The organism is Sinorhizobium garamanticum (genome assembly GCF_029892065.1).
GTDB classification, from domain to species: Bacteria; Pseudomonadota; Alphaproteobacteria; order Rhizobiales; family Rhizobiaceae; genus Sinorhizobium; species Sinorhizobium garamanticum.
This window is the reverse complement of record NZ_CP120374.1, coordinates 745830-861172: the sequence shown is the minus strand read 5'-3', so window position 1 is coordinate 861172 and position 115343 is coordinate 745830. Positions and strand designations below refer to the sequence as shown.

Below are 115343 nucleotides of genomic sequence, written 5' to 3'. Positions count from 1 at the left end.
GAAAACCCGCAGATCGAGGAACTGCTGAAACCGGTCTTCGAAAAGCTCGACCTGGTGACGCTGCAAGAGCTTAATGGCCGCGTCCAGGTCGGCGGCGAACCGGCCAAGGCCGTTGCCGAGGACTTCTTGAAGAAGAACGGCTTTCTGAAATGATGTGATGAGTGGAGGGTGCTTGTTCTAAATCACGATGACTTTAGGTCTAATCGACCTAAAGTCATCGTGATCGATTCTAATAAGTTGGAGCGGGACGCGGGCGGAAAACCGCGGACACTTTTTCTCATCCCGCTCTAGCAAGCGCCCCCTCGTCCATCCGATCGGACGGACAACTCTGAAACGCCATGGGTGATGGCATGATCCAAGGAAAGGAACGCGTGCCATTCCGCGTCGACAAGCTCGGCGTCGTCATTGCCGCGCTTGCTGTCTACGGTGCGCTTCTTGCCCCGTTTGCGACTTTCCGGGCCAACCGGATCGTCCAGGGTGACGCGAAGGCAATTCTGGAGGCCTTGCCGCCATCGCTCGGATACGCGCTTCTCGCCTTGGTCGCGTTGGCTGCGGCGATTGCGCTCTTCAGGACACCAAATCCGATGCGAATGGCCGTGGCCTTTGCCGCTCTCGTCGCGCTTGGGGTTCTGATCGGAATGGCCGCCAATCATCTGACGCCACCGGAAAACACCTATGCCCGCGTTTCGCCGGCCTCCGGCTTCTGGGTTATGGTTTTCGCCTTTTCACTTCTGGTTGCCGATGCGCTGGCGCGTTTGAACCCGGGACCGGTCATCCGCCTGCTCTTCCTGGTTGCTGTTCTTGCGATCGCCGGTGCGATGCTGATAGCCGGCGGATGGGACGGGCTCTCCATTCTGAAGGAATATGCAAGCCGTGCCGATACCTTCTGGAAGGAGGCGGGGCGGCACGTAACGCTGGCGCTCGGATCGCTCGCAGCGGCGACCGTCATCGGCTTGCCGCTCGGCGTGCTTTGCCATCGCGTCGAACGCTTGCGCGCCGGCGTGCTGAATGTCCTCAACGCCATCCAGACGATTCCGTCGATCGCGCTTTTCGGCATTCTCATCGCGCCGCTCGGCTGGATCGCGACGCATGTGCCAGGTGCGGCGGCGATCGGCATTCGCGGCATCGGCGTCGCGCCCGCTTTCGTTGCGCTGTTTCTCTATTCCTTGCTGCCCGTCGTCGCCAACACGGTGGTCGGGCTCGCCGGCGTTCCGCGCGATGCCAACGACGCGGCGCGCGGCATCGGCATGACCGATTGGCAGCGACTTGCCGGCATCGAGTTTCCGCTCGCCTTTCCGGTGATCCTCACCGGCATCCGCATCGTGCTCGTCCAGAACATCGGGCTCGCAACCATCGCCGCCCTCATCGGCGGCGGCGGCTTCGGGGTCTTCGTCTTCCAGGGCATAGGCCAGACGGCGATGGACCTCGTATTGCTGGGCGCTGTGCCGACCGTCGTCCTGGCTTTCGCGGCGGCGATCGTCCTCGACGCCTTCATTGAAATGACCGTAACGGACCGCAAGCAGGGCACTGCCGCATGATCGAAATCGAACATGTTACCAAGCGCTATGGCAATACGACCGTTGTCGATGACGTGTCGTTGACCGTGGAGCCGCATACGATCACCGTGATCGTCGGTACCTCCGGGTCGGGCAAGACGACGCTGATCAGAATGGTCAATCGACTGGTCGAGCCGACCTCGGGCACGATCAGGATCGATGGGCAGGATAACCGCGCCGTGCCGGATTTCGAACTTCGTCGCAGGATCGGCTACGCCATCCAGGGTCACGGGCTGTTTCCGCACCGCACGGTCGCCCAGAACATCGCCACCGTGCCGACGCTCCTCGGCTGGGACAGGAAGCGCATCGATGCGAAGGTCGAGGAATTGCTGACGCTTTTCCAGCTCGATTCCGCGGCCTTCGGCCCGCGCTATCCCCATGAGCTTTCCGGCGGCCAGCAGCAGCGGGTCGGCGTTGCGCGCGCGCTTGCCGCTGAGCCGAACGTCCTTCTGATGGACGAGCCCTTCGGCGCCCTTGATCCGATCATCCGCTCCAAGGCGCAGGACGACCTTGTCGCAATCCAGAGACATTTCGGCACGACGATCATCCTCGTCACCCATGACATGGAGGAGGCGTTTCACCTCGCCGACAGGATCGCTGTGATGGACAAGGGAGAGGTCGTGCAATACGCGACACCGGCCGAGATGCTGGTTAAACCGGCGACACCCTTCGTCGAAACGCTGATCGGCACCAGCGAGCGGCCATTCCGGCTACTGGCGATCGACACGGCCGCTGACGCGGTCGAGCCCGGTTCGGCCGAAGGCGCGCCGATACCAGCGACGCTCAGCCAGCGCGAGGCGCTCTCCGAACTCCTGTGGTCCGGGCGATCCGCGCTGCCGGTTGCCGCACCTGACGGCGCGATCCTCGGGAAGGTAAGCCTCGAAGGCTTGGCAAAACGCGCGGCGAGGCCACGGTGATGGCGTCGATGCCCAATCTCGCCCGGATGGCGGTTCTGCTGCTGTTACTTGTCTTCCTGCTGCAGCCCTCCTGGTTCGAACCATTGCTGAGGCCATTGGTTCAGCAAAATGCGCCGGCGATTTATAACCAGGGCAGCCTGTTCTGGCTGACCGTGCTGCATCTAAGAACGGTTTTTGCGGCAACGCTTGCCGCGGCTCTCGTTGCCGTGGCTCTGGCGATCCTCGTGACGCGAAAGGCCGGTGCCGAATTTCTTCCGCTTTCACGCAGCCTCGTGAACATCGGCCAGACCTTTCCGCCGGTCGCCGTTCTGGCGCTGGCGGTACCGATTTTCGGCTTCGGCGAGCAACCGACGCTGATCGCCCTCTTCCTCTACGGCTTGCTGCCGATCTTCGAAAATGCGCTGACGGGCTTGACGACGCTACCGCCAGCCGTGGTGGAAGCTGCACGCGGCGCGGGTATGACGGAGCGCCAACGGCTCTTCAATATCGAGCTTCCCCTGGCACTACCGGTGATCCTGACGGGGATCCGATTGTCCGTCGTGATCAGCCTCGCGACCGCTACGATCGGGTCGACCGTTGCGGCGAAGACCCTAGGGGAAGTCATCATCGCCGGCCTGCAGTCGAACAACCTCGCCTTCGTGCTTCAGGGTGGCCTCATCGTGGCCGCACTGGCCGTGCTCATCCATGATGGGCTTCAGGCATTCGAACGGTTTCTTTCCGGTCGAGTGCGCGCCTAGACCGTTCCCGACGGTTCGCCAATGCTCGCAGAAGTCGTAGCCACCAAAAAGGCGGCACGGGCCTATTCGGCATGTTCGTGAAAATGAATTTCACATTTCGCCAGAATGGCCGATTTTTGGTTGACGCCCTGAAAATTCTATCTCAGTCTGCGAAAATAAATTACGCCAAAAGGCAAGGGAACAGCACGAGCATGAGAGTCGGGATAATCGGACTCGGATTCCGTCTTGGGTATCTGGGCTACGTCTTCAAGGCGGTCGACGATAGCTTCGAGATCGCCGGCTATGTCGACCCGGCGCCTGCCGGCCTTGCGACCCTCGTCGAAAAGGGCATTTCCCCCGGCAAGGCCTACGCCTCGCCTGAGGAGCTGGTCGCGAACGAGAAGCTCGATCTTCTGATGATCGGCTCGCCGAACCACATGCATCTCGATCATATCCGCATCGGCCTCGAGGCTGGCCTCAAGATTTTTTGCGAGAAGCCCATCGTCAGCACGATCGAGCAGAGCCTGGAGCTTGCAGGGCTTCTGGCGAAGCACGGTCACGACCGCCTGATGGTCGGTCTCGTGCTCCGCTACGCGCCGATCTATCGCGACCTTCGGGCCGCCCAGGTTGCGGGAACGCTCGGTGAGATCGTTTCGATCGAGGCCGCGGAACATATCGAACCCTATCATGGCGCATTTTTCATGCGCGACTGGCGCCGCTATGGACGCTACGCTGGCAGCTTCATGCTTGAAAAATGCTGCCATGACCTTGACCTCTACAATGGCGTCGTCGGCGCGAGGCCCGAGCGCGTGGCGAGCTTCGGCGGCCGCAAGAGCTTTATCCCCGCCAACGATCCCGCCCGCGAGGGCATTAACGATCTGCAGCTCTTTCACCGCAAGCCGAGCGGGTGGCTCGGATCGGACAAGGTCTTCGACAGCGATGGCGACATCATCGACTATCAGGTGGCGATCATCGAATACGCCAACGGCGTTGCGATGAATTTCCACACCAACCTGAACGTGCCGGACCAGTTCCGCCGCTTCTGCGTGATCGGATCGCGCGGCATGGCCGAAGGCGACTTCATTCGCGGTTATCTCGATGTCCACGAAGCGCTTTCCGGCAAGAAAGCCGTCGAGAAGCGCTATGCCGCGACGGAGCTTTCGCAGCATTACGGCGCCGATGAGCAGATGGCGGCCGAGATCATCGCCCACGTCAGGGACGAGGGGCCACTGCCGGTCTCACCGCTCGACGCGCTAGAGGCCGGCATCCTGGCGCTCTCCATGGACGAGGCGCGGACGAAGAGGGCGGTCGTCGATTTGAGACCGCTCTGGGACCGCTTCGACGAAGCGCTTCACGCCCGAGCGGCCTGAGAGGGTGAGGAGCATGAGCGTTCGGCGCAGCACCGTCATCTTCGCCTGGATCCTGCTTCTTCCCGCCTTGCTCTATGTGTCGGTCATCGTCGCCTACCCGCTGGTGGACACATTCATCCTGTCGTTTACGGATGCTTCGCTGAAGAAGACGACCAAGTGGGTGGGCACCGTCAACTACGACAAAATCTTCAATGGCACTTTCGCGGAAGTGATCGCCCGGACGTTCGTTTGGACCTTCTTTTCCGTCTCGATCAAAATGATCATCGGCACGTTCGGTGCCGTCATGCTGAACGCCGCCGTACCGGGGCGCGCCCTGTTTCGCGTCCTGACCATGCCGCCATGGATCGTGCCGATGGCAATCGGCATCTTCATGTGGGGCTGGATGTACAACGGCCAGTTCGGGATGATTTCCGGGATGCTGCAGAACTTGAGACTGGTCGACGGTCCTGTCGCCTTTCTCGCCCATGGTTCAACCGCCTTCTGGGCAACGATCATCACCGATGTCTGGATCGGCGTGCCGCTGGTGACGCTCTATCTGCTGGCCTCGATCCAGGCGATCCCGCAGGATCTTTACGAGGCGGCATGGACGGACGGGGCCGGCCGCTTCTACCGCTTCCGCCGCATCACCCTGCCGCTGCTCGTGCCGGCAATGATCACCATGTCGATGCTGTCGCTGATCGCCACCTTCAACTCGTTCGACATCATCTGGATCCTGACCCAGGGTGGCCCGAACGGTGACACGACGACGATGATCATCGACACCTATCGAACGGCCATCGGCTCGAAGAAATACGGCGAAGGTGCTGCACGTGCCGTGGTGATCTGCATCTTCCTGTCGATTTTCTGCCTGCTTTACTTCCGCGTCACCCACCGCCTCGCCTCCGGAGAAAGCCGATGAGCCAACCGGCCCTGATCAATCGCTATCGCTGGTACGAGCTGGTCGGAATCTACGCGGGGATCTTCGTCTTCCTGAGCTTCATTCTCGCCCCCTTTGTCGAAGGCTTCCTGGTATCGCTGAAGCCGCTCAGCCTGCTTTTTTCATCGCCCTATCGCTTCTGGCCGGAGAACGGCTCCTTCGCCGCCTACAGGACCATGTGGGTGAGCGTGCCGGGATTCGCCCGCTATATCTTCAATTCGTTCTTCGTTTCCATCATCGTCACCGCAGTCGTGCTGGCACTGGTCGTGCCGGCTGCCTATGCCTTTGCGCGCTTCAGGTTCCGCGGCAGCGGGTCGCTGCTTGCGGCCTTCCTCGCGGTCAACATGTTCTCCGGCGCAGTGCTTTTGATCCCGCTCTTCCGGCTGATGCGAAGCTTCGGCGTGCTCAACACCTATTTCGCCATGATCGTGCCAGGCGTCGCCTTCCTCATTCCCTCGGCGATCTGGCTCTTGCGCACCTACATGATGCGGATCCCACGGGAATTGGACGAGGCAGCCTTCGTCGATGGCGCCAGCCACTTCTACACGCTTCGCCGGGTGATCCTGCCGATCGCCATGCCAGGTATCACAGTGGTCGCGATTACCACCTTCATCGGCTCGTATGCCCAGCAGTTCATCTTCGCGCTGACCTTCAATTCCAAGACCGAGTACATGCCGCTGCCCGTGGGTCTCTTCGCCTATTTCGGCCGGCAGGAAGTGGTCTGGAACGAACTGATGGCCGCAAGCTTCGTCGGCATCGCGCCGGCCGTCATCGTCATTTTCTTCCTGCAACGCTATCTCGTCAGCGGCCTGACCGCCGGCGCGGTGAAACAATAAGCAACCACCAGAGAAGGGGAATTCCATCGTGACCATTGCTTACAAGACTGCTTTTCTAACGCTGGCCTTGCTCGGATCGACCGCGCTCGGGAGCGTTGCCGCGCAGGCCGCCGACCAGGAGATCAGCTGGATCTATTGCGGCGACAAGATCGATCCGATCCACGAGAAATACATCAAGGAATGGGAAGGCAAGAACGCCGGCTGGAAGGTGGTGCCGGAAGTCGTCGGCTGGGCTCAGTGCCAGGACAAGGCGACGACGCTTGCCGCGGCCGGTACGCCAGTCGGCATGGCCTATGTGGGCTCCCGCACCCTCAAGGAGTTCGCCGAGAACGATATGATCGTTCCGGTTCCGATGACCGAGGAAGAGAAGAAGAGCTACTATCCGAACATCGTCGACACCGTGACCTTCGAGGATAACCAGTGGGGCGTGCCGATCGCCTTTTCGACCAAGGCGCTCTATTGGAACAAGGACCTCTTCAAGCAGGCGGGCCTCGACCCGGAAACGCCGCCGAAAACCTGGGCCGAAGAGATCGCCTTTGCGAAGCAGATCAAGGAAAAGACCGGCATCGCGGGCTATGGTCTGCCGGCCAAGACCTTCGACAACACGATGCACCAGTTCATGCACTGGGTTTACACCAACAACGGCAAGGTCATCGACGGCGACAAGATCGTCATGGACAGCCCGGAAGTGCTGGCGGCGCTGCAGGCCTACAAGGACATCATGCCCTATTCGGTCGAAGGGGCGACCGCTTACGAGCAGAACGAAATTCGTGCCATCTTCCTTGACGGCAAGGCTGGCATGATCCAGTCGGGCTCCGGGGCGGCTGCGCTGCTCAAGGAAACGAAGATCAACTGGGGCATCGCACCGTTGCCGCTCGGCCCCTCGGCCAAGGGCGAAGGCACCTTGCTGATCACCGACAGCCTGGCGATCTTCAAGGGTACCGGCGTCGAGGAAAAGGCGATCGAATTCGCGAAGTTTATCACCTCCCCGGGACCGCAGGGCGAATATGAGCTGCAGGGCGGCGCAGGCCTGACGCCGCTGCGCCCGTCTCCGAAGGTCGATGAATTCGTCAAGGCCGACGCGTCCTGGAAGCCGTTGATCGACGGCATCGCCTATGGTGGCCCGGAACCGCTCTTCACGGATTACAAAGGCTTTCAGAACGCGATGATCGACATGGTCCAGTCGGTCGTCACCGGCAAGGCGGAACCGGCCGATGCCTTGAAGAAGGCTGCCGGCGAACTCGAAGAGTACAAGTAAGCTCGACGGAGGCCGCGGAGCGTCAGCCCGCGGTCTCCGCTTATTTTTTTGGCGGCAGAGCCGCCTCGTGCCGGTGGCCGGAGACAGATTCTTGGGACAGCTCAATCTCAAAAAGGTTCAGAAATTCTACGGCACCTACGAAGTGCTGAAGGGCGTCGAGCTCGAAGTCAGGAACGGCGAGTTCGTGGTCTTCGTCGGTCCATCGGGCTGCGGCAAGTCCACGTTGCTCAGAATGATCGCGGGGCTCGACGAGACGACGGCGGGCGACATCGTCATCGATGGCAAGCGTGTCAACGACTTGCCGCCGGTCAAGCGCGGCATCGCCATGGTCTTCCAGTCCTATGCTCTCTATCCGCACATGACTGTGTTCGAGAACATCGCCTTTCCGCTGCGCGTGGAAAAGATGCCCGACGAGAAGCTCAAGGCCAAGGTCGAGCATGCGGCGCGCATTCTTCATCTCGATCAGCGGCTGCAGCAGAAGCCCGGCATGCTTTCCGGCGGCCAACGCCAGCGCGTCGCGATCGGCCGGGCGATCGTGCGCGAGCCGAAGATCTTTCTCTTCGACGAGCCGCTGTCGAACCTTGATGCGGCCTTGCGTGCCGACATGCGCATCGAACTGGCGAAACTGCACCGGCAGCTGAAGGCAACGATGATCTACGTCACGCACGACCAGGTCGAAGCGATGACGATGGCGGACCGGATCGTTGTGCTGAACGCCGGAGAGATCGCCCAGACGGGCGCGCCGCTTGAACTCTACCACAAGCCGGCCAACACCTTCGTGGCCGGCTTCATCGGCAACCCGAAAATGAACTTCCTGCCGGTCACCTGCAAGAGCGTCGGCGACGCCGGCGTCGAGGTCGAGTACAAGGGCCAGACGGCGATCATTCCGGTGACGCCGCGGGGCGGCATGGCCGGTGCGACCTTGACCCTCGGCGTGCGCCCCGAGCATATCCAGATCGGTTCCGGCGACCTGACGTTGACGGTCACACCCTCGGTCATCGAGCGCCTCGGCGCGCATACGGTTGCCTATGCATCGCTCGGAGGTGAGGGGGAGAATTATTGCGCCATGTTGCCGGGGACCGCTGCGATCCGGGCGGACGAAGAGGTGAGGACCGGGATTCGTGCCGCTGATTGCCACCTGTTCGATGGAACCGGCATCGCTTTCGATCGTCGCGTCGAGATGACTGATATCGACATGGCGCTTCTCGACCCTGCGGCGGCCTGATCGGACGGAGGGCGTCTGGTTGCCAGCCCGAGTTCTCGGCTGAGAATTTCCGCTTCCGTGATCCTTGTCGTAGAGTACGGACGTCAATCTGCTCGGTGAACTCGGATCGGGAGGAAGGCATGTCGGAAACAACCGTCAACGTGCGCTACATGGTTGATGACGTCGAGGCTTCTGTCGAATGGTACACGAAGTATCTGGGCTTTTCACTTCTCTCCAACCACGCTCCGGCCTTCGCGGACGTCAAGCGGGGAGCCCTGCGGCTGTTGCTGAGTGGCCCCTTGAGCTCTGCGGGACGACCGATGCCTGACGGCGAGCGTCCTCAACCGGGCGGCTGGAATCGGATTCACCTCATTGTCGATGATTTGGCCGCCGAGGTCGCCCGACTGCGAGCCGCCGGCGCCACGTTCCGCAACGACATCGTGACCGGACCCGGCGGATCACAGATCCTGTTGATCGACCCGTCCGGCAATTTCGTCGAGTTGTTTCAGCCCGCCGGTCTCTGATGGGGGATGGCGATCCAGTTGGGCCCGCACGCTTACGGAGCGCCGTAGCCAGCGCTCCGTCAGATTTGAACGACCGGAACTCGGGTCGTTATTTGTTGCCGAGGACTTCAGAGATGGCGCCGACTGCCGCCTTCACGACAATGTCGGCCTCATCGCGCGTCAGGCAAAGCGGCGGGGCAAAGCCCAGGATGTCGCCCTGCGGCATCGCCCGGCCAAGGACGCCACGCTCTGCCAGCGCAGTCGCCACCTTCGGGCCGATCTTCTGCGCAGGATCGAAGAATTTCCGATCGTCCCGGTCCTCGACGAATTCGACGGCCGCCATCAAACCATCTCCGCGCACTTCGCCGACGTGGCTGTGCTCAGAGAGCGCCTTTGCAAGTTCGGATCGGAAATATGCTCCGGTCGAACCGGCGTTCTCGACAATGCCGAGTTCATCGATCAGTTCGAGATTGGCGATTCCGGCGGCAGCGCAGATCGGGTGGGCGGAATAGGTCCAGCCATGGCCGATCGGGCCGAGTTCGTCCGATCCCTGCACCAGCACCTGCCACATTTTTTCCGAGACGATGCTGCCGGAAAGCGGCGCATAGGCCGAGGTCAGGCCTTTGGCGATGGTGATGAGATCCGGCTTGATGCCATAGTGATCGGAGCCGAACATCGTCCCCAGACGGCCAAAACCCGTGACGACCTCGTCGGCGACGAGCAGGATGTCGTATTTCGAAAGCACCGCCTGGATCTTCTGCCAATAGCCCTTCGGCGGCGGCACAATGCCGCCTGTACCAAGGATCGGCTCACCGATGAAGGCCGCGATCGTTTCCGGCCCTTCGGCAAGAATCATTTCCTCCAGTTTGTCGGCGCAATATTGCGAGAACTGCTCTTCGTTCATTGAGCGGTCCGGACGGCGGAAATAATAGGGCGCCTCGGTGTGCAGGATCGGTGCGCGCGGCAGGTCGAAGGCATTGTGGAAAAGCTGAAGGCCGGTCAGCGAGCCGGTCATGACACCTGAACCATGATAGCCGCGCCAGCGCGAAATGATCTTCTTCTTCTCGGGCCTGTCGAGCATGTTGTTGTAGTACCAGATGAGCTTGATGTTGGTCTCGTTGGCATCGGAGCCGGAGAGGCCGAAATAGACGCGGCTCATGCCTTTCGGCGCACGATCGATGATCATCTTGGAGAGCCGGATCGACGCCTCGGTGCCGTGGCCAACATAGGCGTGATAGTAGGCGAGGTTCTTCGCCTGTTCGGCGATCGCCTCGGCTATCTTCTGCCGGCCATAGCCGACATTGACGCAGTAGAGGCCAGCGAAGGCGTCAAGGCTGCGCTTGCCGGCAACGTCGGTGATGTAAACGCCTTCGCCGCCGCCGATGACCCGTGTCGGGGTCTCGCCGCGCGCATGCATGCCCATATGCGTGGACGGATGGAAGAAATGGTCGCGGTCCCAGGCGGTGAGTTCGTTGCTTTTTTCGAGCATGGTCTTTCCTTTCGTCAAATCCGTTCAGGCGGCAGTGTCGATGCAGAGATATTTGAGTTCGGTGAAGGCCTCCATGCCATGGCGTGAGCCCTCGCGTGCCAGGCCGGACTGCTTCCAACCGCCGAAGGGGATCGGTCCGCCGGTGATCTTCACCCGGTTGATTGCCACCATACCGTACTCGAGCGCGCGTGCGAGCCGCAGCTGGCGAGCGCCGTTTTCGGTGACGACATAGGCCACGAGGGCATATTCGGTGTTGTTCGCCCGAGCGATCACCTCATCCTCGCTGTCGAATGCGGTGACGGCGGCCACGGGGCCGAATGTCTCTTCGCGCATGATTAGCGCGTCGTCGGGCACATCGGTGAGCACGGTCGGCTGGAAGAACAGCGGTCCTGCGGCGTGCCGCTTGCCGCCGATCGCGAGTTTCGCGCCGCATTTCAGCGCGTCGGCGACTTGCTCCTCTACTTTGGCGATGGCGCGCTCATGCATGAGCGGTCCGATGTCCGTGTCTTGTGCGAGCCCCGCACCGACTTTAAGACGGGAAACGCGTGCAGCGAAAGCCTCGTTGAAGGCTTTCAGGATCGGCCGTTCGACATAGATCCGGTTTGCCGCGAGGCAGTCCTGCCCAGAGGTCGCGAACTTTGCGGCGATTGCGATGTCTGCCGCCTTCTCCACGTTGGCATCGGCGAACACGATGAGCGGCGCATGGCCGCCGAGTTCCATCACCAGCCGCTTCATCGTCGGAGCGCACTGGCGGGCGATCAGCTTGCCGATCTCAGTGGAGCCGGTGAAGCTCATGGCGCGGACGCGGGGCTCCTCGCACAGGCGGCCAACAATGGTCGCAGCATCACCGGTGACAACGTTGAAGACTCCGGCCGGAAGACCGGCGCGCTCGCCGAGTTCCGCAAGCGCCAGGGCGGAAAGCGGCGTCTCGGAGGAGGGGTGAGCAACGACAGTGCAGCCGGCAGCGAGCGCACCGGCCGCCTTTCGGGTGATCATCGCCGAGGGGAAATTCCAGGGCGTGACGATGCCGACCACGCCGAGTGCTTCGCGGCGCACGATCATTTCCGCGCCCGGCAGATGGCTCGTCACGCTCTCGGCGTTGAGCCGCTTGCCTTCCTCGGCATACCATTCGATGAAGGAGGCGGCGTAGTCGATTTCGCCGCGGGATTCCGCAAGCGGTTTGCCCTGCTCCAGTGTCATCAGCAGGGCGAGATCCTCCTTGGCGGCAAGCATCAGCTCGTACCACTTGCGCAGAATGGCGGCGCGTGCTTGCGGCAGCATGTTGCGCCACGCCGGGAAAGCCTTGGCAGCGACATCGACGGCTTCCGAAGTTTGGACGGCGTCGAGCGAAGCGATCCAGGAAAGCGTCGCTCCGGTTGCCGGGTCTGAAACTTCGAAGGCCTTGCCATCACGCCCGGCAACCCAACGCCCTCCGACATAGGCGAGCTCTCGTAAGAGCTGCCGATCATTGAGGTGGTTCAATGCGTCATGGAAGGTCGTGCGCGCGAAAACAGCAGTCATATCCGATCTCCTCTCTTGTTGCGGGAAGTCTGGACTGCAACGGGGAGAGAAGTTGTCTATTCCGGGCACATACGGCAGAGAGTTGGACTAAATAACCGAGGCAGTAGAGCCGGATTGTCTATGGTGTGTGAGACAGCAGGCTGGCGAGCGGCAGCAGGGTTTCTTCCTTGACCGTCTTGGTGACGATGTAGGTGAAATAGCGGTCTATGCCCAACTCGCGATCCAGCAAGCCATCCATGAGCCGCTGGTAGGCGTCGACGTCGGGTGTCATGATTTTCAGAATGTAGTCGACGCCTCCGCCGACCGACCAGCAGGCGACGATTTCGGGGATCGAGGCGACGACGCGCTCGAAGCGTTCGAAATCGGTCTGGCGGTGGTTGCCGAGCGTGATCTCGGTGAGAACGCTCGTGACGGGAGCCACTCGGCGCATCGCGAGCCGTGCGTGATAACCCGTGACTATGCCGGCCTTTTCGAGTTTCCTCAGCCTCAGCCAGCAAGGCGTTGGCGACAGCCCCGCCTTCTCGGCAAGCGCCAGCTTGGTAATTCTTCCATCCTTCTGGATCGCTTCCAGGATGCGCAAATCAATGGCGTCAAGTTTGATCATGCCTTGGAACGCCCTTCGGACAGTTCCGACTTGTCGGCGTAGGCCATCATGCGGTGGAAGCTCATCGAGATGTGGGCCCGCCGAATATATCCGATCGCCTCCCAGTCGCCGATTTCGGCGGCGGAAAGGACGGCCTGCATCTCGTTGCGAAAGGCCGAGAATTCTTCCGCCAATCCCAGCTTCGGCATCATTTTCAAGACGACGCGAACGACCTGATAGTAGAGCCGCTCGCTGATCTCCCGCAGCGGCAGGTTTCCTGTGAACGCCCTGATTTCGTCAAAAAATGCCATGTTCAGGTGCAGGAATGCCTTCTGCGTGGGATTTTTCATCTCCTCGTCGCAGCGGGCTATCAGCGCCCTGATCCGTTCCAGATCCTCGGCGCTGCGAGGAATCGGCGAAAGCTTGCCGACCAGAAGCGCAAGTTCCATGCGCAAATGATAGATCTGCACCAACTCGCTGATATCAGGGTCGGTCACGATTGTCCCGACGCCATGCACCGATTCCACCAGCCCCTCGGACTCCAGCCTTGCCAGCACACGCCTTACGGGCGTGCGGCTGGTGGAAAATTCCTTCGCCAACTCTTCCTCAGACAGGCGGCTGCTCGGCGCGTACTCGAGCATGCAGATACGGTCCCTGAGAGTGTGGTATATCCGGTCGAACCTCTCCCTGACCGATCCGGGCTGGAAGGACTCCTTGACTTCGGTATTGGCGGGCAATTCGGGGTGCAAGGTTATCCTGCTTCCAAGACAGCGTTCAGAAACTGCCTTGTCCTTTCGTTCTTGGGGTTTCCAAAGATTTCCGCAGGGGCGCCCTGTTCGCAAATCTTACCTTGATAGAAGAAGCACACCCTGTCCGAAAACTCCTTGGCGAAGCCCATCTGGTGGGTAACCATGAGCATGGTCAGGTCGTGTTCGCGACCGATCTTCCTTATAACCTGCAGAACTTCGCCCACAAGTTCCGGGTCGAGCGCCGACGTTACCTCGTCGAACAGCATGATCTTCGGCCGCATTGCAAGTGCCCGCGCGATTGCCACACGCTGTTGCTGTCCGCCCGAGAGCTGCGACGGGTAGTGATCCTTCTTGGCGGACAGGCCGACCATGTTCAGGAGCTCCGCCGCCCGTTCCTCAGCCTCCGAACGCTTCATTCCGAGCACGGTTATTGGCGCTTCGATGCAGTTTCCCATCGCCGTCATGTGCGGGAAGAGGTTGAAGGACTGGAACACCATGCCGATTTTCGCGCGGATCCGGCGTATGTGCTTGGTGGTCGCGGGCACAAGCTTGCCGTTCTGCATCATATGCGTCATCGGTTCCCCATCGACCCAGATGACACCATCATTGATGGCCTCCAGCGTCATGAGCATGCGCAAGACGGTCGTCTTGCCGGAGCCCGAGGGGCCGATGATCGACACCTTCTCGCCACGGCCGATATCGAGGTCGAGATTGTCGAGAACGGTGAGCGGGCCGTAGCGTTTTGAAACGTTCTCGAAGCGTACCATTGGCATGTCGTTCATCTTTTATCTCCGCTGCAACCAGGATTCGAGCATCCGGATGATGCCCGCTGAAACCAGACTCATGACAAGGAAGAACACCCCGACGAGCGTAACGGGCTCGGTATAGCGGAAGGTTTCAGATCCGATGTTCTTTGCGGTCTGCATGAGCTCGAGGACCGCAATGGCCGAGAGCAAGGGCGTCTCCTTGAAAAGCGCGATCAGATAGTTTCCGAGCGCGGGAACGACGGGAGGCAGAGCCTGAGGTAGGATTATATCCTTGAAAGTGTTCCACGGGGACAGATTGAGAGCGATGGATGCCTCCCATTGCCCCCTCGGTACGTTCTCGAATCCGGCCCGGTAAACCTCGGAGCAATAGGCGGCGTAGTGAATGCCTATCGCTGCCACGCCCGCGGTAAACGCATCCAACACGATCCCCGCCTTGGGCAAGACGAAGTATAGGAAGAATATCTGGATAAGCAGGGGCGTCGACCGGATGAGTTCCACCAATACCGTGACCACGACGCCGGCAACCGGAAAGGCCAGCCTGATGGAGGCGAGCACAAGCCCGAGTGTCGCCGCGATAGTGAAGCCGAGAGCGGTCGCTTGGACCGTCATGATCGCCGCCCGAGCAAGGACCGGCAGAATCTCGAATGTGAATGTCCAGTCCCACATCAGGCGACCCTTCCGCGTGTCAGTCCCTTCGAAGCACGCTGCTCAAGCAGGCGCATGACAATGGTGACGGTTAGAGAAATGGCCAGATAGATCAGCAGTACGAGGGTAAACACAGGGACGGTCTTCAGCGTGGTCTGGTTCATCTGCTGGGCCTTGAAGGTGAGGTCCGCCAGCGTAATCAGGGAAACGAGCGAGGTAGACTTCACCAATTCGATAAAAAGGTTGCCCCAGGGAGGGATCATGGCCGTAAAGGCCTGAGGCAGGATGATCCGACGCAGCATTTGTGCCTTCGACATGTTGAGCGCGATCGAAGCCTCCCACTGTCCGCGGGCCACGGAGAGGATGGCACCTCGCACCACCTCCGCTCCATAGGCTCCAATGTTCAGGCCGAGCGCCAGAACCGCCACCAGGAAGGCGTCAAGGAATACGCCGAATTGCGGCAGGACGAAATAGAGCCAGAAGAGCTGCACCAACGCGGAAGTCCCGCGGAAGATCTCAATGTAGGTCGTCGAAAGCCATCTTATCGGCAGAGGGCCGTAGAGCTTTGCGAGCGCCGCCACCAGCGCCATGAACACGGCGAGTACGGCTCCCAGAAGCGTTATCTCTACCGTCAGCACGGCGCCTTCGAGCAAACCCGGCATGAAGAGCCGGTATTCAGCGTTGGCTGAAAGCAGGGCAATCAGCACCAACGTTGCCGCGAGCATTGCGGCGAGCATGCGAATCCACATCTGGGTCCCTCATGAACGCAGGGATTGGAAGTGCGGCGCTTTCGCGCCGCCGGCCAGAAGGCGTTATTCGCCTGCGCAGAGCTGCGCGGTCGTCTTGTTGGGCAGATAGGCCTTGCCAAAGCCCAGCGGTTCGACGAGGGCGATATGCTCAGGGGTGCCCAGGAAGGCGACGAGCTCCTTATTGAAGGCCTCGACGAGATCCTTGTCCTCCTTACGGAAGCCGAAGCCGCCATGGCCCTTTACCGACTTTCCGGCAACTTCGCCGAAGGGCTCGGTCGACTCCACGCCTTCCGCTTTCTTGGCCATTTCGGCGATCGACAGCGCCGTGAGGGCTGCCGCATCGGCGCGGCCGGCCTGAACAGCGGCGACGAGGCTGGACTGGTCGGGAAGGGAGACAACCTGCTCGGCGGAGAGGCCCGCATCCTTGGCGTAGCCACTCTCGACAGCACCCGCCATCACCGCGAGCTTCAGATCCTTGTTGGACGCGAAAGTGGAATAGTCTTTTACTGCCTTGGGATTGCCCTTCGCAACCAGCATGGCCTGCCCGATGCCATAAGAAGGCTCGGAGAAGGTGATCTCGGCGCAGCGCTTGGGATTAATGAACATGCCCGCCGCGATGATGTCGAAACGACCTGCCTTCAAGCCAGGGATAAGCGAGCCGAATTCGGTGAGGACGCCGTCCACTTCGGCAATGCCCATTTTCTTGAGCACGGCCTTGGCGACTTCCGGAGCCTCTCCCGTGAGCTTTCCGTCCGGAGTGGCGAATCCGAAGGGCGCCTCATTGGCAAACCCGATGCGGATATAGCCGGCGGCCTTTGCTTTCTCGAGCGTCGTTTCTGCATGGGCGTAGCCGGAGAAGGACGCGGCGGCGATGGTGAGGGCTGCGGCCCTCAGTGCATTCCTGCGCGAAATGAGAGTTTTGAACATGGGTTCCCCTTTTTTTGAAGATGGTGTTCGCCTCGGACGGCATAAAAACCTCGCGAGAGAATAGAAGTATACATCTGACTCCCGCTTTGGCAAGACTTCCTGCAAAAAATGCGAAAATGTCTGGATCCTGTTGCGTGTCATGCAAAATGATGTACACATCTATGGCGTCGTACACGATGGAGGAGATGTCGTGAGCAGGTCGGCTGTTTTTACCGCGGCGGAGTATTCCCGCCGGATCCGTGACGTGAAGAAACGCATGGAACGGGCGGGCTTCGACCTCATCATATGTCAGGATCCCGCGAACATGGGCTGGCTCACCGGCTACGACGGCTGGTCGTTCTATGTTCCGCAATGCGTCCTCGTGCACGTGGACGAGGAACTGCCCATCTGGTTCGGCCGGGCGCAGGACGAGAAGAGCGCCCTTCTGACGACCGGCTTACCTCAGAGCAACGTCGTGCCGTTTTCGGAGTATCTGGTGCAGAATCCGGAAGGCCATCCCTTCGACGAGCTTGCCGAGCTGGTGCGCGCCCGTGGCTGGGGGAAGGCGCGCATCGGTGTGGAGATGGATGCACACTACTACACAGCGCGGTGCCACGCCCATCTCGTCAAAGGGCTTCCGGAGGCCAGCTTTTCCAACAACGGCGACCTGGTCAATTGGGCCCGCCTGATCAAATCCGAGCCCGAACTGGCCTTGATGCGTGAGGCCGGCGCCATCTGCTCACATGCGATGGAGCGGGCCATCGCCAAGATGAGCCCCGGGGTGCCGCAGAACGAAGTCATCGCCGAACTCTATCACGCCCAGATCATGGGCGTCGGTGGTCTCGGTGGCGACTATGCCGCCATCTGCCCGCTGATGCCCGTTGGCGAAGGCACTGCCACACCGCATTTGACCTGGACCGAGGATCCTCTGCCGCAGTCCGGTCTTGCAATCCTTGAAATCGCCGGCGTGAGGCGGCGCTACCATGTGGCGCTGACCCGCACGGTGCACTTTGGTCGCCCGCCGCAGACTTACCTCGATATCGCCAAGGCCATTGTCGACGGTGTGGATGCCGGGCTCGAAAAGGCGCGTTCCGGCAACACCGCCGAGGAGGTCGAGGCCGCATGGCAGGCGGTTCTGCGCAGCCGGGGACTGAAGAAGGAAAGCCGCGTCGGTTATCCGATCGGCCTCGCCTATCCGCCGGACTGGGGCGAGCGCACGGTCAGTCTCCGGCCCGGCGACCGGACCGAGTTACAGCCGGGCATGTGCTTTCACATGATGGCGGGCGTCTGGCTTGGCGATTTTGGCCTGGCGATATCCGAGTCCTTCGTTGTCACGGACAAGGGCGGAGAGAAGCTTTGCACGTCGCCGCGGGAGCTGATCGTCGTCGAATAGACGCTGATCGATATCCATTCGAAGCGCCGCCGGCCGAGGGCGGAAGACAAGAGAGAGACTATGGACGGTAATCCCTTTACCGATGGCGAGATCGCGCGCCGTCTTGAAGCTGTGAGAGCGGGGCTCGTCGATCGCGGACTCGACGCGGCGGTTTTCGCATCGCCGGAAAACATCTTTTACCTGACGGGCCTCGACCACTGGGGCTACTTTGCCCCCCACCTTCTCATCGTTCCGCTACGGGGCGTACCGACCCTCGTCACGCGTGCGATGGAGCGCGTGACGATCGAAAATCACGTCCGCGCGGCCGAGTTCCGCGGCCACAGCGACAGCGAAACCGCAGCCGACCTCGCGTCGCGCATTCTCAACGATCAGGGCTTTGCCGGAAAGCGGCTCGGGCTCGAGCAATGGACGTCCGGGCTCAGCCACGGGCTTGCGCGGCGGCTGGAATCGCTGGTGTCCGCCGAGTGGAGCGATGTCTCCAACCTCGTGGATCAGCTGCGATTGGTGAAGAGCGCCGAGGAGCAAGTCCTCATGCGGCGGGCCGCCGCGGTCACCGATGCGGCGGCGAGCGCCGCCATCGAGACGATCGCCGACGGTGCACGCGAGCGCGACATTGCTGCCGAGTGCATCGCCGCGATGACCCGCGCTGGAGGTCATGTTCCGGGCTTTGGCCCCTTCATCCGACCGGCCTCCCGGCTTGGCGAGGAGCACACGACGTGGGGATCTGGAAACTACCGCCAGGGGGAGCCGGTCTTCATCGAGCTTTCCGGATGCATCTCGCGCTATCACGCGCCCCTGGGTCGCCTGATCCGGCTTGGAGGCATCAGCGACGCCGATGCGCGCATGGCGGAAGTGACGGCGGCGGCCTTTAATGCCGTTGTCGCGGCGCTCAAGCCCGGTGCGCGCGCCCGAGATGTCTACGCCGCCTGGCAGGCTGTCGTCGACAATGCGGGCCTTTCCCACTACCGCCGCCATCACTGCGGCTACTGTGTGGGTGTCGGTCAGCCCCCGTCGTGGACCGGGGGAAATACGGTGACGGGTCTCAGGCACGATTCCGATCTCGAGATCCGCACGGGGATGAGCTTCCACATCCTTTCCTGGCTTATGGGGACCGGCAAGGGGGACGATTTTGTCTCCAACACCGTGCTGCTGACGGAGACCGGACCCGAGGTGCTGACGCGCACGCCGCTCGGCCCGATCGTTCGATAGGACTTGTCATGAGCCGTTATTCGGTCTTCTCGCTGCTGCGCCACGCAGCCACAGGCAACCGGGGATGGCAACGCGCCTGGCGCGCCGCCAGTCCAAAGGCCTCCTATGACGTCGTCATCATCGGAGGCGGCGGACACGGCCTCGCAACCGCCTTCTATCTCGCCGAAAACCACGGCATCCGCAACGTCGCGGTGCTGGAGAAGGGCTATATCGGCGGCGGCAATGTGGGCCGGAATACGACGGTCATCCGGTCGAACTATCTGCTGGACGGCAATACTCAGTTCTACGAGTTCTCGATGAAGCTCTGGGAGGGAATGTCGGCCGCCCTGAACTTCAACGTCATGTTCTCGCAGCGCGGCCAGCTCGTGACGGCACATTCGGCGGATCAGCTCGATACGTTCAGCCACCGCGCCAATGTCATGCGGTCCAACGGCATCGATGCGGAGATCCTCGACAGGGACGCCGTGCGCAAGCTCGTGCCCTATCTCGACTTCTCCGACACCGCGCGGTTTCCGATCCATGGCGCGATCTTCCAGGGGCGCGCCGGCACCGCCCGCCACGACGCGGTGGCTTGGGGTTATGCGCGCGCGGCGAGCGGCCACGGCGTCGACATCATCGAGGGCTGCGAAGTTACGGACTTTGTCCGGCAGGGTGATCGGATCGTCGGCGTTGAAACCACCCGCGGCCGTATCGGTGCCGGCCGGGTCGGTCTTGCGGTCGCCGGCCATACGTCCGTCCTTGCCCAGAAGGCGGGTCTGGAACTTCCGATCGAGAGCCATTTGCTCCAGGCCTTCGTGACGGAGCCGGTCAAGCCGCTGGTCGACCATGTCGTGGCCTATGGGGCGGACCACTTCTATCTCAGCCAGTCGGACAAGGGCGGCCTTGTCTTTGGCGGCAACCTCGATGGTTACAACTCCTACTCCCAGCGCGGCAACACCGGCGTGCTGCGGGAGGTCTGCGAAGCAGCGATCGCGCTGATGCCGAACATCTCGCGCCTGCGCCTGCTGCGCCATTGGGGCGGGATCATGGACATGACGCCGGACGCAAGCCCGATCATCTCGCTGACGCCCGTCGATGGTCTCTATCTGAGTGGCGGCTGGTGCTACGGCGGTTTCAAGGCGACGCCTGCATCCGGCTGGTGCTTCGCCGAGATGCTGGCGACCGGCGAGACGCCGGCGCTCGTCCGCGGCTACGGGCTGGGGCGCTTCCGCAGCGGGCACATGATCGACGAAGCGGGCGCCGGCCCGTTCGCCTGGCTTCAATAGGAGAGCGAGATGCTTCGTATCGATTGCCCCTGCTGCGGCGTGCGTGACCATAGCGAATTCCGTTACGGCGGCGATGCCACCGTCGAGCGGCCCGCGCACGACAATCCGGATCTCGATGCCTGGTACCGCTATGTTTACGTGCGGGCCAATCCCAAGGGGCTGCATCGGGAGTATTGGCAGCATGTTCTCGGCTGCCGCCAATGGCTCGTCGTCGAGCGCGACACGGTCACGCATTCGATCCATTCGGTCAGTTTTTCAAGAAGGCAACGGGCATGACTTCAACCGAAAAGCGCCTTGCATTAGGCGGATATCTGGACCGCTCGCAAGTCCTCAAGTTTACGTTTGATGGCCGTCAATACGCGGGATTCAAGGGAGACACGCTGGGTTCCGCCCTGCTTGCGAACGGGGTTTCGCTGGTCGGCAGGAGCTTCAAGTATCATCGCCCCCGCGGCATCCTTTCCGCCGGCGCAGAAGAGCCGAACGCGCTGGTAACGGTCGGCACGGGCGCGCGCCGCGAGCCGAACCTGCCGGCCACGATGCTTGAACTGACAACCGGCCTGGAAGCGGCAAGCCAGAACAACTGGCCGTCGTTGCGTTTCGATGTCCAGAGCGTCAACAGCCTGTTCAGCCCGCTTCTTTCCTCGGGGTTCTACTACAAGACCTTCATGGGGCCGAGCCGCCGGGCCTGGATGTTCTATGAGCACTTCATCCGCAAGGCTGCGGGTCTCGGCAAGGCGACGATGATGCCGGACCCAGATGTGTACGACTCCCGTGACGATTTCACCGACGTGGCGGTTGTCGGCAGTGGGGCCGCCGGACTTTCCGCCGCCCGAGCCGCCGCGCAAGCCGGAGCACGTGTGTTGCTGATCGAGCAGGACTTCGAAATCGGCGGCCGACTGCTTTCCGAGCCTGCCGGAGCGGCATGGCTGCGCGCGATGCGGACCGAGCTCGAGGAAATGGCGAACGTGCGCATCATGCGCCGCACGACCGCCTTCGGCCTCTATGACGGGAACACGCTCGCGCTGATCGAGGATGCGGATCCCTTCGCTGGTCCCGTGATGGGCGTGGCGCGGAAAACCTTCACGTTGCTGCACGCCCAAAGCATCGTTTTCGCGACCGGCGCGATCGAGCGGCCGATGGTCTTCCCGAACAATGACCGGCCCGGTGTCATGCTGAACTCGGCGATCAGAACGTATCTCAATCGCTACGCGGTTCTGCCCGGCAGAAATGTCGTGATCGCGACCGCCGATGATAGCGCCTATCTCACCGCTTTCGATCTCCTCGCCCACGGGGCACGCGTCACGATTGCCGACGCAAGGCCGCTCGCGGAGCCGACGCTGCTGGCGAAGGCGAAGCAAATGGGCGCGGAGGTTCATCTCGCGACGAATGTGGCGGATGTGAAAGGCAAATATGCGGTAACCGGTGTCGTTCTCGCAGGAAAGACAGGCACCACTAGCGTCAGCTGCGATCTGGTCGGCATGTCGGCCGGCTGGTCTCCGGTGCTGCATTTGACGTCGCACCAGGGAGTGAAGCCTGTCTATCGGACAGACATCGACGCCTTCGTTCCGGGGCAACTTCCTGAAACCCAGTTTGTCGTGGGCGCGGCGTCGGGAAGCCCGAGTGTCTCTGCTGCCGTTGCCGAAGGCAGCCGCGCCGGCCGCGCGGCGGCCGCTGTTGCCGGAAGGATAGCAGCGGTCGCCGAAGCCCCCGTGTTGGAGATTGAGGAAACGGCCGGACCGACGACTGTCTACAAGCCGATCTTCGGTCAGCGAAAGGCATTCGTCGATTTCCAGATGGACGTGACGCTGGACGATATCCAGCTCGCCCAGCGGGAGGGCTACGAGTCGGTCGAACACCTCAAGCGCTATACGACGCTTGGAATGGGAACGGACCAGGGCAAGACCAGCAATATCAACGCCCTGAAGGTGATGGCCAAGCTGCGCGGGATTTCGATCCCGGAGGCCGGAACGACCACGTTTCGGCCGCCCTACACGCCGGTGGCGATCGGGGCGGTTGCCGGACGTGCGACAGGTCATCACTTCCGTCCCTACCGCCTCACACCGATCCACGACTGGCACACTGCGAACGGCGCGCAAATGCTCGAGGTCGGGCTCTGGATGCGACCGTGGTTCTTCGAGGCATCCGGCAAGGATGTGAATGCGGCTTACGTCAACGAAATGCGGCAGGTGCGGTCTGCGGCGGGAATCATGGACATCTCGACGCTCGGCAAGATCGACATCCAGGGACCGGACGCGGCCACCTTTCTCGACAGGGTTTACGCCAATGGCTTCGCCAGCCTTAAGGTCGGGCGGGCGCGTTACGGCGTCATGCTGCGCGACGACGGCATCGTCTTCGATGACGGAACGACGACGCGCCTCGGGCAAAACCGCTTCTTCATGACGACGTCGACCGCCAAGGCGGCGGACGTGCTTTCCTGGCTGGAATTCCTCCTGGACACGGCGTGGCCCGATCTGCGCGTCTCGGTTTCGTCGGTCAGCGACGAATGGGCGGGCATGTCGGTCGCGGGACCCGCGAGTGGTAAGATACTCGCTGCCGCATTCCCGGATATCGATTTCTCCAACGAGGCGCTGCCGCACATGGGGCTGGCCGAGGGAACCTTCAAGGACAGTCCGCTTCGGATCATACGCCTTAGCTACTCGGGCGAGCGCGCCTATGAGATCTATGTTGGGGCCTCGAATGGAGAAGCCGCCTGGCGGCACGTGATCGACGTCGGCGCGCCCTATGGCCTGAAACCGTATGGAGTCGAGGCGCTTGGGGCGCTGCGCATTGAAAAGGGCCACGTGGCCGGCCCCGAAATCGACGGCAGAACGACGCTCTCGGACCTGGGCATGGGACGGATGGTCGCCAAGCGAAGCAGCTATGTCGGAGAGGCGCTGAGCCGTCGGGAGGCTTTTCAGGCGGCAAACCGTCAGCGGCTGGTCGGCCTGAAATGCATCGAACCCGGCAAACGGCTTCGCGGTGGGGCGCTTCTTTTTGCGCCCGGCGAGCCGCTGCAAGGCCACGGCCACGGCCGCATGACGTCGATCACCTACAGTCCGGAGCTGGACTGCTACATCGGCCTCGGTCTCCTCGCCGCGGACTTCAAAGGCGACGAGGTGATTGCCTCCTATCCCATGAAAAACGAGGTGGTGCGGGCGCGCGTCGTTTCGCCTGTCTTCCTCGATCCCGCCGGAGAACGCATGCATGGTTGAGACGTCATCTGCCAAGCGCATGGTGCTGAAGCAACTGCCATGCCCGCTCATTCAATGCGATGCATGGGACGGCGCACTTGCGGCGTTCGAGGCGGCGCTTGCCCGCGAGATCGGTGGCGCCCTGCCGACGCAGGTCGGCGAGATCGCTGGCCGCGACGGCCTGAAGGTCGTACGTGCGGGACCACGCCGCTTCTGGATCTTCCCGAGGGAGCGCTCGTCAACGATTGCTTCCGGCATTCCGCCCGAATTGGGCTGCAGACTCGACCTCAGCGAAGGGCGGATACGCATCGAGGTCTCTACGCCTGATCTGTGCGATGTCGTCTCCAAGTGTCTGGCGATTGACTGGGACCGCACACTGGGTTTGGCGACCTTTTCCTCGCTGCACCGCATCCCGGTCATGTTCACGCGTTCCTCGGAGCGCGATGGCGAATTTGTCGTGCCGCGAAGCTTCGCCCGAAGCATCTCTGAATGGCTGGAGGAATGCCAGTGATGGAGCTCGACACTTTCCTGGCTGCCCGCCAACGGATCGCCGGCCGGGTGCTGCGCACGCCGCTCGTCCTTTCCGCGTCGCTTTCTGAACGCTGCGGCCTGCCTGTCGGCATGAAGCTCGAACACCACCAGACCACCGGCAGCTTCAAGCTGCGCGGCGCCGCCAACGCGGTCCTGTCGCTCAGCCCGAAAGAGCGGGCCCGCGGCGTCGTGGCGGCCTCGACGGGGAATCACGGCCGGGCGCTTGCCCATGCGGCGAAAGCCGAAGGATCGAGTGCGACGATCTGCATGTCCCAACTCGTACCGGAGAACAAGCTCTCGGAGATCCGACGCCTCGGAGCGAATGTGAGGATCGTCGGCAGATCGCAAGACGAGGCCCAGCAGGAGGTCGACCGCCTGGTCAGCGAGGAGGGGCTGGTGATGGTGCCGCCCTTCGACCATCCGGCGATCGTTGCAGGTCAAGGCACGCTCGGGCTGGAGATTGTCGAGGACATGCCGGAGGTGTCGACGGTGCTGGTGCCGCTATCGGGTGGCGGGCTTGCGGCGGGCGTCGCCGCCGCAGTCAAGGCACGTCGGCCGAAGGCGCGGGTGATCGGGCTGACGATGGAGCGGGGGGCGGCGATGAAGGCGAGCCTCGACGCCGGCCGGCCCGTGCAAGTCGAGGAAGAGGCAAGTCTTGCGGATTCACTCGGCGGGGGGATCGGACTGGACAACCGGGTCACGTTCGCCATGTGCCGCGATCTCCTCGACGACGTCGTGCTGCTTTCCGAAGAAGAGATCGCCGCCGGCATTCGTCACGCCTACGAACAGGAACGCGAGATCGTCGAGGGGGCGGGGGCCGTCGGCTTCGCGGCCCTTTTGGCGGGCAAGATCAGAAACATCAACGGACCCGTCGCGGTGATCCTTTCAGGACGCAACATCGACATGGGGCTGCACCGGCGCGTGATAAACGGCGAAACGGATCCCCTTCGGGAGGGTAGAACATGAGACAAATGAAGATTCTCACAGAGGCCGATCTGAGGGCCGTCGTATCGCTCGACCTCGAGGCGGTCGATTGCGTCGAGGGCGCTTTTCATGCCTTGGCTACGAAGGCCGTGGTGATGCCGCCCATCCTGCGGCTGGATATTCCCGAGTACCGCGGCGAAGTCGACGTCAAGACGGCCTATGTTCCCGGCATCGAAGGCTTTGCAATCAAGATCAGCCCCGGCTTCTTCGACAATCCGAAGATCGGGTTGCCGAGCACCAATGGAATGATGGTGCTCCTGTCCAGCCGCACCGGCCTCGTTGAGGCGCTGCTCCTCGACAACGGCTACCTGACGGATGTACGCACCGCCGCCGCCGGAGCGGTTGCCGCCAAGCATCTTGCCCGGGAGGATGCCAGCGTCGCCGCGGTTCTGGGTGCCGGGATGCAGGCGAAGCTGCAGCTTGAGGCGCTCGCGCTGGTGCGGCCGATCCGCGAAGCGCGCATTTGGGCGCGCGATCATGCGAAGGCCAAGGCCGCGGCGGATGAGCTTGCTGCAAAGCTCGGGATCCCCGTGGTTGCCGTTTCAGACGCCAAGGCGGCTGTCTCGGGCGCACACGTCATCATCACGACGACGCCCTCGAGCACGCCGATACTGAAAGCGGAATGGCTCGAGAAAGGACAGCACGTCACGGCGATGGGATCGGACGCCGAGCACAAGAACGAGATCGAGCCCGCCGTCATTGGCCGCGCGGATCTCTATGTGGCCGACAGTCTCGCGCAGACGCGCAGGCTGGGCGAACTGCATCACGCCATCGAGGCTGGCGTCGTCGGCGTCGGAAATGACTTCCCGGAGCTTGGGCAGATCATCGCCGGCCAGAGACCGGGACGCTCTGACGCCGATCAGATCACCGTCGCGGATCTCACCGGCACGGGCATTCAGGATACGGCAATAGCCACTCTCGCCTTCACGCGGGCCAATGCGGCGGATGCCGGGACCACGTTCGAAAGCTAGGCCGGGGGGAAATGGAGGAAACGACGATGACGCAACCCAATCTCAAATTCTCCTTGGCGGAATACGAAGCAAGACTGCTCAAAACGCGCCAGTCGATGGAGGCGAAGGGCGTCGATCTGCTGATCGTCAGCGACCCTTCGAACATGGCCTGGCTGACGGGCTATGACGGCTGGTCCTTCTACGTGCACCAGGCCGTGATCGTACCGCCGTCGGGCGAACCGATCTGGTTTGGCCGCGGTCAGGACGCCAACGGTGCGAAGCTGACGGCCTATCTGAAGCACGAGAACATCATCGGCTATCCCGACCACTACGTGCAGTCCACCGAGCGCCATCCGATGGATTACCTCTCCGGCATCCTTGCCGACCGCGGCTGGGGGGCACTGCGGATCGGCGTCGAGATGGACAACTACTGGTTCTCCGCCGCGGCCTTCGCCTCGCTGCAAAAGCATCTGCCGAATGCTCGCTTCGTCGATGCGACGGCGCTCGTCAACTGGCAGCGCGCGGTCAAGAGCGAGACCGAGATCAAGTACATGCGCAACGCGGCTCGCATCGTTGAGGGCATGCATCGGCGTATCTTCGACAAGATCGAGGTTGGCATGCGCAAATGCGATCTCGTCGCGGAGATCTATGACGCCGGCACGCGCGGGGTTGACGGTATCGGCGGCGACTACCCGGCTATCGTGCCGCTGCTGCCTTCGGGCCGTGACGCGACCGCACCGCATCTTACGTGGGACGATAAGCCCATGAAGGCGGGAGAGGGGACCTTCTTCGAGATCGCTGGCTGCTACAATCGTTACCATGTGCCACTGTCGCGCACCGTCTTCCTAGGCAAGCCGACCAAAGCCTTTCTCGACGCGGAAAAGGCGACCCTCGAGGGAATGGAGGCGGGACTTGCCGTCGCCAGGCCGGGCAACACCTGCGAAGACATAGCCAGCGCCTTCTTCGCGGTCCTGAAGAAATACGGCATCGTCAAGGACAATCGCACCGGCTATCCGATCGGGCTTTCCTATCCGCCTGACTGGGGCGAGCGCACCATGAGCCTGCGTCCCGGCGACAGGACGGAACTAAAGCCGGGCATGACCTTCCACTTCATGACGGGGCTTTGGCTCGAGGACATGGGCTTCGAGACCACGGAAAGCATCCTCATCACCGAGGCGGGTGTCGAGTGCTTCGCCAACGTGCCGCGCCAGCTCTTTATCAAGGACTAGCATCAAATGACCGAGACGATATTGCGGCCATCGCCGATCTCAGCAAGCGTCGATTTTTCGGCCGAAGGCGTCCAGCACGGTTTCCTGCGGCTACCTTACAGCCGTGATGATTCCGCCTGGGGATCGGTGATGATCCCGATCACGGTCGTCAAGAACGGAGATGGGCCAACGGCCCTTCTCACCGGCGGCAACCACGGCGACGAGTATGAAGGGCCGATCGCGCTCTTCGATCTCGCCCGGACATTGGAGCCGGATGAGGTGAAGGGGCGGGTCATCATCGTACCTGCCATGAACTATCCCGCCTTCGCCGCCGGCACCCGTACGTCGCCGATCGACAAGGGCAACATGAACCGGAGCTTTCCGGGAAGACCGGACGGCACCGTGACGCAGAAGATCGCCGACTATTTCCAGCGAGAGCTGCTGCCGCTCGCGGACATTGTCCTCGACTTCCACTCGGGGGGAAAGACGCTTGATTTCCTGCCGTTCTGCGCGGCGCACATCCTGCCCGACAAGGAACAGGAGGCAAGGGCCTTCGAACTGGTCAAGGCGTTCGGCGCGCCCTGGTCGATGAAGATGCTGGAGATCGATGCGGTCGGAATGTACGACACTGCGGCCGAGGAAATGGGCAAGGTGTTCATCACCACCGAACTCGGCGGTGGCGGAACCGCAACCGCCAGGAGCGCTGGCATCGCCAAACGCGGCGTCAGGAATGTACTTCGCTCCGCCGACATCTTGAAAGGTGCAGTCGAGGCGTCGAAGACCGAATGGCTCGACATGCCGGACGGGGACTGCTTCCTGTTCGCGGAAGACGGAGGCCTGATCGAGCCACTCGTCGATCTGGGGGAGAAGGTGCACAAGGGCGACGTGGTCGCCCGCATTTACCCCATCGGACGCACCGGCGCCGAACCTGTCGCGATAAAGGCGAAAATGGATGGGCTGCTGGCCGCCCGGCACTTCCCATGTCTGGTCAAGCAGGGCGACTGCGTTGCCGTCGTCGCGGTGTAGCGCATTTGACCGACAATAATGCCCTAGAGCGGGATGAGGAAAAGTGTGCGCGGTTTTCCGCCCGCATCCCGCTCTAGCTTATTAGAAATCGATCACGTTTATGATTTTGGGTCGATCCCAAAATCATCGTGATCTAAGGAAGATATTCGTGAAATCGCACATTCTTACAATAACTTGCAGGTCGACGACCGGCATCATCGCGGCAGTCTCGGGCTTTCTCGCCGAGAAGGGCTGTAACATCACCGACAGCTCGCAGTTCGACGATCTCGAAACGGGCCTGTTCTTCATGCGGCTGGTCTTCATCAGCGAGGAGGGCGTGAAGCTTGACGAATTGCAGGAAGGCTTCGAGCCGGTCGCGAAACGGTTCGAGATGACCGCGGAAATCCGCGATTCCGAAGAGCGCATGAAGGTGCTGTTGATGGTGTCGCGTTTCGGCCATTGCCTCAACGACCTGCTCTTCCGCTGGAAGATCGGCGCACTGCCGATCGACATCGTCGGCGTCGTCTCCAACCACTTCGACTACCAGAAGGTCATCGTCAACCACGACATCCCCTTCCACTGCATCAAGGTGACGAAGGAGAACAAGCCGAAGGCCGAAGCCCAGCTGATGGAAATCGTCGAGCAGACCGGTGCGGAGCTGATCGTGCTCGCCCGCTACATGCAGGTGCTTTCGGATGCGCTCTGCAAGAAGATGTCGGGGAAGATCATCAACATCCACCACTCGTTCCTGCCGAGCTTCAAGGGCGCCAACCCTTACAAGCAGGCCTATGAGCGCGGCGTCAAGCTGATCGGCGCGACGGCGCATTACGTCACCGCCGATCTCGACGAGGGACCGATCATCGAGCAGGACATTGCCCGCATCACCCATGCGCAAAGCGCCGAGGATTATGTCTCGATCGGCCGCGACGTCGAAAGCCAGGTGCTGGCCCGCGCCGTGCACGCCCATATCCACCACCGCTGCTTCATCAACGGCAACCGCGTCGTGGTCTTCCCGCCGAGCCCGGGAAGTTATGCGTCGGAGCGGATGGGGTGATTAGCTCATGAGACCACGTCGTCCAGGCTGCAGTTTACCGCAAGCCCCCGGCTCGTGGGCCTGACCGGACCGATCAGACAACGGGCGTGGAACTGCGCGTCGAGCGACCTTGCGCCTATCTACGTTGGCAGCAGTCTTGGCCGGATCGGACTGCTACCGGCTACCTCATACCGAAGCGGACTCAACGCGCGACATCATAGCGGCGTTTTGCGAGGCTGAGCGTTGCAAGGCTGACGACGCGACGGCATCCCATTGAGAAAGTATATGCTCCGACGAGAATTTCTTTGCGTTGGCTTCTGCATTTACGGCGAGGCGCGTCCTGAGAGCACCGTCGCCCAGAACGTTGGCCAGTGCATCGGCGAGGGCATTTACATCGCCGCTGGAAACGAGAATTCCGTCCTCGCCGTGCTTAACCATGTCCGTAGGCCCCCATTCGCATGCAAAGGAGACGACAGGAACACCCGCGGCCATCGCCTCGAGCAAGGCAATGCCCCATCCCTCGTAGCGTGATGACAATACAAAGACGTCGGCAGTCTCGACCCAAAGCCCTGGCCGTTCCGTCACGCCCGGCAACTCCACCCTATCTCTCAAGCCAAGCGCATCCCGAAGAGCCTCCAACTCTTTCCTGTCATCGCCTTCACCCCATATAACGAGCTTCCATTCGGGGTGTTTGGAGGCAATCTTGGCGAAGGCCTCTAGTAGGAGATCGAAACCTTTTTGCCGCGTCAGGCGACCCACCGCGGTTAAGATATTGTTACCGCGCCGATTTTGCCACCCGATGGGCAAATCGACGGCGTTGGCAATCACCCATCCCCTATGGCGTACCTCCGACGGAAAATAGTCGAGAGCTCCTTTCGTCATGGTCACGAGGCCGAACGCGCGCGGATACAAGCAAAGCTGGAGCCATTTCCAGAGCGGGCCGAAAGGCTGCAGCGCCGGATTATTGCGCTCGGAAACTATTACCGGAAGCGGCAGCCCGATCGTTGCCAACAGCGTCAGAACGTTCGTTCGGGTCAGAAAGCTCAACACGAAATCGGGGCGGGAGCGCCGGATGGCAGAGCGTAGTCGATGTATTCTCTTAATCACCAACCAACCGGCTCTGAGCTGAGAGGCTCTTTGCGACGGCAAGCCGAGACGATCGATGGAGATCCTCGGATCAAAGGCGTAGTAGGGCCTGGCATCAGGCGACTCCAGGGTGATCAACGTCACCGTGCAACCGAGACGGACCCAATGGTTTGCGACGAGGCTCACCACGTGCTCGGTGCCGCCGGCGCCAAGCGCCGGAATGACGATCGTCATCCGCGCGCCGGAAATGCTGGACACGCCGACCACCTGTGTACCCGCGCGCTCATTCAATTCAGACCGCCCCCGCTATGCAGCCATCCGCTGTGAATATCCTCCTCATTCTCGAAAAGCATTGGCGTTCGAGAATCTCTTCAAATCCTAGCATTAATGATGTCGCGGGCTACTTGCCAAATATGCGTAGGTCCGGTCCGATGTTCCACATGGTTATGTTTCTGCAAGTGAACAACTTTCACTTGGTTGAAAAAGCTTGCTGGGCTTGATTTGAGGCGAAAACGCCAGCCGCCGGATCTGGCTAACTCTTTATAGCTAACCAATTCGATCTAGATCTCCAGCCGGAACCAAGCTGCTAAGGCGGAAGCAAGCAAGGCTGGGCAGGAAATCGGGTCCCGCGATCGACACACGCCACCCAAGACCGGTATCTGCAATTTGCAGCGTAGGCATAGACGGCAGGAGCAAGCGCCTGCTGTTGGTCGCCGCGTTCTGATGCGCCATGTTGAAGATGTTCTTGAGTTCCGCATGGGCTGGTCCGGCACTCGGCCGCGCCCAGCTAGCCAGCGATATCGCGGCGGCCAAGCAGCCGCGCCTGGACGCGCTGCAGATGGAGGCGCATGCCATTTGCGGCGGCACTAAGATTACGCTCCTCGATCGCGTCCACGATAGCATCGTGATCGGCAAAGCTGTGGTGATCGGCGGGAGGGCGTGGCAGATCGTCCCGAAGGCGGCCCCACACCACCGTCCGGCGCACGGCGTTAATCGTGTCGAAGACGGCCAGGAGCAGGGCGTTTCTCGATGCTTGGGCGATGGCTCGATGGAGCCGGTTGTCCCAATTCTCATACTGGCGCCATGTCTCCGCCATGCGGGCGCTTGAGGCGCAATGCCTTAGGGTTCGGACGTCTTCCGCTGTGGCGTGAAGCGCCGCCTCCCGGGCCAGCTCTGGCTCGATGACAAGGCGGGCATGCATCACCTCGGCCGGGCTCGTCTGGTTGGCGATGTTGGCGACCGATGAAAGGTCACCCGCCGGCCGAGCCCCAATGAAGGTGCCCTTGCCGACATGACGCCAAAGTTCGCCCTGGTCTTCCAGGATTGCGAGCGCCTTGCGCAGGTCGCCACGCGAAACGCCCAGAATTTCGGCCAATTCGCGCTCCGGCGGAAGCCGCGTTGCCGGCGGAAACTTCCCTTGCGCCAAGTATGCGCGAAGCTGCACGAGCGCGCTTTGTCCGCCGCCTAGATCGGCCTCCGCTGCGGTCGCGGAGTGCAGCCTGTCCTCGGTAAACAGCGTCATATAAATCCCGCTTTCATCCTGATCAACGCCCTCTTATATCGTAACCAATCGCGCTTTGGCAACGGATTGGTTGACACTGATATGTGTTGGGCACACAGTGCTGGGAATGAAATAAACGGGAGGAACCGATGACACTGTGGAGCAGGATAGCGGGCGCCGTCGTTGCCGGCGCTGTCACGGTGATCAGCCTCGGCGGCCTTGAGACTGCCGCGGCGCAGGAAAGGGTTCGCGTCGCGCTCGGTGACGTCGTTTCAGTCGAGACTCTCGCCTTCCTGATCGCGCTCGAGCGCGCCAGGGAAAAGGGCCTCGACTACGAACTGACCTCCTTTGCAGAAGAGGAGTTGGCGATCCAGGCGATCGTCGGCGGTCAGGCGGATGTCGGTATCGGCACACCCTATTCCATCATTCAGAAGACGAAGGTGCCGTTGCGGAACATCTTCCAGGTTTCCACCCTCGTCTTCTTCCCGGTGGTCTCGACCGAGTACAAAACCTGGAAGGATCTTGATGGGCAGCCCTTCACCTTTCACGCCCGCGGAACAGCCACCGAAGCCTATGGAAACGTGATCGCGGCGAGAGAGGGGATCGAATTCGGGCAGCGCTCCTATGTGCCGGGTTCGGAAAACCGGGTCGTCGCCATGCTGAACGGAACCATCAAGGCGACAATCGTCGATCTGTCGAACAAGAACCTGCTTCTCAAGCAGGCACCCGACCGCTTCCACGTTCTTCCCGGCATTGAGGAGAAGGTTTCCGACGAAATCCTGTTCGCAAATGAGAAATGGATAAAGGATCATTCAGAGTCAGCGACCATCCTGACGCAAGAGCTTCTCACGCTCTGGCGGGAAATGAATGCGGATCCAACCGTCGTCGAAAAAGAAAGAGCGGCTAGAAAGCTCCTCTCCGATCAGCCGGCGGAGGTGCTTGCCGAGGTCGACAGCTACTACAAGGAGGGGGTCGAAGCGGGACTTTGGAACCCGGAGGGAGCAAGCGAGAAGATCGCCAAGGATGACTTTGTCTTCTACACTTCTTCGGGACAACTCGAAGGACCGGCCGAGAATCTGAAGATTGAGGAATTCTGGGACTTCGGCCCGATCAAAGCGGCAAAGGCGAAGATCGGTGGCTGAGCATCGCTTGGGGATCGGGGCCGAGCCTCAGGGCTTTCGGTTCTCTCGTGTCGTTCCCTTTCGGGCTTCGGGGAAAGCGCTACGGGACAAACGCCCAAACGCGCTCGCTTCCTTCGCCACACATCACCTCACGCTGAGCTTTCTCTCGGCGGCCGTTCTTAGCGGCGCTTGGGAGTGGGCCGGGCTGGTTCCGATCAGTCCCGCCTTCCCGACCTTTAGCGAAACGATGGCCGCCTTGTGGTCGATAAGCGCGGACGGTTCGCTCGTTGGGGCGTTCGCCGTGACGCTTCAGCCGCTTGCGCTCGGACTGGTAATCTCGGTGGTCCTCGGCGTGGGTCTCGGTGTCGCTATGGGCCTCAGTCCGAAGACCGAATGGCTCGCGTCGCCGATTTTCGTTGTGGCGCAGTCGGCCCCGCTGGCTGCCCTTATCCCCCTGATCGTCTTCGCGTACGGCATCGGCCTTACGTCGAAGACGATCGTCGTCTGTATAATGGCGATGCCGGTCATCGTACTGAATTCCTTTGCCGCGGTCCGCCATACCCCGAAATCACTCATCGAGATGGGCGAATCCTTTCTGGCAACCCGGCGTAAGGTAATCACCCGGATCATTCTGCCGGCGGCAAGCCCCGTCATCTTCGCGGGCCTGCGTCTTGGCTGCGCTTCGGGCTTCATCGGTGCCGTGCTGGCCGAGCTACTGATTACGCCGACTGGCGTCGGTGATCTGATCACCTATAGCCGCTCCATTGCCGATTATCCGACGATGTATGCGGCGATCCTTTCCATCATCGCGTTCTCCGTGCTCTTCATCGAGGTGCTCGGTCGCGTCGAGGTCATGATCTTCAGGCCGGAAAAGCGAGCCGTCTCATGACCGCGCTGGCACATCAGTTCTTTACCGACCCTTCCCCGGTCACTGATTGCGCGGTCAGCGTTCGCAATGTCGGCAAAGTCTATGCGGGCGTGGTCACCGCGCTCGAGAACATCAACGTCGACTTTCCTCGTGGCCAGCTCACTTCCCTGCTGGGACCGTCCGGGTGTGGAAAGACGACGCTGCTCAAGATCATAGCGGGGCTTCTGCCGGCAACCTCAGGCGAAGTGCTTGTCAATGATCGACCCGTAGCCGGTCCCGGGCCGGAACGCGCCTTTGTCTTCCAGGACTTCGCTTTGATGCCTTGGGCAAATGTGCTGCGCAACGTCGCCTTCGGGCTCGAAATGCGTGGGATCGCAAAAAGCGAACGCGAGGAGATCGCCCGAAGCTATATCTCCCAGGTCGGCCTCGCCGGCTTCGAAGCGCGCTATCCGCACGAGCTTTCGGGCGGGATGCGCCAGCGCGTCGGCCTCGCGCGGGCACTGGCAGTGAACGCGGATGTTCTGCTGATGGACGAGCCCTTCTCGGCCGTTGACGAACAGACCCGGCGAAAATTCCAGGAGGATCTTCTTACCCTCATCGCCAGGGAGAAAAGGACCTTTATCTTCGTTACGCATTCCATCGAGGAAGCGGTCTATGTCTCCGACCGGATCGTGCTCCTGTCGGCGCGACCGGGCAGGATCGCCCAGATCATCGAGCCGGCGATTGAGCGTGGCGGCGATCCAGACGCAATCCGGCGCCACCCGGCCTATCTCGACACGGTGGATGCCATCTGGCAGTCGCTGAAGACCTATATCGAGTGAGGCGCGCCATGATCGTCTTCGGGCATAGCATTCCCATGACCGGTTCTCTCCTCCTCTGGGGGCTCCTTTGGGAAATCGTCGGTCAGCTCAAGCTCACGATCCTGCTGCCGCCGCTCTCCCGCGTCGTCTTGCGAGCCCTCGAGATTGTGCCGACGGAGACGTTTCTTTCAGCCTTCGGAGTGACGGCGTCCGCCTTTGTAGCCGGTAACCTGATCGCGATCCTGGTAGGCGTGCCGCTCGGCATCCTGATGGGGAGCTCGGTTGTGGCCGACCGAATTTTTCTGCCTTGGGTCAACCTTTTTCTCTCGGCGCCCCTGACAGCCCTGGTCCCGGTGATCATGGTGCTTTTCGGGCTTGGCCAGACGACGATCATCCTCACGGTCGTCCTCTTTGCCATCTGGATCATCGTGCTCGACACGCGGGCGGGCGTACGCTCGATCTCCCCTTCGCTCATTGAAATGGCTGCAAGCTTCGGCGCCGGCCGTTGGCAGACGTTTCGCCAGATTTACGTTTGGGCGGCGCTCCCGGAGATCCTGGCGGGAATTCGGCTCGGCGTTATCCGCTCGGTGAAGGGCGTCATCATCGGTCAGCTTCTAGTATCGATCGTCGGCTTCGGCGCACTGTTCAGGCTTTATGGCTCGCGGTTTCTCATGGAGCACTTCTGGGCGGTTCTCATCGTTCTCTTCGCGCTGGCCTTTGCGCTTGCCGAGGCCTTCGCCTGGCTTGAGCGTCGTGTCGAGTTCTACGCCGCAACCCGCGGCTGACTCGATCTCAATCTCATGCAAAGAAAGGGTATTTCCTCCATGTCCTACGCCTTCAAGCCTGCCGCGGTGACTGCTCTCCCGATTAGGAATACATTGGACTTATTCCCACTCCGACGTGTCTACTGCGTGGGTCGGAACTATGCCGACCACGCGATAGAGATGGGCCATGACCCTGACCGCGAAGCGCCCTTCTTTTTTCAGAAGAATCCGGACAATCTGGTGCTCGATGGTGAGTTTCCCTATCCGAGCCGGACATCGGACGTGCATCACGAGATCGAGCTCGTCGTTTGTCTCGGCAGGGGCGGCGAGAATATCCCGGTCGACCAGGCACTGTCGCACGTTTACGGCTACGCAATCGGTTTGGACATGACCCGGCGCGATCTGCAAAACGAGGCGAAGAAAATGGGCAGGCCTTGGGAGGTCGCCAAGGCGTTCGAGAAGTCTGCTCCGGTATCGCCGATCGTCAGGGCAAGCGAGATCGGGCATTTGGAAGCGGGCGCTATCTGGTTGAAGGTCAACGGCGAGTTGCGCCAGAGCGGCGATCTGAACCAAATGATCTGGAAGGTGCCGGAGGCGATCTCATATCTCTCAGGGCTCTTTCAGCTGGCCCCGGGCGACATCATCATGACCGGAACACCCGCTGGTGTCGGTCCGGTCAAGCGTGGCGACCGCCTTGAGGGCCATGTCGACGGGTTGAGGGAACTCACAGTAACAGTCGTCTAAGAACATCGTCGCGATATCGCCGCCGTCAACGCCATCCGGCGTGCTGCCGGTGCCGCGTCTGTGCCCGCGGTACCGCGTCGCGATTAAACGGAACCATGCGACGCGCTAACCTGCAATGTCAACGAGCGCAAGAACTGAGGTGCTCCAAAACTCGCCGGACAGCGAAGGCGTCAACGACGACGTTCGCGAGCATGGCCCTGCTTCGTCGGCGATGTCCGTGCCGGCCGCGATCGGTTGCCACTGTTTTCTTGCCCGGGTGGTGCGCGTATGCCCTATTAAGGGTCGCAAAATCTGGAATGCCGAATTGTACCGTCTCGAAGGTTTTCAGCCTTCAGGCTCCTCGCTCAATGTCGATTTATCGACCATCGAGGTCAAAGAAATTCACGCTTCGCACCGGTTTCCCGGAGAAAGGGACTTGGGCGAAAGCTATCGTCCGAACAACATTTTCGTCGCATCATTCATCGAAACGAACGACGAGAAATTCGTATTCGGCCGCACGAACGCAACACGCTAAACGCCGGACGTATTGATCTGATTGGCGGCTCGCTGTCAAAACCGGAACGACCCGTAACGAAGGAAACGACCTCTTCCGCTCGGCGCTCAGCGATATCGAAGAAGAACTCAATGTCGGTGCGGCTGATGTAAAGTCCGGTCACCTGTGCGCTATTTTGAAACGCCCCGATCATGTGTAGGAATGATCTTTCACGTTCGACTGAATATCGACCTCGGTCAGTTTGAGCGCAATTTTTAGAGCTCGTGACAATGACGAGATCACTGAAGCCGTTGCGGTCAGCAGAGATGATTTAAGCAGCTTTCTGGGCTCGCAAGCGAGCTATTTGCCTTTTCTGAGGGAACTTCTTTGAAAACGCACCGAACAGTGACCCCACGTCAATCAGGATTAATCGGCGGATTTCATTGCGAAATTGGGTGTTGGCTGGCGATCCCAGAGGGCGCTTATCGTGACCCTCCGAAAGTCCCAGAAAGAGCCGCTGGATCAGACACTTGAGCTTCTGGTGCCTGGGGTCACTGTTCGGCGCGATTTAGCGAAGCTGTGCCATCAGCCCCTGGAAGTAATGATCTACTTATCCTGCGTAATCGACAGCACGCGAAATCCGCGTTAGGTTGTTCTGTCAAAAACAAAGGGCACTCGTGATTGGCGGGGGCGTCAGGTGTCTCTGATTGTGCGGATTTGGATAGCGCTGATCGGGGTCATCGCAGCGACGCTTGCTGTTCTTTCGATCCTCTGCATTCTGCAGCATGATGCCATCCTTTCCCAGCTGATTCGCCAGCGTATCGCGGTGACGGTGGAGGCAACTGCGCGCCCGTTCCGCTCGGTCGTTGATCTCGGACTTCCGGTCTCAATGATGCGCAATAAGCTGGCGCTCCTCGAACGGGCACGGGCATCCGATGCGGCGATCAGCGACGTCATTCTCTTCAATCCGACCGGAATTGTCATCGAGCAAAGCGGTCGTGGCGAGCTCGAGCGGGTCGCGCAGGAGGTACTCGACGTCCAGGCCAAAGACGTCGCCGGACGGTGGGGCTTTGAGACCGACCGCAACCTGATCAGCGGGACCTCGATCCTGGACGACGACGGGGTGGTGGTCGGGGGAATTCTCGCGGTGTATCCGAAGTCGGAACTGGACGCACGGAGCACCAGCGTCGCGCAGCAGATCATTGTGGGGGCTACGGGGCTTTTCGTGCTCTTCACCGGCATCGCCTATCTGATGGTCCGAGCCCGAGCCGACGCCGTCGGGGGCGGACTGAGGCGCCTCGAAGGCACGCTAGCCGCGATTGGCGGAAGCCCGACCGAAACTCTTGCGGCTGCGAGCAGGCACAACGGCCGGGTTCTCCCCGAACAGATCGCGCTGGCGCTCGCCAAGCTGCAGGAGCAGTTGGACGCCGCTTCGGAGAAGTATCGCCGAGCGCTGCAGGCGCTGGGATCCGAAGAAGTCGAGGCATCGCCCCACGCCTCCGCCGGTCCGCGCGAGACGGTGCTGGTCGGCGTTCCCGAGCGTGCGGCAACCCGCAGCTTTGCCCGCCGCCTCACACCAGTCATTGCCGTTCTTACCCTCGGCAGCGCGCTCACGCTTGGCTATCTTGCCTATCTCAGCATCAGCGATTCCTTCCGCCCGGAGATTGCCCGGCGCACCCAATTGATAGGCTCAATCGCGACCGCCGACATCCAGCGCACGGTCGAGGCGGGCGTTCCGGTCGGGGGTCTGGTTGGAGCGGCAGAGTATTTCGACCATCTGCTGGCTGATTTTCCTGAAATCTCCTACTTCGCCGTGTCGACGGATCGGCCGGTGATCGAGGTCGGCCAGGCCCAGGTTGGTGGTGGTGGTGCCGATCGCACGGTCTTCCCGATCTTGGTTGACGGGGTGCGGATCGGGGAACTCGTGACCGAGACCAACCTTGACTACATCGCTGCCCAGTTCCGCGATGTCGTCCTGGATCTCGGCGTCGTCGTGCTGGTGATCCTGCTGTTCGCATTCGAACTGATCGTGGTGATGATGAGCCGATCGGTGACGGGGCCTCTCGACCGGCTGCAGCACCTCGCCGAACTACAGGCAGCCGGCGACTTCTCAAAGCGGCTGGTCGCAACCGGTCGCAACGTTGTCGAGAGGCTTGGAAACCTGCTTTCCGAACGGGCGGAACGGCTGAACGTGCTGGCTGCGGCACCCACCCTCAGGGGCGCCGATGGTTCGGATAGATCGCAGGTGGTCGCACTCGAACCCGGGTTCCGGATTTCGGGGCGCCGGCCGGCAGTGATGCGGTTCTGCAGCCTGACCGACGTGCGCCTGCCGCTATTCCTGTTTGCAATGGCGGACGAATTGCCTCTTTCTTTCTTTTCACTCTATGCCAGAGCGCAGGCTAACCCTTTCCCCTCGCTCGGCGAGGGGGTGGTGATCGGTCTTCCACTGGCGGCCTATCTCGGCGCCGCCCTTCTGGGTGCACCGCTCGCGCGACCATTCGGCCGACGAATAGGCTATCGCCGACTGTTCATCGCTGCAGCACTGGCGACCTTCTTCGCAAAGTTCGGGCTCTACCTCGCCGGCAACATCGTCGAAGTGATTGTCTGCCATGGGGTCAATGGCCTCGCCTTTGCGCTCGCCTCACTCGCCTGCCAGGACTACGCGCTCGACATGTTGCCGAAGGAGGCAAGATCGCGTTCGATCAGCCTCTTCCGGGCGACCCTTTTCAGCGGCGTCTTCGCGGCGACCGCACTCGGTGGGATTCTCGCCGACCGTTTGGGCCAGCGACCGGTCTTCGTCGTCTGCGCGATCCTGTCCGTCGTCTCGGCCTTGTTGATCTGGCGGATGCTGCCGGTCGGCGGGTCGACGCCACATGCTGAACAAAGCAGCGAGGCGGAGGACAAGCTCTCGTTCAATATCCTGGCGCCGATGCGCAGCCCGATCTTCGCTGCGGTGGCACTCGGCAGCGTGATCCCGCTGGCGATCGTCGACCACGTCTTTATCTCCTACTTGCTGGCGCTGCAGATGGACGCTCTGGGCGCATCGATTTCCGAAATCGCGCGCGTCATGATGTTCTTCTTTCTGGCACTGATACTCGGCGGTTATGCCGAGGTACGGCTGCCCGCCTGGCTCGCCGCGCCGAGCCTGCTGCTTACGACGTGCTCGATCTTGACAGGCGTGAGCTTGCTCATTGCCGGACTATTTCCCTCGGCCTGGTCGACGCTCGCCGCTTCGATCGGTGCCGGCATTGCGCTCGGCCTGGCCGGCGGGCCGCAGACTGCGCTGGTCATGGATGCGGCGGAAGGCCCTCTGGCGCATCTCGGCATGAGCGCCGTGCTCGGAACCATCAGGGTAATCGAACGCGGCGGAGCCATCACCGGGCTGCTGGTGATCGGGTCGATGACCGACACGGCAGGCTACTCTGGCGCTGCGGCGATCATCGGAATGACCGCGCTGGCGGGCGCGGGGCTGTTTGTCATTCTCCGCCTGGCGGGAAGCGAGGCGGCCATTTCAGGGAGGAGTGGATAATGAGCCTTTCGAGACTGTGTCTGGCGGCACTCGCCGCAGCCCTTGGCCTCTTCTCGACCTCGGGCGCCGAGGCGAAGATGAAGATCGGTATGGTCGTCTGGATCGGCTGCGAGGACGTCTGCCGCGGCGTGCGGGATTCGCTTGCGACAAACGGCATCGATGCGGATTTCGTGGTAATGGACGCGGCCCAGGACCAGTCCAGACTGCCCGGCTTTGTCGAGCAGGCGCGGACCGAGAAAATGGACCTTGTGCTGACCTGGGGCACCAAGACGACACTCGGCGTCCTCGGCACATTGGCCGACAGGACAGATCCGAAATACCTGAACGAAATCCCGATCGTCTTCACCGTGGTTGCCGACCCGGTGGGTTCGGGCATCATCGAGAGCTACGAGAAGATCGGGCGCGATAACGTCACGGGCACGCGCAACCGAGTGCCGGAGACGGTCAATATCAAGAGCATACGGCGCTATATGCCGTCGTTCGACCACCTGGGTATGCTCTATGAGGCGGCGACGCCGAATTCGGTGGGTAAGGTTGAAGAGGTTAAAGGCCTGACGGGTGCGCTGAACTTCACCCTCGACGCCGTGCCACTGGACATGCTGGCGGATGGCAGCCCGGACCCGGAGTCGATCGAGCCCGGAATCGCAGCGCTGAAATCAAAGGGAGTGCAGTTCATCTACCTCGGCTCCAGCGCTTTTCTCGAGAAAGAAAGCGACCACTTCACCGGAGCGGCCCTTGCCGCGGGCATTCCAGTGCTCACGCCTTACGAACATATGGTTTCGGACTCGCAGGCGCTGATGTCTGTCGCCGCGCGCGACTACGACGTGGGCAAGCTCGCCGGTGAGCAGGTACGTCGAATCCTTGTGGAAGGCCGGCGCGCTGGCGACATCCCCGTGCTGGCGATGGAGGAATTCGCCTATCTCGTGAACATGAAGGTCGCCAAGGCCCTGAACCTTTACCCCCCTGTCGAGTTCCTGCAGTTCGTGGAGAAGGTCGAGTAACTCCGTCCTTCAGGTGAGGCCGAGGAGTACCCGCCATTTTGGGCAACGGATTGCTGCCGGATTTCGGAATGAAACCGGGGAGCGGAAGTCGGCAATGGGGCCGACTTGCACCATCGGGTGTCCGAACCTGTACTTCTGGAACGGGTCGATTCTTCGCGTCTTCGCAGATGGGTGGTTTTACGACTTTGCAGAGCGACCGGGCGACGTCCGGAATCGATTCGTGCAGCAAATAATCCGCTGGCAGGGGATCGATTGGGCGATGCGTCAGCCGAACGGATATGGAAGGCGGTCGTAGGCAGCCGGGGATGGAATTATTACTGCTTTGAAAAAAGGCGAGCATATATTGTTGGCTGAGTGTTGGTCGAATCACGCCGACCGTGGGCAGCGAAGCCGAGCCACGCGGTCGAGGTCGGGCCTTACAAGGAGCCAGAGCGATGCCGTGCGCGGCGCTGGGTTTCCGCGTCCATTCTGGCTGGGCGGCGCTGGTTGCCGTCGCCGGCTCGCCTGACACGCCGGTGATCGCGGACCGACGCCGAATCGAGATCGCGGATCCGGCGGTTCCTGGCTCCAGGCAGCCCTACCATGCGGCCGAGGGGCTGCCTCTCGAGAAGGCGCGGAGCATCATCCAGCATTGCGAGCATTCGTCCGAGCGGTTCGCCCAAAGGGCGCTGCGCACCGCGATCGACCGCCTGAGGCAAAGTGGTTACGTGGTCGTCGGTTGCGGCGTGCTCGTCGGATCGGGACGGCCCCTGCCGGGGCTCGAAGCGACCCTGGCATCGCATACGCTGATCCACGCCGCCGAAGGCGAGTTCTTCCGCAATGCAGTGCGCGCCGCCGCTACGGCGTGCGGCCTGACGGTTACTGGCATCAGGGAGTCTGAGCTCGTGGCACGCGCCGCCATCGACCTGGGCTCATCTGAAGCTGACCTGTTGCGCCGCCTCGCCGATTTGGGCCGCTCGGTCGGCCCGCCGTGGCAACAGGATCAGAAGTATGCCGCACTCGTTGCCTGGTTGGCGCTCGTATCCGGCCTGCCGCGGCCAGCGGCCAGAACGTGATGACTTTTCCTGGACGGCATCTCGCTCGCGGCCCCTATTTCCCGAAAGAGTGGGTTGCCTTGTCACCGCTGATGCGTCGCGAATGGCCGCTTTTTGGGGCGATTCAGTCCTAAGGCCCGAAGGGGTGAACTGCCGCAATGGGTCGAAGGGAGCCGTTCTTCACGAGCCCTGTGCACGGCTTGTTGCGAGGATGTTCACGTTCTGGGCTAAGAAGATCGCAGAGTGTATCACCTGGAACACTCGGTGGAGCCTGGCCGGGTCCGCGATCGTATGGAAACCTTGAGCACGCGTCGCAATCGCGAGTTGGAGTTTCTGCTCGATATCATCAAGTAGCTGATGGGGCTCACCGCTCAACGATTATGAGGCGGGCGAACCAATGGTCTTCCGAAACACAAGCATCGTGGACAGATCGGTGTCAATCGGCGTGGAATATTCGCCCCTTATCGGCATCCAAGATTTACACGCCGGAACACATCCCGCCGCAGTCGGATCTGGTCGATGTCGTTCGGCTCAAGAGTGTAGAGCCGGGTGGTCATCGCGCTCGATCGGGATCGCCAGCAGTTGTTCCCGCTCGGCTTCGCTCAGCAGTTCGTGCTTGCGCATTGGCGGTCCTCCGAGCTTCCATCAAAGGCTTCACACGTTCATGGACAGACTGGAATAAAGAGACATATTCTGTGGATGGAATCGAAGCCGTGCGGCACGCTTAATCTCGGTTGTCCACAGAACGGCCGTTTCGGAGACAGGAGTATGGGGGCCGTTCTCGGCTATGCCCGGGTTTCGACCGGCGATCAGGACGTCACCGGCCAGACCCTGCGTCTTGAGCAGGCTGGAACCATCAGGGTCTTCACGGACGTCAAATCCGGAAAGAGCATGGACCGGCCAGGTCTCGCTGAACTACTAGACTATGCCCGCGCCGGCGACACCCTCGCGGTCGTGCGGCTCGACCGACTCGGGCGGTCACTTGCGGAGTTGTTGGAAACGGTGAAGATGCTGCGGGAGCGACAGATCGACCTTCTTAGTCTTGAGGAGAAGATCGATACTTCTTCGGCTGCCGGCGAGCTTGTCTTCCACGTGTTCGGAGCCATTGCACATTTCGAGCGGCGGCTGATCTCAGAGCGAACGAAGGACGGCATCGCCGCCGCACGGGCGCTGGGCAAACGGCCTGGTCGTCGGCCGCCTGACCTGCAGAAGGTAGAAGCGGCGATGAAGCTGATCAAGGCCAATGTGTCGCCGACCGAAGCTGCAAAGCAATTGGGGCTCGGCCGCTCCACGGTTTATCGGGAAATGCGTAGGCTAGGTTTGGGCCGTTCTGGCTAGTCCTCCTTTCCGGCAGGCCGGCCCAGCGAGACTCCGGCTCGGCCGTCGGAGAAGCGTCGGTAGCCGAAGCGTCTCTTCACGGTGGATATTTCTGCGCTTGAAGGGAACGGATGTCGGCTGCCTCGCAGGGCTGCGCGAAAGCCCTACGACAAATCACTATGGCGCTGAGTTCGTTGGTACACAAAATGGTTCCTACTGCCGGCTCCAAGCTGAAAGCAATCGAGTGACACATGCCTCAGACGCCGCTTATCGCCACTATCGTTGCCGGAATCGGGCTCTCTTTCGTGCTCGGCACGCTGGCGAACAGGCTTCGCTTGTCGCCGCTGGTTGGCTATCTCCTCGCTGGCGTCTTGATCGGTCCGTTTACCCCAGGCTTCGTCGCGGACCAGGCTCTGACACGCCAGCTCGCGGAACTCGGCGTGATTCTGCTGCTGTTCGGCATCGGTCTTCAATTCTCACTCGCCGACCTCCTACCGGTCAGATCAATCGCTTTCGTCGGCGCTGTCTGCCAGATGACGATTGTCACGGCGCTTGGGCTCGGGTTGGCCCAGATCATCGGCTGGCCCGCGAGATCGGGAGTTGTTTTCGGGCTTGCGCTGTCGGTCGCGAGCACGGTCGTTGTCCTCCGAACGCTGCAAGAAAAGCGCCTGCTCTCAACAGAACAAGCCCGCATCGCTCTCGGGTGGCTCATCGTGCAGGATCTTGCGGTGATCCTAACGCTCATCCTGCTACCGGCCTTTGCTGCTGTCGGAGGAGGAGAGAGCGACGGAACAATCACGAACGACAACGATATGTTTGTCGTTCTCGAAGCGGACGCCATTGCAGGTGCCCTCGCATTTACCCTCGGCAAGTTCGCTGCCTTTTTCGCCGTCATGTTGGTCGTCGGCCGGCGCGTGGTTCCGTGGGTGCTTCACTACGTTGCCCATACCGGTTCGCGCGAGCTTTTCCGGCTGGCCGTCCTAGCAATAGCGCTTGGCGTCGCCTTCGGCGCTGCCACGCTTTTTGACGTCTCGTTCGCCCTTGGTGCATTCTTCGCAGGACTAATATTGGCGGAATCGCAGCTCAGCCAACGGGCTGCCCAGGAGACGCTGCCACTCCGAGACGCATTCGCTGTCTTGTTCTTCGTTTCGGTGGGCATGTTGTTTGATCCCATGATCCTTCTGCGAGAACCGCTGCTCGTGGGCACGGTTCTGGGCATCATTGTCGTTGGCAACGCCGCGACGGTAGCGGGCGTGGCACTCATTTTCCGCCGTTCCGTTCAAGTGGCACTCATGTTGGGCGCCAGCCTCTCACAAATCGGCGAGTTTTCCTTCATCCTGGCAGGCCTTGGGGTTGAACATGGACTTCTGCCCGAAGCCGGCCGTGACCTCATTCTTGCCGGTGCGATACTGTCCATACTCGTGAACCCGTTGGCGTTCGCGGCCTGCGATCGGCTGACGTCTCGGATCGAAGTGAGGGAACAAGCCAGGACCGCACCGCGAATGGATGCGCCTGAGCACACCCAACAGCCGGTCACCAAACTAACGGGGCACGCCGTGCTGGTTGGTCATGGGCGAGTCGGAAGTCTGGTGGCCGAGACGTTGGAAAAAGCGGATGTACCGTATCTCGTGATCGAGGAACGGCAGGCGACGGTCGATCAATTGCGCACTCGTAAGATCGAAGTGATCGCCGGCAATGCCGCTGAGCCGGGGCTGCTTGAGGTCGCCAACATTGCCGCAGCCCGATGGCTGATCAGCGCTATTCCGAATCCGTTCGAGAGCGGCAATCTAATCGAACAGGCGCATGCGGTTTGCCCGGCACTTGAGATCATCGCCCGCGCCCACTCCGATGCCGAGGTGACCTACCTCAAGAAGTGCGGCGCCAGCGTGATCATCATGGGCGAACGGGAGATCGCCCGCGGCATGTCCGAGCACATTCTGAGCAAGATTCGGACGGCAACGGAAGACGAAACCTCGGCGAGGAGTGTGGCTGAGCCGGGCCGGCACCCGGAAGCTGGCGGATAGGTATAGACCCCGACCGGCTTTCGTTGCACCTTACTGATGACGCCTACCCCCTCATAGGCTCGTCGCCGCGGCGTCGGGTTCCTGTGACCTTCTTCTTCCAGCCTTTCGCTATAATATGGAGCGGCCCGTATCACGCGAGGTAAGAACCAGAATTTCCATGGCAGCGTCCCACTACAGGGCCTAGTCCTGCGCGAAGCGAAGCTCGCAGGCGGGTGGGAAGCGGTCCCTCAATGCGATGAGCACGAATGACCGCGATGCGGACTAGGCAGACGAAGAATGGAGCCCGGCGCCCCTGCAATGGGCGCCGGCCTCACCACACTCGAACTCCGAAAATCTCCGAAACGTGTTGCGGCCGAGCGCTACAAGAGCGATAATTAGTACCCGAACGGAATGACGCAGACGGCTTCGCTTGCCGCGGGGCTGGTAGCGGCCCGGGACGGTCAAATCAGGGAATTCGCCATGCACAATGTCTCTCGGCGAAATGCCGTTCGCCTTGTTCTGGCGGTCGCAGCTGCCCTGTTTGCGACCTCGATGCCCACTTTTGCCACGGAAGCGGTTCCGCTGGCGATCAAGGGTTATGACCCGGTCGCCTATTTCACCACCGGAAGCCCCACGCGCGGGCTGCCGGAGATCGAGTATGAATGGGACGAGCAGCGCTATCTCTTCGCGAATGCCGAGCATCGCGAGCTTTTTAAGGCCGATCCTGTTCGCTACGCGCCGCAGTTCGGAAACTATTGTGCGATGGCGCTGGCCGAGGGCGAGCTAACCGAGGCCAACCCAGAGAACTGGCTGATCAGCGACGGCAAGCTTTATATTTTCGGCAAGCCGGCCCCGATGGGACCCGCGCTCTTCCAGCAGGGCCTTGCTGCGAACATCGCGAAGGCCAACGAGAACCGCGCGCTAATTCACTCACATTAGCGGTTCATTCTCTCGGCCGGTGGCAGGTCGCCAGAGACGGGGTAGAGGCCGGCCTTGCGGAATCCGTCGCGCAGATGTTCGAGATCGCCAGAGCTTAGAAACTTGTTTCCAAACTCCTGCGGATCGAAGGTTGGGTCGATGCGGCGTATCATCGTCACGACACGCGCGGCGTCCTCCGCTCGATCGTCTTGCGCATAGGCGGCCGCCAGCAGGATACGGCTGAAGTTCGCGCCTGCGGTTGTTCGAAGACTAAGTTCCGCCTGTTCGATCGCCGCGTCGTAACGCCGTTTCAGATAGTAGGCCAGGCTCAGCGCAAAGCGATCGATCGCATTGAGATCGGGGTCGATACGCTGCGCCTGCTCCAAGGCCTCGATCGCCGCATCCGTCTGTCCTAGCCACAACAGGATGGTGCCGCGCCCGGCGAGGCCGTGAGCATCGTTCGGATTGATCGCAATGGCGCGCTCGATCTCAACCTCTGCCTGGTTGTATCTCTGACGAAAGAGGTGGATGTGGGCGAGAGTGATGCGCGCGCGCACGTCGGAATCGTCAAGTCTCAGCGCCTTGATTGCCAATTCCTCGGCACGGCTCAGGAAAGCGGTTGGCGACTCCGCCCAGCCCATCGAGCTGGCAAGGTGATAGGTTTCGGCGAGTGCCGCATAGGCCGCAGCGTAGTTCGGGTCAAGCTCGATGGCGCGTTTGAGCAGGCTGCGCGCCTCCACATTGTTTGCCCGCGTCGGGCGCTGCAATGCCGGCCTAGCGCGGAGCACGTAGTCATAGGCTGCGAGATTTTCGGTTGGCTTTGCGAACACTCGATTTTGTTCGATCTGCGTCACACGTATCGCTAGGACTCTGACAATGTCAGTGACAATGATGTCCTGCAGCGCAAACACGTCCGCCAGCGCCTCCTCGAAGCGTGCAGACCAAAGCACTCGTCCCTGCCTTGTGTCGACGAGTTGCGCGATGACCCGTACACGGTCGCCGGTCTGGCGGACGCTGCCTTCTACCAGATAGCTAACAGCGAGACCGCGGCCAATATCCTCGGGGCTTGCAGGCTTTCCCTTGTAGGGGGCTACAGCGTTCCACGACATCACGGTCAGCGCGGAGAACCGACCCAGTGCGTTGATGATATCCTGCGTCAATCCATCCACGAAATACTCACGAGCCGAATCGTCGCTGTGGTTCAGGAACGGGAGAATGGCGATCGCGGGTTTCATGCCGACTTCAGCACTTTTTGTGAATTGATCGCCAAGGCGCAGATTGCTGAGAAATTTCCACTCGGAGCCAAAACCGGTCCACAGCGCGCCTACAGTAAGCAAAATCATCAGAGCCAGAGCGGCGAACAATCCACGGCGCCGGCGGGTGCGCGCTGGAGCGGCCGTGGCGTCGAGCCGCACGCGAAATACGCGCACCGGCCGAGCGATGTTCTTCAGCTTCTGTTCGCCGATATCCTCAAAGGCAATGTCAAGCCTGCCTTGCGCGTCTTCCTGCACGCGGCCCGACACGCAGATGCCGCCAGGCTCCGCGAGACCCTCCAAGCGAGCCGCCACGTTGACGCCGTCCCCGAAAATGTCGTCACCCTCGATGATGATGTCACCGACATTAATGCCGACGCGGAACTCGATACGTTGTCCTGCCGGCGCGGCGACATTTCGTTCCGCCATGCCGCGCTGGATCTCGACGGCGCAGCGCACGGCCTCGACCACACTCGCGAACTCGACCAGCATCCCATCGCCGGTGGTCTTGACAATCCGCCCGTGGTGTTCGTTGATCTTTCGGTCGACCAGAGCATGCCGAAGCGCCTTAAGCTGGGCGAGCGTACCTTCCTCGTCGTTGCCCATTAGCCGGCTGTAGCCGGCGATGTCGGCCGCTAGAATAGCCGTAAGTCGCCGCTCTACATGCTCGGTTGACAATCCGACTCTCCCCGTGCGCTTCGGCCACCTTTTTCCGATAGCTCTGGGCTAAGCACTACGGAACCTCGGGCTCCGTAGTGCTTAGCCCCAAGGAGCCCCCAATCGAAGGCGAGCGTCGCGCCCACCGCTGGCGGTGGAACCGCGAACGTTATGACCTGCTCGGCCACACCCTCACCGATCTTTTGGCCCGCAACCACATCGGAGCGAAAATGGACCCCGGCCCACATGCGCGCCTCGGCCGCCTGCTTGGCCGTCACGCTCCATCAGCGCGGAGTAGCCCACCAGATCGGCAGCAAGAATGGCAGCAAGCTTGCGATCCACGACGGCGTTCGTTAAGACCACCTATGCCCGAGGAATGCACCATAGCAGAAGTCGGAGGCATTGTATCGCCGCAAGGCCCTTTGCTGTGCATGCACCGGAAGGTCTGGAATGGGCTCAATTGAGACGTTCATCGCCTGCACCGCAGATGACCGCTTGGGGTCGAGGGCAGCCGTTCTTCACGAGCCTCATGCGCGGCTCGTCGCTAGGTTGTTCCCGTTCTGTGCTCCCAAGATCGCATTGGGAACGTGTCCTTGGGGCGGGCCACCTAACGTTCGAGGAAACATGGTCTGACAGGCAACATCGCCTATAGCTGTGACGGCGCCTTCTCGCTGGTAACGCTTGTCTCGGCCGGCAACCGCATCGGCTTTGCCCCGAGAAGGGACGAAGGGTGCTGGAACTCCGCCGTTCGTCTCTACCGCCTGCCACAAGAGGTAGCGGGTATGGATAGAAGCTGGAAATTTCTGCAGGCTGAGACTATCGGAAAACAACAGCAATTGGCGCTCTCTTGCCGGACTCTCGTATCCCTTTGCCCCTTAGAGAAACCAACTTCCCAGCTACATCGGGAAGCTGTCAGGCCAACTCAAGGTGAGAATCGTTCGCGCCTTGCGCGATCAACGGCGCGGGAGACTTCCATTGCAGGTGGGAAGCGTTAAGTCGGCGCGCCACGACATCGTGGTTGAGCCACTGGACGGGACCCGAGGGATCTGAGGACTCGCCAAAAATCAGCTGCCCCGTCGCCTCGACCACGAGTGCACTCAGGAGGTCGCTGATCATCGCCTTGCTGTCCCGGTGCATCTGCGTGATCTCGTTGGACGTGCCGATGGTCAGATCGGACTGTGCCTGGCTGTTTGCCATCGGCCACGCCGAGAAATCGTAAAACGGACGCATGACCTCGTTGGCCTGCATATCGGTAATTTTCTGGAAAACATCCTCCATCGTGAAGCCGTCTGCCAGAAGCTGCTGGCATGCCTGCCATTGGTCCTCTGCCCACTGGCCACCGTTCTCTTTCTTCAAGGCGAGAAGCAGCGGTATCAGGGGAAGTTCGATACCCGTAAATACGTCGGACGAATTGGTTCGGATTTCGGGACAGTTATAGACGGTTGCCTTGACGCCCGCTGCCCAGGCTTCTTGCGCGATGCGTTCGAGCCGCATCTTGGCGTAACCCTGGGTGTAGTTGGTGTAGGTCTGCCAGCGATAACTCTCGTCAATCAGGACTGCGGTTCCATGGTAACCGTAAGCCGTATACCGGGCCTGACCACCCGACACCTCCACGCGCTCACGGATCGCTGCGCTGAAGTCGATAAGATGTTGGAAGGTGATTGCGGAGACTTCATCGAAGTTCCGCAGGATGAGCTTGCCCATGTCGCTGTCGAGCAGGGCCTGCGACGACATGTGGCGGGGACCGCGTCCCTTGTAGATTCGGTTGGCAACGACCAGGAAAACCTTAGCCTTCGGGATGCCGCCGGCCATTGTATGGGCGAAGAAGACATTGCGGCCGTCGGCAATCATTCCGTCGAGAACGGCCATGACCTGCGAAAGCGAATTCGTGAACCGTGCGGTGGCGACGTCCCGGCACTGTTTGATGTAGTCCCAATCGAGCGTGTCATGTTCCCAGCTCTCCAGCGTCATGGCAGCGAGGAGATCCGTCGGAGTGGGGCCTCCTGCCGGAGCGTCGAGATCGAAGCCAGCCATAAGAGGTATGTTGATAATCCTGCCGCCTAATCGGGCCTCGGCGGCAGAGAGTTCCTCGGCGTCCAGAGGCCGCAGTGCGTTGTTCTCGTCGCGCCGCCCGACCGTGATTCCCACGATCTCCATTCCAGCCCGCCGGGCTTCTTCGAGCAAGCCAGTCGCATATCCGCGCCCGAATAGTTCGCCGAAGAGGACGAAAACATCACCTTTACGAAAGACCTTGTTTTCGGCGATGCGGTTCAATGAGACCGGGTTTTCCATGCAATCAGCTCTTTGGTCCGTTAGTCGTCGATCGATGGCTCACACGAGCTTGGATAATCCACATGACCGTAATGACCCGTAATAGGAAGTCATTTTAAGTGACTGTTCATTTTAAAGCGTGAAGTCCCCAAAGGATTTCTGAACCGGATAAAGCAGACCTGAGACCATACCCTTTCACTGGTGTCGCTGGCTTCCGCCAGTCTTGGCATTGGGCTCGGAATGGACGCTCGGTCTGTCTAACCGCAGTTTCGATCGGTGAGGGGTGTCGACTTCCGGATCGGGCTTGGCGCCGCCCGCCACCACGCGCCTACCGATCGCACGCGCGCGGACTGATTTCCCGTTCTCTGCTAAAAAGATGGTGTATCGTGCGGAACTTGGGGCGCGACGAACCACCGGCATTGGCTTGGGGCTTTCTTAGCTCCTTGGGTAGTGATATAAAAACTCGGACCATAGATTCTACGATCCGAGTTTTTGTATCAATGTCTGGCTCCGTCACTCAACGTCAAATCGCCCGAACAGTGCTAGCTGAGCGCGGCATAGTACGTCTGGCGGAACTCAGGAACGCAGGCGTCACCGCAGCCACTGTAAGCCGTATGGAACGGGATGGAGAGGTGCTCCGGCTTGCCCGCGGTCTCTATCAACTTCCTGATGCGGAGCTCGCTGCCAACCATAGCCTGGCGGAGGTTGCCAAGCGCGTTCCGAGAGCCGTTATCTGCCTCGTCTCGGCCCTCGCGTTCCACGGCCTGACCGATCAACTGCCGAGACACGTGTGGCTTGCCATAGGTCGCAAGGATTGGGCTCCGAAGCCGGACGGCACCCCTATTCGCATCGTGCGCTTCACTGAAAGCCTGCTCAACGAAGGTATCGAAACCCACACCGTCGAAGGCGTTCCTATAAAGATTTTCGGAGTTGCCAAGACAGTTGCCGATTGTTTTCGCTATCGTAACAAAATCGGCCTTTCGGTGGCGATAGAGGGGCTTCAGGAGGCGCTCCGGCAACGAAGGGCAACTCCTGGCGAAATTGCCGTTCAGGCCGGCCGCGGTGGCGTTGGCACGGTAATCCGGCCGTATCTAGAGGCGCTGACCGCCAATGGGTAAAGAAATCAGAAACGTCGGCGCCTCGGTCCGCGCCCGCCTGTTGCAACTGGCCAAGGCAAGTGGGCAAAGCTTTGATCTGGTTCTGACGCGTTTCGCCCTTGAACGGTTGCTGTTCCGGCTCAGCCAGTCGGCCCATGCCGGTCGCTTCGTGCTGAAGGGCGCCATGCCGATGATGAGCTGGTTTGACGATCCGCACCGCGGCACGCGCGACCTCGACCTTTTAGGCTTTGGTAACCCCGACCCGGACCCAATGCTGGAGACCTTTCAAGAAATTCTGGCGCAACAGGCTGATGACGGGGTCAGTTTCGACACCGGTACCTTGCGTGTAGATCGCATCCGCGAAGAACTGGGATATGGCGGGCTAAGGCTGCGGGTGGTTGCCTCGATCAGTGGCGCTCGGATCAACCTGACGATCGACATCGGCTTTGGCGATGCGCTCGAGCCCGGGGCGGAGATGCTGGACTATCCTTCCATGCTGGATTTCCCGGCGCCCCGGCTCCGAGCCTATGCGCGAGACGGTCATTGCGGAGAAGTTCCAGGCGATGCTCATGCTGGGGCGTGCAAATAGCCGGATGAAGGATTTCTACGACATTTGGATTCTGAGCAGGTCCTTTGATTTCAGCGATGACCGGCTGGCGCGCGCAATCGCCGCCACCTTCGAGCGGCGCGAGACGCCGATCCCCACCGACCTACCAGATGCCATGACAGACGCCTTTGCACGGGACGATCAAAAGCAGCGGCAATGGCGTGCTTTCGTTGAAGGCGTTGCACACAATACGGGAAATCTGACGGACATTATTCCGGAGATTGCGACATTCCTGATGCCGCATGCGGTTGCGGCCGCGAGGCTGAGCAAATGAAGCAGTTCGATTTGTTTGTTGCGGACGAGGCAGCACCCGTTAAGGCGGATGGTTCTTCGGTGAAGAAGCGCCACCCTCGGAGTGGATTGAGCGAGGACGATATGGTGCGGCAACTCCAGGAGTCTGGCAGCTATCGCATCCTGAGAAAGCTCGAGCCTCGTCCCGTTGCGACGATCGCATGCCCCGAATTTCCGCTAAGGGGCGTGATCCTCGATACCGAGACCACCGGCCTCAACCATCGCAAGGACGAGATCATCGAGATCGGCGCGGTGGCGTTCACGTTCGATGCGGCCGGCACCATCGGCGATGTCATCGGCGTTTATGGTGGCTTGCAGCAACCGAGCGCTCCAATTCCTTCCGAGATCACGCGCCTGACCGGCATCACAGACGAAATGGTGGCGGGCCAGATGATCGACCTCCGTCAGCTGCGCGCCATCATTGAACCTGCCGATCTGATCATTGCACATAATGCCGGCTTCGATCGGCCGTTCTGTGAGGCCTTCTCGCCCATCTTCGCGGGAAAGGCATGGGCTTGCTCGGTCTCGGAGATCGACTGGGCCTCCCGCGGCTTCGAAGGCACCAAGCTTGGTTACCTGATCGGGCAGGCGGGTTATTTCCATGAGGGCCATAGGGCCGTCGACGACTGCTTTGCCCTGCTCGAAGTTCTCGATAAGGTGAGGGGAGAGCCGGGGCGGCCGCCGTTTGCGGAGCTCTATGAAGCAAGCCGGCGATCTCGTGTCCGCGTCTTCGCGGAAAACAGCCCATTCGACATGAAGGATCACCTCAAGGCGCGCGGTTATCGTTGGTCGGACGGCAGCGATGGCCGCCCTAAGTCCTGGTGGGTCGAGATTGCTGAAGAGGCACTCGACGACGAGCTTCGGTATCTCCGCGCGGAAATTTATCAATGGGATGAAGCCGATCCGCCGAGCAAACGCCTGACTGCATTTGATCGCTTCAAAGCCTGACTAGGCGCTTTGCAATTTGAGACCTACCTTTCCGACGTAACAGTGTGTTTCTGCGGTTCGGTTCCGTTCGAGGCGACCGTTACATCGGATTGACGTTCCCCCAGGCTGCAAGCGCACGTTTCAAGAGTTCTTTTGACCCCGTCGTGTACGAGGAAGTCAGCTAAACGCAGTCATGATGAATAGGATTGGGAGAGGTGCTCAGAAATACCGAGCTATCGCATGGCACTTCCGAAGATATTGATATTCCATCGCAAGGATGGTTGTGGATAGCTCAACTGGATTTCTCCACTCGCTGCGTATCATCTTCGCAACATGGCGGAGCGAGTTCTTAAATCCCTGACCCGTCGAGCTCTCGCTCGTCTTCGCCTTCCCAGGGTGAGGGCATCGAGGTGCGATCGAGATTGGCCGAGGGCATCGGCATCCAGCACTTCAATTCGGGCTCGGCGTATTCGATGATGCGGCCGGGCGAGGAGTCAGAGGCGCGCCAACCTTCTGCACCGAACTGATCGCCATTCGACCAATATGCGAGGTCAACTTCTGCCGCCCCCTGTTCAGACGGGCGGATCGTAACGAGGATCCGACGGCCGTCTTTCGGCGCGCTTGCCATGTGGCGCCAGGGGTCTGGCTCGACCATCATTTTCCTCCTGTCTTGCTGCAGGTTGCAAGTGTCGCCTCGCCATCGAAAACGGTCAACTCAAACTTTGCACAACCCATCGTCTATCGATTGACGGTCCGGTCAGGATGGACGCCCCGAATTGAGGCGTACCATCGCTCCTCAACCGGCATTTCGTAGCGTCGGTCCGCCGTGCTCAGCACTTCAAATGCAACAGCAGCAAACCGGTCGATGTGCGCGGGCGAGGGGAGGTGTTCTACGATCGCGCGGTGGGGATCCTCGGCGACATCGGACTGTCGGCTGAGGCGGTCCGATCCGTCGCCGGGAGGATTGGAACCGTCTACCCGGCGACAACGGGCGTGCTGCTGGCGTTTCTCGCCCGGGTGCCCATTCGAGGCGCTGGGTCACGGTTTTCAGATCGATGCCGCACAGTTATAAAGGGACAGCGGCCTCATTACGGCCGATGATTGCCCCTTTCCCCGTGCGGCGCTTAACCTCCTTCGAAAGAAGGCGCTAATTTAAAGATAGGCGATCGCGCTGCGCTGCGTTAGAATCGCCCCGGGCCGCCGATCTGCCAGTCCGGAGATGGCGCATTCTTTGGCAATTCGATGAAACAGAGACTAGCCGCAATCCTGGCTGCCGATATGGCAGGTTATAGCCGACTGATGGAGGCCGACGAAGCAGGCACCATCGCCCGCCTCAGAACGCACCGAATAGAACTGATCGATCCCGCCATTGCCAAGAACGAGGGCCGGATCATCAAGACGACGGGTGACGGCATGCTTGTGGAATTCCAGAGTGTGACCGACGCGGTGAAATGCGCCGTGGAGATCCAACAGCGCATGAAGCGACGCAATTCGGACGTGCCTCAGGATCGGCGGATCGAATTCAGGATCGGCATCAACCTCGGTGATATCATTTTCGACGACGACGACATCTTCGGCGATGGCGTGAATATCGCCGCCCGCATCCAACAATTGGCTGATGTGGGCGGCATCTGCGTCACCGCTGCGGTGGCGACGCAGATTGCCGACCGTCTCGAAGTCCCCATCGAGGATCTGGGCGAGAAGATGCTGAAGAACATCAGCCGTCCTGCACATCTTTTTCGTATCGGACTCGAGGGCTCCGTCTTGCCGGACTCAACGGAGAAGAAGGACGCGAAGCGCGCCGTTTCCAAGCCCGCGATCGTTGTTCTGCCGTTCGACAACATGAGCGGCGACCCCGAGCAGGAATTTTTCGCCGACGGCTTGACCGAGGATATCATCACCGAGCTGTCCCGCCGCCACGAGCTCTTCGTCATTTCGCGCAATTCCAGTTTCGTCTACAAGAACCAAGCTGTGAACGTGCGCGAAGTGGCCGAGAAGCTGGGTGCCCAGTACCTGGTAGAAGGCAGTGTCCGAAAGATCGGCGACAGGGTGCGGGTGACGGTCCAGCTCATCGACGCGGTCAACGATGCTCATGTCTGGGCCGATAAATACGACCGAAGACTGGACGACATCTTCGCTATTCAGGATGAGGTCACGGCGGCGATAGCAGCCACTTTGCCAGGTCGTCTTGAGGCCTCGCAGCGGGACCAGCTCGCCCGCATAAAGCCGGCGAACATGGCCGCCTACGAGTGCGCTCTCACAGCCAAGGTGCTGCATCACCGGGGCACCGTCGCGGACAACGAGCAAGCGCAGGCGCTGATAGACAGGGCACTAGCACTCGACCCTGGTTATGCGCATGCCCACGCTTGGCGGGCCTGCATCCTCGGGCAAGCGTGGGTGCACGGCTGGTGCGAGGACAAGGACGCGGTATGGGCCGAAATCATTGCCGAGCTTGAACGGGCGCTGGCGATCGATGAAAATGACGCCGACGTGCATCGCATTCTCGCCGCCGTGAACGTGAACAACAACGAGCTGACGACGGCGCGTTATCACCAGGAGCGTGCCCTTTCGATTAATCCAAACTACGACTTGGTGGTGGTCCAGCAGGGCGAACTGCTGACGTGGCTTGGTCGGCCGGAAGAAGGGGGCGAGTGGATCCGCAAGGCTATGCGGCTCAATCCCCACCACCCGGAACGGTTCTGGAGCCATCTCGGCAAGGCGCATTTCACCGCGCGGCAGTACGCGGAAGCGATCGAGGCATTCATGCATCTTTCGGTGATGGACCACGTCCAGCACGCTTTCGTCGCCGCCTGCTACGGGTGGCTCGGCGACAACACTGCTGCTTCTGCGCACATGAACAAGGTCAGGGCGCTCGCGCCCGACTTCGGCATCGAATCCTTCCTTGCAACGTTACACTACGCTCAGGAATCCGACACGCAACACATCCGGGAGGGCCTTGTCAAAGCGGGCGCGGACGACGGCTTGCCAGCAGCGAACGACATCGCGGCGCAATAGAGCCTTCTCGCCGTCGCCATGGGAACCGTCTCATCCTTCTGTCGAAACCTTCAAGATCTGAAGGCAGACGTCCGAGAAAGGTTCGATCCCCGTGCGCAAGGCGTAGCTGCCGCGCCCGGAGTAGAATCATCGCTCCATTCGGAAGTTGCGACAAAGTCGTTGCAGCAGAGCAAGTGTTCAGGTGCTCAATTTACTACCTCCGCAGCTCTCAAGGACCGCTTGGGCGTCCTGAAGATCGAGCGTCCCGTGGCCCTTCCCTATAAACATTGAGCACAATGTCGGCGTCGGAGCGCCGGCTACCCGCTCGCTCGCTTAGGCGATGTCGCGTGCTCTCTTTGCCAGGTGGTTGGCGAGCCGGGTTGCCTCTTCGGCAACTCCAGGTATGGTGCCCGACTTTCGCGTCGATGCGAAATCAAGGCCGGTGAAATAAAGGCCGGGGATGATCCCGATCCCGTCTCTGTGGACCGGTTGGCCGGCTGCGTCGAGCGCACCGTTGATATGCACCCATCGGAAATTACCTTTGAAGCCGGTGCACCATATCACCGATCGAATGCCGATCGTCGCCCAGTCGATTGAGCGGATCGGTGGATCAGGTAGTCTTGCGGCAATCGTCTCGGCAGGGTCTTCCTCTGGTGGTGGGGCGTCAAGACCGGCACTCGCGATGTACCGATCAAGAAAGCGCTTGACCTCGGCTGAGCTGTCGTCGGCAAAGCGAATATGCTCCCTCACCTCATCGCCGAACTGAAGAGTGCCATTTTCGACGCCTGTAAAGCGCCCAAGCAATACGACACCCTGAGCACTCAGCGATTGCAGACTGATTGTGTGAGTGGCACCAAGCAAGGCCCGCGGCGGCAATTTCCCTGAGGGTAGAATGAGGGTTTCGCGCTGCACGTCCAGAAAACCGGAGAGGGTCATCCAATTAAAAATGTCGCCGCCGCGATAACAGCGCACAAGACGGCCCGCGCGGCTGGTCGCCAGAAAGACCGATCGCCCGGCCAGCACTAGATCCTCTGCAATCTGGCCTCCCGACTGGCCGCTGCCAACCACCAGCACCGCACCGCGCTCAAGTTCGGCCGCATTGCGGTAGGCGGAGCAATCGAGTTGCGGGAGTGCCAGTGGCAATTCCGCTGACCAATGCGGCCGCATCGGACAATTCAGACTGCCGGTAGCAACGACGACGTTGCGGGACCGAAGGGTGCAAGCCGGCGTTGCCACCTGAAATAGCCCGTTGTCTCTCGTCATTTCGAGTACCGGAGTCTCCGTTCGCACCGGCAGCTTGTGCCGTGCAGCGTAACTTTCGAGATAGGCGACAAATTCATGCTGCGTGCTAGCACCCCAAGGATCTGGCCCATCAAAGGAATCGCCGGGCAGCATCGAGCGTATCTTCGGCGAATTCAGCCGAAACGAGTCCCAGCGCTGCGTCCGCCATGTCTCACCGATCCGGCTGCGCTCAAGCACCAGGTGATCGAGAGATAGTTGTTTCAGGACCTGGCTGACGCCGAGTCCGGCAGAGCCAGCACCTATTACAACGGCATCAAGGATCCCACTCATATCTCTCCCATCTCAAGCTCTGCATTACGGACAGCTCGGAAACTCAGCCCTTCGCTGATGCCGTCTCAGTTTTCGATAAGGCCTCGCCGGCGGCTGTCGAGGATCGGGCTAAGCAGATATTGGAACAGGCTCTGCTCGCCGTCCATGAGCATGACCTCGGCCGGCATGCCAGGAATGAGGTGCACGTCCTCGAGCTTTGATAGATCTGCCGGAGCGACCGCCACTTTTGCAAGGAAATAGGTCACGCCCGTTCGTTCATCGGCGATCGCATCGGCTGAGATCGAGCGCAGCCGGCCGTGAATGAGCGGCAGGCTCCGCTGCCGATAGGCCGTGAGGATCACGCGGGCGGACATGCCGGGTCTGACGCGTTCGATGTCGGTCGGTCGGACCCGGGCGTCGATGACCACTCCGCTGTCGTTCGGAACGAGGTCGAGCAGCGCCTGTCCCGGCTCTATCACGCCGCTCTCCGTCGTCACGTGGAGGTTCATCACCGTGCCAGCCACCGGTGCGCGAATGACTGTGCGCTCGAGTATGTCCTCGCGCGACGGCAGCTGGCTTTTGAGCTCCGCCAGGATCCGGCGCATCTCAGCGAGCTCCGAACCGAGCTTTTCCTGGCGCTCCTCGGCGATCGTAAGCAGCTGCAGATCGGTTTCGCCCATGGCTTGTGCGTTCTCGGCGATCTTCGCCCGATTGGCTGCCTTTGCGGCTGCGATATCGGCCCGATGACGCTTGAGCGCCAGTATTCGCGGCTTGCGCTCCAAATGCTTCTCGAAAAGATCCTGCGCGGCCGAGATTTCTTCGTCGATCAATGCGATCTGATCGACTTCGGCGGCGATCACCTCCCGCAGGCCGGCATTCTGCTCCTCGAGCTGGCGGACGCGCGCCTGGAGGATCTGGATGCGACCGCGATGTGCCGCTTGCCGGCTGGCGAACAATTGCCGCTGCCCCTCCATCAATCGCTGCAGGTCCGCGGAGCTGCTGCGAAGGAGAAACTCGGGGAAGCTGATTTCGGCAGCGTCGGTGCGCTCGGCCTCGAGCCGAGCCTCGGTCGCCAGAACGTGCAGAAGTCGCTCCCGAATTTCCGCGTCCTGAGACTTGGCCTTCGTGTCATCGAGAGTAATCAGCGGATCTCCGGCGCTGACCATGTCACCCTCCCGGACATGGATCGACCGAACGATCCCGCCTTCGAGGTGCTGAATGGTCTTGCGGTACCCGTCGGGGCTGACGACGCCGGGGGCGAGCGCTGCGCTCGCCAACGGGGCGAGCACGGACCAGCCGCCGAGCACCAGAAGGAACAGCGTGACGGCCAGGAGCCCCAGACGTCGCGGCATCCTGGTGGCCGCCGCGAGCGGATCCGGCGACGTCTCGGCGCTGGGCCGCTTGCCGGGGCGCAGCATTCGCGCGAGGGCGAGGAAAGCGATTGCCGCAGTCGCCAGTATGATGACTGCAATGGCCGTTTCGCTCAATGCGATGCCGGCAAGCGCCAACTGATCATGGATGGCGGCGATCGCCACGGCGTAACCGGCCTGCAGCCTGTCAATGGCGCGGGACAGCTGCATTTCGATGTCGCCAACAGCAATCCCAACCAGTTCCAGCTTATCGAACATGTTTCATTCCCCCGCTTTAAGGCGGTTCTCGCGGCCAGGGATTTGCGATGGCTCCTCGAGACGAGGCGCGTGCAACGGCCTCGCGGCCGTTGATCCGGCCGGCTGGACCGGCCGCACCATCTTCTCGCGCGGACCGAAGGCTGCGACGGTGCCGTTGTGAAGTGCCAGGACCTTGTCGGCGCACGTCAGCACCGAAGCGCGGTGGGTGACGATCAGGACCGTCGTTCGAAGCTGCTTGAGTGTAGTCAGCACTTCGATCAGGGCGCGGTCCCCGGCCTCGTCCATGTTCGCGTTCGGCTCATCCAACACGACGAAGGACGGATCGCCGTACAGGGCGCGCGCAAGTCCGAGGCGCTGCCGCTGGCCGAGCGAGATCCGCTGCGAGTGCAGGGCGATCTCGGTTTCGTAGCCGTCTGGCAATGAGAGGATCAGTTCGTGCACGCCGGCGACCTCAGTTGCCCGGATCAGCGCGTTGCTGTCCACTTCGCGAAAGCGTGCGATGTTCTGGGCAACCGTGCCCGGCAAGAGCTCGACCTGCTGCGGCAAATAGCCGATATGCGGGCCGAGATCCTCCGGATCCCAGTCGAAAACGTCGGCCGCGTCGAGGCGCACATGGCCCTTGGTCGGTTTCCAGGCGCCGACCGCGAGGCGGCAGAGGGTCGACTTGCCGGCGCCCGATGGGCCGACCACGGCACAGTTCTCGCCCGGGTTAATCGCGAAGCTAATGGCGCTGAGGACCGGCTCCTGACAGCCGGGAGGGAGATAGAACACGTTTTCGAAGACAAGCCCGCCTTTGGGGCGGGGGAGGGCGACGCGGTCGCGCGCATCGCGTGACGTGCCGGCGAAGAGCTCCTTCAAGTTCGCATGCGCGCTCCGCGCTGCGACGAAGGCACGCCAGGCGCCGGTCGCCCGTTCGATCGGGGCGAGCGCCCGGCCCATGACGATCGAGCCGGCAATCATGGCGCCCGCGGTTATCTCGCCGAGGATGACGAAATAGGCGCCGGCAGCCAGGATGGCAATTTGCAGGATCAGCCGGAGGCTGCGCGAAATCGAAAGGATCGTGGTCGTCCGATCGGCCAATAGCTGCTGCTCGGCCACCACCTCGGCCTGGCGGCGGCGCCAGCGGTCGAAGACTGCCCGTGCCATGCCGAGAGGCGAGATCGTCTCGCCGGCATCGACATAGCGCATGGCGTTCTCCTGGTGGGTCTTGATGACGCCTGCGACGCGCTTCTGCCTGTCCCGTGTCAGTGCGTCGTTCGCCAGGGCGAGCCCCATTAGGACGAAGGCACCGGCCGTGGCAACCACGCCCAGTGCCGGGTGCAGGGCCCAGATGAAGGCGAGGAAGATTACGCTCCAGGGCATGTCGAGAAAGGCGAGCACGGCATCGCCCGCATAAAAGGTCCGCAGATCGGCCACATCACGGGTGCCGGCGCGCCCCTCCTTTCCCGCGAGCCGCACGTCCATGGCGCGCCTCAGCATCGGCACGTTGAGCTCGGCGTCGAGCCAGCCGGCGGCGCGGCCGAGGACCACGCGCCTTGCCTGCTCGAGCGCACCGTAGATCACGACGGCGAAGATCGCGATCAGCGTCAGCCACAGCAGCGTGTCCAGCGACCCGCTCGAGAGCACCCGGTCATAGACCTGCAGCATGTAGATGCTGGCGACGAGGAGCAGCAGGTTGAGAAGGCAGCTCAGCACGATCAGCAGCGGGAACTGCCGACGTATGGCGCCCATGACGTCCGCGAGACGGGTCGTGCTGGTGTCCGGTGGCATCGATTACCTTCCGTGAACTGGAGACCTTTGGGAAGGGTGCGAGCCCGCCCTCCGGGGCGGGCTCGCTATTGTGTCAGACGACCGTGGCGTCGAGATCGATCGAGAACGGGTCCGAACTGCTGTCGCCATCACCGTCGAACAGCTTGGCGGTGAAGTCGAGGTGGAGCGGCTCCGGATTAAACGTCACCGACGTGGTGAACTCGATGGTTGGGACCTTGATCGTACCTGTGCCCATCAGGAGCTGTACCGCGTCGATTTCGTTCGGCCCAGTGGGATCGCCCACCGTGAAGGAGACCAGGCCTTTGCCGGCGGCCGTGAGGTCTCCCGCGAGGACCTTGACCGGAGCACTGACCGTCCCATCGGTGAAGTAGATCCGGTAGAAAAGCTCCTCGGTCGCCGGGGTGTAACCACCGTTCGTCTGGTCGTTGATGATCACCTTCACGCTGCTGACGTCAACGTGCGGGTCGACAACGAAACTTTCGTCGATCTTGCCGCCTTGCGTCGTGGCACCGTCGATTCCGGCGTTGGCGTTGCCCTCGAACAGGTTGTCGGCGAGCCCGATCCCCGCCGTGCTGACATTCATCGCCGCCGGGCTGAGGAAGGGTGCGGTGCCTTGAATTGTCGCCTCGCTGTCGTCGAGGAAGTCAGCAATTGCGTCTTTCGCGGGAGTGCCGTTGGTCGTCGGAGCAAGGGCATTGACGGCGAAGAACACGATGTCGGTGCTGTTGACCGTCAGCGTCCGCACCGGGTCCGGCCCGCCTGCGTCAAGGCTTCCGTTCGCGGTCGAGAACGTGGTAACCGAACAGGGCGGTGTCGTGACCTCGATCGCATAACTGTCGTTGACCGGATCGAAAGTCAGCGTGAAGTCCACGGTCTCGTCGGTGCCGTCGCCGTTGAAGTCGTCCGTGATCGACCCGTCGAAGGTGAAGGCGCCGGTCTTTGTGAGCGCGGTGTCGACGGTAACGGGACCATCGTCGTCGATCTCGTAGCCATCAAAGTTCACGCTCAGCGACGCGAACCCGTCGCTGCCGGGATCGTTGTCATTCCAGGTTCCCTGAGCGCCCACGGCGTATGACCCGCTGGAGTTCTCGACCGTGACGGTCGGCCCGTCGTCCTCGAACTTGATCGTCAGCGGATTGGCCGCTGTTGCGCTGTCGGTGTCGCCGTCGCCGTCAGTGACGTGCTGCACCGCGAACAGATTGGCGGTGGCCGCCAAAGTCAGCGCGTCGTCATGCTGCGCCACGGTGCTGCCGTCGTCCGTGTGCTCGAGTGTCGCGCTGCTGCGGGTGACCGTCACTTCGCCGGTCGTGCCGTCGATCGAGACGGTGAAGGCGAGGATGCCACCCGAGCCGCCCTTGCGGCCCTCCCACACGGTATCACTGACCTTGACCAGCAGGATCTCGTCGGCAGCCGCGGACTCGCCGGTGAGCCACAGCCCTGTCTGCGCACCGTTGGTGCCCGAAAGCGTGTAGCTCACGCTGCCCTGGCCGTCGGCTCCGAAGTCCGGGGCCTCGAACAGCGCGGCAATCGTCGCGGCTGCGATCGTCGCCGAGTTCACGCCGTCGCGGCTAAGCGGCGACTCGTCGACCGTCGCGGTCGGTCCTGCGACGTTCTTCGCTACCGCATCCGGCCCGTCATCCTCGAACTTGATGGCCAGCGGATTGGCGGCCGTGGCGCTGTCGGTGTCGCCATCGCCGTCGGTGATGTGCTGCACCACGAACAGGTTGGCGGTGGCCGCCATCGTCAGCGCGTCGTCATGCGCCGCCGCGGTGCTGCCATCGGTCGTGTGCTCGAGCGTCGCGGTGCTGCGGGTGACGGTCACTTCGCCGGTCGAACCATTGATCGAGACCGTGAAGGCGAGGGTGCCGACCCCGCCGCCCTTGCGGCCCTCCCACACGGTATCGCTGACCTTGACCAGCAGGATCTCGTCGGCCGGTGCCGACTCGCCGGTCAGCCACAGCCCGGTCTGCGCGCCGTCGATGCCTGACAGCGTGTAGCTCACGCTGCCCTGGCCGTCGGCGCCGAAATCCGGGGTCTCGAACAGCGCTGCGATCGTCGCCGCCGTGATCGTGACCGAGTTCACGCCGTCGCCGTTCGGCGCCGCCGGCGATTCGTCGAGCGTCGCCGTCGGCCCCGCGACGTTCTTCGCCGCGGCATCCGGCCCGTCATCCTCGAACTTGATGGTCAACGGGTTGGTTGCGGTAGCACTGTCGGTATCGCCATCGCCGTCGGTGAGGTGCTGCACCACGAACAAGTTGGCGGTGGTCGCCATCGTCAGCGCGTCGTCGTGCGCCGCCGCGGTGCTACCGTCGACGGTGTGCTCGAGCGTCGCGCTGCTGCGGGTAACGGTCACTTCGCCGGTCGAACCATTGATCGAGACCGTGAAGGCGAGGATGCCGGTCCCGCCGCCCTTGCGGCCCTCCCACACGGTATCACTGACCTTGACCAGCAGGATCTCGTCGGCCGGTGCCGACTCGCCGGTGAGCCACAGCCCGGTCTGCGCGCCAGCGGCGCCCGACAGCGTGTAGCTCACGCTGCCCTCGCCGTCCTCGCCGAAATCCGGGGTCTCGAACAGGGCAGCGATCGTCGCCGCCGAGATCGTGACCGAGTTCACGCCGTCGCCGTTCGGCGCCAGCGGCGACTCGTCGAGCGTCGCCGTCGGTCCCGCAACATCCTTCGCCACCGCGTCCGGCCCGTCATCCTCGAACCGGACCTTCGAGCCGATCTCTTCGACGTCACTCGCGACCTGCGTGATTTTGAAGCCGCCGAGATCGAAGGACACGTTGCTACCCTGGCCTGAGGCCGGCTGATCGTTGCGGACCAGCACCCGATTGTGTTCGTCAGTGGTTGTGTACCGGATGACATCGTCATCCTTTACGCCGGTGATCGTGGCTGTGTGGCCGGAGATCGTCACGGCCACGCCCAGGGTGCCGGTGATGTCGACCCCTGCGCGGATAACGCTCACCGACTCGATACCGACCCCAGTGTCGCCGTTCACGAGCGCGTTGTTGTCGATGTAGTTGTTGCCGGTTCCGTCTGCCGTGAGAAAGGCCTGGATCTCCACCGTCGCGCTCGTGTTGACATTGGCGGGGGTCATTTGCGAGATGGTGATTTCTGCACCCAGGACGTCTTGGGCATAGCCTGAGAAAGCGATGTTAGATTCGAGGTTTGCCTCGGTCGGTGTAAGCCCAGGAACGAGGAAGTCGGAATTGGCCCCCGTGACGAAGGTGACGACCATCGCCTTTTGGGCCTTGATCTGCTGACCTTCGGTGCCGAGCGTGGTAGCACCGCCGCCCTGGCCTGTATTGACGGTGTCGCCGTCATTCGACACGTTCTGGCCGGCCGACTGGTTGGCCGGATCCTCGCCGGTGACAAGGATCGCCAGCGACGTGTTTCCGAACATCATGAAGAGGTTCTGGCCCGAAGGCGCGCTTGCGAAGGAGAATTCGGTCTCTCCGATGGCGGAGACGAACAGCTTGTTCGTCAGGTCGAGGAAGTCGTCATGATCAGCAACACTGCTGCCATCGGTGTTGTGCGCCAGCGTGTAGCCGTCTGCGATCACGGTCCACATCTTGGCGCCGGTGGTGCTGCCGGCTGTCTTGACTTCTTCGAGATAGATCGAGAACGCGATGGGATCGTCGCCGCTGTTCCCGGCCACGCCGTACACGATGTTGTTGTTGGTCGGATCGGTGAAGAGAAAGACTTCCGTGACAGTCCCGTCGTCAGCCACCGCGAACAAACCGCTGCTGAAGGTGGAGGTCGCGCCAGTCTCGTAATCCGTGAACGCGACTCCATTGGCGCCGGTAAGCGCGAAGTCGCTGGACGCGGTGGCGCCGCTGACGGTCAGGATGTTACTGCCGGTGTTGGCGCCGTTGTAGCCGCTGAGCGCCGCCTCATCCACCGTCAGGCCGTAGGTGGTGATCAACCGGCTCGAAAATGCCGTCGGCAGGCTGCTCGCCAAAATATCATTATCGTCGGCGTCGCCCGCAGGGGACGGCGGGGACGGTGTAGCGGTCGCGTTTTGCAAACCATCGGTTTCATCGAGAACGACAAACGCGCCAGTAGGCGTGAGCGTGATAGCCATGGTCCTTCTCCCTTATAAAGAGCGGCCTCAACGGTCGTCAGTGGTTTAGGTCCTCCCGCTGGATCGCTGGAGTGGCCGGGGCGCACCTGCTGTCATGTTTCGTGGAAAGAGGCGGAGGCAGGCTGCTGGCCGCAAATCTTTGCAGCCCAGCAATCGAATAGCTGTGGTGATTGAAATAATCCGCTGATGGCACTTTTCGTGGCTGCCATTGCCAAATTGCCTTGCGCGGATCCGCGCAAGGCACCCCCCCTTGGATGAGGTCGTCAGCCATCTCTCGGAATAGGAGCGCACCCCGACTCTCTATACCTACTCCCAGTTGGGTAGATGGCGGCGGCGTCGTCGGAGTATGGAGCGCCCGCTTTTCGCTTTATTCAAGCTACCCTTACGGGCTAGGATAGTTCCCACCTAATTCCTTCGGAGTAGGTGGCCCCTTCCGTGGAGAGATGAATTTCCTGCCGCTCGATTATAAGAGCTTGACGTGTGCTCGTTGCCGAAGATTTCGAAGCGATGGATTTCTACAGCCTCAACGAGCTCAACCTCGTCCTCTAGACGGCCAGCGACTTCCCGGGCCTGAGCGTCGCCGTGAACGTTTCCCTTTTACGACTCTTGTGGAAGCGTTGCAGCGCAAGGGGCGCAAAGTTTCGGTCGTCTCAACCATCTCGACCCAACCGCCCATGATTGCGGATGAATTGCGCCGTCAGGCGGACCACTTCATTGATCTTATCACCCTGCGCGATGAAATCGACCGCCGTCCGTCAGAACCTGCCCCGCATGCGACCGAATCAGCCAGAGAAGACGCGGTTCTAAGTCCGAAGCGCAGACGGGCGTGAAGCAGTCGCGAGTCATATGTAGCCCGCGCTTAAAAGCGGCACAAAAAGCTCAGCCCCTCTCAATTGGTTCCTAAAGGCGGTTTTGTTTTCCCTGCTTCCCCAGCGTTATTTTCCTCATCATCCAACTGTTGCAGGAGATCGACGAACTTCAGGGGCAGCGGCTGGACTTGGAACACGGGCAGAGATCGGAGGAAATCGATGTTGCGGGCGGATGTCATTATCCGCCGGATACGCCTCGCCAAATTTATGTGGCGCTTCGTCATATCGCCCGTCCAAAGGGACGAAACATCGTAGGTAGAGTATGGTTCCTCCAGAGCACAAAAAAGGCCAGGAGTCCCCCGTAGTGTAGGTGATTTCCTGCCGTTCCTCATCATCCATCGTGGAACCGCTGAAACCTTCTCCACCCGCCGCCCAAAGGGACTACTGTGATTGTTGACCGCCACATTTCCCGGGCTCTTTTGGTGCTATCTTGAGGCACGCTATCTCAGAGAGAGGATCAATCCATGTGGCTCGAATTGCACGACAGCAATGGACCGATTTTCATCAACATGGACACTGTTACGCACTTCCATCGGGTAGAGGGCAAGCGGCGCACCACTCTCGTCACCTTCGCGCCCAATAACGGGACCTGCGTGATGTTCCAGGTTAACGAGACACCTGACGAGATCATGGACAAGATCAGCGAATATTAACGCAGATTGACCAGATCCGGCCGGGCACGCGTGACCAAGGATTAGGGGGCGCCGCCCGATCGGGCTACTGAAGCCCCGTGTAGCCTTTTTTCGTCGTCTATGGCTCGATCGATCGCCTCGATGCTCATCTGAAATTCAATCACGCCCTTTGCAGTTGCCACGATCTCCCCTGGCTCTTTATTACTGGCAACCGCGCGTCGACGCTCGACCAATTCCTGACGCAGTCTCAGCAGGTTATCGATGTGTTCCTTGCTTCTCGCCACGTCATCTCTCCCACCACACCTTATAATCGCATAGATTGGCATCTCGCGCGCAGTAGGCAATAAAAAAGACCGGGCTGTACCCGACCCTTCTGTCGCCACCCCGTGCCGCTGGCAGTACATCCGTGGTCAACGGCACAAGGAGGCGTATGCCTCCAATGCAGGCGCTGATTGAAATTTCCAAATCGGAAATCAAAAGGGCGCCGGCCTCAACGCTTCCCTACGGCCGTAAAACGCTCAGGGAAGGCTTTTCCGATGTCTCTATGCCGGCGCGATGCGGGGCGGTCGAAATCTGGTTCCTACGCGGGTTTTGTTGATTGCGTCCGGCCTGCGCCGACTTCGTCAGGCTTTAGCGCTGCGGTGGCGCAGCGCCCCTTACGACTTTCGGTACCTTCTGCGACAACTCGTCGAGCGTTGCCATAACTCGGTTTACCTGGGAGAGGGTAGCGGTCATTTCAGGACCGTATCTTGTGACGAGATATTCCCTGTTCGAGGTCAGGGTCTCCAAGTGTTCGGTCGTACGCTTGCGCAGGATCAAGCCGGCATCAATCGCCCTTCGAGCGCGCTCGTCAATCTTGTGCTGAAGGCCACGGATGGCCTTGGGGTCATGTCCTTTGGTGAGTAGAAACGCATTCAGGTAGAGCTCAATCGAGTGCAGGGCCAGAAGCCGGCGTGGAGTGTGCGATAGCGGTTTGCCCCGAGGGGAGCGTTCCCCAAGCAAAATCGCGGCTGCTCGGTAATGCGATGCCAGATCGAGAATATCGTGAACGCTAGCTGTATCCCCAGGGTACACTGCATCCAAAACAAGAACCTCCCATTGGTTCCAACGTATTGGTGCAGGATGGCAGGATGCTTGCGGGAGTCAATATCGCCCAAAGGGACGAACTAAAGCGGAAGCCGCCGCCATCGGAGCAGATGCGATTATCGCGGTCCGCCTTTACTACAGCGAAGTATCTGCAGGCGGGTCTGGAGGCGGGATACTGTTCGTTGCTGCAAGCGGAACTGCCGTCAAACTAACGGGGTAATCTTTGCCAAGGCAGAGACCCGATAGCCATGTCGCATTCCGTGTCGCGTGGAGTCGCCGTTCTTGGAGCCGGCATGAGCAATCTGTTCAATCTTTGTGAAGGACTGGCGGCGATTGTGGCCCCATCCTCAGGCGATTCGCCTGGGCAACAATGGAGACAGCATGACCGTTCTGCAGTTCCCGTCCGATCGGCGCACAGGTGATGTCAAACGATGCGCAGAAGCCCTTCAACGGCTCCATGGAGAGGCGGCAAATCATTTCTGGCGGTCAGAGATGGTTAGCTTCGCCGCAGCGCACAGGAGGCTGGGCGTTGTCGAGGAAGAGATATCGCGCCAAGCCGGCCTATTCATGCACGCGGTCCAGATGGATCTGCAGGTGGCGTTCGCCAACGAAGAGAACAACGCATCCGCTTAGGCCGATCCGGGCGCGATTAGAAATCATCCCCGGTGGTCATCTCCTAAACATGCACTCCATGTCGCGTGGAGCCGCCGTGTCTTCACGGTAGTCGTTGAAATTCAACGAAATTCATTTGCAACATGGCGCGACATGTAAAAGGCCGTCTGGCCAAGCTGGCGTTGCCTTAACTTCTTGATTTTGCTTTTGAAAATGGCTGGCTGAGGGAGCCTGATTCCCACATCCTTTCAAAGGCTTAGCGAAATTGCCTTTGAATTCCCGATGGTTTTCCGATCGCGGCGACCGTGGATGCCACCTTTGTGCCCTGGCTTTGGGCCCCAGTCAGCACGTGCGTAGAGCGGCAATAATTTCCGCTTCTAGGCCCTAAACGCGCCTTCGCTGGCCGCTCAGCACCAGCAGTAGTGGGTGGGGAGCGGTCGTTCGCGTCGTTGATCAGAACGAGTAGGGTGCACCAATTGACTGACGTTCGAGCCGCTTCTCCACTTCGGACATTCACATGATCGTCGCCCACAGAGGGAGCCGTGGGCCGCCCGCGTGCAAGATCGGCTCCGAAAGAACCCGAAGCGGGGTGCGTTTTATCAGCGCCACCTTCCCATCCAGGAATCTGCCCATGGCCGAAAGCTGGGGGCGCATTTTCGATTTGTCCAGACGCTTTGTATTGTTCGCCACAATATGCAGGCGTAGAATTTTTTGGACTGCTCCCGGCGGTTCACTGGGGGCAGCCACCTCAGACGGGAGATTTGCCATGAAAATCGCGCAGGCATTCATGATTGGTACTGCTGCGCTGGCGGCCAGCCTATTCGTGGTTCCAGCCCAAGCGGGAGAAAAGCACGTTCTCTTTTCGCCGGACAATATCCAATGGGGGCCAGCTCCGCCGGTCCTTCCGAAGGGCGCCCAGGCGGCGGTACTCTTTGGTGATCCGACCAAGGAAGGTCAGTTCGCGCTCCGCATCAAAGTACCAGCCGGTTATCACGTCCCTCCGCACTCGCATCCAGTGGATGAAAATGTCACCGTAATCTCTGGCACGTTCAAACTCGGCATGGGAGAAACCGCTGATCAAAGCAAGGCCGAGGCTTTGCCTGCAGGCAGCTTCATTTCGCTGCCTCCTGGAATGAACCACTACGTCTATACGGACGAAGAAACGGTGGTTCAGATCAACACCATGGGTCCATGGGCTCTCGATTACGTCAATCCGCAGGACGATCCACGCAAAAAGATGTGACGGGTCTTTGCGCCCTCCTATAAAGCTGAGTGGGCGGCGAAAGCCGCCCTTTTCCTCTTCTCTTTCGATCGGGCCGGGCGGAAACAACTGAAAGCTTGGGCGACGGCAGCCCGATCCACCCGCCCTCCCTTGATAGATGTCAGGCCGTCTTAAGCTCACAAGGGATTGACGCAAAACCCGTTACAGAAGATCGCATAATTTATCAACGGGAACCGCTACATGGTTGGGCTGGTGTTCGTGCGATATCCCCGTGCGGTGAACATGGTCATTATTCTCCGCGAAAAATGCGGAGAATTTACTTGCGGCTGCGGAGATTAATAGTCATATTCACCGCAAAGGACGCGGAGAATGTTGAGCTATATTCACAACCTGAACGGCTGGCCGAGATTTAGCTGGAGCAACGATGCTCTGGCAGGGCCGTTAGCGGCGGTCCGACATCAGCAAGGGCGCCTACTCGGTCGGATGGAAGCGCTGGGCTTTGATTTTCGCGCTGAAGCAGTCCTGTACACGCTAACTGAAGACGTTGTGAAGTCCAGTGAGATCGAGGGCGAGTTCCTCGACAAGGAGCAGGTCCGCTCCTCGATCGCCCGCCGGCTCGGCCTTGACATTGGTGCGCTCGCTGCTGCCGACCGCCATGTCGAGGGCGTCGTTGAGATGATGCTGGATGCCACCCAGAACTATGAGGCTCCGCTTTCCGATGAGCGGCTGTTTGCTTGGCATGCGGCGCTATTCCCGACCGGCCGCAGCGGTATGACCAAAATCATTGTGGGTGCTTGGCGAGACGAAAGTTCTGGACCAATGCAGGTGGTCTCTGGGCCGATGGGACGAGAGACGGTCCATTTCGAGGCGCCTGCAGCCGAACGACTTCCAGAAGAGATGGCTGCATTTCTTTCTTGGTTCAACGGGCGAGCGTCGCACGACCCAGTCCTGAAAGCAGCGATCGCGCATTTGTGGTTTGTCACCATACATCCTTTTCAGGACGGCAATGGCCGCATTGCGCGCGCCATTGCCGATATGGCGCTCGCCAGGTCGGAAGGCACCTCGCAGCGCTTCTACAGTATGTCCGCGCAGATTCGGCAGGAGAGGAAGGACTACTACACCATCCTCGAGACGACACAGAAGGGCGATCTCGATATCACCGGCTGGCTACTATGGTTTCTCGGCTGCCTCAATCGCGCCTTTGACGGTGCCGAAGAAATTCTCGCCAATGTGCTCCGCAAGGCGCGGTTCTGGGAAGCGCACGCCGGCCAGCCGCTCAGTGAGCGCCAGCGCAAGGTCGTCAACCGCCTTCTCGAGGGCTTTGAGGGCAAATTAACGTCGTCCAAGTGGGCCAAGCTAACGCAGACCTCACCGGACACCGCCCTGCGCGACATCAATGACCTCGTGACACGCGGAATTCTCATTCGGGAAGCAAGCGGAGGGCGGAGTACCAGCTACTCTCTGGCTGATGTCGAAGAGATTCCTAGCTAACCTTCGGTGTCGGTCAAGAAGCCCTTGGTTCGATTCCGCTCAAGGCGAGGGATACGCAGTCGACTTCCCAAAACGCGGCGGTTATCGGCCGGTCTACCGATCGTCTGAAATGGGGGCGAATTTACCCGTTGCCGCAGAGGTCTCAGGAGGGTCAAAAAAAGACCTTAGAGCGTCGGACACGCTGCGCTGTCCCAATTGAATCCCCAAGGATTTCTGGACCGCAAAGCTTTCATTATCCTGAGGCGAGTGTTGACGCAACATTTTCACCGAACGCCAGCGCTCGGACCTTTTGACTTCCCTCCAAAGAAGCATCGCTCCTCAGGCACTGTAACCTTGTTGACGACGATCTGAGCTAGTCCATTTTGGGTAGAAATGAACGGCGCGATAACTATCGGAACTGGGCGATAATGACAATGGCGTACGATGGTTGTATTGGTAAACATAATTAGCGTCAAGTATTAAGTGGCGTTGTTAGCTGAGGTACTTAGTTTCAATAACTATCAATATTTTGCCTGCCACTAGAACTCCATCGAAATGAAGGACTTTTCATGGAGTATTTTTCTCAGGCTAATCGTAACACACTCAGGTAGCGACGCAGAACCGGCAAAATATAGGGAGTGGCAAGGAGGGATAAATGTACCGCACGAGCTCGACCCTGAGCAATTTTGAAGATAACAAAAAGGTATTGCCGAAGAAAAGCAAGATTGTAATGCTCGCTAAGATCGACCTGTTCGCCGAATGTTTGACGCAGGCGATTAGCGCGCGTTTTCAGGATCAGGATGTCGTTAGCCTTTCCGATGCCGACGGTCTCCTGGACGGCAATCTTATCGACGTAAGCCTGGTCATGCTCTACCGCCTGCCGGCGGCAGCATTTCCATCGATCATGAGGACGATCCGCGAGTTCCATCCGAAGGCCGCGATCGGCCTGATGGTGCAGGATTCGGACGAGCTCGACTCGTCGATCGCGGGAGTTGTCGACGAAGGGTTGGTTCACGGCGTGCTGCCCCTAAATCTCAATCTCGACGTATGCCTTACCGCCATCGATCTCTTGATGAAGGGCGGCGAGCATTTTCCCGCCGCGTTGCTTCGGCGTCTGGCGCCGAGAGGGCTTGGAGGGGGCGGCCTTGTCGCGCAAAACCAGGCGTCTTCGGAAGCCATCGATCTGGAACGCAAGATCGACTTTGGCCAAGGCCTCCTGACGATGCGCGAGATCCAGATTCTCGATCTCATCTGCTTGGGCACGCAGAACAAGATCATCGCCGACCGTCTCAGGCTTTCCGAAAACACCGTCAAGGTGCATGTCCGCAACATCTACAAGAAGATGAACGTGCGCAACCGGACGGAGGCGGCGTCGCGCTACTTCCGGAGCGACGCTGATCTCGCCTCGCTCCGCGCACCATCACGCTGACACAACTGACCGAAGTGTCGGCTTGAATGTCGTGGCGCCGCGCGACTACGGCGACGCGCCTTGTCGGTCGACCGTAAACAAAAGGCGGACTTAAACGGCGAATACTTTAGGCCTGTATTCTTTGAATTTAATGCGCCTGGTAAATTCAATGCCGTTACGTTGCTGTGCCCGGTTCTCACGTTAAATGCCAAGACCCATCGTGAATCTGAATTTATCTGCACATTCTCAAACTTTGTGTACAGCTAACAACCTCTGAAATCGTTGACAGGCGTTCTCACGATTAACTGCAAAGCGACACAAGACCGATAACCTGATCTAGTCGGATCGATCAACTGGACAAATTGCCTGCTTCTGTCACGATCAAACCGCCAACATTATTGGCGTCAACTCGAGTCCGCTCCGACTTCGGCGGGGTCTCTTTTGCGTGGTCACCCAGTCTTCAAACACTCGCTCAGGCGGGCAGGGTCCCACGCCTGGCTGGTAGAGCGTGACCGTCTTCGTTCGGCCCGGCCGTCAGGTCAGCTTGAGATCGACGGCGGGATGCAGTTTCTTGAGGTTTGGTAGAGACTTCGACTACCCCAGTGATTACTCAGCCAAGTGCTGTCGAGGCGATGGCTAGAGCGAGAGCGGAGCGCAACGAGCGCTGACAGACTTCCTGATACCCAGTTGCCGCAACGGTCTTCGATAGATCACGGAAGCGGCGTAATGCCAATCAGCCATTCGTGCAGCCGCCATACGAACAGCACATAAAGCAAGACGCCTGCGATCGCAGCCATGATGTCCCACTTTGCCGGCCCCGGCGCCGGGACGTCATCACCCCGGCGTTTGACCGAGATGCGATCCGCAACCGCCCAGGAAAGGAACGCACCGAAAAGCAAAAGCGAGGCGAGATCGCCATTGGCGAGCAGATGCGCAAGTGCCCAGATCTTCACCGATACGAGCATTGGGTGCTTCAGAACAGGCTTCAGGCGACCGGCCGGCAAGACAAATACTGCGAGGCTGATGAAGGCGAAAAGCATCAACGCAAGTGCGATATGCTCAGCCAGTCCGGGGGCTCGTAAAGGACAGGAGCATCCTGCCTGGCAATGGCAAACCCCCAGACGATCAGCGCGAGACCGATCAGCGCGGTGAGCGAATAGAACCCTCTCCAGGGTCCGTCCCCCATAGCTGCAATGCGCCGATTGCGCCAATCGGGCGCAAAAATACGAACCGAGTGCACGCCCAGAAAGATCAGTAGGCCGAGAATCAAGACAAACATCGTCGTCTCCGCAGGCTGGCCGAGCCGCGCGTCGGATTTGGTCCCATTCCAGGAAAGGTGTGCAACGGTCGTCCGTCCGGAGTTTTGTCTATTCAAACGATTAGAGCGGTTCGCTGTTTCGATGAAACAACGAACCGCTCGGATCGGCAAGCGTCGATCCGTTGCCTCTGCTATCGCGCTGACAAAGTCAGATGGCCGTTGCGGGCAAGCCCGGGAGCAGCTTGTCCAGGGTGATCGGAAATTCGTGCACCCGGACACCGCTTGCGTTGTAGACGGCGTTGGCTATTGCCGCGCCTGAGCCGCAGACGCCGAGTTCGCCGAGCCCCTTGGCGCCGAGCGGATTGGCCTTCTCGTCGTATTCCTCGAGAAAGACGACCTCCATCTCCGCAACGTCGCCGTTGACGGGGACATGATACTCGGCGAGATCGTGGTTGACGAAATGGCCGTAGCGGGGATCGAGCACGGTTTCCTCCATCAGCGCAGCCCCAATGCCCCAGGTCATTCCGCCGAGGATCTGCGAGCGTGCGGTCCTGGCGTTGAGGATGCGGCCCGCACCGATCACCGACAACATGCGGCGCATGCGGATCTCCCCCGTGTCGCTGTCGACTGCGACTTCCGCGAAGTGCGCTCCATAAGAGTGCTGGGAGTAGGCCCTGTAGCCTTCCGTGTCGCGGGCGGCGGCGACCGAACCGGTGGCCTCGAGGCCGTCCGGGGCAATTCTGCCGATGAGATCGGCCAGGCTGACGGAACGGTCGACGACCCGGACCTCTCCGCCGACGAAGACCGGTTCAGCGCCATTCGCGCCACGGAGCGGTGAGCGGTCACTGGACCGTGCCGCCTCCATGATCCTCTCCTTGAGGGCGTTGCACGCGTGGTGCAGTGCGGAACCCGCGCTCGCCGCTCCCCAGGAGCCGCCGGAGCCGGCCGTGCGGGGGAAGCGGCTGTCGCCGAGCTCGACCTTGACCGCGGCGATCGGCACGCCGAGGCTTTCTGCGGCAACCTGGGTGAGGATGGTGTAGGTGCCGGTTCCGATATCGGTCATGTCGAGGTGAGCCGTGACCCGGCCGTTCGCATCGATCGCGACCCTCGCCGTCGTCGCGCCGATATAATTCGGCCGAATGGCGGCCGCCATGCCGTAACCGATAAGCTTGCGGCCTTCGCGGATGCGGCCGGGGGTCGGGTTGCGGCGTTCCCAGCCGAAGCGCCGTGCACCTTCCTGCATGCAGGCGACGAGGTTGCGGGTTGAAAACGGAACGCCACGCTCCGGGTCCTCGGTCGGCTCGTTGCGGATCCTGAGCTCGATCGGATCGAGGCCGAGCCGCTCGGCGAGCTCATCCACGGCACATTCGAAGGCGAGCATGCCTGGCGCTTCGCCCGGCGAGCGCATCCATTCTCCGCGATTGAGATCGACCGGGACGAGGCGGTGGCGGGTCAACCGGTTCGGCGCGGCATAGAGCGAGCGGGCAAAGACCGCGGTCTGCTCACAGTATTCTTCTAAGCCGGATGTTGCGGACCAAACATCGTGACCCATCGAAGTCAGCCGCCCGTCGCGGTCCGCGCCAAGGCGCACCTGCTGGACCATCTCTGCCCGGTGACCGGCATTGGCAAACATCTGCTGCCGCGTTAGCGCGACCTTGACCGGACGGCTGAGCACCCTTGCGGCGAGCGCGGCGAGCACACTGTCCGCATGGACGATCAGCTTCGAGCCGAAGCCGCCGCCGATGAACGGGCTGACGATGCGTACACGCTCCGGCGGAATGTCGAGCGTGCTGGCGAGGCCGGCCCGGAAGTTGGCAAGCGTTTGCGCGGAGGTGTAGATCGTCACTTCATCGCCCGACCAGACGGCAAGCGTTGCATGCGGCTCCATCGGGTTGTGGTGCTCGTAGGGCGTCCGGTAGGTCGCATCGACCTTGACTGGAGCAGCGGCGAAGGCGCCATCGAAGTCCCCGATTGCGCTGTCGGTTTCGAAACCGGCATTGGTGCGCCGGGGCGCGTAGGCGTCGGCGAGGCGCGCCGGCAAATCGAAGACGCCCCGCTCCTCTTCATAGCGCACCCTGATGAGCCCCGCGGCCGCGCGCGCCGCCTCGAAGGTTTCCGCCACGACGAGCGCAACCGGCTCATCGTAGAAGCGAACGCGGTCACTATTGAGCATGGGCCTGGCGCGGGCGAAGACCTCCGGTACCGTCGGCGTGACCGCCGGGCCGAATTCCGGCTGGGCCGGCGCGTTCTGGTGGGTCATGACATGAAGGACGCCCGGGGCCCGCGCGGCTTCCGCGCCGTCGATCTCGACGATACGACCCTTGGCGATGGCGGCGCCGAGGATGTAGCCGTACGCGGCCTCATTCATCACATGCTCATAGGCGTAGGTGGCACGGCCGGTGACTTTGAGCGGTCCGTCGACGCGCGCGATCGGCTGACCGACAAGGCCAGTGCCGGTCTCGGGGGAACGGTGTTTTGTGGTCTCGGGCATCATCGCACCTCATACACCTTCGACAGCCGCGGCGAGCGTTTGCCGGATCGTGCGTTTTGCCAGCGGGATCTTGAAATCGTTGCCGCCACGCCCGACCGCTCCGACGAGCGCGCTTTCGGCGGCCTCGGTAAAGGCGGCGTCGGCGGCGGCCGCCCCGGCAAGCATGTACTCCGCTTCCATCGGGCGCCAGGGCTTCGGTGCAACGCCGCCGATCGCGACGCGCGCGCTCTGCATGCGGCCGCCGCTCTTTTCGACAACGATCGCGACCGAGACAAGCGCAAAGGCATAGGAAGCGCGGTCGCGCACCTTGCGGTAGAGCTGCCGGCCGGGAGGCGGGGGCGGCAGGATCACGGCGGTGATCATCTCGCCGTGGCCGAGTTCCGTCTCGACATGCGGCGTCGCGGCCGGCAAGCGGTGAAGGTCCGCGATGGGGATCGTGCGGATCGTGCCCTCGGGCAAGGTGGTTTCGACCTCAGCGTCGAGTGCGGCCATGGCCACGGCCATGTCCGAGGGATGCACCGCGATACAGGCCTCACTGGCACCGAGCACGGCATGCATCCGGTTGAAGCCCTTGAGGGCCGCGCAACCCGAACCCGGCTCGCGCTTGTTGCAGGGCATGTTGCGGTCATAGAAATAGGGGCAGCGCGTGCGCTGCAGGAGATTGCCGGCGGTGGACGCCTTGTTGCGGATCTGGCCAGAAGCGCCCGAAAGAAGCGCTTGGCTGAGCATCGGATAGCGTGATCGCACCCGCGGGTCGGCGGCGAGATCGCTGTTGCGGACCTGTGCCCCGATCCGAAGGCCGCCCTCCGGTGTCTCCTCGATCCGGTCGAGCGGCAGCTGGCTGATATCGATGAGGTGTTTCGGCCGCTCGATCTCCAGCTTCATCAAGTCGAGAAGATTGGTGCCGCCGCTGATGAACTTCGCTTCGGGCCGGGCCGCCACGGCGGCTGCCGCCGCCTTCACGCTGCTGGCGCGCTCGTAGGTAAAGGGTTGCATGCTCACACCTCTTTTGCTGCGTCGCGGATCGCGGCGACGATGTTGGGATAGGCAGCACAACGGCAGATATTGCCGCTCATACGCTCGCGGATCTCTGCGTCGCTAAGGGCATCGGGCCTGGCCGCCACGTCGGTACTTGCATGGCTCGGCCAGCCGGCCCGGATCTCCTCAAGCATTCCCACCGCCGAACAGATCTGCCCCGGTGTGCAATAGCCGCACTGGAAGCCGTCATGGGCGACGAAGGCCGCCTGGACCGGGTGCAGCTGGTCGCCGTCGGCCAGCCCCTCGATCGTCGTGATCTCGTCGCCTTCGTGCTGGGCTGCAAGCGAGAGGCAGGAATTGATCCGTCGGCCGTTCACGAGAACGGTGCACGCACCACACTGGCCATGGTCACAGCCCTTTTTGGAGCCGGTGAGGCCCAGATGGTTTCGCAGGGCATCAAGCAGGGTCGTGCGCGGGTCGAGCTCCAGGGCATGCTCCGTAGCGTTGATCGTCAAGGTCATCGGTATTCTCGATATCGGCGTCGTGACGCGCTCGGTCTCCGTCGCGGCGCCCGCGTCCTGAGCCCTGACGGGCAAGCCGGATGCCAGGAAGAGGCAGGTCGCCGCTCCGCCTTCCAAAACCGCCCGGCGCGTAATCCTGAAGTCCGTTTCAGCCATGAATGATCTCCCAGTCGCAACGGCGTGATCCCGGAAGGGGCTTCCACCCTCTGGCGAGCCGGCGACTTGCTTTCTTCGACATCTGGGACTTGGGAGCGCGGGGGATCGCCTTCTGTCAGGAAACCGAAGGCACTGTCAGGATTCCGGAGAAAACTGCAGCCGATAGGCACGCGGGGTGATGCCCTTGAGGCGACGGAACGTTGCAGTGAAGTGGCTCTGGCTAGAGAAGCCGAGGCGGAATGCAATGGCGCCTATTGCTATGCTGGTATCGCTGAGGAACAGCTCCGCCCGCCTTACGCGTTCTTCGAGGATATAGGCATAGGGCGGACGGCCGGTCGTCTCCTTGAAGCGACGTGCGAAGGTGTCGACCGGCATGCCGGCAATGGCTGCCACCTCGCTCAGCGAGATATCGGAGGCCATGTGGGCGTCGATGTAATCGCGGACGCGCTCAAACGTCCGGCGGCCAAGACGGCCGTGGCTCGTAGTCGGGAACTGGTTCCCCTTCAAGCTGGCCATGCGCAAGCCGACGAGGACAACCAGATGCTCGACATAGACGGTGTCCGGCAAGTGGCCGAGTGACATCTCGGTGCAAAGCGATCTCAAAAGCGTGCCGATGACCGGGTCGCTCCTGTTCACCAGAACTGGGATGTCGCGCAGGCCTTCCAATCCCGGGAGCGAAAGTTCGGGGTCAATCCACAGGGCGGAATACGAGAGGTCTACGTCGCGATAGAAACCGACGCGCTCTGCGCCAGCGGGAACAAAAGTGAGAACACCGGGCCGGTCCTGTCCCTCATAAAGTGCCTTACCTTCGGTGCGTATCGATGTCCGGGACGTGCTCCCCCCGTCTGTCAGCACGACCAGATGGTGCGGTGCCGTCCAGCGGAGTTCTGCTTCCTGACAAACCCAGCGACGACTGTCGAATACGACCGAAGAGCCCATCCAGGACGCAGTTTGCAACGGTACTGTTTCGTCTTGCCGGGCGCGGATACGTCCGTCGCCAAGCAATGGCCTGAATGACATCGCTGCACTCCGTTGGTTCGCTTCTGGCACTCTGGCGGGCTGCGCCATGGCAGCATCGTGCGTCGGAGCAGTCTGTCATCGACACACGCTAGGAGTCATAGGAACAACGGTTCGGCCAAAACAGCCACGAATCGTTCAAGAATGTTCAATGATCTGTGACCGTTTCGGGCTTGTGACCGCTTTGTCGCTCCACCAGCGGAAATGCCGAGCGCTATCTGCGAGCGGTTGCTATAGGTCGAGAATTCACCTCTCTCACGATCGCCGCGCGCGGATGATGATGAGATTGGGGGGCAAGCATGATCGGGTCATCGGCTGGCGGCCGATGGCGCAACTTTCCGATCGACAATTCTCGGTCGAGAGCAGCTTCAAATCAGGCGCAAACCAAACATCAAAAGCAGTGCATCAGCCCGCTGATGGAAAAATCGCTCAAGCCTCCAGGGTGCCCCTTGTTGCGTCGCCCCTGCCAAGCCGTAGGGTGCTCTGATCATCGAAGAAGTGGACATCAGCGGAAGCGAAGGCGAGGCCGATCTGGTCACCGGGTGCAAGGCTGATGCGCTCGCGAAGCAACATCGCCAGTTGCGCTCCGCCAAGCTCCACCAGAAGGTGTGTTTCGTCGCCCGTCGGTTCCACGATCAGCACCTTGGCGGAGGGGCCAGTGGCGCCGATTTGCAACTTGTTTGGCCTTATTCCCGCGACGGCCGGTCCTCTATGAGCCAGATTGGCGGCAGGAATAATGAAGCCGCCGGGCGCTCGGAACGTACCGTCGACGACGTCGCCCCGGATGAAGTTCATCGAAGGACTGCCGATGAAGCTCGCGACAAAGAGATTGCGAGGATTATCGAAAAGCTCCAGCGGCGTCCCGATCTGCTCGACATTGCCATCGCGCATCACGACGATGCGGTCGGCCATCGTCATGGCTTCGATCTGGTCATGCGTCACATAGATGCTGGTGGTGCGCAGGCGCTGGTGCAGACCTTTGATCTCGGCACGCATCTGCACTCGGAGCTTTGCGTCGAGATTTGAGAGGGGTTCGTCGAACAGGAAAACTTCCGGGCGGCGGACGATGGCCCGACCCATGGCGACGCGCTGGCGCTGGCCGCCCGAGAGCTGGCCGGGATAACGCTCGAGCAGACCCTCCAGGCCAAGCATGGTAGCCGCTTCGCCTACCTTCTTCTTCTGCTCGTCCTTCGGGAGCCGGGCGAGGCGAAGTGCAAAGGCCATGTTCTGCGCAACGGTCATGTGCGGGTAGAGCGCATAGTTCTGGAAGACCATCGATATGTTGCGGTCCTTCGGAGCGACCTCGTTGACGATATCCCCTCCGATCACGACCGCTCCGTCGGAGATTTCCTCAAGGCCCGCGATCATGCGCAGAAGGGTGGACTTGCCGCAGCCCGAGGGGCCCACCAACGCGACGAACTCGCCGTCGGCGATCTCTGCCGAGACACCATGGACGACTTCCAGCGCACCATAACGCTTGACCACATTCCTGATTTCGACGCTGGCCATATCAGCCTCCCGCTTTCTTCATTGCCGCTTCCATGTTGTGGAACGGGCGGCGATAGGCCGGCACCCGGTCCGCGACATCGGGGAACTTGCCGAAGGGCTTATGCGGCTCTGCCTGGTACCAGAAGGCGACGGAGGAGATATCGTCGGCGCGGCGGTTGGCGTGACCATGTTCGATCGTCACCCGAATGCTCTTGTGGAAGATAGCGGGGTCCTCGATATGCCAGCGGTAGAGCGTGACCGGCTCGGTCCAGTTGGGGCCGCCGGCCGCGATGATGCCGTGGTAGGGCGCGCTATAGTCCTGCGTCGGGCACCAGGCGGTGTTGAAATAATCTTCCGTGCCCGTACCGTGCAGGGTCGGCGGCCAGGCATCATTGGCACCTGGTTCGGACTCCGGCCGCGGTTCGATCAACGTCGCTTTCGGACCGATGCGCGGATCGGGCTTGCGAACCGTATCCGGCACCGACAACCCCTGCTCGCCGTCGATGAAGATCATGTCGTCGCCTTCGCCGTACCAATCCCAGACTTCGGAACGACGCCGCGAATAGACACTATAGAGTACGCCGACGTAATGGCCGCGCCCCTCTGCTTCGAGGATCGTGTAATTCTGCCGACCGTCGACGTTCTCGCCGCCAAAGAGGAACTGTTCGTTGGTCAGACCGACTTCGCTCATGCCCGCCGGCCGTGCCTGGCGGTAATGGGCGTGGAAACGGCCCATGTCATCCTCGAGAACATCGTGAAGCTCGAGATCGATGTAGTAGTAGAAGAGCAGGTCGTGTTCCGCCTCGTTGGTGACGGTGAACTTCATGTGCGAGCCGAAGGGCATGGGGAAGTAGCAGTTGAAGGCCTTGCCATCCTCCGGGCTCGCCTGCATCGGCAGGCTGGCATAGTTGGCGGTGCGGGCATGGCCCATACCGAAGAAGTCGCCGATAGGCGCCTCGATGCTTGGCTCCGTCTCCCCGTCCCAGTAGGCTCTGAGAACGATCTTGCGCAGGAAATCCTCGCTCTCGCATGCGAGCGTCGCCCAGATATGAGTGATGATGCCGGCGCCTTCGTGTTCGCCGATCACCACCGTCTTGCCGGGTTCGATGTGCAGCCTGTCGTCATTGCCGCCGGTGCGGTCATGGCTGGAGAAGCGGCGCGTTTTCGCATTGCGCAGCTTCGCGAGACCGCGAAGGGGCGAGAGGCCGGCATTGGTCATTCGAATTGCTCCTGTGTAAATCGCTCGCAGCTTACTTGAGGCCGCTGGTCTTGAGGGAATCCATGATCTGCCTCTGGAAGATCACGAAGAGTATGAGGGTCGGGATGGCGACGATCGTGGAAGCGGCCATCATGTAGTTCCAGGACGCGGAGTACTGGCTCTTGAAATTCGCAATCCCGAGTTGGACGACCCAGAGATTGGGGTCCGAGGTGATGGTGAGCGGCCACAGGAAGGAATTCCAGTTGGCCAGGAAGAACAGGATCGCCAACGCCGACATGATCGGGCGGCTGAGCGGGAGGATGACGCTCCAGTAGATGCGCCAGTAACCCGCTCCGTCGATGCGCGCCGCCTCCTCGATCTCTTTCGGCAGCGACAGATAGTACTGCCTGAGAAGGAAGATGCCGAAGGCATTGAAGATCGCCGGAATGATCAGTCCCACGTATGAGTTGAGCATGCCCATCGCTTTGACGATGACGAAGAGCGGTACGATGATCACCGGCAGCGAGACGAGAAATGTCGAGAAGATCGACAGAAACAGTACCTCGCGGCCCGGAAATCTCAGTCGCGCCAGCGCGTAGCCGGCCATGGTGTGGAAGAACAGCGCCACGATCGTCACTGTGGCCGACACGAGGAAGCTGTTGACCATGTAGCGGATGAACGGAACGCCGGTCAGAACATGGATGAAATTGTCGAGCGTCGGCGCCTGCGGGATGAGGTTCGAAGAGAACGACTCCGCCGGAGGCTTGAAGGCGATCGACACCATCCAGAGGAGCGGAAAGAGCGTCATGACCGCGAGGATGGCCGTCACCACCATCCAGAGGCCCCGGACCAGCGTGACCTGTGATCTGGAGAAATAGGGCTGGGGGCGCTTACTGCTCATGATTGAAACGTCCTCCCCGGGTCAGCGCAAAGAAAACTGCCGTCACGAGCATGAGCGCCACGACCAGGATGGAGGCCATGGCAGCTGCGTAGCCGAAGGCGCCGAAACCGAAAGCCTGCTGGTAGATGTAGACGATCAGCACCGACGTGGCGTTGGCCGGCCCGCCCTTGGTCATGACGTAGATGATGTCGAAGGCCTGTGCGCCCGCGACGGCCGCAACCATGGACACCATGACCACGAAAAAACTCGTCGGTTTGAGAAGCGGCAGCGTGATGAACCAGAAGCGGGCGATAGCGCCGGCTCCGTCGATCATCGCCGCTTCGTAATATTGGCGGGGAATGTCCTGCAGACCGCCCAGGAAGATCAGCATGTAGAACCCCATCAGGAACCAGACGCTGACCAGGACGATGGTGATGAGCGCGAAGTTGGGATCGCCGAGGAAAGAGAAGCCGCCGATGTCGAGCGCGGCGGTCAGTCTGCTGATCACGCCGATCTTGTCGACCACCATGAATTGCCAGACGAGCGCGACGACGACGAGGCTGACCATGTGCGGTGCAAAGAACATCGAGCGCATGACGGCGTTGAAGCGGTCGGTGCGCTGCACGAGAAGGGCAAGGCCCAGTCCGCATACGTAGAGCAGCGGGACCAGCATGATGGCGTAGAGCGCGGTGACCCTCGCTCCCTTCCAGAACAGCGGGTCGTTCCACATGCGGAGGTAATTTTTTGCGCCGACGAAGGAATAACCGCCGAACCCGTTTACCTCGAAGACGCTGAGCACGAGGGATAGTGCCATCGGCACGCCGAGAAAGACGAGCAGTCCCAGTGCATCGGGCAACACGAAGAGGTAGCCCGCGATCCACTCGCGATGCTTGGCGGAAAGGCGGGTTCGGCCGGCGTGCCTGCGCCGCGCGGCCGTTTCGGCAATCGTTGTCATAACGTCATGTCCAGCTTGCTGAGGCGGCCGCATGGTGTGCGGCCGCCGGTTTGGCCGTCAAAGGATCGGCGCGCCTTGATAGCTCGAAAGGAACGCGTCGAGCTGCTGAGAGGCGGACGTCGCGGTGGCTTGCGGATCGGCGCCACCCAACTGCGTCTGCTGGATCGCATCGGAGATGATCTTGTAGACCTCCGGCGGAACGCGCGGCTCCGCCCGGGTTCCCGGATGGATCTCCTCGGCGAATTTGCCGATCATACCTGTCGAGAACGCCCCGCCGCCAGCCTTCAGCGCGCTGTTGCGCGGCGGCATGTCGGATTTACCCTTGGTGCACCAGGTGGCGACCCGGTCGACAGAGCCCTGATCCATGGAGGCGAGGGCCCAGGCGCAGAATTCGCCCGCCGCGTCGGAGTTGCGGCCCTTGGCATTGGCGACGAATGCCCATCCGCCACCCACGGTCACATATTTGCCGTTCGACGGCGTGGGCAACCGGAAGACGCCATACTGGAAATCCTTGGCATTGCTCTGAAGCTGTGAAATGCCCCAGATGCCGACGTTTTGCATGGCGACATAGCCGGATGCGAGGTTGGCAATGGTATCGTGTCCGCCCGCACCCATGATCTGGCGAGGCGCCGCGCCACTGTTGATCGCATCCTGCCAGAATTTGAGCGCTTGCACCGTTGCCGGCGAATCGAAGCTGCTCTTGCCCTCAGGGGTCTGGAATTCGCCGCCGCCCTGCCAGAGGAAGGGATACCACGTGAAGTTCTGGTAGTATCCCGGCTGGGTCTCGAACATCACCCCAAAGCGCTCGGGAGTCGTGAGCTTCTTGGCGACCTCCAGCAACGCCTCCCATGTCTTGGGAACGTCGTTCTCGTTGAGGCCAGCCTCCTCGAAGGCCTTGACCGAATAGTACATGGCCATCGGCTCGACTTCCATCGGGATGCCGAAGATCTTGCCGTCCACCATGCGGTTGGCGATGACGCTTTCGGGAAAGTCCGCCTTGGCCGCTTCATCGATGAAGGGGGTTAGATCCTTGAGGACGCCGCCATTGTAGTAGCGCAGGAAGTCGCCCGGCGAAATGATGAAGATGTCGGGCCCTTCGCCGGAGGCAAAGGCGGTTGCCAGTTTCGGACCGCTGATATACTCGGAGTTCGGAATGAACTCGAGTTCGATCTTCTGCGGATGGCTATCGTTCCAATCCGCGACCGTCTTTTCGAACCATTCAACCTGGCTCGCCACCGGTCCGCCGGGCGCGTAGAACTGCCAGAATTTCAGCGGCGTTTCCTGTGCCCGTACGGCCAGGCGGTTGATGTAGGGAAATCCGCCGAGGCCGACGATGCCTCCAGCTACCGCCGCACCGCCCTTTAGCAGGCCGCGGCGGGTCAGCGTCGGAAAAGCCTTCTCTTTGTCACTCATTACTTCCTCCCGGTTTTTGCTGGTAAACGCCCCCGGCTCCTCTCCGGAGGGCGGCTTCGCCTTACGCCGTATCGAAGGCGTGAAGGATGCAGGGGATCACCTCTGAGCGAGGCGGCCCTGAGTACTCGCCCGACAAGCGTTCGAGCAGCATGGCGGTGGCTCGGTGGGCAAGCAGCGAAGGGGCGTTGCCGACACGCGCTATCCGCGGCCGCACATATTCGAGCTGTGGCTGATCACCGAAAACGGCAATCGCCACGTCTTCGGGAATGCGGACGCCGCGATCATGGAATTCAGCGATCGCTCCCATCGCCATGAGATAATTGCCGAAAAAAATGACTGAAGGCAGGCGATCGCCATGGGTCGCTAGCAGCCATTGGACGGCTTCCTGGCCTGACGGACTAAGATAGGTGCCTTCGCGCCGCAGCTCGGCGAGCGGTTCCACGCCGTGATCGCGCAGTCCCTGCTCGAAACCCGCCGCTCTTGCCATGGCCTCGGCAAAAAAAGACGGGCCCGTGACATGGGCGATGCGCTTGTGGCCTTTCTTGGCGAGGTAAGCGCCCATCTGGTGGCCGCCGCCGAAATCGTCGATCTTGACGCTGTCGACGGCTGCATTTGGCAGGTCGCCGATGAAGACGGTGGGGACGTCTATGCCGATCAATGTGTCGTGCATGCCATGCAGGGCAAAATCGCCGACGATCAACCCGTCGATCCGGCGGTTGCGTATGTGTTTCAGATATTGGCGGCTGTGCTCCTGCGAGTGGCCGCCGGGAACGTCGGTGTTGAAGATCAGAAGATCCAGCCCCGTAGCATCGAGATCCGATTGCGCCGCTTTTACGAGTTCCGGATAGAAGGGGTTGCGGATGTCCGGGATCAGCATTGCCACCAGGTTGGTCCGCCCCGTGCGCAGGCTCTGTGCCTGGGGGTTCGGTACGTAACCTAGCTCGGCTATCGCCGCTTCCACCCTCCGACGCATTTCCGCTGAAACGCGGTCTGCATGATTCAACACATGAGAGACCGTGGTCAGAGATACGCCCGCTCGTTTCGCGACTTTGGCAATCGTTGTCATGTTTTATTGAATACGCGATCGCAAATCGTTTTGCAAATCGTTTTGCAAATCGATTTGCAACATGCCGAGCATGAAGCCGACTGAGATCGGCGATCGCCAAGGATCGATTCAGCGCGCCGCGCCGATCGGTGGAGATCCGCTATGGCGCAGTCGGCGATACTGTCGTCCGTGAGGGCAAGACGCATCCTGGATGCGGGCAGACCGCACTTCCGCTATACGGGCAAAGACGCGGCAACCGCCCCGTCAAGGATGTCGGAACAGGAAGCGGCCAGCTCAACCACTGAGGGGAACCGGCCGCATGATCGCCCGTCGCCAGAGGAGGAGAGCGCGAGGACAATGAGCAAACGCCGTACGTCTTCGTTTTATCTCTTGCTTCATTAGACTTTAGTAGCATACCCTGGCGTCCAACGCTTTGGGAGGAGCAAGATGACGGAGCGAGTAGAAGCGGATAAGCTTCCGAACCACACCGCCACAAAGGTTTGGTCTGTCCACGAGTTTTGCCGACGGCATCGCTTGTGCGATGAAGAAGAACGGCGACTAACTCTCCTCTTTGGCGCGTTCGCCACATCCCGGGAGCTACTGCACAATGCCAGGCGGGCGCCGAAGTGGCGGTGACGTAGCGGAACGCCCGTGCGAAATGGATCCCGCATTCATCTCTCGCGCGGGCTCGGTGCCAAATGAACATGCGCACCGAAAAAGAAACCCCGGCTCTGCCGTCAAATTTCTGATCTTGGATACAAGTGTTGCAAATGCATCCGGCGATATCCGGAGACGCTTACGCCACGGGAGAGTGACGCCCGTGAAGCTGGGCCAAAATCCGCAGGCCGGCTTTGTGTTCAGAAGAAAAGCCTGCCGCAGAGGGCGACCGGCGAGATCGGGACGCGTTACCCCGCGATGCGTGGGAGGAAGTCGCATCGACTGTGAAATGTATAGATCAGGTTTGCATAAAAATAAAGCAATTTCGCAAATGCCTATTCTATCGGCGCTGAACGTGAAGCTCCCGCCAGTTGCTCGGCCGCTCCTGTTTTCATGGTGCACATGCCTAGCCGCGCTCAGTTGCACCCCCACCGGCACCGCACCGCGCTCGAGCGCAAGAGTCGAATTCCACAGGCTGGTTGCAATTGGCAACCTAAGGCGACACCGACTTCTACATCGCGGCGGTGTCGCCAAGCTCCGTCTTCCAGTTGCCGACGATCGGGTCTCCGGCATGGGCGACGGTGGTGGCGAGCGCGAGCGTGGCGGCAATGAAGAGGATGCGTTTCAAAGGAAGCTCCATCGGTTGCGACCGCAAGGGTCCGGCGTTTTGACGTGACGTCCTGAACCTATACGGACTCGGCGTCGGACACCCGTAACATCTCGTATGCTCTGTGTGGGGCAGGTTGGGGCGACGTGCCTCGCATCGGGAAAAAGGCGTCCCGGCGAAAGCCGCCACCTCGGTGTTACTGTAACTTACACCCCAAAACCGGAGCGTTGGCGCATGATGCGCTGCCGACGGAAGGCTGCCAGGCCGCCGTGGCGCGGCAAGGCATGGGAGCCATATACATGGGATACGACGTCGCTTTCGCGAAACGCTGCTTTCCCGCCCGAGCCAGTCTGATCGACGAACTCGCCGCCGTAACGGGAAACGTCCGCGATCTCTGTTATGACCTCGCCACCGCGGAGGCAGACCCAGTCGCCTATGCGGTCCTCCTTGCTGCCCGCCGCGGCTTCCGTTCTGTTCTGGATTATGTTTCCCGTCTTCTACAGCGTGATGTGTTTCGGCGTGCAATTTTTCAGTGCCGATTGACACTCCTGGACGCCGCGCACTTCAAGACCTGGTTCGGTTCCAAGATTCGCTAGTCTGTGCTCAAGCCGAACCATCGTACTCCCGCCAGTTCGCTGGTGACATCTCCATGTGCTATGAGGTCCATCGCCGACCGAAGGGGGCTACATGAGCGACGACAACATTATCAAGTTTGAAAGACGAAAACCCAAGCAGGAGCCAAGGAGGGTCAGTCCAAGGCAGCGGAAAGCGCTCACCTGGGTCGCGGTGATTGCGGGGTTGGCCGTGGTGTGGGCGTATTACCAGTTCATCGCGCCACCTAACCTGCCGTGAAAGACCATGCGCGGGATGGCGAGGGCAGGGATAAGTGTCCAGCGATCTACGTAGCGCTTCTCCGTACTGATGGCGTTTCCGCCGTCCCTTAGCTATCCTGCTTCGCGTTATGGAGCGCCACCTAGCCGTCATCCTCGCTGCCGATGTTGTCGGCTACAGCCGCCTCATGGAGCTCGATGAGGAGCGTACGCATGCGGCCTTCCTCACCTGCCAAGCTGTTATCGCGGAGCGGATCGAAAGGCACCGCGGCCGGGTTTTCTCAGGGTCAGGGGACAGCGTGCTGGCGGAGTTCGCCAGTCCGGTCGAGGCGATGCGGGCCGCAATCGAAATTCAGACCGACCTAGCTGAGCGCTCTCTCGATCTGCCGGAAAACCACCACATGGAATTTCGGATAGGCATCAACTTCGGTGACGTGATAGCCGACGGCGGCAACCTTTTCGGCGACGGCGTGAACATTGCCGTGCGTCTCGAGGCCTTGGCCGAGCCCGGGGGAATTTGCCTATCCAATGGCGTTTACGAGCACGTCGAACGACAGCTGCCTCTGCCATACGTGGACATGGGACCTCAAGCGCTAAAGAACATGGCCAGGCCCATACATGCGTTTCGCGTGTCCATCCCACGGACATCCGCGAACGTACTCTCCATTACCGCGATCCATACCTTCGCGACCAATTGGCTGGCACCGCGTCTCGGGGCATTCCGGACCGCCCATCGCGATATTGAATTGAGGCTGGAAGCCATGAGCCGCGTGGTCGATCTCACGCGCGAGCCGTTTGACGTCGGTATTCGCGCGGGCAACGGTCGGTGGCCCGGTCTGATGGCCCACGAGCTGATGGCGGAGGAGTTCGCTCCATTCTGTAGTCCAGACTTCCTGGCGCGCGCGGGCAACATCTCCGCACCTTCCGATCTCCTTGATCTGCCGTTGATAAGGGATGATGACTGGTGGCGAGCGTGGTTCAAAGCTGCCGGCGTTGCGGTTCCGGAGCCGTTAAGCTCTTCGTCGGTCTATTTCAACACGTAGATAGTGGTCAGCCAGGCCGCGATCGCGGGACAAGGCGTTGCGTTGCTTACGCCGGCGTTCTTCGCGCCGGACATCAAGGCCGGACGATTGGTGCAACTTTTCAATGTCGTCGCCCGCACCGGGTCCAGCCTCTGGCTTGTCTATCTGGAAGAACGAAAACACTCCCGCAAAATTCGCGTATTCAGGGATTGGCTCCTGGAAGAAATCCGACATTAGGTAGCAAGAACCGCCAGACCCAATTCGCTTCCCGGGTCGCAGCCACCGCGCGAAACCTCAGAAGGCTGGCAAAGCTCGGACCTACGATTATTAGGAGGCGCTTATGTTCCCTTCAACTTGGAGGAGGGTCTGCGCAAAGCGGGCTTCCCGACATAACTGCTCGCAGTACTGTTGGCGCTATGCGGTCGCGTTTGCTGCCGCCCTTGGCGTTGCCAGAAGTATTTATTCACCGTTATATTTGCGGGATGGAAATCCGTCGAGCGTCCGATCTAGATCAAGATGCCATTTGGCGGATCATTGGCCCCGTCATAAGGGCGGGAGAGACGTACGCACTAGACCGCAATTTGAGTAGGGATGAAGCGCTCGCTTACTGGCTCGGTAAGGATCGCGAGACATTTGTAGCCGAAGAGAATGGAGCGGTCGTTGGTACGTATTATATCAGGGCAAACCAGGCTGGTGGCGGAAGCCATGTTTGCAATTGTGGGTACATGACTGATCCGGCTGCCGTCGGGCGTGGTGTGGCGAGAGAGATGCATGCGCATTCGCTCAACCGCGCAAGAGAACGGGGTTTCCGTGCCATGCAGTTCAATTTTGTGATTAGTACAAATGAACGCGCTGTGCGTTTATGGAGATCGCTCGGATTTGAGGAAGTGGGACACCTTCCTGGTGCATTCCTGCATCCTGCAAAGGGCTATGTCGACGCCTTGGTCATGTACCGAACGCTCTGACTCTACCTTTACATCGACAGAGGTGCGGGAGCACATACCGGACGTCAGACACGGAGCGGCTTCACCAGTGCCCAAATCGTCCACCTAAATTCACTGCACCTGCGAGAACGTGAAGGCCCTGTCGCCATGGACCCAGATGAACTCGTTCCCCTTGGGGCTCAGTCCTCCGGGGTTTCGTAGCACCATACCGCATAGGCTCGCGGTTTTGCGCCACAGGAAGCAGACCTCGTCCCCCTGGAATCGGACCTCCACGTCGGCCATGCGACCACCGCCGATGGAGGCCCAGCCTCCCGATAGCGTGCCTGTGCCCTCAGTTGAAATGATCGCCTCGTGTTCCTCGCCAGAGTCCAACATGCGTCCGCGCAGCCGATGTCCAAAGAACAGCAAACGGACCTCGTCGGCGGTCAATCTGTTCCTGTCGCTGAAGTCGCTGTCCAGCACGGTCTCGGGCACTCCGGCCAGGCGGAGTCCCTGATAGAGCCGATCGCTGTCCTCCGGCCTCGCGAGGTCGAGCGGAGGGCAAGTTGAGATGGTCGCCGCAATTCCACCACGCCCGACCCGCAGCGCGTTGAAGCGGGCGACTGCGGCTTCGGCTTCCGGTCGGAGACCGAGGTGTCCGGAGGCAGCGGCGAGCAGAAGAAAGGCACCCTCATCTTCGGGATTGAGCTTGGTGCTGCTCTCGGCAGCCGCTGCTGACGCCTCGAAATTCTGCAGGCCGAACTCCGTCAATCCGAGGACGTGCATGAAGAACGAGGGATAGTGCGGATCGAGCCGGATTGCGGTGCGGATATAGGGCATGGCCTCCGCCGGGCGGCCGGCGGAGGTGAGGACGAATGCCATCAGCGCGTAGCTCCAGGAGTCTCCCGGTTCGAGCGTAATAGCTTCCTTGAGTTCGGCGAGTGCTTGGGCGTGCTGCCAGTCGGCTTCGGAGAGAAGTCCGGCGACCTGATGCGCCAACGCCGTCTTGTGCTTCTGCGCGGCCCGGAGATACTGCGTTGCCTTGGTTCTGGCTTCGAACCGAGAGATACCCAGACGGTAATGCCAACGCCATACGTAAATGCGTGCGTACACCATGGCTGCCGCGGCATAGGCGCGTCCGTATTCCGGATCGAGCGCGATCGCCTGCTCGAAATAGGGCACCGCCTTGGCGAAGTCTTCTGGCGTCGTGCGTCGGTGATGCTCCCAGCCGCGCAGGAACGCATCGAACGCAGCCGGGACCGTCGTTTCCTTGCGCCCGAAGTCCATCTGTTCGTCCGGCGTCAACCGAAGTGCCAGCGCATCGGCAATACCGCGCGCCACTTCGTCTTGCAGGGCAAAGGCATCGGCGAGCGTGCCGTCGAACTTTCCGGCCCAGACGTGTCCTCCGCTGAGCGAGTCGATGAGCTGGGCATTGATGCGGAGTTGCTCTCCGGCGCGTTGTACGCTGCCTTCGAGGACATATCTGACACCGAGCTCCTCGGAGACCTGCCTGGGCGCAACCGCCTTGCCCTTGTAGGTGAACGTCGAGTTGCGCGCGATGACGAACAAACCGGATAGCTGGGCCAGTTCGGTGACAAGGCCGTCGGTCATGCCGTCGGCGAAATATTCCTGCCTGGGGTCGTCGCTGACGTTGGCAAACGGAAGCACCGCGATCGACGGCTTGTCCGGCGGGATCAGGTCCGGGCGATGGGCTGCGGCTGGTACCACGGCCGGCTCCCACGGCCGCCACCAAGAAACACCACCGACAGTGATGCCGAGCGCCACAGCGGACGCTGTGAGCGTTGACCAGCGCCGTGTGCGATGTCCGAGGGCGGTTTTGCTGTCGGCCGTACGAGTTTCATCCAGCAAGAGGCGGTAGGTCCGCACCGGCTTGTCGATATGCTTGAGGCGCTGTTCGCCGAGAAAGACAAGACCGACGTCGAGGTGCTTCCCAAGGTGATCGTAAGCCGTGCCCGAGATGACGATCCCACCGGGCTTGGCCAGGCTCTGCAGGCGCTCGGCGATGATGACGCCATCACCCTGGATGTCGTCGTCCTCGACGATAACGTCGCCGAGATTGATGCCGATACGGAATTCCAGCCTGTGCCCCTCGACGCCGCGACTCTCAGACTTCGCGCGCTGCACCTCCACCGCACAGCGAACCGCCTCGACGACACTGTGGAACTCGACCAGCAGGCCGTCGCCCATGGTTTTGATCAAGCGCCCACCGTGCGCGGCGATCCTTGGTTCGAATACGCTGTGCAGATCGGCCTGGAAGCACGCGCGAGTGCCTTCCTCGTCGGCTTGGCTGAGCAGGCCATAGCCGGAGACGTCGGCAATCATGACGGCGGCAAGCCTGCGCTCCATTTGCCCTTCCGAATGGACGAGGTCATTCGGCCGACATTCTATCGCAATACCTACCATTGCTAAAACAAGGTCTCGTTCGCGGCAGGCGTGACCCGGGCGCACGCGGTCACGCCTTCGGATGCGTGACTTTCGCCAAGTGCATTCAGGACGTGCGGTGGCGTGTATGGGTTGCGGTGTCTGCCGCCCTTCGACGTGGTAGGATACGCGGCTATTCCACACTTCCGGAATACGCCGCCGCATGCAACGCGGTGAAGCCGCGGTCATTGCGGGCTTCGATGTCTGCGCTGGCCTCGATCAACACGGCGGCGATCCTGGCCTGGCCGGAAAGCGCAGCTTCGATCAGGGCTGTCTCGCGACTCTCGTCGCGGCTATTGACATCGACGCCTTGAGACAAGAGCTGGCTGATCACGTCGAGATCGCCCTCCCGCGCGGCGTCGTGTAAAGGTCCTGCGTTGACTGCGCTCGCCGTAATCCCAAGACAAAGAATGACCGCAACCAGTGGAACGATGCTGAAGAGATGTTTGCGGTCTTTTGCGAAGGGGGGGTCGGCACAACTGCATTTCATGACAAGGAGCGTCTCGCACGTTCCTCTCCGAAATCTGGGCAAGCAACTCCAAGTCTTGCTGCGTGTGCGACCAGAGTGGCAGGCATAATGACACCTCCGCAGACGCGGCTGTCAGTTCTCGCTTGGAAACGGGCATCATCCAGCCCCTGCGTTGCGCACGTGGACGGATTAGAGGAAAGTCTACCGCATTTGCTACGCTGACGCCATGGTAGCCCGGTCGGCACCTGAAAGTTGCCGACTCTTCAATCGTCATTGCATGTGGACGCCCCGGTGTCCTCTGCGCAACGGAAATCCAACGCAAGATGCGCGAGCGGAACGCCGATGTACCCTCGCGTCGGTGCCGCTTGAGGTGGTATCTTGAAGGAGCGCAACAAGGGGATGCGTGGAGGGTCGCTTGTGGCCGTGCAACGCCTACTACAGAGAAAAAGGGAGGAAAGACATGTCGGCCAAAATTCTGCAAATCAACTACAAGCTCAACGGGCCGAGGGCCGAGTATGAGCAAGAAAACCTGCCCTATGCTCAACCCATCGCGGACATACCTGGCCTGCGCTGGAAGGTCTGGATTATAAATGAGGCACAAAGCGAAGCCGGCGGGGTCTACCTGTTCGAAGATGACGCCGCAGTGCAAGCCTTCGTGGACGGGCCAATTATTGCGGAGATGAAAGGCGACCCGACGTTGAGCATCAAGGCGTTTGACGTGATCGCGGAACTTACGACCATCACACGTGGCCCGGTAAAGTAGTATTCTCGTATCAGGGTGCTGCCGAAACGCTCCGCCATCCACAGGCGGGTGGACCGGGCGCAAAACGCAATCTCGCCGCACTCGCGCAACTGGGGAGAACTGCGGAAGCGCGCGGCCCGGGGAGGGAATTCCTTTCGGAATTTCCGAATTTTTCGGCCCGGCAGTGGGGAGGGACGCCGTTCCGCAACGATGCAGACCGCCAGCATTTCATCGATGGCTACGTCAAGGCAGGTCTGCCAGAGTGAGGCACTGGTTGGACGTAAGAGGCTGCTCACCTGATCTCCTCTGTATTGTTTTGTTTGATGGCGTGCGGTCAGTCGAACTTCACCAGGTTGAGCGCGGCGAGCGGGCCGCCGGGGAACTGCACGAGCCTGCCGCCGACGGCGACGGGACCGAGGTCGATGCCTGCGAAGCCGAGCCTGCCGATCAGCGCTCCCACTTCCGCCTTAGCCATAGCATCGTCGCCCGAGTAGAACAGGATGCGGTTGCCGCCTTCGGCTCTGGGATCACCCGAGATCAGATGCGGTTGCAGGTGGTTGAACGCCTTGACGACGCGCGCGCCGGGGACGAGTTCCGTGAATATGTCCGTCGAGAGACGGCCGCTCAGTTCCGCCGGCTGGAACAGCGGCGTTTCAATCGGGTTGTTGGCGTCGACGACGATGCGGCCATTCCAGTCGGGGAGGCCTGCAAGAGCCTTCGGAAGTTGCGACCACGGCACGGCGACGAGGACGATGTCGGCGCTGGCGGCATCGGCGATGGTTCCCGCCTTGAGGTGCGGAGAGAGTTCCTTGACGAGCTCCCCGAGCGTTTCCGGGCCGCGGCTGTTCGCGATCGTCGCGCCGATGCTGTTCTTCGCGAGTGCTCGGGCGAACGCAGAACCGATCTGCCCGGCTCCAATGATACCGATGGACATTGTCTTGAACCTTCTTGAGTGATGGTATTTCGAGGTCAGGCAGTGAAGCCGCCGTCGGCGACGATGTCGGCTCCGGTGACGAAGGCCGCCTCGGGGCTCGCGAGATAGGCGACGACGCTCGCGATCTCGTAGTCCCTGCCGTAGCGGCCGATAGCCATGCCGGGACCGACGACCTTCGAAACCGGGCCGCCGTCCGGATTCATGTCGGTGTCGGTCGGGCCGGGATGCACGGTGTTGACGGTGATGCCCTTGGGGCCGAGGTCGCGGACGAGGCTGCGGTTGAAACCCGCGACAGCGCCCTTCGTCAGGGTATAGAGCGACGCCGTCGGGAAGGCAGCGTAACGGAACATCGACGAGCCGATGTGAATGATCCTGCCGCCGGGCTTCATCTTGCGCGCCGCTTCCTGCGTGGCGACGAAGACGCCTGTCACGTTCACGGCGATCATCCGTTCGTAGTCCTCGAACTTGATCTCCTCGATCGGGCCACCGAGGGCGATCCCGGCATTGTTGACCAGAATGTCAAGCGAGCCGAAGGTTTCCTCGACTTTGGCGACGGCGGCGCGAACGGCTGCGGGATCGCCCGCGTCGGCGTGAATGGCGATGGCGCGACCGCCCGCTTCCTCGATCTCCTTGACGACCGCGGCCGCCTTGTCCGGTGAGGCGCTGTAGGTGATGGCGACGGCCGCGCCATCGGCCGCGAGCCGCCTGGCGATGGCCGCGCCGATGGAACGCGAGCCGCCTGTGACCAGTGCCGTCTTGCCGGAGAGTTTTTCGTTCACCTTTGTCATTGCGACAACTCCAAGGTTTCGTGTTTCGATGGAGTGAATATCGCTCGCGGATTGCCTTGTGATTAGTCGGTAATGGCTTTATTGAATTTCAACAGTTCCTTGAAGGTGAGAGTTTGGAGACCCTGGCAAACCTGGAATCCTTCGTCCGCAGCGCGGAACTCGGCGGCTTCTCTACCGCAGCGCGGCGGCTCTCGATGACGCCCGCCGCGGTAAGCCGCAACGTCGCGGTCCTCGAGAACAATCTGGGCGTCCGACTTTTCCACCGAAGCACCCGGAGCCTGACATTGACCGAGGCGGGCGAGCGGTTCCTCCATTCAATCCGGGACAACCTGGCGGCGCTGCAGAGTGCCATCGCCGATGTTTCGGCCGAGCAATCCGCACCATCGGGCACGCTGAAGGTGAGCATGAGTCCGACGTTCGGGATCGGCTACATCCTGCCGCTGCTGCCCGAATTCGCGGAGCGTTATCCGCTGATCCGGCCCGAGTGGATGTTCGAGAACAGGCAGGTCGATCTCATTGCCGAAGGGTACGATGCGGCGATCGGAGGTGGCTTCGAGCTGACATCCGGTGTGATCGCGCGAACGCTCGCGCCGGCTCACATCATCGCCGTGGCTTCGCCCTCCTACATGGAAGGAAAGGTGCCGCCGCACGATCCTGGAGGCATGGCGGTACTAGACGGCATCGTCATGCGGTCGCTGCGCACGGGGAAGATTCGCCAGTGGCAGATGCGGAACGCATCCGGCGAGGAGCAGGCCGTCATCTTCAACGAGCGGGTGGTGGTCAACGACCCGGCGGCGATGTGCAAGGCGGCCCGTCTTGGACTCGGCGTCACGATGATCGCCAAGCCTGACGCGCTGCCCTATCTGGAGCGCGGCGAACTCGTCCGGCTGGTCCCCAGCTGGTACGCGGACGCAGGCCCGATCTCCATCTACTACGCGAGCAGAACCCTGCTGCCATCTAAGACACGGGCCTTCGTGGACTTCGTTGTCGAGGTCTTCCAGCGCGAGAGATGGCCCGAGCGCTTCGCTGGAAGCCTCGGTTAACCGAGGCCACTCGCGAACGAGCGCGTCTCGATTCTCAATGCGCGCCTGGGCTGCAAGCTTTCTGATGCCCAAACCCGTTCACTCCTTTGAGCCTGGCCATCAATAGGTCGGTTGTCCGAACCCACCGCCCCTTTCGATGCGACAGCAGCGGCAAAACGCCTACAGCCGCTCCAGGTTCAACAGCTCGGGACTGCCGCGCCAAGCCTTCGCGCGTTCTGCGGCAGCCTTGCTTTGGGCAGGCGCATTGCCTCTGGCTTTGGCCGCCTGCTCGAGGCCGTAGAGCGCCCAGGCGCTGCCTCGGGCGCGATCAAGTGCGGCATTGAACTCCCTCTCGGCTTCTTCCGGCTGGCCGTCTTTCAAGAGCGCCGCGCCGAGCGACTGCCTAACCGGGTAGTACCAGAAAGGCGGTTCCATGTAGGGGATGGTCTCCTCGGCCTCAGCAGCCTTGCGCCAAAGGTCTATGGCGGCGGTGTTGTCGCCCTCGGCCTGCGCGACGCGCGCCAGAACGACGCCTTGGGCCACCTCGAGAACTGGCCGGACGGGAACACCCCAGGCGTCCAGGTCAGACCAGTTGGTCTCTTGTGCAATGCGCTGAATGGCGTCGGCCTCCCTGCGCGCGCCAGCGGTGTCTGTCCCGGCCAAGGCGACCCCTCTCGCGTAGTGCCATATGGCCTTAACGTAGGGTGGCGCGCCAGCGGGCTCGGGCAAGGCCAGAATCTTCTCCACATCGGCATACTGCGCCCAGGCGAAGTACGGGGCCGCCTTGACGGGCTGCACGAGGGGTATCTCGGCGGCGATCTCGTTACTCAGCCATTTGTCGAGCTTGTCGGCCTCGGCGAGTACGGCCTGCCTATCGCCGATCAACTGCGCCGACACCAGCACGAAGTGCACATTATGGGCGTAGTAGCCGATCGGATACACGCCCATCGCGGTTGTCTGCGAGATATACGCCTCGTCGACCTTGGAGGCTGTTTTGTTGATGGCGAATGAGTCGACGTAGCGGCCGAGGCGATAGTAGATGTGGCTGGGCATGTGGACGATGTGCCCGGCTCCCGGCATCAGGGCGGCGAGCCGATCGGCGTAAGGCTCGGCGCGCTCGGGCCGGTCCGATGCCTCCACGAGATGGATGTAGAGGTGGATCGCCCAGGGGTGGTCAGGGGCCTTGGCGAGGACAGCTTCCAAGCGCTTCTGGACATCGGCCGTCCGTCCTTTGGGCTCTTTGCCGCCCGGCTCCCAATAATCCCAGGGCTGGGTGTCCATTCCCGCTTCGGCGGCCAGCGCAGCCAGTTCGAGATCGTCCGGATACTTGTCCGACAGGGCAGCCGTTGCGTCCGCGAAGGCAGCGTCGAGCTCGGTCCGTTCCGCCGCTGGATCGTCCGAGTAGCGGGTGGCCACCGCCTCGATCAAATCCCTTTCCTTCTCGCTCGCTCCGGAGGCGAGGCTCTGCGCCTTCTTGAGCGCAGCGATAGCTGGCGCTGTTGCCGTCGGGTCCATGGGCACGTTGATATTCGGTCCGAGCACTAGCGCCTCACCGAGGAAGCACATGGCGCAATTCGGATCAAGGCGTTGCGCCATGCGGAAAGCGCGTCTCGCTTCCGCATGGTTGAAATTGACGGCCATCCTGAGACCCTGGTCGAAGTAGCTCTGCGCATCCTTGCTTATGGTGGTGACCCGAGAGGTCAGCGAACCGAGATCGGTCCAGAGAGGCGGGTCTGCCTCCTCGTATGCCCTGATCGCCTCTTGGACTTGGGTAGGAATGGCGGCGACAAGACAATGCGGGGCTGCAGAAATTTCCACGGGAGTGTTGGTTTCAGTCACCCCAAGAGCGCCCGCCGCGGCACCAGCACCCAGGCCAACGAAGACAAGCGCAGGCACCCCTGCAGATTGCAGGAGATCATGAATCTTCATTGAAGCCTCCTCGCATCCTGATACCAGGCAAATCTCTCCCAAGATTGCGCGACCAATATCTGCTCGGAAGGACTGCCCGGCAAATCAATTCCCGAAACAGCGCATCGAGGCGTTCTCTCGATGGTAACCGAATTCTGCTACCGCTTGTGTTCCCCGACGAGTGCGTACCCCGAGTGGGCTCCGCTTTCGACCCATTGGAAACGTTCCGGAGAGGCCTTGCCCGCCTACGTCAAGACCAAAGTTCGTGTGCGCCCATGCCCAATAGCGAACATCTCAGGAAGCAGGCCAAGCTTTACGTGCGATGGCACCGCGAACGGTATTTTCCCGTCGCGGCAACCATCAGGCGATTCCTGCCCCGTTTTCGGGACTCCTTGGCACGTGGGGCGAACTACCGTCTCTTGCGTCGAAGTTCTTCCTGGGTCCGCCATTCCTTGACAAGCTGACGGCGGTAGCGGGAGTAGCGATCGTCCAAGAAGGAGACGTTCGCGATGGATCTGCACGGAAAAGACGATAGTCCTGACGCAACTCGCACCATCCGACAATAAACCGCCGCGACTCGACGAAGCCGAGCATGATCGGCCAGATGGTCCGCTCCGACCCAGCCCCGTTTTGGTCCGTATATGTAATTCGCATTTTGCGTTGCTCGCGCATCGCTCGTCGGACCCGCGCCAAATCCAGCCCCGACGTTTCCTCACGTTTGCGACCGAGATCGCCGCATCCTCGGGCGCGGGCAAAACCAGGTTGCCCTGCCGCGCCATCGTGCGCCACGACGACAGGTGGTTCGGCTTCAGCCCATAACGCTCCGCCACCTTGTTCACCGTCACGCCCGGCCGCAAACTCTCCGACACGATCCGCGCCTTGACCTCCTCCGGCCATTGCCGATGACGTTCACCCGTAGCTTTGGCGGTTGTGAGAACCTCCAACGTAGTCTCCATGGAGGAACTCCCTTCGTTCTTCCATGGAAAGCCGATCACAGATCACGCCAGACAGGGCAACGTGGGGGCTAAACACCGGTTACGTTGCGGTGAACGCGTCTGACCACCGAGCTTCTCGATTAACCGATCCGTCAGCGCCTCCAGACCGTCGGCCTTGTAACGGTTGAAGATCTTGTAGCCGGACTTGCGCGAGATGCCGAACTCCCGGCACACATCGCTCAGGCCTTCGCCCTCCAGCATCCGGGCGACAAAGCGCAGACGTTCCTCCATCACCGAAGTCTCTCTCCACGGCATCAACACCTCCGCCAAAGCGGAAAGTGTTACCCATGTCTCCGGTACAAAACGTCACCTATCTCTCAGGTCTGGCATTTCTAAACAATTGATTTTTCTTTGCGATTTCGCCTCTAATACTCATCATGTTCAAAGTGAGGGGGTAGGATGTTCACGTTCAGTTTCTCCGCCGCCCGTCGCAAGGCGTTTCTTGTCGGCATTACGGGTGTAATGGTTCGCCATAGAATCGCTTCTCCAGCCGAACCGCGCCTTGAGTTCGCTGTTGCTGTTGCCGCTCTCGGCAGCAATTGTGCGCGGGTCTTGCGCAGGCCGTGCGCGCGACCGTCAATACCCGCCTCCGAGCAAACCTCGGGGCGCAACGATCACCAAGCGCAAGACCTCCAGCGGCTCGAGGACAGCGACCGTCAGTAGCCGCGCCGCTTGAATCCACCCGCGCCGCCCCTATATTAATTGATAGGCGACGTTCGAAGCGGTTCCCTTGGATGGAACAGGGCGAGTAAGCCCCAAGCTAAATGAAGAATACGTCGCGATCGGAGCTGCAGGGACCGACACCCTCTGCAGCTCTATTCATCTCTGTAGGACACCTGCAAGCGTCTCCAGCTTCACAGCGAGTGTAGCCGCGTATCCTCTTGTTTGGGAAAGATGACCTTTTCCTTGGACATCCCGTCGCTTAGTGATGCGTTACCCAGCCTGGTCCAGTTGGGTTCGGGAACCTTCACTGTCGCCTACCCAATCTGACTCGATCACGGCCGCTGTCGAGGTTCAGGCCGCACAGACGCCAGCGCGGTCTGAGGTGACGTCGCGCAATCCGGTCTTCAGCATTGAGTTGATCGGATGAGATCAAGCAGCGCTTTAAGCGCCGAAGTCAGCGGCATCACTGCATCACTTCAACACTCGATCATTCTTGCATCTATGGAGTGAAATGTAAGCGGTGTTTTGCGCCCACCTTCCGGATCACGTCGTGATTGACGATGTTGAGCCCGAACGAGGGCTTGGACATATGTCGATTTCACAGCTTACGCTTAAATCTAGCGATGAAGAGCCGGCGCGCCGGTTCGAGGTTTTCACGGGCAGCGGCCGACGGCGCGAGTGGAGCGACGAGCGCAAGGCGCAGATCGTCGCCGAGAGTTATGAGCCGGGTGTGAAGGTCTGTGCCGTGGCTCGGCGTCATGGATTGACCCCGCAGCAATTGTTCACCTGGCGTCGGCTCGCCCGCAAGCCGCTCGAAGCTGTGCCGGTCGTCGAGGACGTTCCGATGTTTGCGCCAGCGGTCCTGGATGTGCCTACGAAGCCTGTGGCGAAAGAGCCGGCGCGTGCATCGAGAAAGAAGTCGAGCAGCGGCGTAATCGAATTGGAGATCGGCGGCGCGATCGTCAGGATCGCATCCGGCGCGGACGCCGCTACGATTGCCGCCGTCATTCAGGCGGTAAAGGCACAGTCGTGATTGGGCCGTCGGGAGCGGTAAAGGTCATGGTCGCCACCCGGCCTGTCGACTTTCGCAAAGGTGCGGAGGGCCTGGCGGCGTTGGTCAAGGCAGAGATGGGTGCTGACCCGTTCTCCGGCACGATCTACGTGTTCCGAGCCAAGCGGACCGACCGGATCAAGCTGGTCTTCTGGGACGGCAGCGGGATGTGCCTGGTGTCCAAGCGGCTTGAGGATGGCGAGTTCCACTGGCCCAAAATGCAGGGCGGTGCGATGCGCCTGACGGCCGCCCAGTTCTCGGCATTGTTCGAGGGGCTGGATTGGAAGCGCGTTCATGCGCTGGTCGAGGCGCGGGTTCCAGAGAAGGCGGGATAGCCGCCGCGACCAATTGAATCAGGCTCACCCACGCCCTCGTTTTGGTCGCCGGAATATGCTGTTGTCGCTCCATGACGATGACCGCCGATGAGCTTCCCGACGACCTGAACGCGCTCAAAGCCATGGTGCTTTCGCGCGAGGCGGAGAACGCTCGGCTGCGCCAGATCATCAAGGAATTGCAGCGCCATCGCTTCGGCCGTCGCGCAGAGACGCTTCCAGAAGATCAGCTTCTCCTGGGGCTCGAAGAAGCTGAACAGGTCGAGGCAGACGGTCTGGAAGGTGAGGAGCAGGCATCGAGCGATCTGCGCCGGGAGCGGACTGCCAAACGGCGGACAAACCGCGGCGCTCTTCCCGCCCATCTGCCGCGCATCGATGTGGTCATCGATATCGAGAGCCATGACTGTCCCTGCTGCGGCAATGACCTACACCGGATCGGCGAAGACGTCAGCGAGAAACTCGACATCGTGCCGGCGCAGTTCCGTGTTCTCGTGGTGCGCCGTCCCAAATATGCCTGCCGTGCTTGTGAGGAAGTCATCGTCCAGGCTCCGGCTCCCGCGCGGCTGATCGAGGGCGGCATTCCGACCGAAGCGACCGTTGCCCAGGTGCTCGTTTCCAAATACGCCGATCACCTGCCTCTTTACAGGCAGGCGCAAATCTACAAGCGCCAGGGGATCGACCTGGACCGCTCGACGCTCGCCGACTGGGTCGGTCGAGCCGCCTGGCATCTGCGCCCGGTTCACCAGAAGCTTCTCGAGCACCTGAAGGCCTCGTCCAAGCTCTTCGCCGACGAGACGACCGCCCCGGTGCTCGATCCGGGTCGGGGAAAGACAAAGACCGGGCAGCTTTGGGCATACGCTCGCGACGACAGGCCATGGCAGGGAGCCGACCCGCCCGGTGTCGTCTATGTCTATGCGCCCGATCGCAAGAGCGAACGGCCGATGGCGCATCTCAATGGCTTCGTCGGCATTCTGCAGGTCGACGGATACGTTGGCTATCGAGCGCTCGCCGCCGGCAACAGTGTGTCTTTGGCATTCTGCTGGAGCCACGTGCGTCGGCGCTTCTATGAACTGGCGGCGGCCGGTCCCGCGCCCATTGCCAGCGAAGCGCTCAGGCGCATCGCCGAACTCTACAAGATCGAGGACGATATCCGCGGTCTCACCCACGAGGAACGTCGCGCCGTTCGGCAGGACAAGAGCCGTCCGATCATCGACAGCCTCGCACCATGGCTGACCGAACAGCTCGCTCTCATCAGCCAGAAGACAAAGCTCGCCGAAGCCATCCGGTACACGCTCTCGCGCTGGGACGGCCTCACCCGCTTCATCGACGACGGCCGCACCGAGATCGATTCCAACACCGTCGAACGCTCTATCAGGCCGATCGCCCTCAATCGGAAGAATGCATTGTTCGCGGGCTCCGATGCCGGCGCGCTGAGCATTGGGCGATCATCGCTTCCCTGATCGAAACCGCCAAGCTCAATGATGTTGAGCCGCTGAGCTACCTTACCGGTGCGCTAACCAAGATTGTGAATGGTCATCCGAACAGCCAGCTTGATGACCTACTGCCATGGGCCTACGCCGCAAGCAAAAGGCCCGCAGCCGTGCGGCATCCCGCCTTGACGGCTGATGCAGATGATTTTCTGACCGGCTAGTCCGGCCGATCATCGCAAAACGCCCAGCAGGGTCTCACGGGGCGACCCGCCTTCTGCATCATGGATTACGAGGGAAACCGTCTCGAAGAGAACTTCGATCATGACGTCATTGAAGGATATCAGCCAAAGTCGTGGATTTAGGACCTTCCACTCGGTTGTTTCCTCCCCGCCTATAACTTCATTGAACACCCATGGATGGACCGGATACCTGCACCCTTTCAGCCCTTCAACGTTCATCGGCGTTATTCGAAAATCGATAACGTCCCGAAATTTGAGCACCACGTTGCCACTTCCCGACTGGGGAGAGGCTTCATAGCAGACGTAGGCGTCCTTACCATCGTAGAGCACTGAGGGGTTGGCGACTGTCCCTAACTCTGGAAATGCCTCTCGGGGCCTTAAGACTTGCATGATTTGATCGCTGCCTGCTTCGGTTGATCAAGGCACCGTTCCGATCATTTAGCCACTTTGTCAACACAGCTAGTCATGAGCCTGATCACCATGGGCCGTGGTCCAAGAACACCGCTTACAGTGAAATTCCGGAATTGCAGGGATGAATTTGGAGACCTCGTCCGGCATTTGTGGAGTGATGCTTGCGTTTCGCGCTGATGGCAAACGCGCCACGCCCACGAGCAAGCCCATCGGTTGCGTATGATCAAGTGTGAGGACGTTATTTGATTTTGTTTCGCAATCGCTGGGTCGCATTGGGAATGGAGGATGTTGCGCGTGGTGGTGCCGCCGCTGCTTCATCGTGGACAAACGAGGCGATGTCGTTGAGAAGCATGAGCTCGATGGCGGCGTATGCGGGATCGCCTGAGAGGTTCACGGTTTCCCGCGGGTCGGTGTGGAGGTCGAATAACTCTCGTTGGCTTGAGCCGTCGCTGGTGTAGAGAGTAAGCTTGAAGCGCTGGTCTCGCGCCATGGTCGCCTGCATCGATGGATCCCAAAAACTGCCGGTGTCGTTTACGCCGGAGTTGCGGTAAGCGCAGATTGCGCTGTTGCGCCTCGTTGCGTTCCGCGATGCCATGGCAACGAGATCCTCGCTTTGCGGGCATGATTGCGTGCTGAGTCCGGCTGCCGCGAGACAGGTGGCAGCAACGTCGCGGCCCTGTGCAAGCGCGGTGCATCGGGTGCCGGCCGCGATGCGGTTTGGCCATCGCAGTAGCAATGGTACCCCGACCGTAGGCTCGTAGAGTGCCACTCCCTTGACGAAGAGCCCATGGTCGCCAAGTTGGTCGCCGTGATCGGACATGAAGATGACAAGCGTGTCGTTCGTTAGCCCCGCATCGTCCAGCGCCCTTAGAACGCGACCGATCTGCTCATCGAGGAACGCAATCGAGACGGCATAGCCGATGCGGATCTTGCGGATTTCTTCTGGCGAGAAATCCGTAAAGCGCCCGAGATAGGAACCTTGCCGCTCCCGCTGGACGCATTCAGGTTGCACCGCGCGCGAGGGGATCGGATCTGGAATCTTCGCTGCATCTATTCGATTCCTGAACGTGGATGGGTAATCCTCATAGGGATCATGGGGATCGAAAAGGCTCATCAGGCAGAAGAACGGCTGCCGTTCTGCTTTCATCGACTGAATGAAAGCGATGGTGCGATCGGCCGCCCACTTGCTCATGTGGACGGCTTCCGGGTGGTGAAGCTCGCCGCGGCCGTTGCGCTGAAGGGCAGCGAGGAAGTCCGGTGCGGTTTCGCGAAGCCAAGCGGTATAGCCGTTGAACGGGCTCTGCATCGCGACCGACGGTTCCAGGCACCATTCATAGATATCAAAACCGTCGTGCGGGTGCCGCTCGTGCTCTTCCTTAAGACGGCTGCTGACGTGGAGTTTGCCAAAAAGCGCGGTTCGGTACCCGGCTTCCTGTCGCAGTCGTTCCGTGAAAAGCACTTCGTCCGGGGGCAGATTGTCATGCACCCGCTCAACCCCGTGGAGCGGCACAGGCTTGCCTGTAAGAATGCTGGCGCGCGAAGGGGTGCAGACGGGGTTGTCGACGGTGCAGTACTCAAAGACCGCTCCGGCATTGCCCAACTGGTCGAGGTTAGGCGTGGGAATCCAGTCGCAGCCGTAGACGCCAAGCGTATCCCGACGTTGCTGGTCTGTCATGATCATCAAAATGTTCGGCGGCGTCATGATACTTACCTCCACGATTACAGCATGATTTCGGGGAGGGCGGCTTTTGCTTTCTCCCGCAGTCCCGATACGATCTGGGGACCGAGCCAGCGATACGGCCGGCGCAACCGGGTACCGATGTCGGCCCATCCCCCGATTGCGGCAAGCAGCTTGTCCAGTGCAGCATTCGAATAACCGTGCACTTTGGCGAGAGGTGTGATGTGGACTTCGAGGAAAGTGCGCAGGCGTTGCTCCACCTCGAGCGCCTGCTCGATGTCGCTGGCCATCGATGCGGTCCAGAGCTGTGCTCCCGATGGGTTCAGGCAGGCGACGTTAGAGAATGCCCCGACCGCGACGTCTTGTTTAACACCCGTCGCAAGGTGGTGCCCGGGGACATAGATTCCCCACGCGCCGAGGTGCTGACGGGCTTGCTCGTACCAGCTCAGATCTCCGTCTGCGAGCTTGACGCCGACGACCTCGGGCACCCGTGTGAGGATCGCGGCCAGTTCGGCCGGAGCAAAGACGCGCTTTGCATGCGGCGGCTGGTAGAGAACCAGCGGTGTCGAACCGGCCGCCTCCGCAGCCATTCCAAGGAAATCCGTCGCCTCCGCGGTTGTAACCGGCCACCAGTCCGGAAGGATCACCTGGATTGCCTCCGGTTCGAGTCTTGCCGCCCGGCGCACGCGTTCCACGGATATCCGGGGATCCGGTTGGCAGGCGCCGATGATGAAAGGCATCGCCGCAGCCTTACAGCGATCTGCCAGCAGTTGCTGAATGGAGTCGAACTCCTCCTCTGTCTGATTGTGGAATTCACCGGCAGTGCCATTGGAGTAGATACCGTCCACGCCGGCTGCGATCAGGTGATCAATTTCGTCCGCGAGGCGCGCGAGATCGATCGAATCGTCGTCATTTATCGGCAAGAGCAGCGTCGCCCAATTTCCGCGAATGCGGCCCCAGCGACCATCTCGTCGTTCGAACTTTGCGGCTGCCACGCCTCACCTCCCTTTGCGGCCTCGGGATTCAGCTGAGCTTCCGGCAGCGCCGACGGCAGAATCCACTCGCTACTCATTTATCGACTTGCAAGATATCCTACAAGTCGATATACCTCAACTGTGTTGGAGGTCGAACTGACAGGGAGCAATTCTTGGCCAAGCCGATAAAACCATTGGCACGTCCGCCGCTTCTGCATGTCAGCGTGCAGGAGAGCCTGCGCAGCTATATCGAGGATAATAACCTTGCGGCTGGCGCGGCCCTGCCGCCGGAGACTTTCCTGGCGCAGCAATTGGGGGTCGGACGCAACTCGGTGCGCGAGGCGATCAAGGCGCTGGAATCGGTCGGCATCCTCGAGACGCGACGTGGCATCGGGGTCTTCGTCAAGGAATTCTCATTTGCGCCATTGCTGGACAATCTTGCCTATGGTCTGCAGCCTTCGCTGCGCGACGTCGAGGAGTTGCAGGAGATCCGTCGCGTATTGGAAACCGGCCTTATCGACAGAACCATCGAGATGATCGGCGAGGAGGATATTGCCGAGCTTCGGAATGTTGCCGATCGCATGCGCCAGCGCGCCGAGCGCGGCGAGAGCTTTGCCGAGGAAGACCAGCAATTTCACCAGCTTCTGTTCCGCTGCCAGAACAACAAGATGCTGAGCACGCTGATCGATATCTTCTGGTCTGCTTTCTACAAGGCTTCCGGCATCGCAAATCTGACCAACCCGAATCCTCTGGCCACCTGGCGCGATCACCACGAGATTGCCGAAGCCGTCGCGGCCAGAGATGTCGAGGCTGCGCGCAGACGTCTTGGCGAACACTATTCCGGGATCAGGAGGGTGATCGCGATGAACCGGCCCGAGGAGGGGGTCGAGCCGGTCCAGCAGTAAACTGAATACAAGAGGAGGAGAGCATGCATCGACGGAATTTCGGCCGCCTTCTGGCGGCGGCAGCCTTTGCTTTTGCCAGCGCCACGGCGATGGTATCCACGCCGGCTCTGGCGCAGGAGGAAAAGACCATTGTCGGCGGCTTCGACGTAGGCCCGGGCGGGTTCCCGGGCAACTTCAACCCGCAGACCGCGACCGCCGGCTTTACCTGGCTCAATACATATTTCGAGCCGCTGGTCATCTACGCATCCGATCTATCAAAGCTCGTCGGCGCGCTCGCATCCGAGTTCACCGTGAGCGACGACAGTCTTTCCTATACCTTCAAGCTGGTCGACACGAAGTGGCATGACGGAGAGCCCTTCACCTCGGCGGACGTCAAGTTCACACTGGAACTCGCCAAGAACGCCGACAGCGGCAGTATATTCGCCGCGCGGCTCGCGGACATCGCGTCGATCGAGACTCCTGACGAGCACACGGCAGTCGTCAAGCTCAACAAGCCCAACTCGGCCTTCCTGTCCGTCTTGGCGCAGGTCATGATGCTGCCGGAGCATGCGCTGTCGTCCATCGACATCAAGGAAATCGCCAAGAGCCCGTGGTGGTCGACAAAGCCGGTCGGCACAGGTCCGTTCAAGTTCGTGAAGTACGTCAGCGATCAGTATGTCGAGATGGCTGCCTATGACGACTATCGGGGCGGCAAGCCGAAGGTGGATCGCTTGATCAACCGGTATTTCGCCAACCCCGCTGCAGCCGTCTCGGCACTCTCGGCGGGAGAGATCCAGTTCACCTTCACCGAGCCTGATGACGCCAAGACCTTCAAGGACAATGACAACTTCCGGATCATCGAAGGCGACTCCTATGTCGTGAACTATATCGGCTTCAATCACAGGGCCGGAATTTGGAACGACCTTCGCGTGCGGCAGGCGGTCATGCACGCCATCGATCGAAACGCGATCATCTCAAGCCTGTTTGGCGGTGCGGCAAAGCTCGCCAACTGCGGCTATGTCGCGCCGCGGCTCGTTCCGAACGGCCTCGACGACTATGCCTACGACCCGCAGAAGGCGAAGGAGCTGCTTGAGGAGGCGGGCTGGGACAAGATCAACGGCGACAGGCCGATCCCGTGGCTTACCTACTATAACACGCCGCAGGTAGCCAACGTCATGGCGGCGATCCAGGCCATGCTCGCGCAGGTTGGCATCAACGTGGTGCCGCGCGCCCTCGATGTCCCGAGCTACAACGGCATCGTCCGAAGTGAGAAGTGGCCGGAGTTCCCGCTGGTCTATGCCGGCCTGCAGAACGGACCCAACCCGGCTTCGCTCAACGTCGGGCTCAACGCCGCGCAGATACCGCCCGCCGGCAACAACATCATGCGTGTCGAGATGCCTCGGCTCACCGAGGCATTGAACACGGCGATGGCGGAAACCGATCCGGCCAAGGCGGACACCAAGTGGCAGCAGGTCTGCAAGGAAATGAACGCTGAGCTTCCCTGGAGCCCGATGTGGGTCGCGAGCCGCTACGGGGTCGCGTCCAGCAAGCTCAAGGACTTCATCTGGACGCCCGCTCCGGGCGGCGGTCCATTCGTCTCCCACCCCGAGAAGTGGGATATCGCTCCGTAATGGGGGCTGGGGCGAGGGGCGGTCGGACGGTCAAGTCCGGCCGCATCCCCTGCTGCATGTTTCCTTAAATCGTAGCCGATTTAAGGACAAAAACATGCAGCAATTCAAAGTGCTACAGCGTCCTTTACGCGTCTGATAAGACGCGCGGCGCTGTAGGGACCCTGTTGGTGAAACATGCTGCAATATGTCCTCCGCCGCACGGTCGTCGGCCTGCTCATGCTCCTGGCTCTGACCGTACTCATCTTCACGCTGCTGCGGCTCACGCCCGGCGACCCTATCGATGCCTACATCAACCCGTCGGTCCCGATGTCAGCCTCGGACCTTGTGGCGCTGCGCACGCGCCTCGGCCTCGATCTGCCGCTGCCGGTGCAGTATTTCGCTTGGCTTGGTGCGGCCTTGACGGGAGACTTCGGCTATTCGATTCAGCGTGGCGGCGAACCGGTGCTGCCGCTCGTCCTCGGTCGCATCGGACCGACGATCCTGCTGATGTTCAGCGGGCTTGCCATCTCCGTCGTCGTGGGAATCGCAGCCGGCATTCTTGCCGCGGTCCGGCGCAACCAGTTCGCCGATCTCTCGCTGTCAACGGCGGCCTTCGTCGGCATTTCGAGCCCGGCCTTCCTGACTGCCCTGTTGGGGTTGTATGTGTTTGCGGTCGTCTTGCGGTGGGTGCCGGCCGGCGGCATGCTGACACCGGGTGCTCCCTTTTCCGTCGGTGACCTGCTGGCGCATCTCATCCTGCCGGCGGCCCTGCTATCGATCGGCCATGGCGCGCTGATCATGCGCTACATGCGCTCCTCCCTGCTCGAGGTGCTGTCGCAGGATTATGTGCGGACGGCGCGCGCCAAAGGCGTTCGCGAGTTCTGGGTTATCGTTAAACATGCCGTGCGCAATGCCCTGCTGCCGGTGATCACGGTGATTGGATCCACGATCGGTATAGCCATCGGCGGCGCCATCTTTATAGAGAGCGTGTTCGACTGGCCGGGAATGGGCCTGTTGATGATCAACGCTGTGGTCCGGCGCGACTATCCGGTCATCATGTGTGCGACGCTGCTCACCGGCGCCTGCGTCATCCTCGTTAACCTGCTGACCGACATCGCTTACGCCGCTGTCGATCCGCGCATCAAGGTGTCGTAGGATGACCAGCCTGGCAAAGACGCGTTCGGCCGGCCCCATCCGTCGCGCGATGTCGCGCTTTCTTAACAATGGTGCGGCCGTGGCCGGTTCGGCAATCCTGATTCCGATCCTGCTGCTCACCCTAACCTATGATCTGTGGTGGCCTTACAAGCCCAATGACATCGACCTCTTGGCGATGAACCAGGGGCCGTCGTCAGCCCACTGGCTTGGAAGCGACGGCGTGGGGCGGGATATCATGGCGCGGCTCATGCAGGGCGGCCGGATCTCGCTGCTCGTGGCGACAGCGTCAATGGCGATTTCCACGTTCATCGGCTTCTTCATCGGCGCCGTCGCCGGCTTCGGAGGGCGGCTCGTTGACGGTGCTACAATGCGGTTCGTGGACCTTGCCATGACCTTGCCGCCGATCATTTTCCTCCTGGTCCTCGCCTCGATCGTCGGTAGCGGCATCATGCCGACGATCCTCGTGATTTCGCTGCTGTCGTGGCCGGTGCTCTCGCGCATGGTCCGGGCCCGGCTCTTAGAGCTGCGCGAGCGGGATTTCGTCGTGGCATCGCGCGGTATGGGCGCCGGCCTGTGGCACCTGCTGGTTCGCCATGCCCTGCCCAATACGATCGATATTCTCGTGGTCTATGCCACCCTGCAGGTGGCGAGCGGTATCCTGCTGGAGGCAGGCCTTTCCTTCCTCGGCCTCGGTGTCACGCCACCGGAAGCGAGCTGGGGCAACATGTTGAACGCCGCCCGCGCGACGCATGTCCTCGAAAATTATCCCTGGCAATGGATGTTCCCCGGTGCGGCGCTCGTCGTGACCGTCCTTGCCATCAACTTCGTGGGCGATGGGCTTCGCGATGCCTTCGACCCGCGCTCCGAACTCAAGTGAAAGGTCTGAAATGCCTCTCTTTACCGGCGTCATCCCTCCTGTCGTCACCCCGCTCACCACGACCTTCGAAGTGGATTATCCTTCGTTCACGCGTGTCATCGACCATCTCATCGACGGTGGCGTGCACGGCCTGTTCGTGCTCGGCTCGACCAGCGAGGTCGTGTTCCACGACGAAGCCACAAGGCGGCGCATCATCGAACACGCACTCGAGCAGGTGCGCGGTCGCGTGCCGATCCTGGTCGGCGTGATCGACCCCACGACAGAGCGCGTGATTGCCCATGCACGGGCGGCGCAGTCGGCAGGTGCCGACGCGGTCGTCGTGACCGCCCCTTTCTACACGCGTACCAATCAGTCCGAGACCATCGACCACTTCCGCTACATAAGGCAGGCGGTCGACATACCGGTGATCGCCTACGACATACCGATCTGCGTCGGCACAAAGCTCGAGCGCAAAACCACCGTTACCCTCGCGCGCGAAGGCACCGTTGTCGGTCTCAAGGATTCAAGCGGTGACGATGGCAATCTTCGCTACGTCATGGCCGACACTGCCGATCTCGCCGACTTCTTCGTCATGACCGGATCCGAAATCGTCGCCGACAGCGTCGTGAACATGGGCGCGCATGGCATCGTGCCCGGCCTCGGCAATGTCGATCCACACGGCTATGTGCGCCTGTGGAATTTGTGCCAGGCGGGCGATTTCGCGGCCGCACGCCAGGAACAGGAGAGGCTTTGCCGGCTTTTCGAGATGGTCTGGGTCAGCCTGCCGCGGACCAGTGCAGGTTCTGCAGGTGTGGGTGCCTTCAAGACCGCCATGCGCCGGCTCGGCGTCATCGACACCAACGTCATGGCCCGCCCGCAACGATCCCTCAATGACGAAGAGGCAGCGACCATCGATCGCATCCTGCGTCAAACCGGCCTCTTGGACTGATGATGAGCAGAGAGCCGATCCTCGAGATTTCGGGACTGACCACGGTTTTTCATATCGCCGATCGCGAGATCGTCGCCGTCCGCGACCTCAATCTCACCGTGGCGACGGGAGAAACCGTGGCACTCGTCGGCGAGTCCGGCTCTGGAAAATCGGTGACGAGCCTGTCGATCATGGGTCTCCTGCCGCGTGGCGTCGGCCGTATCGCCGCGGGAACGCTTCGCCTTAGACGCAAGACGGGCGAGGTCGTTGAACTGCAGAGCATCGGCGGCGAGGCGTTGCGCCGGGTCCGAGGCAACGATATCGGGATGGTCTTTCAGGAACCACTGACCAGCCTCAATCCGGTCTATACTGTCGGTGAGCAGATTGCAGAGCCGATCCGCATTCACCTCGGCAAGTCCCGCCGCGAGGCTCTGGCCGATGCCATCCAGCGGCTGGAGGATGTCGGCATTCCCGATCCGCGCCGGCGTGCCGGACAATATCCGCACGAATTGTCGGGCGGCATGCGGCAGCGGGCAACCATCGCCATGGCTCTGGCATGCAACCCGACGCTGCTGATCGCCGACGAGCCGACAACGGCCCTCGATGTCACCATCCAGGCGCAGATCCTTGACCTGCTCGGCCATCTGCAACGGGAACGCGGCATGGGCATGCTGTTCGTCACCCACAACCTCGGGGTCGTTGCGGAGATCGCCGATCGCGTGGCAGTCATGTATGCCGGCTCGGTCGTCGAGACGGGTAGCGTGGCGCGGGTCTTCGCCCATCCGCGCCACCCCTACACCAAGGGACTGATGCGCTCTGTGCCGCGGCTTGGAACAGCCACGCGTCTCAAGGAGGCGGGTACGCCGCTGCCGACCATCGCCGGATCGGTTCCAAGTCTCATGAACCTGCCTGAGGGCTGTCCGTTCGCGCCGCGCTGCCCCTATCGGATCGAGGCCTGCTCTGAGGCTTACCCGCCGCTCGTCGAAACCAGCGACGGCCAGTTCAGTCGCTGCATTCGCTGGCAGGAGATCTGAACGATGTCAGATGAATTGCTCCTTGAGGTCAGCGGGCTGACCAAAGATTTCGCCCCGGTGGCATTCGGGCGCGGACCGGTCGTCCGTGCCGTACAGGACGTCTCGTTCAACATCAAACGCGGGGAGGTTGTTGGCCTTGTCGGGGAGTCGGGCAGCGGCAAGACGACCATCGGCCGCATGGTCGCGCAGTTGGTCCCGCCGACCTCCGGCAGCATTCGTTTCGACGGTGTCGAAACGACGAGCCTTAGCCGCCGCGAACTTCGCCACTTGCATGCGCGCGTCCAGTATATCTTCCAGGATCCCTTTGCGAGCCTCTCGCCGCGCATGACCATCGGTGAAATTCTCACGGAAGGGCTGGATATCCAGCGTATCGGCAGCAAATCCGAGCGGATCGCGAAGGCCGCCAAGGCCCTTGCGTCGGTGGACCTGCCGCCCGACGCGATCTCCCGCTATGCGCACGAGTTTTCCGGCGGGCAGCGCCAGCGCATCGGCATCGCACGGGCGCTGACGCTTGCGCCCGAGCTGATCGTTGCCGACGAACCGGTATCGGCGCTCGACGTCTCGATCCAGGCGCAGATCGTCAACCTCCTGCGCGACCTGCAGATGCGCCTGGGCCTTACCATGCTGTTCATCGCGCATGATCTTGCGGTGGTCGAATATGTCGCCGATACCGTCATCGTGCTCTATCTCGGGCGGATCATGGAAATGGCGCCCAGCCGGAAGCTCTATGCCAGCCCGCAGCATCCCTATACGCGCGCGCTTCTCTCGGCCGTTCCGTCACCCGATCCTTCGCAACGGCCCAACCGGCAGATCCTTAAGGGTGACATACCAAGCCCGGCGAATCCTCCCAGCGGCTGCGTCTTCCGCACCCGCTGCCCGGTCGCGATCGAGGCGTGCGCCAGCATAGTACCGCCCCTGCGAGAAACGGCGAAAGGACACTTCAAGGCCTGCATCCGTGACGACCTCGACTGATCCAAAAGAAATAGGGAGGCATCTCAACCATGAAGAACCTGCTCTTCATCGGCGTCGATCAGCTTCGATGGGACTGCCTCGGGCCGTGCAAGGCGGTGCCGGTTAAGACCCCGAACCTCGATCGTTTGATCGAGAACGGCGTGAGCTTCGATCGGGCCTATTGCACCTCGCCGCTCTGTACGCCGTCGCGCGCCTCGATGCTTACCGGCGATTATGCCTTCACCCACGGCATGGGCACCAATTGCGACATGTATCATGCGCTCGCCCGCGAGCTGACGCGGCCGGAGCGCTTGCTGCACAATGATCTTCGTCGCGCCGGCTATCGCTGTGGCTTTGTCGGCAAATGGCACGTTGGCGTGGAGAAAGGCCCGGGTGACTACGGTTTCGAGGGCGACGCACCGGCCGGCTACGGCAATATCGTCAAGACCAAGGCTTTTCAGGATTATCTCTCGTCGACCGGTTTGAGCTACAGCATCGAACCCGAGCTTTACTTCAACCCCGACCAGCAGACCATGGCGGCGGGCCGATGGCGCGGCCCGCAGGCGTCTACGCCCTGCCATTTCCTGACTGACCAGATCATCGGCATGCTGCAGGGGCTGGCAGGTGGAAGCGCACCTTTCTTCGCCACGGTGCAATATTGGGATCCGCATGGGCCACACCTGATCTCGGACGAATTCTACGGCGTCACCGACCGTACGAAGATTACGCCCTGGAACAATTTCTCGGACGATCTTTCAGGCAAGCCGCGGCGCGTTAAGCGCGAGCGGGATGATTTCTATCGCAACCATCCGAGGACCGAGGAGGAGCTCGTCGCGTATATCGGCTACTACTGCGATCATGTGGCCATGCTTGACTGCGAGATCGGCCGGCTGCTTGACTATGTCGATCAGAGCGGCCTGGCAGAAAATACGCTTGTGGTCTTCACGTCGGACCATGGCGACATGACCGGCGCGCACGGCGGGCTCATCGACAAAGGCTTGCCCTATAGCGAAGCCATGCGGGTGCCGCTGATCTTCAGCCATCCATCGTTGCAGAGCGGCAGGCGGGACGCACTGGCGCTCAATATGGACATCCTGCCGACGGCCTTATCCTTGCTTGGCGTCAGTTACGCGCCCAGGCAGGCGGAGGATCTCTCAGCGCAGGTACTTGGGACAAGCCAGCAGGGCAGGGACTATCTGCTTGCCGAGTATCACGGCCTGCGCTTCCTTTATTCCCAGCGCATACTCGTGTCGCGCGACAACTTCAAATACATCTTCTCGCCGGGCGACATGGATGAACTCTACGATCTCGACAGCGATCCGGGCGAGATGCGCAACCTCGCAGCCGAGGCCGACTATGCGGATGTA

General features: G+C 61.1%; 96 protein-coding genes and 9 pseudogenes (2 of these 105 cut by a window edge). 64 read left to right on the top strand and 41 right to left on the bottom strand.

Translation table 11 applies throughout. The features are described from left to right. The 10 genes from osmF to PZN02_RS23945 form a co-directional block, all read left to right on the top strand. Positions 1–153 carry the 3' end of a glycine betaine ABC transporter substrate-binding protein OsmF gene (gene osmF, locus PZN02_RS23990; RefSeq protein ID WP_280663132.1) on the top strand. 759 nt of this gene lie to the left of the window's left edge, so 153 of the gene's 912 nt are visible here — the last part of the coding sequence; its start codon lies beyond the left edge, outside the window; it ends in the stop codon at positions 151–153. 185 nt (positions 154–338) lie between these two features. Continuing rightward, the gene (locus PZN02_RS23985) at positions 339–1538 is read left to right on the top strand and encodes an ABC transporter permease (protein ID WP_280663131.1); all 1200 of its coding nucleotides are present in this window, start codon (positions 339–341) and stop codon (positions 1536–1538) included. Continuing rightward, positions 1535–2473 (top strand): ABC transporter ATP-binding protein, encoded by a 939-nt coding sequence (locus PZN02_RS23980; protein WP_280663130.1) that lies wholly within the window; start codon positions 1535–1537, stop codon positions 2471–2473. The genes PZN02_RS23985 and PZN02_RS23980 overlap by 4 nt, the downstream gene beginning before the upstream one ends. Next, complete coding sequence (locus PZN02_RS23975; RefSeq protein ID WP_280663129.1) at positions 2473–3210, top strand: ABC transporter permease; 738 nt, start codon at positions 2473–2475, stop codon at positions 3208–3210. Before PZN02_RS23980 ends, PZN02_RS23975 begins: the two co-directional genes overlap by 1 nt. A 191-nt stretch (positions 3211–3401) precedes the next feature. Then, positions 3402–4559 carry a Gfo/Idh/MocA family protein gene (locus PZN02_RS23970; protein WP_280663128.1) on the top strand — a complete coding sequence of 386 codons (1158 nt, stop codon included), beginning with the start codon at positions 3402–3404 and terminating at the stop codon, positions 4557–4559. Between the two features lie 13 nt (positions 4560–4572). Then, entirely contained in the window at positions 4573–5457 is an 885-nt protein-coding gene (locus PZN02_RS23965; protein ID WP_280663127.1) for a carbohydrate ABC transporter permease, read from the top strand. Continuing rightward, positions 5454–6311: a carbohydrate ABC transporter permease gene (locus PZN02_RS23960; protein ID WP_280663126.1), complete on the top strand. Its 858-nt coding sequence runs from the start codon at positions 5454–5456 to the stop codon at positions 6309–6311. Before PZN02_RS23965 ends, PZN02_RS23960 begins: the two co-directional genes overlap by 4 nt. Before the next feature lie 28 nt (positions 6312–6339). Then, positions 6340–7569: an extracellular solute-binding protein gene (locus tag PZN02_RS23955; RefSeq protein ID WP_280663125.1), complete on the top strand. Its 1230-nt coding sequence runs from the start codon at positions 6340–6342 to the stop codon at positions 7567–7569. A gap of 91 nt (positions 7570–7660) precedes the next feature. After that, on the top strand, positions 7661–8794 hold the full coding sequence (locus PZN02_RS23950; RefSeq protein ID WP_280663124.1) for an ABC transporter ATP-binding protein: 1134 nt from the start codon (positions 7661–7663) through the stop codon (positions 8792–8794). A 119-nt stretch (positions 8795–8913) separates the two neighbouring features. Beyond that, positions 8914–9297, top strand: a complete 384-nt coding sequence (locus tag PZN02_RS23945) for a VOC family protein (protein ID WP_280663123.1) — start codon at positions 8914–8916, stop codon at positions 9295–9297. Positions 9298–9385: 88 nt separating this feature from the next. Here PZN02_RS23945 and PZN02_RS23940 read toward each other — a convergent pair whose 3' ends face one another. The 8 genes from PZN02_RS23940 to ehuB all read right to left on the bottom strand — a co-directional run bounded on the left by PZN02_RS23940 (position 9386) and on the right by ehuB (position 16706). Next, on the bottom strand, positions 9386–10765 hold the full coding sequence (locus PZN02_RS23940) for an aspartate aminotransferase family protein (protein ID WP_280663122.1): 1380 nt from the start codon (positions 10763–10765) through the stop codon (positions 9386–9388). Positions 10766–10789: 24 nt separating this feature from the next. Next, positions 10790–12286, bottom strand: a complete 1497-nt coding sequence (locus tag PZN02_RS23935) for an NAD-dependent succinate-semialdehyde dehydrogenase (RefSeq protein WP_280663121.1) — start codon at positions 12284–12286, stop codon at positions 10790–10792. Between the two features lie 118 nt (positions 12287–12404). Further along, complete coding sequence (locus tag PZN02_RS23930; protein ID WP_280663252.1) at positions 12405–12887, bottom strand: Lrp/AsnC family transcriptional regulator; 483 nt, start codon at positions 12885–12887, stop codon at positions 12405–12407. Beyond that, entirely contained in the window at positions 12887–13618 is a 732-nt protein-coding gene (locus tag PZN02_RS23925; RefSeq protein WP_280663120.1) for a GntR family transcriptional regulator, read from the bottom strand. Before PZN02_RS23925 ends, PZN02_RS23930 begins: the two co-directional genes overlap by 1 nt. A 2-nt stretch (positions 13619–13620) precedes the next feature. After that, on the bottom strand, positions 13621–14400 hold the full coding sequence (gene ehuA / locus PZN02_RS23920; protein WP_280663119.1) for an ectoine/hydroxyectoine ABC transporter ATP-binding protein EhuA: 780 nt from the start codon (positions 14398–14400) through the stop codon (positions 13621–13623). 3 nt (positions 14401–14403) lie between these two features. Further along, on the bottom strand, positions 14404–15054 hold the full coding sequence (gene ehuD / locus PZN02_RS23915) for an ectoine/hydroxyectoine ABC transporter permease subunit EhuD (protein WP_280663251.1): 651 nt from the start codon (positions 15052–15054) through the stop codon (positions 14404–14406). Beyond that, positions 15051–15779 carry an ectoine/hydroxyectoine ABC transporter permease subunit EhuC gene (gene ehuC / locus PZN02_RS23910; RefSeq protein WP_280663118.1) on the bottom strand — a complete coding sequence of 243 codons (729 nt, stop codon included), beginning with the start codon at positions 15777–15779 and terminating at the stop codon, positions 15051–15053. The genes ehuD and ehuC overlap by 4 nt, the downstream gene beginning before the upstream one ends. A 63-nt stretch (positions 15780–15842) precedes the next feature. Next, the gene (gene ehuB / locus PZN02_RS23905) at positions 15843–16706 is read right to left on the bottom strand and encodes an ectoine/hydroxyectoine ABC transporter substrate-binding protein EhuB (RefSeq protein ID WP_280663117.1); all 864 of its coding nucleotides are present in this window, start codon (positions 16704–16706) and stop codon (positions 15843–15845) included. A gap of 190 nt (positions 16707–16896) precedes the next feature. On the opposite strand from ehuB, the gene PZN02_RS23900 reads away from it, so the two are divergent. The 11 genes from PZN02_RS23900 (at position 16897) to purU (ending at position 29475) form a co-directional block, all read left to right on the top strand. Next, a complete protein-coding gene (locus PZN02_RS23900; protein WP_280663116.1) occupies positions 16897–18078 on the top strand; it encodes a M24 family metallopeptidase in 1182 nt (393 codons plus the stop codon). A gap of 60 nt (positions 18079–18138) precedes the next feature. Then, a complete protein-coding gene (locus PZN02_RS23895; RefSeq protein ID WP_280663115.1) occupies positions 18139–19287 on the top strand; it encodes a M24 family metallopeptidase in 1149 nt (382 codons plus the stop codon). A gap of 8 nt (positions 19288–19295) precedes the next feature. Beyond that, positions 19296–20552, top strand: coding sequence for a sarcosine oxidase subunit beta family protein (locus PZN02_RS23890; RefSeq protein WP_280663114.1), 1257 nt, complete (start codon positions 19296–19298; stop codon positions 20550–20552). A gap of 9 nt (positions 20553–20561) precedes the next feature. Further along, positions 20562–20828: a sarcosine oxidase subunit delta gene (locus PZN02_RS23885; protein WP_269285711.1), complete on the top strand. Its 267-nt coding sequence runs from the start codon at positions 20562–20564 to the stop codon at positions 20826–20828. Beyond that, complete coding sequence (locus PZN02_RS23880; protein WP_280663113.1) at positions 20825–23764, top strand: sarcosine oxidase subunit alpha family protein; 2940 nt, start codon at positions 20825–20827, stop codon at positions 23762–23764. Before PZN02_RS23885 ends, PZN02_RS23880 begins: the two co-directional genes overlap by 4 nt. Next, complete coding sequence (locus PZN02_RS23875; protein ID WP_280663112.1) at positions 23757–24254, top strand: aminomethyltransferase family protein; 498 nt, start codon at positions 23757–23759, stop codon at positions 24252–24254. Before PZN02_RS23880 ends, PZN02_RS23875 begins: the two co-directional genes overlap by 8 nt. Then, a complete protein-coding gene (gene eutB, locus PZN02_RS23870; RefSeq protein ID WP_425336347.1) occupies positions 24245–25240 on the top strand; it encodes a hydroxyectoine utilization dehydratase EutB in 996 nt (331 codons plus the stop codon). The genes PZN02_RS23875 and eutB overlap by 10 nt, the downstream gene beginning before the upstream one ends. Continuing rightward, positions 25237–26229 (top strand): ectoine utilization protein EutC, encoded by a 993-nt coding sequence (gene eutC / locus PZN02_RS23865; RefSeq protein WP_280663110.1) that lies wholly within the window; start codon positions 25237–25239, stop codon positions 26227–26229. The genes eutB and eutC overlap by 4 nt, the downstream gene beginning before the upstream one ends. Positions 26230–26255: 26 nt before the next feature. After that, positions 26256–27437: an ectoine hydrolase DoeA gene (gene doeA / locus PZN02_RS23860; RefSeq protein ID WP_280663109.1), complete on the top strand. Its 1182-nt coding sequence runs from the start codon at positions 26256–26258 to the stop codon at positions 27435–27437. A 6-nt stretch (positions 27438–27443) separates the two neighbouring features. Beyond that, positions 27444–28442 (top strand): N(2)-acetyl-L-2,4-diaminobutanoate deacetylase DoeB, encoded by a 999-nt coding sequence (gene doeB / locus PZN02_RS23855; protein ID WP_280663108.1) that lies wholly within the window; start codon positions 27444–27446, stop codon positions 28440–28442. Between the two features lie 148 nt (positions 28443–28590). Beyond that, positions 28591–29475: a formyltetrahydrofolate deformylase gene (gene purU / locus PZN02_RS23850; RefSeq protein ID WP_280663107.1), complete on the top strand. Its 885-nt coding sequence runs from the start codon at positions 28591–28593 to the stop codon at positions 29473–29475. A 165-nt stretch (positions 29476–29640) separates the two neighbouring features. Here purU and PZN02_RS23845 read toward each other — a convergent pair whose 3' ends face one another. Together PZN02_RS23845 and PZN02_RS23840 are read right to left on the bottom strand one after the other, a co-directional pair. Beyond that, a complete protein-coding gene (locus tag PZN02_RS23845; RefSeq protein WP_280663250.1) occupies positions 29641–30774 on the bottom strand; it encodes a glycosyltransferase family 4 protein in 1134 nt (377 codons plus the stop codon). Positions 30775–31327: 553 nt separating this feature from the next. Beyond that, positions 31328–32062, bottom strand: a complete 735-nt coding sequence (locus tag PZN02_RS23840; RefSeq protein WP_280663106.1) for a FadR/GntR family transcriptional regulator — start codon at positions 32060–32062, stop codon at positions 31328–31330. A 128-nt stretch (positions 32063–32190) separates the two neighbouring features. Here PZN02_RS23840 and PZN02_RS23835 point away from each other — a divergent pair, with 128 nt between their 5' ends. The 12 genes from PZN02_RS23835 to PZN02_RS23780 all read left to right on the top strand — a co-directional run bounded on the left by PZN02_RS23835 (position 32191) and on the right by PZN02_RS23780 (position 46633). Beyond that, on the top strand, positions 32191–33183 hold the full coding sequence (locus PZN02_RS23835; RefSeq protein ID WP_280663105.1) for an ABC transporter substrate-binding protein: 993 nt from the start codon (positions 32191–32193) through the stop codon (positions 33181–33183). Further along, positions 33176–34051, top strand: coding sequence for an ABC transporter permease (locus PZN02_RS23830; protein WP_280663104.1), 876 nt, complete (start codon positions 33176–33178; stop codon positions 34049–34051). The genes PZN02_RS23835 and PZN02_RS23830 overlap by 8 nt, the downstream gene beginning before the upstream one ends. Beyond that, a complete protein-coding gene (locus PZN02_RS23825) occupies positions 34048–34851 on the top strand; it encodes an ABC transporter ATP-binding protein (protein WP_280663103.1) in 804 nt (267 codons plus the stop codon). Before PZN02_RS23830 ends, PZN02_RS23825 begins: the two co-directional genes overlap by 4 nt. A gap of 35 nt (positions 34852–34886) precedes the next feature. After that, positions 34887–35615 carry an ABC transporter permease gene (locus tag PZN02_RS23820; RefSeq protein WP_342394728.1) on the top strand — a complete coding sequence of 243 codons (729 nt, stop codon included), beginning with the start codon at positions 34887–34889 and terminating at the stop codon, positions 35613–35615. A gap of 39 nt (positions 35616–35654) precedes the next feature. Further along, complete coding sequence (locus tag PZN02_RS23815) at positions 35655–36338, top strand: fumarylacetoacetate hydrolase family protein (RefSeq protein WP_280663101.1); 684 nt, start codon at positions 35655–35657, stop codon at positions 36336–36338. 139 nt (positions 36339–36477) lie between these two features. Further along, complete coding sequence (locus PZN02_RS23810) at positions 36478–36852, top strand: hypothetical protein (protein ID WP_280663100.1); 375 nt, start codon at positions 36478–36480, stop codon at positions 36850–36852. 655 nt (positions 36853–37507) lie between these two features. After that, the gene (locus PZN02_RS23805; RefSeq protein WP_280663099.1) at positions 37508–40339 is read left to right on the top strand and encodes an MFS transporter; all 2832 of its coding nucleotides are present in this window, start codon (positions 37508–37510) and stop codon (positions 40337–40339) included. Continuing rightward, a complete protein-coding gene (locus PZN02_RS23800) occupies positions 40339–41340 on the top strand; it encodes an ABC transporter substrate-binding protein (RefSeq protein WP_280663098.1) in 1002 nt (333 codons plus the stop codon). The genes PZN02_RS23805 and PZN02_RS23800 overlap by 1 nt, the downstream gene beginning before the upstream one ends. Positions 41341–41774: 434 nt before the next feature. Continuing rightward, positions 41775–42395 (top strand): hypothetical protein, encoded by a 621-nt coding sequence (locus PZN02_RS23795; protein WP_280663097.1) that lies wholly within the window; start codon positions 41775–41777, stop codon positions 42393–42395. A 747-nt stretch (positions 42396–43142) separates the two neighbouring features. Next, positions 43143–43712: a recombinase family protein gene (locus PZN02_RS23790; protein ID WP_280663096.1), complete on the top strand. Its 570-nt coding sequence runs from the start codon at positions 43143–43145 to the stop codon at positions 43710–43712. 230 nt (positions 43713–43942) lie between these two features. Then, positions 43943–45715 (top strand): cation:proton antiporter domain-containing protein, encoded by a 1773-nt coding sequence (locus PZN02_RS23785; RefSeq protein WP_280663095.1) that lies wholly within the window; start codon positions 43943–43945, stop codon positions 45713–45715. A gap of 459 nt (positions 45716–46174) precedes the next feature. Beyond that, entirely contained in the window at positions 46175–46633 is a 459-nt protein-coding gene (locus PZN02_RS23780; RefSeq protein ID WP_280663094.1) for a YHS domain-containing (seleno)protein, read from the top strand. On the opposite strand, the gene PZN02_RS23775 is transcribed toward PZN02_RS23780, so the two are convergent. Further along, the gene (locus tag PZN02_RS23775; protein ID WP_280663093.1) at positions 46630–48543 is read right to left on the bottom strand and encodes an adenylate/guanylate cyclase domain-containing protein; all 1914 of its coding nucleotides are present in this window, start codon (positions 48541–48543) and stop codon (positions 46630–46632) included. The genes PZN02_RS23780 and PZN02_RS23775 overlap by 4 nt on opposite strands. 891 nt (positions 48544–49434) lie before the next feature. Continuing rightward, positions 49435–50814: an enoyl ACP reductase FabMG family protein gene (locus tag PZN02_RS23765; protein WP_280663092.1), complete on the bottom strand. Its 1380-nt coding sequence runs from the start codon at positions 50812–50814 to the stop codon at positions 49435–49437. 479 nt (positions 50815–51293) lie between these two features. On the opposite strand from PZN02_RS23765, the gene PZN02_RS23760 reads away from it, so the two are divergent. From PZN02_RS23760 to PZN02_RS23750, 3 genes and pseudogenes are all read left to right on the top strand, one after another. Further along, positions 51294–51911, top strand: coding sequence for a type IV toxin-antitoxin system AbiEi family antitoxin domain-containing protein (locus PZN02_RS23760; protein ID WP_280663091.1), 618 nt, complete (start codon positions 51294–51296; stop codon positions 51909–51911). After that, positions 51904–52771: pseudogene (locus PZN02_RS23755) on the top strand (nucleotidyl transferase AbiEii/AbiGii toxin family protein). The gene PZN02_RS23760 and the pseudogene PZN02_RS23755 overlap by 8 nt, the downstream one beginning before the upstream one ends. Continuing rightward, positions 52768–53736, top strand: a complete 969-nt coding sequence (locus PZN02_RS23750) for a 3'-5' exonuclease (protein WP_280663090.1) — start codon at positions 52768–52770, stop codon at positions 53734–53736. The pseudogene PZN02_RS23755 and the gene PZN02_RS23750 overlap by 4 nt, the downstream one beginning before the upstream one ends. Before the next feature lie 328 nt (positions 53737–54064). Here the strand turns inward: PZN02_RS23750 and PZN02_RS23745 are convergent, their stop codons facing one another. Next, positions 54065–54370: a hypothetical protein gene (locus PZN02_RS23745; RefSeq protein WP_280663249.1), complete on the bottom strand. Its 306-nt coding sequence runs from the start codon at positions 54368–54370 to the stop codon at positions 54065–54067. 194 nt (positions 54371–54564) lie between these two features. Here PZN02_RS23745 and PZN02_RS23740 point away from each other — a divergent pair. After that, a pseudogene (locus PZN02_RS23740) lies at positions 54565–54735 on the top strand (LysR family transcriptional regulator); the annotation flags it as partial. A gap of 222 nt (positions 54736–54957) precedes the next feature. Further along, positions 54958–56730, top strand: coding sequence for an adenylate/guanylate cyclase domain-containing protein (locus PZN02_RS23735; protein WP_280663089.1), 1773 nt, complete (start codon positions 54958–54960; stop codon positions 56728–56730). A gap of 312 nt (positions 56731–57042) precedes the next feature. On the opposite strand, the gene PZN02_RS23730 is transcribed toward PZN02_RS23735, so the two are convergent. The 4 genes from PZN02_RS23730 to PZN02_RS23715 form a co-directional block, all read right to left on the bottom strand. Next, a complete protein-coding gene (locus PZN02_RS23730; protein WP_280663088.1) occupies positions 57043–58281 on the bottom strand; it encodes a flavin-containing monooxygenase in 1239 nt (412 codons plus the stop codon). Between the two features lie 65 nt (positions 58282–58346). Further along, complete coding sequence (locus tag PZN02_RS23725) at positions 58347–59888, bottom strand: HlyD family type I secretion periplasmic adaptor subunit (protein ID WP_280663087.1); 1542 nt, start codon at positions 59886–59888, stop codon at positions 58347–58349. 3 nt (positions 59889–59891) lie between these two features. Then, positions 59892–61658, bottom strand: coding sequence for a type I secretion system permease/ATPase (locus PZN02_RS23720; RefSeq protein WP_280663086.1), 1767 nt, complete (start codon positions 61656–61658; stop codon positions 59892–59894). A 73-nt stretch (positions 61659–61731) separates the two neighbouring features. After that, a complete protein-coding gene (locus PZN02_RS23715) occupies positions 61732–65742 on the bottom strand; it encodes a DUF5801 repeats-in-toxin domain-containing protein (RefSeq protein WP_280663085.1) in 4011 nt (1336 codons plus the stop codon). Between the two features lie 596 nt (positions 65743–66338). Here PZN02_RS23715 and PZN02_RS23710 point away from each other — a divergent pair. Beyond that, positions 66339–66572 (top strand): annotated as a pseudogene (locus tag PZN02_RS23710) (NYN domain-containing protein); the annotation flags it as partial. Between the two features lie 59 nt (positions 66573–66631). Here the strand turns inward: PZN02_RS23710 and PZN02_RS23705 are convergent. Next, entirely contained in the window at positions 66632–66835 is a 204-nt protein-coding gene (locus PZN02_RS23705) for a hypothetical protein (protein ID WP_280663084.1), read from the bottom strand. 240 nt (positions 66836–67075) lie between these two features. Between PZN02_RS23705 and PZN02_RS23700 the strand changes: the two genes are divergently transcribed. Next, positions 67076–67264: a hypothetical protein gene (locus PZN02_RS23700; protein WP_280663083.1), complete on the top strand. Its 189-nt coding sequence runs from the start codon at positions 67076–67078 to the stop codon at positions 67262–67264. Between the two features lie 41 nt (positions 67265–67305). On the opposite strand, the gene PZN02_RS23695 is transcribed toward PZN02_RS23700, so the two are convergent. Beyond that, the gene (locus tag PZN02_RS23695; protein ID WP_280663082.1) at positions 67306–67527 is read right to left on the bottom strand and encodes a hypothetical protein; all 222 of its coding nucleotides are present in this window, start codon (positions 67525–67527) and stop codon (positions 67306–67308) included. Positions 67528–68354: 827 nt separating this feature from the next. Here PZN02_RS23695 and PZN02_RS23690 point away from each other — a divergent pair. From PZN02_RS23690 to PZN02_RS23670, 5 genes are all read left to right on the top strand, one after another. After that, on the top strand, positions 68355–68549 hold the full coding sequence (locus PZN02_RS23690) for a heavy metal-binding domain-containing protein (protein WP_280663248.1): 195 nt from the start codon (positions 68355–68357) through the stop codon (positions 68547–68549). Positions 68550–68710: 161 nt separating this feature from the next. Further along, positions 68711–68962: a DUF6074 family protein gene (locus PZN02_RS23685; RefSeq protein ID WP_280663081.1), complete on the top strand. Its 252-nt coding sequence runs from the start codon at positions 68711–68713 to the stop codon at positions 68960–68962. 745 nt (positions 68963–69707) lie between these two features. Next, positions 69708–70184, top strand: a complete 477-nt coding sequence (locus tag PZN02_RS23680; protein ID WP_280663080.1) for a cupin domain-containing protein — start codon at positions 69708–69710, stop codon at positions 70182–70184. A gap of 351 nt (positions 70185–70535) precedes the next feature. Then, positions 70536–71654, top strand: coding sequence for a Fic family protein (locus PZN02_RS23675; RefSeq protein WP_425336363.1), 1119 nt, complete (start codon positions 70536–70538; stop codon positions 71652–71654). 634 nt (positions 71655–72288) lie between these two features. Next, the gene (locus PZN02_RS23670; RefSeq protein ID WP_280663077.1) at positions 72289–73062 is read left to right on the top strand and encodes a helix-turn-helix transcriptional regulator; all 774 of its coding nucleotides are present in this window, start codon (positions 72289–72291) and stop codon (positions 73060–73062) included. A 689-nt stretch (positions 73063–73751) separates the two neighbouring features. Here the strand turns inward: PZN02_RS23670 and PZN02_RS23665 are convergent. The 11 genes and pseudogenes from PZN02_RS23665 to PZN02_RS23615 all read right to left on the bottom strand — a co-directional run bounded on the left by PZN02_RS23665 (position 73752) and on the right by PZN02_RS23615 (position 86462). Beyond that, positions 73752–74320 (bottom strand): annotated as a pseudogene (locus PZN02_RS23665) (NnrU family protein). A gap of 187 nt (positions 74321–74507) precedes the next feature. Beyond that, the gene (locus tag PZN02_RS23660) at positions 74508–76790 is read right to left on the bottom strand and encodes a xanthine dehydrogenase family protein molybdopterin-binding subunit (RefSeq protein ID WP_425336362.1); all 2283 of its coding nucleotides are present in this window, start codon (positions 76788–76790) and stop codon (positions 74508–74510) included. 9 nt (positions 76791–76799) lie between these two features. Next, positions 76800–77786 (bottom strand): FAD binding domain-containing protein, encoded by a 987-nt coding sequence (locus PZN02_RS23655; RefSeq protein WP_280663075.1) that lies wholly within the window; start codon positions 77784–77786, stop codon positions 76800–76802. 2 nt (positions 77787–77788) lie between these two features. Continuing rightward, on the bottom strand, positions 77789–78445 hold the full coding sequence (locus tag PZN02_RS23650; protein ID WP_280663074.1) for a 2Fe-2S iron-sulfur cluster-binding protein: 657 nt from the start codon (positions 78443–78445) through the stop codon (positions 77789–77791). Positions 78446–78580: 135 nt separating this feature from the next. Beyond that, positions 78581–79465, bottom strand: coding sequence for a helix-turn-helix domain-containing protein (locus PZN02_RS23645; RefSeq protein WP_280663073.1), 885 nt, complete (start codon positions 79463–79465; stop codon positions 78581–78583). 426 nt (positions 79466–79891) lie between these two features. After that, entirely contained in the window at positions 79892–80971 is a 1080-nt protein-coding gene (locus PZN02_RS23640; RefSeq protein WP_280663071.1) for an ABC transporter ATP-binding protein, read from the bottom strand. A 1-nt stretch (position 80972) separates the two neighbouring features. After that, positions 80973–82169 carry a glycoside hydrolase family 172 protein gene (locus tag PZN02_RS23635; RefSeq protein ID WP_280663070.1) on the bottom strand — a complete coding sequence of 399 codons (1197 nt, stop codon included), beginning with the start codon at positions 82167–82169 and terminating at the stop codon, positions 80973–80975. A gap of 31 nt (positions 82170–82200) precedes the next feature. Further along, complete coding sequence (locus PZN02_RS23630; RefSeq protein ID WP_280663069.1) at positions 82201–83049, bottom strand: carbohydrate ABC transporter permease; 849 nt, start codon at positions 83047–83049, stop codon at positions 82201–82203. Further along, on the bottom strand, positions 83039–83983 hold the full coding sequence (locus tag PZN02_RS23625; RefSeq protein ID WP_280663068.1) for a carbohydrate ABC transporter permease: 945 nt from the start codon (positions 83981–83983) through the stop codon (positions 83039–83041). Before PZN02_RS23625 ends, PZN02_RS23630 begins: the two co-directional genes overlap by 11 nt. A gap of 57 nt (positions 83984–84040) precedes the next feature. Next, entirely contained in the window at positions 84041–85396 is a 1356-nt protein-coding gene (locus PZN02_RS23620) for an ABC transporter substrate-binding protein (RefSeq protein WP_280663067.1), read from the bottom strand. Between the two features lie 61 nt (positions 85397–85457). Then, on the bottom strand, positions 85458–86462 hold the full coding sequence (locus tag PZN02_RS23615) for a LacI family DNA-binding transcriptional regulator (RefSeq protein WP_280663066.1): 1005 nt from the start codon (positions 86460–86462) through the stop codon (positions 85458–85460). 426 nt (positions 86463–86888) lie between these two features. On the opposite strand from PZN02_RS23615, the gene PZN02_RS23610 reads away from it, so the two are divergent. The 5 genes and pseudogenes from PZN02_RS23610 (at position 86889) to PZN02_RS23590 (ending at position 90522) form a co-directional block, all read left to right on the top strand. Further along, positions 86889–87077: a hypothetical protein gene (locus tag PZN02_RS23610; protein ID WP_280663065.1), complete on the top strand. Its 189-nt coding sequence runs from the start codon at positions 86889–86891 to the stop codon at positions 87075–87077. A gap of 927 nt (positions 87078–88004) precedes the next feature. Further along, a complete protein-coding gene (locus PZN02_RS23605; RefSeq protein WP_280663064.1) occupies positions 88005–88301 on the top strand; it encodes a hypothetical protein in 297 nt (98 codons plus the stop codon). A gap of 91 nt (positions 88302–88392) precedes the next feature. Beyond that, positions 88393–88557 carry a hypothetical protein gene (locus PZN02_RS23600; RefSeq protein ID WP_280663063.1) on the top strand — a complete coding sequence of 55 codons (165 nt, stop codon included), beginning with the start codon at positions 88393–88395 and terminating at the stop codon, positions 88555–88557. A 109-nt stretch (positions 88558–88666) separates the two neighbouring features. Further along, a pseudogene (locus PZN02_RS23595) lies at positions 88667–89794 on the top strand (LysR substrate-binding domain-containing protein). Positions 89795–90039: 245 nt separating this feature from the next. Continuing rightward, positions 90040–90522, top strand: coding sequence for a GNAT family N-acetyltransferase (locus PZN02_RS23590; protein ID WP_280663247.1), 483 nt, complete (start codon positions 90040–90042; stop codon positions 90520–90522). A 90-nt stretch (positions 90523–90612) separates the two neighbouring features. Here PZN02_RS23590 and PZN02_RS23585 read toward each other — a convergent pair whose 3' ends face one another. Together PZN02_RS23585 and PZN02_RS23580 are read right to left on the bottom strand one after the other, a co-directional pair. Beyond that, entirely contained in the window at positions 90613–92847 is a 2235-nt protein-coding gene (locus PZN02_RS23585) for an adenylate/guanylate cyclase domain-containing protein (RefSeq protein ID WP_280663062.1), read from the bottom strand. A gap of 208 nt (positions 92848–93055) precedes the next feature. Then, positions 93056–93256, bottom strand: coding sequence for an ankyrin repeat domain-containing protein (locus tag PZN02_RS23580; RefSeq protein WP_280663061.1), 201 nt, complete (start codon positions 93254–93256; stop codon positions 93056–93058). A gap of 595 nt (positions 93257–93851) precedes the next feature. Here PZN02_RS23580 and PZN02_RS23575 point away from each other — a divergent pair. Then, positions 93852–94154, top strand: coding sequence for a YdhR family protein (locus PZN02_RS23575; RefSeq protein ID WP_280663060.1), 303 nt, complete (start codon positions 93852–93854; stop codon positions 94152–94154). A gap of 313 nt (positions 94155–94467) precedes the next feature. On the opposite strand, the gene PZN02_RS23570 is transcribed toward PZN02_RS23575, so the two are convergent. Continuing rightward, complete coding sequence (locus PZN02_RS23570) at positions 94468–95067, bottom strand: NADPH-dependent F420 reductase (RefSeq protein WP_280663059.1); 600 nt, start codon at positions 95065–95067, stop codon at positions 94468–94470. A 35-nt stretch (positions 95068–95102) separates the two neighbouring features. Further along, the gene (locus PZN02_RS23565; RefSeq protein WP_280663057.1) at positions 95103–95855 is read right to left on the bottom strand and encodes a 3-oxoacyl-ACP reductase family protein; all 753 of its coding nucleotides are present in this window, start codon (positions 95853–95855) and stop codon (positions 95103–95105) included. Between the two features lie 113 nt (positions 95856–95968). Between PZN02_RS23565 and PZN02_RS23560 the strand changes: the two genes are divergently transcribed. Further along, entirely contained in the window at positions 95969–96898 is a 930-nt protein-coding gene (locus PZN02_RS23560) for a LysR family transcriptional regulator (protein WP_280663056.1), read from the top strand. Positions 96899–97057: 159 nt separating this feature from the next. On the opposite strand, the gene PZN02_RS23555 is transcribed toward PZN02_RS23560, so the two are convergent. Beyond that, positions 97058–98806: a tetratricopeptide repeat protein gene (locus tag PZN02_RS23555; RefSeq protein ID WP_280663055.1), complete on the bottom strand. Its 1749-nt coding sequence runs from the start codon at positions 98804–98806 to the stop codon at positions 97058–97060. A 254-nt stretch (positions 98807–99060) separates the two neighbouring features. Between PZN02_RS23555 and PZN02_RS23550 the strand changes: the two are divergent. Next, positions 99061–99186, top strand: a pseudogene (locus PZN02_RS23550) (VOC family protein); the annotation flags it as partial. Here PZN02_RS23550 and PZN02_RS23545 read toward each other — a convergent pair. The 3 genes and pseudogenes from PZN02_RS23545 to PZN02_RS23535 form a co-directional block, all read right to left on the bottom strand. After that, on the bottom strand, positions 99146–99439 hold the full coding sequence (locus PZN02_RS23545) for a helix-turn-helix transcriptional regulator (protein WP_280663246.1): 294 nt from the start codon (positions 99437–99439) through the stop codon (positions 99146–99148). The pseudogene PZN02_RS23550 and the gene PZN02_RS23545 overlap by 41 nt on opposite strands. A 149-nt stretch (positions 99440–99588) precedes the next feature. Continuing rightward, positions 99589–99741 (bottom strand): annotated as a pseudogene (locus PZN02_RS23540) (transposase); the annotation flags it as partial. A gap of 123 nt (positions 99742–99864) precedes the next feature. Further along, positions 99865–100035, bottom strand: a pseudogene (locus tag PZN02_RS23535) (helix-turn-helix domain-containing protein); the annotation flags it as partial. A 958-nt stretch (positions 100036–100993) separates the two neighbouring features. Between PZN02_RS23535 and tnpA the strand changes: the two are divergent. From tnpA to tnpC, 3 genes and pseudogenes are all read left to right on the top strand, one after another. Further along, positions 100994–101476 (top strand): IS66-like element accessory protein TnpA, encoded by a 483-nt coding sequence (tnpA, locus tag PZN02_RS23530; RefSeq protein ID WP_223843413.1) that lies wholly within the window; start codon positions 100994–100996, stop codon positions 101474–101476. Then, positions 101473–101829 carry an IS66 family insertion sequence element accessory protein TnpB gene (gene tnpB / locus PZN02_RS23525; RefSeq protein WP_280661920.1) on the top strand — a complete coding sequence of 119 codons (357 nt, stop codon included), beginning with the start codon at positions 101473–101475 and terminating at the stop codon, positions 101827–101829. Before tnpA ends, tnpB begins: the two co-directional genes overlap by 4 nt. Before the next feature lie 71 nt (positions 101830–101900). Further along, a pseudogene (tnpC, locus tag PZN02_RS23520) lies at positions 101901–103477 on the top strand (IS66 family transposase). A gap of 9 nt (positions 103478–103486) precedes the next feature. Here the strand turns inward: tnpC and PZN02_RS23515 are convergent. The 3 genes from PZN02_RS23515 to PZN02_RS23505 form a co-directional block, all read right to left on the bottom strand. Further along, positions 103487–103885, bottom strand: a complete 399-nt coding sequence (locus tag PZN02_RS23515) for a hypothetical protein (RefSeq protein ID WP_280661921.1) — start codon at positions 103883–103885, stop codon at positions 103487–103489. 259 nt (positions 103886–104144) lie between these two features. After that, complete coding sequence (locus PZN02_RS23510) at positions 104145–105608, bottom strand: sulfatase family protein (protein ID WP_280663054.1); 1464 nt, start codon at positions 105606–105608, stop codon at positions 104145–104147. A 17-nt stretch (positions 105609–105625) separates the two neighbouring features. Next, positions 105626–106579, bottom strand: coding sequence for a dihydrodipicolinate synthase family protein (locus PZN02_RS23505; RefSeq protein ID WP_280663053.1), 954 nt, complete (start codon positions 106577–106579; stop codon positions 105626–105628). Positions 106580–106731: 152 nt separating this feature from the next. Between PZN02_RS23505 and PZN02_RS23500 the strand changes: the two genes are divergently transcribed. From PZN02_RS23500 to PZN02_RS23465, 8 genes are all read left to right on the top strand, one after another. Further along, the gene (locus PZN02_RS23500) at positions 106732–107463 is read left to right on the top strand and encodes a FadR/GntR family transcriptional regulator (RefSeq protein ID WP_280663052.1); all 732 of its coding nucleotides are present in this window, start codon (positions 106732–106734) and stop codon (positions 107461–107463) included. 23 nt (positions 107464–107486) lie between these two features. Continuing rightward, positions 107487–109073 (top strand): ABC transporter substrate-binding protein, encoded by a 1587-nt coding sequence (locus tag PZN02_RS23495; RefSeq protein ID WP_280663051.1) that lies wholly within the window; start codon positions 107487–107489, stop codon positions 109071–109073. A gap of 174 nt (positions 109074–109247) precedes the next feature. Further along, positions 109248–110207, top strand: coding sequence for an ABC transporter permease (locus PZN02_RS23490; RefSeq protein WP_280663050.1), 960 nt, complete (start codon positions 109248–109250; stop codon positions 110205–110207). 1 nt (position 110208) lies between these two features. Next, entirely contained in the window at positions 110209–111084 is an 876-nt protein-coding gene (locus PZN02_RS23485) for an ABC transporter permease (protein ID WP_280663049.1), read from the top strand. A gap of 10 nt (positions 111085–111094) precedes the next feature. Next, positions 111095–112012: a dihydrodipicolinate synthase family protein gene (locus tag PZN02_RS23480; RefSeq protein ID WP_280663048.1), complete on the top strand. Its 918-nt coding sequence runs from the start codon at positions 111095–111097 to the stop codon at positions 112010–112012. A gap of 2 nt (positions 112013–112014) precedes the next feature. Next, positions 112015–113025 carry an ABC transporter ATP-binding protein gene (locus PZN02_RS23475; protein ID WP_280663245.1) on the top strand — a complete coding sequence of 337 codons (1011 nt, stop codon included), beginning with the start codon at positions 112015–112017 and terminating at the stop codon, positions 113023–113025. A gap of 3 nt (positions 113026–113028) precedes the next feature. Continuing rightward, on the top strand, positions 113029–113997 hold the full coding sequence (locus PZN02_RS23470) for an ABC transporter ATP-binding protein (protein WP_280663047.1): 969 nt from the start codon (positions 113029–113031) through the stop codon (positions 113995–113997). Positions 113998–114026: 29 nt separating this feature from the next. Next, positions 114027–115343, top strand: partial view of a sulfatase-like hydrolase/transferase gene (locus tag PZN02_RS23465; protein WP_280663046.1) — the 5' portion only. It continues 177 nt past the right edge of the window; the window shows 1317 of its 1494 coding nt (coding positions 1–1317); it begins with the start codon at positions 114027–114029; the stop codon falls past the right edge of the window.

Excerpts from the sequence above, each read along its gene's own strand:
- PZN02_RS23815 (WP_280663101.1), top strand. The coding sequence starts at position 35,655 with ATGTCCTACGCCTTCAAGCCTGCCGCGGTGACTGCTCTCCCGATTAGG.
- PZN02_RS23965 (WP_280663127.1), top strand. The coding sequence starts at position 4,573 with ATGAGCGTTCGGCGCAGCACCGTCATCTTCGCCTGGATCCTGCTTCTT.
- PZN02_RS23840 (WP_280663106.1), bottom strand. The coding sequence starts at position 32,062 with ATGACGCTGTTTACCGAGGACAGGCTGCACTCCGCGACCGCAGCGGAG.
- PZN02_RS23680 (WP_280663080.1), top strand. The coding sequence starts at position 69,708 with ATGAAAATCGCGCAGGCATTCATGATTGGTACTGCTGCGCTGGCGGCC.
- ehuB (WP_280663117.1), bottom strand. The coding sequence starts at position 16,706 with ATGTTCAAAACTCTCATTTCGCGCAGGAATGCACTGAGGGCCGCAGCC.
- PZN02_RS23845 (WP_280663250.1), bottom strand. The coding sequence starts at position 30,774 with ATGACGATCGTCATTCCGGCGCTTGGCGCCGGCGGCACCGAGCACGTG.
- PZN02_RS23975 (WP_280663129.1), top strand. The coding sequence starts at position 2,473 with ATGGCGTCGATGCCCAATCTCGCCCGGATGGCGGTTCTGCTGCTGTTA.
- PZN02_RS23485 (WP_280663049.1), top strand. The coding sequence starts at position 110,209 with ATGACCAGCCTGGCAAAGACGCGTTCGGCCGGCCCCATCCGTCGCGCG.
- PZN02_RS23620 (WP_280663067.1), bottom strand. The coding sequence starts at position 85,396 with ATGAGTGACAAAGAGAAGGCTTTTCCGACGCTGACCCGCCGCGGCCTG.
- PZN02_RS23800 (WP_280663098.1), top strand. The coding sequence starts at position 40,339 with ATGAGCCTTTCGAGACTGTGTCTGGCGGCACTCGCCGCAGCCCTTGGC.
- PZN02_RS23835 (WP_280663105.1), top strand. The coding sequence starts at position 32,191 with ATGACACTGTGGAGCAGGATAGCGGGCGCCGTCGTTGCCGGCGCTGTC.
- PZN02_RS23895 (WP_280663115.1), top strand. The coding sequence starts at position 18,139 with ATGGACGGTAATCCCTTTACCGATGGCGAGATCGCGCGCCGTCTTGAA.
- PZN02_RS23750 (WP_280663090.1), top strand. The coding sequence starts at position 52,768 with ATGAAGCAGTTCGATTTGTTTGTTGCGGACGAGGCAGCACCCGTTAAG.
- PZN02_RS23785 (WP_280663095.1), top strand. The coding sequence starts at position 43,943 with ATGCCTCAGACGCCGCTTATCGCCACTATCGTTGCCGGAATCGGGCTC.
- PZN02_RS23545 (WP_280663246.1), bottom strand. The coding sequence starts at position 99,439 with ATGCGAATTACATATACGGACCAAAACGGGGCTGGGTCGGAGCGGACC.
- PZN02_RS23725 (WP_280663087.1), bottom strand. The coding sequence starts at position 59,888 with ATGTTCGATAAGCTGGAACTGGTTGGGATTGCTGTTGGCGACATCGAA.
- PZN02_RS23515 (WP_280661921.1), bottom strand. The coding sequence starts at position 103,885 with ATGCAAGTCTTAAGGCCCCGAGAGGCATTTCCAGAGTTAGGGACAGTC.
- PZN02_RS23600 (WP_280663063.1), top strand. The coding sequence starts at position 88,393 with ATGAGCGACGACAACATTATCAAGTTTGAAAGACGAAAACCCAAGCAG.
- PZN02_RS23605 (WP_280663064.1), top strand. The coding sequence starts at position 88,005 with ATGGGATACGACGTCGCTTTCGCGAAACGCTGCTTTCCCGCCCGAGCC.
- PZN02_RS23780 (WP_280663094.1), top strand. The coding sequence starts at position 46,175 with ATGCACAATGTCTCTCGGCGAAATGCCGTTCGCCTTGTTCTGGCGGTC.
- PZN02_RS23655 (WP_280663075.1), bottom strand. The coding sequence starts at position 77,786 with ATGCAACCCTTTACCTACGAGCGCGCCAGCAGCGTGAAGGCGGCGGCA.
- PZN02_RS23935 (WP_280663121.1), bottom strand. The coding sequence starts at position 12,286 with ATGACTGCTGTTTTCGCGCGCACGACCTTCCATGACGCATTGAACCAC.
- PZN02_RS23720 (WP_280663086.1), bottom strand. The coding sequence starts at position 61,658 with ATGCCACCGGACACCAGCACGACCCGTCTCGCGGACGTCATGGGCGCC.
- PZN02_RS23970 (WP_280663128.1), top strand. The coding sequence starts at position 3,402 with ATGAGAGTCGGGATAATCGGACTCGGATTCCGTCTTGGGTATCTGGGC.
- PZN02_RS23960 (WP_280663126.1), top strand. The coding sequence starts at position 5,454 with ATGAGCCAACCGGCCCTGATCAATCGCTATCGCTGGTACGAGCTGGTC.
- PZN02_RS23685 (WP_280663081.1), top strand. The coding sequence starts at position 68,711 with ATGACCGTTCTGCAGTTCCCGTCCGATCGGCGCACAGGTGATGTCAAA.
- PZN02_RS23640 (WP_280663071.1), bottom strand. The coding sequence starts at position 80,971 with ATGGCCAGCGTCGAAATCAGGAATGTGGTCAAGCGTTATGGTGCGCTG.
- PZN02_RS23475 (WP_280663245.1), top strand. The coding sequence starts at position 112,015 with ATGAGCAGAGAGCCGATCCTCGAGATTTCGGGACTGACCACGGTTTTT.
- PZN02_RS23980 (WP_280663130.1), top strand. The coding sequence starts at position 1,535 with ATGATCGAAATCGAACATGTTACCAAGCGCTATGGCAATACGACCGTT.
- PZN02_RS23795 (WP_280663097.1), top strand. The coding sequence starts at position 41,775 with ATGCCGTGCGCGGCGCTGGGTTTCCGCGTCCATTCTGGCTGGGCGGCG.
- PZN02_RS23730 (WP_280663088.1), bottom strand. The coding sequence starts at position 58,281 with ATGAGTGGGATCCTTGATGCCGTTGTAATAGGTGCTGGCTCTGCCGGA.
- PZN02_RS23880 (WP_280663113.1), top strand. The coding sequence starts at position 20,825 with ATGACTTCAACCGAAAAGCGCCTTGCATTAGGCGGATATCTGGACCGC.
- PZN02_RS23570 (WP_280663059.1), bottom strand. The coding sequence starts at position 95,067 with ATGTCCATCGGTATCATTGGAGCCGGGCAGATCGGTTCTGCGTTCGCC.
- PZN02_RS23945 (WP_280663123.1), top strand. The coding sequence starts at position 8,914 with ATGTCGGAAACAACCGTCAACGTGCGCTACATGGTTGATGACGTCGAG.
- eutC (WP_280663110.1), top strand. The coding sequence starts at position 25,237 with ATGAGACAAATGAAGATTCTCACAGAGGCCGATCTGAGGGCCGTCGTA.
- PZN02_RS23700 (WP_280663083.1), top strand. The coding sequence starts at position 67,076 with ATGTGGCTCGAATTGCACGACAGCAATGGACCGATTTTCATCAACATG.
- PZN02_RS23745 (WP_280663249.1), bottom strand. The coding sequence starts at position 54,370 with ATGGTCGAGCCAGACCCCTGGCGCCACATGGCAAGCGCGCCGAAAGAC.
- PZN02_RS23590 (WP_280663247.1), top strand. The coding sequence starts at position 90,040 with ATGGAAATCCGTCGAGCGTCCGATCTAGATCAAGATGCCATTTGGCGG.
- ehuC (WP_280663118.1), bottom strand. The coding sequence starts at position 15,779 with ATGTGGATTCGCATGCTCGCCGCAATGCTCGCGGCAACGTTGGTGCTG.
- PZN02_RS23510 (WP_280663054.1), bottom strand. The coding sequence starts at position 105,608 with ATGACGCCGCCGAACATTTTGATGATCATGACAGACCAGCAACGTCGG.
- PZN02_RS23885 (WP_269285711.1), top strand. The coding sequence starts at position 20,562 with ATGCTTCGTATCGATTGCCCCTGCTGCGGCGTGCGTGACCATAGCGAA.
- PZN02_RS23735 (WP_280663089.1), top strand. The coding sequence starts at position 54,958 with ATGAAACAGAGACTAGCCGCAATCCTGGCTGCCGATATGGCAGGTTAT.
- PZN02_RS23705 (WP_280663084.1), bottom strand. The coding sequence starts at position 66,835 with ATGACGAAGCGCCACATAAATTTGGCGAGGCGTATCCGGCGGATAATG.
- PZN02_RS23490 (WP_280663050.1), top strand. The coding sequence starts at position 109,248 with ATGCTGCAATATGTCCTCCGCCGCACGGTCGTCGGCCTGCTCATGCTC.
- PZN02_RS23825 (WP_280663103.1), top strand. The coding sequence starts at position 34,048 with ATGACCGCGCTGGCACATCAGTTCTTTACCGACCCTTCCCCGGTCACT.
- PZN02_RS23875 (WP_280663112.1), top strand. The coding sequence starts at position 23,757 with ATGGTTGAGACGTCATCTGCCAAGCGCATGGTGCTGAAGCAACTGCCA.
- doeA (WP_280663109.1), top strand. The coding sequence starts at position 26,256 with ATGACGCAACCCAATCTCAAATTCTCCTTGGCGGAATACGAAGCAAGA.
- PZN02_RS23610 (WP_280663065.1), top strand. The coding sequence starts at position 86,889 with ATGACGGAGCGAGTAGAAGCGGATAAGCTTCCGAACCACACCGCCACA.
- PZN02_RS23765 (WP_280663092.1), bottom strand. The coding sequence starts at position 50,814 with ATGGAAAACCCGGTCTCATTGAACCGCATCGCCGAAAACAAGGTCTTT.
- PZN02_RS23760 (WP_280663091.1), top strand. The coding sequence starts at position 51,294 with ATGTCTGGCTCCGTCACTCAACGTCAAATCGCCCGAACAGTGCTAGCT.
- PZN02_RS23820 (WP_342394728.1), top strand. The coding sequence starts at position 34,887 with ATGACCGGTTCTCTCCTCCTCTGGGGGCTCCTTTGGGAAATCGTCGGT.
- PZN02_RS23890 (WP_280663114.1), top strand. The coding sequence starts at position 19,296 with ATGAGCCGTTATTCGGTCTTCTCGCTGCTGCGCCACGCAGCCACAGGC.
- doeB (WP_280663108.1), top strand. The coding sequence starts at position 27,444 with ATGACCGAGACGATATTGCGGCCATCGCCGATCTCAGCAAGCGTCGAT.
- PZN02_RS23790 (WP_280663096.1), top strand. The coding sequence starts at position 43,143 with ATGGGGGCCGTTCTCGGCTATGCCCGGGTTTCGACCGGCGATCAGGAC.
- PZN02_RS23615 (WP_280663066.1), bottom strand. The coding sequence starts at position 86,462 with ATGACAACGATTGCCAAAGTCGCGAAACGAGCGGGCGTATCTCTGACC.
- PZN02_RS23645 (WP_280663073.1), bottom strand. The coding sequence starts at position 79,465 with ATGTCATTCAGGCCATTGCTTGGCGACGGACGTATCCGCGCCCGGCAA.
- ehuA (WP_280663119.1), bottom strand. The coding sequence starts at position 14,400 with ATGAACGACATGCCAATGGTACGCTTCGAGAACGTTTCAAAACGCTAC.
- PZN02_RS23470 (WP_280663047.1), top strand. The coding sequence starts at position 113,029 with ATGTCAGATGAATTGCTCCTTGAGGTCAGCGGGCTGACCAAAGATTTC.
- eutB (WP_425336347.1), top strand. The coding sequence starts at position 24,245 with ATGCCAGTGATGGAGCTCGACACTTTCCTGGCTGCCCGCCAACGGATC.
- PZN02_RS23575 (WP_280663060.1), top strand. The coding sequence starts at position 93,852 with ATGTCGGCCAAAATTCTGCAAATCAACTACAAGCTCAACGGGCCGAGG.
- PZN02_RS23635 (WP_280663070.1), bottom strand. The coding sequence starts at position 82,169 with ATGACCAATGCCGGCCTCTCGCCCCTTCGCGGTCTCGCGAAGCTGCGC.
- PZN02_RS23555 (WP_280663055.1), bottom strand. The coding sequence starts at position 98,806 with ATGAAGATTCATGATCTCCTGCAATCTGCAGGGGTGCCTGCGCTTGTC.
- PZN02_RS23585 (WP_280663062.1), bottom strand. The coding sequence starts at position 92,847 with ATGGAGCGCAGGCTTGCCGCCGTCATGATTGCCGACGTCTCCGGCTAT.
- PZN02_RS23630 (WP_280663069.1), bottom strand. The coding sequence starts at position 83,049 with ATGAGCAGTAAGCGCCCCCAGCCCTATTTCTCCAGATCACAGGTCACG.
- PZN02_RS23985 (WP_280663131.1), top strand. The coding sequence starts at position 339 with ATGGGTGATGGCATGATCCAAGGAAAGGAACGCGTGCCATTCCGCGTC.
- PZN02_RS23650 (WP_280663074.1), bottom strand. The coding sequence starts at position 78,445 with ATGGCTGAAACGGACTTCAGGATTACGCGCCGGGCGGTTTTGGAAGGC.
- PZN02_RS23565 (WP_280663057.1), bottom strand. The coding sequence starts at position 95,855 with ATGACAAAGGTGAACGAAAAACTCTCCGGCAAGACGGCACTGGTCACA.
- PZN02_RS23670 (WP_280663077.1), top strand. The coding sequence starts at position 72,289 with ATGTACCGCACGAGCTCGACCCTGAGCAATTTTGAAGATAACAAAAAG.
- PZN02_RS23480 (WP_280663048.1), top strand. The coding sequence starts at position 111,095 with ATGCCTCTCTTTACCGGCGTCATCCCTCCTGTCGTCACCCCGCTCACC.
- PZN02_RS23715 (WP_280663085.1), bottom strand. The coding sequence starts at position 65,742 with ATGGCTATCACGCTCACGCCTACTGGCGCGTTTGTCGTTCTCGATGAA.
- PZN02_RS23625 (WP_280663068.1), bottom strand. The coding sequence starts at position 83,983 with ATGACAACGATTGCCGAAACGGCCGCGCGGCGCAGGCACGCCGGCCGA.
- PZN02_RS23940 (WP_280663122.1), bottom strand. The coding sequence starts at position 10,765 with ATGCTCGAAAAAAGCAACGAACTCACCGCCTGGGACCGCGACCATTTC.
- PZN02_RS23660 (WP_425336362.1), bottom strand. The coding sequence starts at position 76,790 with ATGCCCGAGACCACAAAACACCGTTCCCCCGAGACCGGCACTGGCCTT.
- PZN02_RS23495 (WP_280663051.1), top strand. The coding sequence starts at position 107,487 with ATGCATCGACGGAATTTCGGCCGCCTTCTGGCGGCGGCAGCCTTTGCT.